Here is a 115343-nt window from a genome sequence, read left to right as displayed (position 1 = left end):
CAGGAGCACCCGGTACCCCGCGCGGGCGAGCAGCATGGCGGTGGGCGCACCGGCGCAGCGGGCGCCTACCACGATGGCGTCGTACATGTGGGTTGCCTCACAACAGACGTCGGGGGAGGGGGCGTTGTGGTGCCGTGACCCGGACAGGTTCGTTCAGCGGGAGTGTCCGAGGTCGTCGAGCAGGGCCCGCCGGTCGATCTTGCCATTGGCGTTCAGCGGCAGTTGATCGAGGACGGCGATCCGGCGGGGCAGCATGTACGGCGGCAGCCGCTCGGCCAGGGCGGCGAACAGCCCGTCGGACGTGCAGCCGTCGCCGCTCACCGCGGCATGGAGCTCCGGCTCGCCGTCCGGCGCGGGCACCGCGAGGACGACCGCGTCCCGTACCCCCGGCTGCTGCCGCACCATGGCCTCGATCTCCCCGAGTTCGATCCGGTGCCCACGGATCTTCACCTGGTGGTCGGTGCGTCCGAGGTGGATCAGGTGCCCGTCGCGCATGGCGACCCGGTCCCCGGTGCGGTACCAGTGCCGGTCGGTGAGCGGCCCGGCGCCGCCGGGCCGTCCGTCCGGGTCCAGGAAGCGTCCGGCGTTGTTGGCCGGGTCGAGGTAGCCGGGGAACCGCAACGGCCCGCGCACACACAGCTCTCCGCTGTCCGCGGGCCGGCCGTCCTCGTCGACAAGCAGCAGGTCCAGGATCGGGTAGCCGGTGCCGATCGGAGCGGTGCCGTTCGGGGTGTCGGGCCACTTCGCCGGGTCGTCCGGGAACCGGTACGCCGTGCAGGAGATGGTGAGTTCGGTCGGCCCGTACAGCACCTCCAGACGGCTGCCGGGCGCGGCGGCCCGCCACTGACGGGCCGCGTCCAGGGTGAGCGGTTCGCCGCCGAAGACGCTCCACCGCAGGGTGGGCATGCTGCCGGGATGCAGGGTGCCGAGGCGGGAGGCGAAGGAGATCAGCGACGGAACCGAGAACCAGTGGGTGAGGCGCAGGGAGTTGACGGTCCTCACCGGGGACAGCAGCTGGCTGCGGCGCGGTACCACGAGGGTGCCGCCGCCCGCCCAGGCGACGAACAGATCGTGCACGGAGCCGTCGAAGGTCAGCTCGAAGGACTGCGAAAGCCGGCTGCCGGGTGCGATGTCGTACCGCGGCGCGACCTGGGCGAGATAGGTCGCGATGTTGCGGTGCGGGATCGGTACGCCCTTGGGGGTGCCGGTCGACCCGGACGTGAAGATGATGTACGCGACGTCGTCGGGTCCGGTTGCCGGATACGGCAGTTCGGGCGCGGGCCCCTCCGACAGGGCCGCCAGCTCGTCGGGCCCCACGGTGAGGTCGGGCACCCCCTGGTCGGTGCCCGCCCCGGCGGTGTCGGCCAGCACGACCTCCACCTCGGCGGCCTTCACGATCTCGGCCGTGCGGGCAGAGGGGTGCTCGGGGTTGAGGGGGACGACGGTCGCGCCGGCCCGCAGGATCGCGAGATACCCGGCGTACGCGGTCACCGAACGGCTCGCCAGCAGGCCCACGCTGCGCGGCGGGGTGCCGCCCGCCGCGAGGACCAGCCGGGCGGCCAGCCGCTCCGCCAGGTCGCGCAGGTGCGCATAGGTGAGCCGGACCTCGTCCACCTCCAGCGCGACGGCGTCCTCGCCGTAGGTGTCGGCGGAGCGGGCGAACCAGGCGTACGCGGTCTCCGGGTGGCTCATCGGGCGGCCGCCTCCAGTTCGCGCGTCCACCGGCGCAGCTCACCCACGGTGCGCAGTCTGCCGAACTCCTCGGGGTCGACTTCCTGGCTGGACCGCTTGGTCAGCTCGACGATGATCCGCAGCTTGGCCAGGGAGTCGATGCCGATGTCGGTGAGCGTGGACTTGTCGTCGAAGCCGGTGCGGGCATGCTCGCGCAGCACCCAGGACGCCAGGTCGCCACCGTCGTCGTCGTGCTCCTCGCCGGGCCAGTACCGCTTGGTCTGCCACGGGTACGTGGGCAGCGGGACGAAGCGGCCCGGGTCGCCGAACACCGCCCCCCAGTCCACGTCCTCGCCCCTCCGGTAGCGCTCGGTGACGGCCGACAGCGGTCTGCCGCCCAGCCCCGGGGAGCCGGTCAGGGCGGCCACCAGCTCCTCGTGGCTCGCCCCGACGACCGCGAGACGGTGCTCGTGATGCTGCCGACGGGTGGCCGCGCTGTAGCAGATGTCCCGCACGGAGTACGCGGCCCCCGCGCCGCCGGGGGCGAGGTGGACGGCGTACGACCGGGCGAGTGCCTCCAGGGCGGCGGAGCTGCGCGCGGAGAGCACCAGGACGTACGGCGTGGGGCGTGCGGCGCCTGCGGGCGCCGGGCCTCGCGCGGTGCGGGGTGCGACGGGGGCTTCGGCGGGGGCGGGGCTGCGGACCACCACGTGTGCGTTGAGAGCCGAGGAGCCCTGCCCGGAGACGCCGGCGACGGTGGGCCGCCCCGTCTCGGGAAGGTCGACGAGTCCGGTCGGCACCACCAGGGGCAGCTCGTCCCAGGCCACCTCGGGGTTGGGCGTCGACAGGTGCAGGCTGGCGGGCACCTGCCCGTGCTCCAGGCAGAGCACCGCCTTGATCAGCCCGGCCAGGCCGCCGGCGGCCTCCGCGTGCCCGACGTTCGTCTTGACCGAGCCGACGAGCAGTGGCCGGTCAGCCGGGCGCCCCTCGCCCAGGACCCGGCCCAGCGCGGTCAGTTCCAGGGGGTCGAACGCGGGCGAGCCGGAGCCGTGCGCCTCGACGTAGTCGACGTCGGCGGGATCGATCCCGGCGTCCTCGTACGCCCAGCGCAGCACGTCGATCTGGCCCTGGAGCGAGGGGTTGAGCACCGAGTCGCTGGTGCGGCCGTCGTTGCCGACGGCGCTGCCCTGGATGACGGCGCGGATGCGGTCGCCGTCGGCGACAGCGTCCGCAAGGCGCTTGAGGACGACGACCGCCACGGCGTCGCTCGGCGCGTGGCCGTCGGCGTTCGCGTCACCGAACTTGCTGCGCCCGTCGGCGGCCATGCCGCCGGCCTGTGTCATCACCAGGCCCTCGTCCGGGCGCAGTTTGAGGTTCACACCTGCGGCCAGGGCCAGAGGGGTCTCCCGGGAACGCAGGCTCTGCACGGCCTGGTGGACGGCGACCAGGGAGGAGGAACAAGCCGTGTCCACGACAACACTGGGCCCGCGGAAGTCGAAGGTGTGGGAGATCCGGGCGGGCAGCAGCGAGCGGAAGTTGTTCAACTGCGAGGCGGTGGCGCCGTCCGGGCCCTGGCGCAGGGCCAACTCCAGGTAGTCCGCCCGGGCGTTGCCCACGAACACCCCGGTCCGGCTGCCTGCCAGCAGGTCGGGCCGCTGCCCCGCGTCCTCCAGCGCCTCCCAGGCGGTCATCAGCAACAGCCGCTGCTGAGGGTCGAGTTCCACCGCCTCCGTGGCGGACATCCCGAAGAACTCGGCGTCGAAGTGGGCGATGCCGTCCACGTAGCCCGCGCGGCGGCTGGCTATGTGGCCCGGTCCGGGGGTGGGGGAGTGGAGGGCGTCCACGTCATAACGTTCCGGAGGGGTCTCACTGGTGGCGTCCGTACCGTCCCTCAGGAGGGCCCAGAGCTCGTCGGCTCCCGATGCGCCGGGAAGCCGGCAGGCCACGCCGATCACCGCCACCGCCCGGGCGTCCGCGTCCGACCTGTTCATGACGTTACTCCTTCGATGTTCGCCACTGTCCGTATTGGCGCAGTTGACCTTGCCGCACGGCCTTCTGGCCGCTCGCGCGGCATCACGGCATTACCGAGGGCGGCGCGGTGGACGCAACATGGCGTCCGACACGCCGCCCTACCGCCAGGCCCCCGTCTCCGGGCGGAGGGGACGGTCCGTTCAGGGGCCCGGTACGCCGTCGTACCGAGCTCGTCCGTCGGACAGGAGAGCTTCTCGAGCAGGTCGGCGCCCCCCGGGGCCTGTTGTGGGACAGGCCCTCGTCGGGGCGGGAGAGCGGGCCGTCAGAAGCGCCATGGATCTTGGCGGGAAACCGCGCACGGCGCCCTGGCCGAAACGGCGCTGTCGCTCTCTTTCATGACGGGCGGTCCGCAACTCGAACCGTACTTGCCCCACGCTGCCGTGCCCTCTCTCGCAGGTGCATCACACGAACCCATTACACACGGGCCGCACCAGCGGCGACATGTCCCGTCCGTCACAGCCCACGAGAATCCGAACCAAAGTTCGATCATCGCGTGGCAGTTCGGAGAGAATGTGCCGACGTCGAAAACCAGCCCGCCGCACGATTGTCGTACGCCGGATCGTTTCCGCTCGATGGACGCTCAAGGAATGGCGGGAAGTGATCGCCGTAGGTTGAAACCTGGAAATATTTGGACAGAATCCCGGTTTGGGCGCCTGTACATCCCCGCGCGGGCATGGTGGTCACGGAGGAGCTTCGATCAAGTCCCGTGGGCCCGCGCGGCGTTGTGCGTGAGTCAAGTGATACGGAAATCAGCGGGTGGGGCGATCCGCGGAAGCCGGGATTCTGCTTTCATCTGATCCCATGGATCCCCTCTCTCCTGACCAGGCCCGGCTCGCGGGTGAGCAACGGAAGCTACGACTGCAGGTTCTCGGCCTCAACACCGTCGAGGCGGAGGCCACGTTCGACCGTGTCGCGCGGCTGGCGGCCAGTTTCACCCAGTCACCTCTGGCCATGGTCAACTTCATCAACGACGAACGGCAGATGTTCCGCGGCATGTACGTGCCCACCGCGTCGCCCGACGACAAGGTGAACCCCGACGGCGGTGGAATCGCCTTCGACCTCAGCAACCTCTCCCGGGAGGCCCCCGGCGACTACGGCTTCTGCCCCCATGTGGTGGCCCAGGGGTCCCAACTGGCCCTGGACGACGTCTTCGACTACCCCCGCTTCAAAGGCAACCCCCTCGTCAACGACCTGGGCGTGCGCTCTTATCTCGGCACCCCGCTGCGCGACAACACGGGCATGATCCTGGGCACCGTGTGCGTCGCCGACTTCAAGCCCCGCGCCTGGGACCGCGGCCTGCGCGAGGGCATGCAGGAACTCAGCCAGACCCTGCTGTCCGACTTCAAACTGCGGGACAGCCTGCTGGCCCAGCAGCAGGAGCTGTTCGCCGTCTTCGACGGCGCACCCTTCCCCATCATGCTCACCGAGGGCCCCAACCACCTGCTGCGCTACGCCAACGGCAAGCAGGGCGCCGCCTTCGGGATGGTCCCGCAGTTCAGCCCCGGCCGGATGGTGCTGCCCGGCCTGGAGGCCATAGGCGTCTTCAACGCGATGGACGACGCCTTCCGCACCGGGCAACCCACCACGCTGTCCCAGGTCTCCCTCACCACGTACGACGATCCACGGCCGCAGGAGTTCACCTTCCTGTGCACACCGGTGCGTACGTCGCCCGGGGCGCCGATCAGCGGTGTCCTGGCGGTGGCCATGCAGAGCACCGGACAGAGCTACCCCGGCTCCGAGCAGCAGGCCTTCGCGGCCAACGTCCAGGAGCGCTTCGAGCGGCTCGGCGCGATGCCGGACCACCGGGAGAGCGCCGTCTACCGCACCTGACCACCCTCTGCGCCGATCGCCCAGGGCTCGGGTTCCTGAACTGCCCGAGCCCTGACGGCCGGGGCCTCGCGACAGCGTGTTCCGTGGAGAACGGTTCGGTCCGGCCCAACCGTTCCGGCGCCGCAGCGGAGACATGGCTGCGACGCACATGAGCTTCCGGAACACAGACCCGGCAAGGGGCCCGGTGAGAAGGAAGTAAGAGGCCCCGCCCCCGTCACCGGTGGCCGGAGCGGTCCGCCGCCACCGCCACCTCCCTGGCCCAGCGGTAGTCCGCCCTGCCGCTCGGCGAGCGCCGGATGACCTCCGTGACGACCAGCTGGCGCGGGATCTTGTAGCCCGCGAACCGTGTCCGGCAGTGGGCCTGGATGTCCTCCAGGGAGGGATGCGCCGCGCCCGGCGCATCTGCACCACCGCCGCCAGGTGGTTGCCCCACGTCGCGTCCGGGACCCCGGCCACCAGTGCGTCGTACACGTCCGGATGCGACTTGAGCGCCTGCTCGACCTCCTCCGGGTACACCTTCTCGCCGCCGGTGTTGATGCACTGCGAGCCACGCCCCAGGACGGTGACGACGCCCTCCTCGTCGACCGTCGCCATGTCGCCGAGCAGCACCCAGCGCTCGCCGTCCTTCTCGAAGAACGTCTCCGCCGTTTTTCCCGGGTCGTTGTAGTACCCGAGCGGTATGTGCCCGCACTGCGCGAGATGTGGCTGGAGAACCTCGGCTTCGCCGACGAGGGCGAGGGCTGGAAGCTCACCGAGGCCGGGGCGACCGAACTCGACGGAGACCTCCCCGTCAACATGTCGGGCGGGGTGCTGTCCACCAACCCCATCGGCGCCTCCGGGATGATCCGCTTCGCGGAGGCGGCGCTCCAGGTGCGCGGGCAGGCCGGGGAACACCAGGTGGACGGGGCCCGCCGGGTGCTCGGGCACGCCTCTGGCGGCGGGTCGCAGTTCTTCTCCATGTGGCTGGTCGGCGACCGGCCGCCGAGCTCCTGAACGCATCCCCCTAACGTGCCCTGTCGGCCGTGCGATGCGATCGCTAGGCTGGCCGCGGACGACGAACCGGGAGGAGCACGGACGTGGCCGAGAGCACCATCCAGCAGCACCCGCTGGCGGGCTGGGACAAGCCGGAGCTGGACCTCAGCAACGCCGAGTGGCAGTCCAGCAGCCGAGGGCTCGGGGATGTCCAGATCGCCTTCGTGGAGGGCTTCATCGCGATGCGCAACAGCGGCCGCCCCGAGAGTCCTTCCCTGATCTTCACTCCCGCGGAGTGGGGTGCCTTCGTGTCGGGGGCACGGGAGGGGGAGTTCGACCTCACCTGAGTCCTCACCCGCCGAGTCCTCGCCCGCTGCCGGATCTCCGCACACGCGGTCGGTGAACCCGCGCCGGGGCCGCCCTCTGCGTCAGGCTGAGCTCTGAGCTCCGAACACAGCCGCGTCCCGGAGGCGAGGATTCCATGAGCACCGAGCCGGTCATCGCGGCCGTCGACGGATCGGACGACAGCCTGCGCGCCCTGGACTGGGCACTGACCGCCGCACGGCTGCGCGCGGCACCGCTGCGCGTGGTCCATGTGCGGCAGTACGGGCCCTGGGCACAGCCCGACGCCCTGGTCGCCGGACCCCCGGCGCCGGCCGAGGACCCGGTGCTCGAGGAGGTCAGGGCGCGTCCGCACGACAGAACCGACCGTCCGGTCGCCGATTACCTGGCGGTGGACGGCTTCCCGGCCGCGGTCCTGCCGGAACTCGGAGCCGACGCCCAGCTGATGGTGCTCGGCTCACGGGGCCGCGGCGGCTTCGCCGCCCTGTTGCTCGGCTCCACGAGCCTGGCCGCCGCACGCGACAGCGCCTGCCCGGTGGTCGTGGTGCCGCGCCCGGGCCGCGAGGTGCACGAAGGGCCGCCCGTCGCGCCCGGTCGGCGTGTGGTCGTCGGTCTGCACGTCGACAGCCCCGCCGAGGCCACGCTCGCCTTCGCGTTCGCGGAGGCGGCCCGCCGCGAGGCCCGGCTGCACGTGATCGCCACCCACCCCTGGCCGCCGTTGGAGATCTGGCCGGCGCCCGGCGAACTCATGCCTCCGGCCGTCGACGAGGACGCCGTGGAGGACGAGATCCGGACCCTGGCCGCGGGCCTCCTGGGCCCCCACCACGCACAGCACCCGGACGTGCCGGCCGACCTCTCCACGCCCCCCGGCGACGCGGCGGGCCACCTCGTCGCGGCGTCGCGCGGCGCCGAACTGGTCGTGGTGGGACGCCACCGCCGCCGCCTCCTCGCCCCCGCCCGCATGCTCGGCTCGGTGACCCAGGCGGTCCTGCTGCACGCGGCGTGCCCCGTCGCGGTGATCCCACCCGACGTGGAGCCGGCCGGATGAACCGGGCGAACACGCCGCGACCGACCCCGCCCGATGGCATGATCACGTCGGAGGTGGAAGGCCATGGCACTGAACGCCGACGACCGGACGGCCGTCACCGAGCTGCTCTCCCTGCACGGGCACCTGTTCGACGCCGGTGAGCTGGACCGGCTCGACGAACTGTTCACCGACGACGTCGTCTACGACGTCACCGACTTCGGCCAGGAGCCGCTGGCCGGCATCGCCGCCATCCGCGAGGCCTCCCTCGCCCTCGGCGCGGCGAACCCGATCGCGCACCACATCACCAACGTCGTCCTCACCGAGATCACCCCCGGGCAGGTGCGCGCCCTGTCCAAGGGCCTCGGTGTCCACGCCGACGGCACCTGCGGAAGCGTGACCTACGACGACACGGTCGTACGCGGCCGGGACGGTTGGCGGATCAGCCGGCGCCGGGTGATCGCGCGACGCGTCCCGCTCGGCGGAGCGTGATCGGCTCAAGTGCGGCGCGCATGATCGACTAGGGCTCGGCGGAGCGTGATCGGCCTCGCCGGCGGGCGGGCCTTTCGCGGTCGGGCACGTACCATGGCGGCATGTCCTTCCTCCGCCGCCGCAGTGCCACCCCCGCCGGGCCCGACTTCGACGTACTGGCCATGGACCCGGGTGACTGGCCGGGCAATCTCGGTGCCGGTCTGCTGCCCGCGCCCGACGGCAGTTGCCAGGGCGTCTTCCTGCGCTACGACCTCTTCGGCGGCCGCGGCCCCGCGATGATCATCGGCAATCTGCCGGAGGGCTCCCCGGCCCGCGACGTCGCCGAGGGCGAGGTTCCCTTCGAGGTGGCCCAGCTCCTGCTCGCGCTGGAGAACGACGAGGAGGTCACCGTCGTCGGCAGCGAGGACATCCCGGTGATGCAGGGTGACAACCTCCTCATCGTGCGCCGCCTCAAGCTCTCCGAAGGCCGGATCTCCTGCGTCCAGTTCGACCGCAGCGACGGCGTCCTGGTGACCATCGCCGCCTGGGACCGCCCCATCACCGACGACCTGTACGCGCTGCTGAAGCCCCTGCCCGCGGAGCTGTTCCAGCAGGGCTGACACGCCCGAAGGCACCGGAGGGCCGGGACCACCCGTGGTCCCAGCCCTTCCTTTCGTGCTACGACGCCGACGGCACCACCCGCACGTCCGCCGCCCGGACGAACGCCACCCGGTGGCCGAACTGGACCTCGTAGTACAGGTCCTTTCCGGCCACCACCCGGTGCGAGTCGGTGGTGAAGGTGGTCGAGTAGTAGTACTCACCCGGCACCACGCCGCCGATCGCATACCGCTGGCCCGCCGGCAGCCGGTACGGCAGCGGCGAGACCGACTGCACGGGCACCCCCTCCGGGTACGCCTCCTTCTCGGGGTAGGCGCGGCCGTACACCGGGATGTCCGTGAGACCGTCCCTGGGCGTCACCACGAACCCGGACGCGTTCACCGCCGTGGGCTGCTTCTTGGGGTTCCTGAACCAGGCCTTCTGGCCCAGGTACCAGATCGCCGTCCAGTCCCCGTCCCGGTCCGCGACCGAGTACCGCTGGCCCGTGGAGGCCCTCGAGCCGACGTCGTTCACGTCGATCGTCGACTCGCCGCCCTTGGGGTACAGACCGATGTCCTTGATCAGCGGCGCGGAGTCGTCCGGCGCGCTGTACAGCCGGACCTCGCTGGAGCCGTGCGCCGCGCAGGGCCCGCCCGCGGTGGTGCAGCCCGAGTACAGCGGCTGGTTCGCCGCGTACTCCGGCAGGATCGTCACCAGCCCGCCCTTCGGCCCGGCAGTGGCGTGGAACGGCCTGCCCAGCAGCTCGAAGTAGTGCCGCCAGTCCCAGTACGGGCCCGGGTCCGTGTGCATCCCGGGGATGTACGACGACGTCGGGCCCGGAACGTTGTCGTGGCCGAGGATGTGCTGACGGTCCAGCGGGATGCCGTACTTCCGCGCGAGGTACCTGACCAGCCGCGCCGACGAGCGGTACATCGCCTCCGTGTACCAGGCGTCCGGCGAGGCGAGGAACCCCTCGTGCTCGATGCCGACCGACGCGGCGTTGACGTACCAGTTGCCCGCGTGCCAGGCCACGTCCTTCGCCTTCACGTGCTGGGCGATCAGTCCGTCCGTGGAGCGCACGGTGTAGTTCCACGACACATAGGTCGGGTCCTGGATCAGCTTGAGGACGCCGTCCCACTGGCCTTCCGTGTCGTGGATGACGATGTACCTGATGCGTTGCGAGCCCGGCCGGTGCCCCAGGTCGTGGTTGCCGTAGTCGTTGTCGCCGAACTGCGCGTACGGTGCCGGGATCCACTCGCAGGACACGCTCCTCGGGCACTCGGTCCCGTCCGCGTCGGCCGTGTGGAGCCCGGCGCGCCCCAGCTGTGCGGTGTCGGGCGCGAGGCCCGGCTCCGCGGCGAGGCGTACGCTCTCACCGGTGTCCGTGGTGCGCTGCTCGCCCTCGCGCAGCACCGCGAAGACGTCGTTCGCGTACGCGGCCGCCGTGGCGGTGTCGTCCGCGCCGGAGAACTCCGCCACCGCCCCGTACCAGTCGGCCGGGTCGGCGCTCAGCGGCTCGCCGAGGTGTTTCTGCGCGGCGGCGAGCAGGGCGGCCCCGCCCGCGATGTTCGCCGCCGGGTCGGTGCGCAGCCGCTCGGCCGGCAGGCCGGTCAGCATGGCGGCCCGGGTCAGCGTCTTCAGCCGGGCCGGCAGCTGCGCGTCGGCCGGCACCTGCGTGGTGGGCAGCAGCGCGGGACGGGCCTGGTCGCCGCGCGCGTCGTCCGCGCCATCGCCGTGGTGCGCCGCCTCGGTGGCGATCGCGGTGCGGGCGTCCGTCAGATGCATGGGGCCGTAACCGCCCGCGACGCTCGGCGCGCCGCCGTGTGTGTCCCAGCGGGACTGGAGGTAGGAGACGCCGAGCAGCACGGTCCGCGGTACGTGGTACTGGGCGGACGCGGCGGCGAACGCGCTCCGCAGGCCGGCAGGGGTGTCCTGCCCGGGGGCCGGAGCGGCGCCCAGCAGCGGCAGCAGCAGTGCCGCCGAGGCGACGGCGCCCGCGGTCCTGGAGGTGCGTCTGTGCCCGGCAGGGGCATGGGGGTCGGTGGTGGATCCTCGCAATGCAGCCTCCTGGGACGGTCGGGCGCTCTGGGGCGTGCGGGGCCGAACGTCCGTCAGTGGTACTCGGTGACCGACGATCCGTCAATCATGCCTGCGCTCAGGCGAATTCCCACGTCAGCAGCGGTTGCCGGAAGTTTCGCGACGGCGGTGACAGGGCCTGCGGGGCGTCACTGGCGTGGACCAATGAGCCGAACGGCGGGCCGCCGAAGGGTCCCTGGTCGGCCGGACACGACGCAGGTCCGCGGTGCGCCACTTTCGTGAGCGCTCCGCGGACCTGCGTCCCCGTCAGCGAGTGCCGACCGCCGCTCGTACGGCCCGCCGGGCCATCTGGCAGTCGTCGTGCAGCCGCCGCAGCAGCAGCCGCTGCTCCTCGCCGGACGGCGCAGCGCCCGGGTGGGCCACTCCCGGTGCCGCCGGGGTCGTGTCGTGCATCGAACGCTGCACGGCCGTCTCGTACGTGCGGATCTCGCGGGTCAGGACGAGCATCAGGTTCACCAGGAACGCGTCGCGCGACGCCGGTCCCGCAGATTGCGCGATCTGGCTGATCTGACGCCGCGCCACGGGGGTGTCGCCGAGGACGGCCCACAGCGTCGCCAGGTCGTACCCGGGCAGGTACCAGCCCGCGTGCTCCCAGTCCAGCAGCACCGGGCCCGCCGGCGAGAGCAGGACGTTCGACAGCAGCGCGTCGCCGTGGCAGAACTGGCCCATGCCCTGCCGGCCCGCCGCGTGGGCGATGCCGTGCAGCAGCTTCTGCAGATCGCCCATGTCCCGGTCCGTGAGCAGCCCCAGATCGTGGAAGCGCGAGATCCGCTCCGCGTAGTCCAGCGGGGCGCCGAAGGTGCCCGCCGGGGGACGCCACGCGTTCAGCCGGCAGATCGCGCCCAGGGCCGCCCGGATGTCCGCGCGCGGCGGCGCCTCCACCGGATGCCGCTGCAGCGCGGCCACCCGGCCGGGCATCCGCTCGATGACCAAGGTGCAGTTGTCAGGGTCCGCCGCGATCAGTCGAGGCGCCCGTACCGGAGGGCGGTGCCGGACGAACGACCGGTACGCCGCTATTTCGTGCCTGAAGCGCTCGGACCAGATGGGGGAGTGGTCCAGTAAACATTTGGCCACGGCCGTACTGCGCCCCGTCGTGCCGACGAGGAGCACGGAACGTCCGCTTCGGCGCAGTACCTGCACCGGGGTGAACTCCGGGCAGATGCGGTGCACCGAGGCGATCGCCGTGCGCAGTTGCGCGCCCTGGGGGCCGGACAGGTCGATTCTCCCGCTGAGCGGCTGGGTGCCGACGCCCGGGACGCGCCGCGTCCTGCCGGCACCGAGCATGGGGGCCGCCGGTCGCGCGGGCTCGAGATAGGGGCCGCCGGCGCCCGGGCGGGGGCGCAGCGGCCGGGGCGGGGCGGACACGGAGGACGATGCTGCGTACATAGGTGAGACAGATCCCTTCGTGTGCCTGCGAATTCCGCGCCCACCCGGCCCGGCCGCCGCCGGCGCACCCTGGGGAATGTCCCTGCGGCGACCGGGTCGGGGTGGCGCGTTCCTACCTGACACCCGATGGGCCGTGGCACACCATCTGGCGCACCCTGGCGAACCCTGGCGAATAGTCCCGCTGCAACTGACAGCGGGCTACTGTCAACTCAGCCGAGAACCTGGGGGCTTGATGTGAGCGCACAACCCAACACCCGCCTCGCGGACCTGTTCGGCCTGGCCGGCTGGTCCAAGGGTGAACTCGCGAGGATGGTCAACCGGAAGGCGGCGGCCATGGGCCACCCCCAACTGGCGACCGACACCTCGCGGGTGCGGCGTTGGATCGACATGGGAGAGATCCCGCGCGATCCCGTGCCTCCGGTGCTGGCGGCGCTGTTCACCGAGCGACTCGGCCGTGTCGTGACCATCGAGGACCTCGGTCTGGTCCGGCACGGGCGCGCGGGGAGACGGTGTGACGAAGGGAGTGCGAAGCACCCCGACGGAGTGCCATGGGCGCCCGAGCGGACGGCTGCGGTCCTCACCGAATTCACGGGAATGGACCTCATGCTCAACCGACGCGGCTTGGTGGGCGCGGGTGCCGCGCTCGCCGCAGGATCCGCACTCAGCAGCGCCATGCACGACTGGCTGCGCACCGATCCGGCCCTGGCGGCCGACGCCCCCCGCTACGACGACCCCCTGCACGCCGACCCCGCCGGGTTCGACCGTTACGAGGCCGCCCCCATCGGGTCGCAGGAGGTCGAGGAGCTGGAGCGCTCGGTGGAGGTGTTCCGGGCCTGGGACGCGGCCCGCGGTGGCGGCCTGCAGCGCAAGGCCGTCGTGGGACAGCTCAACGAGGTGGGAGGCATGCTCGCCTACCGCCACCCCGACCATCTGCAGCGCCGCCTGTGGGGCGTCGCCGCCAACCTCGCCGTCCTCGCGGGCTGGATGTCGCACGACATCGGCCTGGAGCCCACGGCACAGAAGTACTTCGTCATCGCCGCGCACGCGGCCCGCGAGGGCGGTGACCGGCCCCGCGCCGGGGAGGCGCTCTCCCGCGCCGCCCGGCAGATGGTGCACCTCGGCCGTCCCGACGACGCCCTGGACCTGATGCAGCTCGCCAGGTCGGGCTCCGGCGACGAGGTGCTGCCGCGCACCAAGGCCATGCTCTGCACCATCGAGGCCTGGGCGCAGGCGTCGATGGGCAAGGGACAGGCCATGCGGCGCACCCTCGGCGAGGCGGAGGACCTGTTCGTCTCCGACAAGGGGGACGTGGCCCCGCCGAGCTGGATGCAGATGTTCGACGAGGCGGACCTGCACGGCATGCAGGCCCTGGCCTACCGCACCCTCGCCGAATACGAGCCCGGCGCGGCCCTCATCGCCCAGCGCCACGCCAAGGAGGCGCTGGAGCTGCGCGGAGCCGGCCGGGACCGGTCGAAGATCTTCGACCACATCTCCATGGCCTCGGCCTGCTTCATCGCCGACGACCCCGAACAGGCCGACCGCTACGCCCGCCTGGCCCTGACGTCCATGGGGGCGAACTCCTCCCAGCGCACCTGGGACCGGCTGCGTGAGATGTACCGGCTCACCGCGCAGTACTCGAGCTATCCGAAGATCCAGGATCTGCGTGAGGAGATCGAACAGGCGCTCCCGAAGGGTGTGTCCAAGCCGAGGGGTGGCAACTGGGCGCAGGCATAAGGGCCTGTACGTCCGTGCCGACAACAGGGCGGAGCCGTCCTGCCCCGTCTCCCTGACCGTCAGGAGACCACCCTGGCGACGAGCACGCACGCATCGTCCTCGCGCCCGCTCTCACCGAACTCCTCCACGACAGTCCGTACGCAGTCCTGGGCCGTGCGGTCTGCGCGGAGGCGCGGAGCCAGGTCGAGCAGCCTCTGCACGGCCTCCGTGCCGGTGTGCCGCGGGACCAGCCCGTGGGTGTGCAGGAGCAGCAGGTCGCCTTCCCGGAGGGTCTCCTCGGCCTGCCCGTAGGCGGCTTGGGGCCTCGCCCCGAGCAGGACGCCCTCGGGTCCGGCCAGCACGCGCCCCGTCCCGTCGCGGAACAGCAGCGGGGCGGGGTGCCCGGCCTGCGCCCAGCTCAGGGTGCGCGTGGCGGGCCGATAGCGGCAGCACAGCGCGCTGCCCAGGGCCGGCTGGTCGGAGGCGTCCAGGAGCTGGTTGAGCCAGCTCAGGAGCCGGCCGGGCGCGGTGCCGGCCATGGCCATGCCCCGGAGGGCACCGATCAGGGTCGCCATGCCGGAGGCCACGGTCATGCCGTGTCCGGTGAGGTCGCCGGCGCCGAGCAGCGTGTCCCCGTCGGGCAGGTCGAACGCGTCGTACCAGTGGCCGCCGATCGGTGTGCTCGCGGACGCGGGAAGATGGCGGGCGGCCAGGTCCAGGGCGCCGGTGCCCTGTCGCGGGAGCCGTAGCGAGCCGCGCCGTTGCGGCAGCACGGCCTTCTGGAGCTCGGCCGCGAGCCGATGTTCGGTCCGGGCCCGGTGGCGCTGCATCGCGTCGCCGGTCTCGCGCACCGTCCGTTGGCTGCGGCGCAGTTCGCTCACGTCCCGCAGCACGGCCCACATCGAGGCGGTGCTGCCGTCGGCGTCGAGCACCGGCTCGCCCATCATGTGCACCGTGCGGACCTCGCCGTCGGGGCGACGGATCCGGAACTCCCCGTCGATGGGCTTGCCGTCGACCAGGCAGTCCGTCACCATCGCCGTCAGCAGCGGCCGGTCCTCGTCGTGCACCAGCGAGGGCAGTTCGTCGAGAGTGAGGGCGGGGGAGGAGGGTTCGCGGCCGAGGATCTGGTACAGCTCGCCCGACCAACTCGCCTCGTCGGACAGCAGGTTCCACTCCGCGCTGCCGACCCGGCTGAGCAGGGAGCCGCCGGGCGGCGCTGGAGGTCCGGCGGGCACGGGTGGGGGGCCGTCGCGCAACTGCGCCAAGTGAGTGTCGAGGTCGCTGAGTTGGTGCAGTGCGAGGTCGCACAGCGCACGCTGCCACCGGCCCTCGGGGTCCGTGCCGTCCTCGGGCGCCTCGCGCCGTACGGCGTCCACCTCGTCGCGCAGCCGCCGGGTCTGCGAGATGAGCGCGTCGACCGAGTCGCGGCCGGGCGGCGGGGGGGCGGGGGGGCGGTCCGCGGAGAGATGGGGTGGCATGACGCACTCCGATGCGGGGACGGTTCGACCAGGTCCGGCGGAAGGACCGTTACGACTGTGGCACAGCCGGCGACGGGGCGTAAGGGATTTGGCAACACCCGATACGGTGGTGCTTCTGGCATATGCCAAAGGCTTGCGGAAGAAGTGGTCGGAGCCGGTGACGGGCTAGTCCGGCCGGGCAAGTCGTAGGGAGCGTACGCCACTTGGCGTCCGCGATACAGACGTCAGATCGTGCACATGTACGGGTGATGAATTCGTGTACGGCTCCGCTGAGGCTGTCAGCGGCCATCACCCCCGTACAGCTCGGGGCGCGGTGCAAGGGTGACCGCCTCCCGGGCGCCGCTCTCCTGCGCCCGCACGCCCGCCTCGGCGACCACGGAGGCCGCATAGCCGTCCCACGCGGAGGGCCCGGTGACCCGCCCCTGCCGGGTGGCGTCGACCCAGGCCTGTACCTCGCGGTCGTAGGCGTCGGCGAACCGTACGAGATAGTCCTGCGCGACCTCCTCACGCGCGCCGTCCGCGGTCGTGACGACCAAGGAGTGCCCGTCACCGATACGGGCGCTGCCGCCCTCGCAGACGGCCTCGCAGCGCACCTGGTAGCCGAAGCCGGTGTTGACGAAGATCTCCACATCGACGAGGGCGCCCTGCGATGTCTCGAACAGCACGAACTGAGGGTCGAGCAGGCCGTCCGGAGCGTTCGAGGACGGCCCGGGGCGCAGCACGGTCACCGCGGTCGGCTCCTGGCCCAGCAGCCAGCGGGCCGCGTCGATCTCGTGCGAGACGGAGCTGTTGATCAGCATGGCGGTGGTGAAACCGGGAGGTGAGGAGACGTTGCGGTGCGCGCAGTGCAGCATCAGCGCCCTCCCCAGCCGACCGCTGTCCAGCAGCGACTTCAGCCGCAGGTACTCGGCGTCGTACCGGCGCATGAACCCCACCTGCGTGAGGCGCCGGCCGAGCCGGGACTCCGCCTCCACCACGCGCAGCGCCCCGGCCGCGTCCGGCACCAGCGGCTTCTCGCACAGCACCGGCAGTCCGCGCGCGAAGGCCGCGAGCAGCGCCTCCTCATGGGCCGGGCCCGGCGAGGCGATCAGCACGGCCTGGACGCCGGGCGCGTCCAGCGCGGCCTCGGGTTCGGCGTGCACCAGAACGTCTTCGACACCGGCCGTGGCCTCCTCGGCGCGGTCCGTCTCGGGATCCGCCACGGCCACCACCCTCGTTCCGCTCACCACGCGGTCCAGCCGACGTATGTGGTCGGCGCCCATGTGTCCCGCACCCAGTACCGCCACGCCCAGCAGATCGCCCATGTGCCCCGCCCTCCCTCGCCGTGGACCGTCCCCGGCAGGGTAGACCGCGGAGAGGACGGCCTCGGCAGAAGCCTCGGCGGGTGAGCGGATCAGTAGCGGAGCACCCCGGCGATCCCCTGCGCGTCGCCCAGGGCGCCGTCCGGGACGAAGCGGACGTCGGCGCCGGTGTCCAGGCAGCGCTCCACGATCTCGTCCACGATGTCCTCGCGGGCGTCCAGGTCGCCGCTCTCGGCCGGCACCAGATGGTCGCCGCCGTCGGCGCGGACCGTGATGCGGTAGTTCTCCTCCACCGCCAGGAGCCGGATGCGTCCGTCGGAGGCGTTCTGCCAGACCTCGTCGACACCGGCGGCGAACGCCTTGCGGCCCCGGGCCGACTCCAGCTCACGGCTGACCGTGTCGACGGTCCTGTGCTCCTCGGCGGCGATCACCGGCTGGACGGCCTGCCACACGGCGTCGGGGGTGCCGTGGGTGAGACCGCCGTGGCGGACGTGGACCGCGTCCTTGGTGACGGTGCCGAGCTCGTCCAGAACGGACAGCGCGGCCTGCTCGCCGGCGACGTAGAGGGGGCGTGGATACCGGCGCAGGATCCTGCTCATCGCGGTGTCGGCCTCGCGCAAGAAGCGGCGGGTCGTCTCGTCGCGGGACGTGCTCGGCGTGTCGCCGATCTGCATCTGGCGCTCGGCGTCGAAGTTCTCCCGGCTCCGGGTCAGCGGGAAGCCGCCGACGCGCTCCTCCACGACGTGGCCGGCACCGCCGTTCCACAGCGTCACCCGGTCGGCCGAGACCGTGAGCACCCAGAACGGCCGCTCGGCGACCTGCGCGGCCACCAGGTTGCGGGTCAGGAAGGTGTCCGAGAGCACCACACGCTCGGGCACCGTGCGGGCCAGCGACCACACCTGGTGCTCGCCCGGTGCGGCGAAGATGACCAGGCCGTCCTCGGCGTGTCCGAGGTCGACCTCGGCGAGTGCCCGGTCGAGCTGGTCAGCGACGTCGATACGGCGTTCCCTGGGGACCGCCGGGTCGGCCTCGAGTTGCTTCTTGGCGTCGGCCAGCGCGTTGCGCAGCCGTACCCGGTCCTCCGCGTGCTCGGTGGCGCGGCGGTGCGTCGGCGTCAGCACCGACACCGCGGGGTAGGGCCGCGGCCGGCGCAGTTCCGCGAGAGTCGTGGGACTGAGGGCGTGCTCCATATCAGCACCTTAGGACCGATTCGCTTGTCGGGCATTCGGGGCAACTGTGGACAAAGTGATTACTGTGGCATCCGGCTGGGCGGCGGCGCGGTCCCGTGAGCCGGCGGCACCCGAGAGGAACCGGAATGTTGGGAAACTCTTTGCCCGTGGCCGACACCCGACGGCCGCGTCCCTCGATGAGGCCCATCGGCGCGTAACGAGACGTAAAACCCGGCCGAAACAGTGGGGAGGGCAAGCCCGGTCGAGCCCGGTCGAGGTGCGGACGCGTTGACCGCCTGCCGCGGCATGACACACGCTCGACATATAGCTGCTTAGTACAACTGGTTTGTCGGGGCGAAGCTCGATCCCTGCGAAGCCGCAGGTGAACGCGGTGTCCCCGGCGATCGGACGCGGGAGGCAACACATGTGCGGCATCACCGGGTGGGTTTCCTACGATCGTGATCTGCGGACCGAGACCGCCACATTGGATGCGATGACGCGGACCATGGCCTGCCGGGGTCCCGACGACAGCGGCACCTGGATCGGCGGTGCCGCCGCCCTCGGCCACCGCAGGCTCGCGATCATCGACCTGCCCGGCGGACGCCAGCCGATGACCGCCGAGACCCCGGAGGGCACCGTCGCGCTCGTGTACTCGGGGGAGACCTACAACTTCACCGAGCTGCGCCGTGAGCTGACTGCCCTGGGCCATCGCTTCACCACCGACTCGGACACCGAGGTCGTTCTGCGCGCCTATCTGGAGTGGGGCGACGCGCTCGCCGAGCGTCTCAACGGCATGTATGCCTTCGCCCTCTGGGACGGCCGCCGCGACACACTCGTGATGATCCGCGACCGCATGGGCATCAAGCCCTTCTACTACCACCCGACCCCCGACGGCGTCCTCTTCGGCTCCGAACCCAAGGCCATCCTCGCCAACCCGCTGGCCCCCGCTCGGATCCGCCTCGACGGGCTGCGGGAGCTGCTCGCACTGGTCAAGACGCCCGGGCACGCCGTCTGGGACGGCATGCGCGAGGTGGAGCCCGGCACCGTCGTCACCGTCGACCGGCAGGGAGTACACCGGCGCCTCTACTGGCGGTTGGAGACCCGACCGCACACCGACGACCGCGACACCACCATCGCCACCGTCCGCGCGCTGCTCGAGGACATCGTGCGCCGCCAGCTCGTCGCCGACGTGCCGCGGTGCACCCTGCTGTCGGGCGGCCTCGACTCCTCCGCGATGACCGCGCTGGCCGCGCGGCAACTGGCCGTGCACGGCGAGAAGGTGCGCAGCTTCGCCGTGGACTTCGTCGGACAGGCCGACCACTTCGTCGCCGACGAACTGCGCGCCACCCCCGACGCGCCGTTCGTGCACGACGTGGCCCGCGCCTGCGCCACCGACCACCAGGACATCGTCCTCGACGCCCAGGCCCTCGCCGACCTCGACGTACGCGCCGAGGTCATCCGCGCCCGCGACCTACCGATGGGTCTCGGCGACATGGACACCTCGCTCTACCTGCTGTTCCAGGCGATCCGCGAGCAGTCCACCGTCGCGCTGTCCGGGGAGTCCGCCGACGAGGTCTTCGGCGGCTACCAGCAGTTCTTCGACGAGGAGGCGCGCCGCGCCGACACCTTCCCCTGGCTGGTCCGTTACGGCCGGGACTGGGGCGAGGACGCCGACGTCCTGCTCCCCGACCTCACCGAGACCCTGGACCTCGGGGCGTACATCGCCGACGGTTACCGCACGGCCGTCGCGGACATCGCGCGCCTGGAGGGCGAGAGCGACTTCGAGTACCGGATGCGGCAGATCTGCCATCTGCACCTGACCCGCTTCGTACGGGTCCTGCTCGACCGCAAGGACCGTACGAGCATGGCGGTCGGCCTGGAGGTGCGGGTGCCGTTCTGCGACCACCGGCTCGTCGAGTACGTCTACAACACGCCCTGGGCGCTGAAGTCCTTCGACGGACGCGAGAAGAGCCTGCTGCGGGAGGCGGCCGCGGACCTGATCCCGAAGTCCGTGTACGACAGGGTCAAGAGCCCCTACCCCTCCACCCAGGACCCCAAGTACGCCCTCGCCCTCCAGGAACACACGAAGGACCTCCTCGCCCGCCCCTCCCACCCCGTCTTCGACCTGGTCGACCGCGAACGGCTGCGCCGGGCCGCCCACCGCGACACCCCGCAGATCACCCAGGCCTCGCGCCACGGCCTGGAACGGGCCCTGGACCTGGCCCTCTGGCTGGACCTCTACACCCCGGAGCTCTCCCTCGCCTGAGCCCGGGTCAGCCGGGCGGCTCAGGGCCGCAGGAGCTGCCGTTCGGCGGCAGATCCCCGTACAGCACGAACGAGTCGACCTTCTGGTGCACGCACCGGGAGTTACGGGCGAGGACCGGCCGACGCCGCGCGGATCGAACGTCACGACGTCGTAGCCGTTCGTCAGAGGCATGAACTCCCGGACGCCACGGCGAGTTGTGGGATCCCGGCACCGCCGGGGCCACCGAAGTTCACCAGCACCGAACCCCGGGGCCTGCCGGAGGCCCGGTAGCGGGCCATCGCCAGGTCGAGCGTCCCGGCGTCCGGATGCGCGTAGTCGAGCGGTACGGTCACCTCTCCGCACTGCAGGTCCCTGGGGATGCCGTCGCCCTCGCAGGCGGACCAGGTGATCCTCTGGCGGTAGAAGCGGGCCAGGTCGGGGCTGTCCTCGGCCGTGGCCGCCCCCGGCAGCGCCGCGCCCAGCAGGGCCGGCACCGCGCTCGTGGCCGCCGCCGCGGGGCGCGCATGGCGTGCGTGGCGTCGTCGCGTGGAAAGCATGGTGCCTCCGGGGACGCCCCCGGGTGAGGATCCGGCGGCGACCCTGTGATCACCATAGGCGGGCCCTGTGGAGGGCGCCTCCGGGCAGGCGGAACGCGCGGACCTGCCGTACCCAGCGCAGCTCGCGAACGGCCTTCCGGTTCGACGACCGTGCCACTCGATGGGGTGAAAGGCAGATAAGCCATAACTCGGATGGTTCGTCTGCGTTTTATGGGGTGCGGGCGAGTGCTCGCGACATGTCTGGAAGGCAGGGAACCTATGAATCGGGTTACCCGGAATGGTTTGATCGCCGTGGCCGCCGCCTCGGGGGCGATGGCCGTGGCGCTGCCGGCGCACGCGGACTCCGCGGCGGACGGCACCGCGGCGGGTTCGCCCGGGCTGATCTCCGGCAGCACCCTCCAGGTCCCGGTGCACGTGCCGGTCAATGTGTGCGGCAACACCGTGGACGTCGTGGGGCTGCTGAACCCGGCGGCGGGAAACGCCTGCGAGAACCGGGGCGCGGGCCCGTCCGGCCCTGGGCAGGGAGCGGTGTCCGGGGGCGGCGCCACCGCGCACACCGGCGGAAAGGCTTCCTCGGGCGTGCTCGCGGGCAACGGCCTGCAACTCCCGGTCGACATCCCCGTGAACGTCACCGGCAACTCGGTCAGCGTGGCCGGGGCCGGCAACGCGTCGGTGGGCAACACCTCCACGAACACCTCGAGCACGGCCCGCCCCGCCGCACCGCCGAAGGCGCACACCGTCGTACGGACGGCGCCCCCGGTGCAGCAGGCCGGGGTCACCCTCGCCCACACGGGCGCGGACGTGACCCTGCCCGCGCTCGCGGGAAGCGGAGCCCTGCTGCTCGGCGGGACGCTGCTGTACCGGCGCTTCCGGTCGTCAGCGACCCGCTAGCGCCCCCACGGGCAGGGTTCGCCCCGTCGCGAGGGCCGGCCAGGAGCACGCACCGGACACCCCTCCTTGACGGGCGAACACCGCCTGCCGGGTCATCACCGACCCGAGCACGTCAGCGGAACGCCCCGCCGTACCGACCGGCGGCGGGGCCTTCGGCACCCTCGGTGTCAACACGGGCCGACTGCGGCCGGGTCACCCCGAAGAACGGCGTACCCGACGCCGTCGCGCCACCTTCCTCCGTGGAACACAACGCTGCGGTGGACGCCCTCACGGGTGAATCCGGTCTTCCCGGCCTTCTGCCCCAACGCCCGCCGACGCACGGGGAATTGGCCGAGGCATGGACCAGCGGGCCTACGGTGGCGCACGCCCCCGGCATCGGGAAGGATGCTCGCGGCGCGGCCGGTCCCTCCGCCGCGTCCGACCCCCCATGGAAGGGAGCGCGACGATGACCTCTGCGGGTCCCGATGACCTGGTCGTCACCCGGGCCACGCTCGACGACTGGCCGGTGATCAGCGGCTGGGCCGCGGACGAGGGCTGGAACCCCGGCCTGTCCGACGGCGCCGCCTTCTTCGCCCAGGACCCCGAGGGCTTCTTCATCGGCCGGCTCGGCGACGAGCCCGTCTCGGCGGTCTCCGTCGTCACCTACGGCGCCGACTACGCCTTCCTGGGCTGCTACCTCGTACGGCCGGACCTGCGCGGTCGCGGCCTGGGACTGACCACCTGGAAGACGGGGCTGGCCCACGCCGGCGACCGTACGGTCGGCCTCGACGGCGTGGTCGCTCAGCAGGACAACTACCGCCGCTCCGGCTTCGAACTGGCCCACCGCACCGTACGGTTCACCGGAGCCGCCCCCGCCGGGGAGCCCGTGCCCGGAGTGCGCCCGGCTGAGAAGGCCGACTTCGACGCCATCGCGGCGTACGACAGCGCCTGCTGCCCCGCCGACCGCCCCGGCTTCCTGAAGCGCTGGCTCACCACCCCCGGCCACCGGGTCTTCGTCCGTCCCGGCGACGGCCGCCTCGCCGGTTACGCGGTGATCCGGCCCGCCCGCGACGCGCTGCGCATCGGCCCCCTGTTCGCCGACAGCGCCGAGGACGCCGACGCCCTCTTCGCCGCGCTGGCCGCCGAAGCCGCGGGAGGGGAGATCGCCGTCGACGTCCCCGAACCGAACACGGCGGCCGTCGCCCTCGCCGAACGCGCGGGCCTCACCCCGTCGTTCGAAACAGCGCGCATGTACACGGGACCGGTCAGATCCTTCGCCGAGGAGCGCGTGTACGGGGTGACCACCCTGGAGCTCGGCTAGAAGGCTCATGAAGATCTTGGGGTTCTGGCCCCGCCGCGTGAGCGGCGGGGCCAGATTTGTTTCGTGGTGATGGGGGAATGGGCCGGGGAGACGGTCGGGCCGGATGTGTGGGAGACATGCCGGGAGTTGATCCCGGCCGGGAGTGTGTTCGCGTTCCTAGTGCTGTGGCCGAATAGGTTCGCCGGGTTGGTAGTTGGAGCGGTTGGATGGGCGGTGAAGTTCGTTCCGACCGTGGGGGTGTGGTGGCCAAGCCTGTCCGTGTGCGCAGACTGACCGACCAGGAAGGGCAGAAGCTGCAGCAGATCGTGCGCCGGGGCAGCACCAGTTCGGTGCGCTACCGTCGCGCGATGATGCTCCTGGCCTCCGCCGGCGGGAACCGTGTCACGGTCATCGCCCAACTGGTGCAGGCCGACGAGGACACCGTCCGCGACGTGATCCACCGGTTCAACGAGATCGGCCTGGCCTGCTTGGACCCTCGCTGGGCGGGAGGCCGTCCCCGTCTGCTCAGTCCTGACGACGAGGACTTCGTCGTCCAGGCGGCCACCACCCGCCCGACCAAACTCGGCCAGCCATTCACCCGCTGGTCTATCCGCAAACTCGCCGCCTACCTGCGGAAAGTCCACGACCGGGTGATCCGGATCGGCCGTGAGGCGTTACGGTGCCTGCTCGCTCGCCACGGCATCACCTTCCAGCGCACCAAGACCTGGAAAGAGTCACCGGACCCCGACCGCGACGCCAAGCTTGACCGCATCGAAGAGATCCTGGACCGCTTCCCCGACCGTGTATTCGCATTCGACGAGTTCGGGCCACTCGGCATCCGCCCCACCGGCGGGTCGTGCTGGTCCGAGCAGGGCCGCCCCGAACGGCATCCCGCGACCTACCACCGCACCCATGGAGTTCGCTACTTCCACGGCTGCTACTCCATAGGCGACGACACCCTGTGGGGCGTCAACCGCCGCAAGAAGGGGGCCACGAACACCCTGACCGCACTGAGGTCGATCCGGGCCGCCCGTCCGGACGGCGCCCCGATCTACGTGATCCTGGACAACCTGTCCGCCCACAAGGGCGAGAAAATCCGGCGCTGGGCGAAGAAGAACCGGGTCGATCTGTGCTTCACCCCAACCTACGCGTCCTGGGCCAACCCGATCGAGGCCCACTTCGGGCCGCTGCGGCAGTTCACCCTGGCCAACTCAAACCACCGAAGCCACCCCGTACAGACCCGGGCCCTGCACGCCTATCTGCGGTGGCGCAACGTCAACGCCCGCCATCCCGACGTCCTGGCTGCTCAACGCCGAGAACGGGCCCGCATCCGCAGCGAGAAGGGCATTCGCTGGGGCGGACGCCCACTCGCTGGCGCGGCCTGACAGCACTTCGTGCACATCGCCTCCGACCCATCGAAGGATCCAGAGGACACACTCGTGAGCATCCGTACGACGCACCGCGCTCTGCTGAGCCGTCTGCTGCCCGACGACAAACCGGACGACCTTGCCGTACGTCAGGGGCAATTCCACGACGTAGTCATTGGCTCAGACCGCGTCGTGTGCCTGCCTCGCACCCGGGCAGCGGCCGCCCGGTTGCCCCAGCGGGTGGCCTTGCTACACGCACTCGCCGGCCTCGACCTCGGCTTCCGCACACCTGAGCCGCTGCTCCAAGGCGGCGTCGACGGCGCCGACGAGGCGCCGTTCTTGGTACTCAGCCGCATTCCCGGGAAACCGCTGGAGATTGACGCCCTCAACGATGCCCAGGTGGTCGGCACCGTGGCGGCGCAGTACGCCACGCTGCTGTCCGGTCTGGCCCGTGCTGGCACCGACGAGACGGTACGAGCAGTTCTCCCTCAGGCAACAGAAGGCCGGTGGCGGCGGTTCGTGGAGAACGTGCGCGCGGAACTGTTCCAGCTAATGTCCGAGAGTGGGCGCCTGCGGGCCGAGAGGGAACTCGAAGCAGTCGACAGCCTTCCCCACCTCACCCGAGCAGTGGTGCATGGCGACCTCGGTGCCGAAAACGTCCTGTGGGAGTGGACGCACGGCCTGCCGCACCTCTCCGGAGTACTCGACTGGGACGATGTCACGCTCAGCGACCCGGCCGAGGACCTCGCAGCCATCGGTGCGAGCTACGGCCCTGAGCTCCTGGAGCGGGTGCTCGCCCTGGGCAACTGGTCAAACCACGGACTCTTCACCCGCATCGCCGCGATCCGCGGCACATTCGCCCTGCAGCAAGCCCTCTACGCGATCCGCGACGGCGACGAAGAAGAACTCGCGGACGGCCTGGCCGACTACCGCTGACACACACCGGCACATCCGCTTCATCGAGCACTTCGCAGCAACAGCAACCCGGCGAACCTATGCGGTCACAGCACTAGCCGAGCATCGCGGTGCGCTGTTCCCGGCGGAGATGTTCACGGACATGTACCCGTCGGCGAACGGGCGGCCGAGCATGCCGCCGCAGATCCTGGCCGCGGCGATCACACTGCAGGCCCTGCACGGGCTGTCGGACTTCGAAACGGTCCAGGAACTGCGGTGCGACCTGCGGTGGAAGGCCGCGTGCGGGCTGGGCCTGAACGACATGGCGTTCGATCCATCGCTGCTGGCCTACTTCCGCCGCCGCCTTTCCCGTTCTGCCCGGCCCAACCGGGTCTTCGAGGCCGTGCGGGAGGTCGTGAAGGCCACCGGCGTGCTGAAGGGCAAGCACCGGCGAGCGCTGGACTCCACCGTTTTGGACGACGCGGTCGCCACCCAGGACACCGTCACCCAGCTCATCGCCGCCGTCCGCACGGTCATCCGCGAGGTCCCCGGCGCCGACCAGGTGGCAGCCGTGCAGTGCAGCGCGCACGACTACAGCGACCCCGGCAAACCCCGCATCGCCTGGAACGACGAGCAGGCCCGCGCCGCCCTCGTTGACTCCCTCGTCGCCGACGCGCTCAGGCTGCTGGGCCACCTGCCCGACCAGCAGCTCGGTGAGAAGGCCGCGAACGCGGTGGGCCTGCTGGCCCTGGTCGCCGGACAGGACGTGGAGCCGGCCGAGGACTCCGACGGCCGTGACGGGCGCTGGCGCATCACCCGGGGCACCGCCTACGACCGGATGGTCTCCACCGTCGATACCGAGGCCCGGCACATCCACAAGACCCGCACCCACCAGCAGGACGGATACAAAGCCCACCTGGCCATCGAGCCGGAGACCGCGTTATACACCGCTGTGGCCCTCACTCCCGGCGCCGGGCCCGAGCACCACGAGGCCGTCGTCGGCGTGGACCTGCTCGCCGAGGAAGACGGGCCGGTGGACGCTTTCGGCGACACCGCCTACTCCACCGGCGAGGCCCGCCAAGTCCTCGAAGCAGCAGGCCACCGACTGTTTTTCAAACCCGCCCCGCTACGGGCAGCCGTGCCCGGCGGTTTCACCCTGGACGACTTCGTCATCGACACCGCCGCCGCCACGGTGACCTGCCCCGCCGGACACACGGTCTCGCTGTCGGACCCCGGCGGGCAGCACAACCAGCGCAAGGCGGCCTTCGCAAACCTGTGCACCGGCTGCCCCCTGCGCGAGCGGTGCACCAAGGCCAAGGCCGGCCGCATCCTGACCATCCGCCCCCACCACGACCTGCTCGCGGCTGTCCGCCGCCAGGCCGCCACCGACCCCGACTGGCAAGCGGACTACCGGCACTGGAGACCACCGGTCGAACGCGCCGTCGCCTGGCTCGTCCACCACGGCAACCGCCGCCTGCGCTACCGCGGCACCATCGCCAACGACACCTGGCTCCACACACGAGCCGCCGCCCTCAACCTCCGCCGACTGATCAACCTCGGACTCACCCGCACAGGCAGTGTGGGTGCTCCCCCTTCCCGTCACGGCCGGACGATTGACGTAGGTGTCGCCGGGAGCGCCTCGACAACAGGGCACTCCCGAAAGGCAACACCTATGCACCCTGTGCAGTTCACTGCCGAGTCGTCGTCGAACGGCGTGGTCGAGCGCGACTTCACCGTGGGCGACGTCCCCGGCGTGCTCCGGTCGCCGGCCTCCGGCGCGACCGATCGCGCGCCCCTGATCCTGATGGGCCACGGCGGCGGCAACCACAAGAAGTCACCCGCGATGGCCGGCCGGGCACAGCGCCTCGCGACCGGCTGCGGCTTCCATGTCGCCGTCATCGACGCGCCCGGTCACGGCGACCGACCGCGCACGGCGCACGACGAGCAGGAGATCGCCGAGCTGCGCAAGGCGCAGGCGGCGGGCGAGCCGGAAGGGCCGATCGTCGTCCGCTACAACGCCCACCTGGCGGAGCTCGCCGTGCCCGAGTGGCGGGCGACCCTGGACGCCCTTCAGGAACTTCCGGAGATCGGCGCCGGTGGGCCGGTGGGCTACGTCGGCATCGGCTTGGGCACCGCGATCGGCGTGCCGCTGGTGGCGATCGAGCCCAGGATCACGGCCGCGGTCTTCGTGTCGACCTGGCCCGATGTCCTGGTCGAGAAGGCGGAGCAGATCACTGTCCCGATCGAGTTCGACCTGCAGTGGGACGACGAGCGCATCCCTCGCGAGGCCGGCCTCGCGCTGTTCGACGCCTTCGCCTCGAAGGAGAAGACGTTGCACGCCAACGCGGGCAAGCACTTGGAACTGCCCAGGTTCGAGGCCGACAGCGCGGTCCAGTTCTTCGCCCGGCATCTTGGCCGGACGGTCACCTCACCGGCCTGAGGTGAGCGGCAGCGGCGTCCGGTCTGCCCATCGGGCGCCGCTCACGACTCCAGACAGGCCCTGGTTCACCCCACGTCGGCGGACGCGCCGGTGCAAGGGCGCCGAACGCCCCAGTGGTCACGATGTATTACGGTTCAGCACATGCCCCGGACACTGGAGTGAGCTATGGATCTCGCTGCCGTACTGGCCCTGTACGACCGGGACATGAGGCAGGGCGCGCGGCCCGAGGAGCCCGGTGCCCGTATCGAGCGGAACGCGGCGGTGGTCCGCCGGACCGGTTCGCCGCACGGCTGGAACGGAGTCGTCTGGTCGGACCTGGACGAGACCACGGCGGACACCGCGATCGCCGAGCAGATCGCGTACTTCACCGGGCTCGGCCGCGAGTTCGAGTGGAAGCTGTATCGGCACGACCTCCCGGTGGATCTGGGCAAGCGGCTTCGGGCGGCGGGGTTCAACCCCGAGCCCGAGGAGACACTGATGGTCGCGGAGGTGGCCGACCTGACCCTCGATGTCGAGGTGCCCGACGGCATACGGATCGTGCCCGTCACCGATCCGGCGGGCGTCGACCTCGTGGCGGACGTCCACGAGAAGGCCTTCGGCACGGACGGCACCCGGCTGCGCCACCAGCTTCTCGCCGGGCTCGCCGGTGACCAGGACAACGTCGTCGCCGTGGTGGCCCTCGCGGGCGACGAACCGGTGAGCTCGGCCCGTCTGGAACTGGTCCCCGGCACCCGCTTCGCGGGGCTGTGGGGCGGCGGCACCGTCCCCCACTGGCGCGGCCGAGGCATCTATCGGGCCCTGGTCGCCCACCGCGCCGAGGTCGCGGCCTCCCGTGGCTACCGCTACATCCAGGTCGACGCGACCGACCAGAGCCGTCCGATCCTGACCCGCCTCGGCTTCGAACCCCTGACCACCACGACGCCCTACGTGTACAAGCCCTAGCCGGCGTGGGGAGCCGTTGACGGGGCCGCCCCCTCAGTCCAGACCGAACGCGTCCGCCAGAGCCTCCATCTGCGCCGTGAGCAGGGTCCCCCCGTCGTGCCCCATGCCCTGGAACTGCCCGGCGACCTCAAGGCCCACGGCCCCGTGCAGATGCGCCCAGCCAGCACGGCCCCGGCCAGGGCGCTCCCCTCGCCCCCCTCCGGGACGTGGTCCCGGGCCCACCCGGCCACCGCCATGTCCTTGGCTGCCCAGGCCGCCATCTGATCCACCAGCGGCCGCACCGCCGCCGAGGGCCCGGCGGCCGTGAAGCAGGGCAGGAACGGCCCGAGCACCGCGCGGGCGCTGTCCAGGGTGTCGGGCGGGGCGGTGTAACCCGGCACCGGCGTGCCCTCGATCAGCAGATAGCGGTGCGGCTGCGCGATCGCCCAGTCCCGGACGGCCGCCGCGAGCGCGCGCAGGCGGGCCCGCGGCGTGGTGCCGTCCGGGAGCGCGTCCGCCGCGGCCGCGACCGACGCTCCAAGGTCGGCGTACGCGTCGCGGATCAGGTCGGTCAGCAGGGCGTCGCGGCTGTCGAAGTAGCGGTAGAGCGCGGGCCCGGACAGGCCGACCTCCACGGCCGCTGAACGTCGTGGTCCTCGAAGAGCCATGCCCCTTCGGCCCGTTCGACGAGCGGTTCATGGCCGAGTACGCCGAGATGTTCTACGAGCACACCGAGCCGCAGATCATGGACTCGTCCGCCTTCGAGCGCACCTTCGGCGTCGCCCCCACACCGCTCGCGAAGGCGCTGGGCGCCACGCTCGCCTGGTACGGGGGATGGCCGGCGACCCGGTGATCACACGCAAGGGGGCCGATCGGGCGTGACACCGGCCCGATCGGCCCCGTCGGCGATACGGCTCGGCGTCCAGGGGCGCGTACCCCGGGACGAACCGTTCATCGATGGACCGTTCAGCGATGAGTCGTCTTCGCCCGGTCCAGCGCCGCGATGCCGAGTGCCGCCAGAGCGATCTGGATGAGCCACTCGATCCAGTCCACTCCCTTGGTGTCGGCGACGCCGACCGCGGCGGCGATCCCGGCGCCGATGAGAGCTGCCACGATGCCGACGACGATCGTCCACAGGATGCCGATGTGCTGGCGCCCGGGGACGACGAGCCGCCCCAGGACGCCGATGATGAGCCCGATGACGATGGCACTGATGATGCCCGAGATCTCCATCTCCGCCCCTCTTTGTGAAGCGTCTGTCGTACGACATGTGCCCGCTCTGCGTGGCAACACTCCTGTTCGCTTCAATAGCGGGTCAATGGAGGGTCAATCCTCGGCCTGTCGGGCGGGCGTTCTCATGGCCAGGCCCCGTCCTGCCATGTACCGTTCAACAGTCCGTCGCACGGGCGGCGTATGAAGGAACTCTACGCGCGCAGACCCGCGGCGGAAGCTCTACGCGCGCAGACTGGCACCCGCACCGCTCCGCTCCCCAACTCCCCATGGAGGTTCGCCGGATGCTCGGACTCACCAGGCCCCGCCACAGACTCGCCACGGTCCTCACCGTGTGCGGCCTGCTCGCCACCGGCGCCGCCGTCCAGGCCACCACGGCCGCGACCGAGGCCCACGCGGCCACCCCGCACCGCGTCCTGTTCGACAACGCGCACGCGGAGACCGCCGGCAACGCCGACTGGATCATCTCCACCAGCCAACCCGACCCGCTCGGCCAGGACTCCACGCCGTCCGCCGAGACGGACTGGACCGGAGCCCTCTCCTCCTGGGGCGTCGCCCTGCAGAAGACCGGCAATTACAGCCTCAAGACCCTGCCGTCGGGGTCCAGCCTCAGCTACGGCGGCTCCTCCGCGCTGGACCTGAAGAACTTCGACACCCTCGTCCTGCCCGAACCGAACACCCTCTTCACCACCGCCGAGAAGACGGCGATCATGAACTTCGTCAAGAACGGCGGCGGACTGTTCATGATCTCCGACCACACCGGCGCCGACCGCAACAACGACGGCTACGACGCGGTCGAGATCCTCAACGACCTGATGACCAACAACAGCGTCGACTCCACCGACCCGTTCGGCTTCTCCATCGACTCGCTGAACATCACCTCCGGCTACCCGGCCGCGATCAGCGACAGCACCGACCCGGTGCTGCACGGCTCCTTCGGCACCGTCACCAAGAGCCTGATCGCCAACGGCACCACCGCCACGCTCAAGCCCTCCGACAACTCCTCCGTCAAGGGCCTGGTCTACCGCAGCGGCTACTCGGGCAACACCGGCGCCTTCTTCCTGACGTCCGCCTTCGGCAGCGGCCGTGTCGCCTTCTGGGGCGACAGCTCACCCATCGACGACGGCACCGGCCAGTCCGGCAACACGCTGTACGACGGCTGGAACGACTCCGGCGCCACCAACGCCGCCCTGGCTCTGAACGCCACCGAATGGCTCTCGGGAGCGAGCGGCAGCAGCGGCGGCGGAACCGGCGGCGGAGGCTCGACCTCCTGCACCGCCGCCCAGCTCCTCGGCAACAACGGCTTCGAGTCCGGCAGCACCACCTGGACCACGAGCAGTGGCGTCATCACCAACTCCAGCAGCGAGTCGCCCCGTACGGGCTCGTACTACGCCTGGCTGGACGGCTACGGCTCCGCGCACACCGACACCCTCTCCCAGACGGTGACCATCCCGTCCGCCTGCACCTCCGCCACCCTGAGCTTCTACCTGCACATCGACACGGCGGAGACCACCACCAGTACGGCGTACGACACGCTCAAGGTCCAGCTCCTGAACAGCTCCGGCACGGTCCTGAGCACCCTGGCGACGTACTCCAACCTCAACGCCGCCGGCGGCTACACCCAGCGCAGCTTCAACCTGGCGAGCTACGCCGGACAGACCGTCACCCTCAAGTTCACCGGCACCGAGGGCTCCAGCCTGCAGACGTCGTTCGTCCTCGACGACACGGCGCTCAACGTGAGCTGAGCCGCAGGGGGGTGGGCCTCTCCCAAGGGCCCACCCCCTTGTACTGCGGCGGGGTGCCGCTGACCGTCCGGAGTCGCTCAGGAGGTGGCGGACCTGCGCTTGAACACCACGTCCCGGGCCGTGCCGAGCGCCGTCGCCAGCGCGCCGAGCAGCACCGCGTCCTCGCCCAGCCCGCTCGGGGGCGATCCTCGGGCGCAGCGGAGTGAGGGAGCGCAGCGTCTCCCGCACGGGACGCAACAGCAGGTCGACGCTGTGGCCCACACCGCCGCCGAGCACCACCAGGTCGGGGTCGAGCACCGCGGCGGCCGCGGCGACCGTGTGGGCGATCCGCTCGCCCTCCAGCCGCACGGCCTCGGCCGCGGCGGGATGACCCTGCCGGGCCGCGTCGAACACCGACTTCGCCGTGAGCTGCCCCGTCATGCCGAACGCCCGCGCGGACTCGACGACGGCGACGCCCGAGACCGCGTCCTCCAGCGTCCGGGGCCTCTGCCGTCCCGGCCACGGCAGGAACCCGATCTCCCCGGCTCCGCCGTGCGCGCCCGTGAACAGCCGTCCCTCGCTGACGACCCCCATGCCGAGCCCGGTCCCGATGAGGATGTACGCGAACAGGCGGCTGCCCGCGCCGACGCCGTACGTGTACTCGCCGAGCGCCGCCAGGTTGGCGTCGTTGTGCACCTCCAGCGGCAGGCCCAGCTCCTCGCGCATCTGGTCGAAGAGCCCGGCCCGGCCCCAGCCCGGCAGGTGCATCGCGTACCGCACCCGGCGCCGCTCCTCGTCGTACACGCCCGGCGTGCCCACGACCGCGTGCGCCACATCGTCGCCTGCCGCTCCCGAACTGTCGATCACCCGCCGAGCGGTGGCGACGACCAGTTCGGCCAGGGCGCCCGAGGTGCGGGCCCGGTTGCGCACGTCGGTGCGGGCCACCACCGCGCCGTCGAGGTCGGCGAGCGCGACCCGCAGCCAGCCGCAGCCGATGTCGATGCCGATTGTGCTCTTATCTTTTCTTTATGTGTAGGGCTCGGATGATATGGGGACTTCAGCCCAGTCCGCGGGCCCGTCTGAAGCGGGCCAGGCCGTCGGACAGGTCGACGATCGGATCCGGGTAGGTGCCGCACGCGGCCCGATCACGACCCCGCAGGCGCCATGGCTCATGCACCGCCGGCCCGTGGAGCCCGGCGAGTTCGGGGACCCAGTGGCGCACGTACGCGCCGTCAGGGTCGTGCCGCCTGGCCTGGACGAGGGGGTTCAGGATCCGGTTGGGCCGGGTGTCGGTGCCCGTTCCGGCCATCCACTGCCAGTTCAGCTGGTTGCTGGCGACGTCGCCGTCGACCAGCAGCCTCAGGAAGTGGCGCGCTCCCACGCGCCAGTCCACGTACAGGGTCTTGGTGAGGAAGCTCGCGGCCAGCAGCCGGGCCCGGCCCGGCATCCACCCCTCGTGCCGCAGTTGCCGCATCGCCCCGTCGATCGCCGGATAGCCCGTACGGCCCTCCCGCCACGCCTCGACGTCCGCGCGCGCCGCGCGCTCGGACCGCCAGCGGTCCCCTCGCGTGCGGTAGTCGGCGATGGCCGCGTCCGGCCGCGCGGCGAGCACCTGACGGTGGAAGTCCCGCCACGCCAACTGTCGTACGAAGGGCTCGGCGCCCGGGCCGCCCGCCTGCCGCACCCGGTGGACGACCTCGACGGGGGAGAGGGTGCCGAAGTGCAGATGCGGTGACAGACGGGAGGTGGCGTCACCCGCCAGGTCGTCCTGCCGGTCCCCGTAAGCGGCGAGGCCGCCGCGCAGCCACGCCGCGAGCCGCTTCCTGCCCTCCGTCTCGCCACCGGCGGGCAGCCCTTCCGAGACCGCCGCAGGCCCTTCGCGTACGGGCAGTTCCTCCGATCCGGCGGCGTCCGGCACCCGCACGGCACGCGGCGCGCCCGACGTGTCGCGCAGCCGCTGCCCGGTCCACCGCCGGAAGTACGGGGTGAAGACGGCGAAGTGGTCGGAGGCGACCGGGGTCACCATTCCCGGCGGCACGACCGTGTTGACGGTGTCGTGCACCCACAGCCGGCGCCCCAGGGCCTCCAGCTCCCGCCGCAGCCGCACCTCGCGTCGCTGCGCGTAGGCGCTGACGTCCGCCGCCAGGTGGACCTCGGCCGCGTCCACCTCGGTGACCACCCGGCACACCTCGTCGACCACGTCCCCGGACCGGACGACGAGACGCCCGCCCCGGGCGCGCAGCCCCGCGTCGAGGTCGTGCAGGCAGTCGGCGAGGAACGCCAGCCGGTTGGGAACGGCGAATCCGGCGGCCGCCACTCCCCGGTCGCGCACGAAGAGCGGTACCACCTGTCCGGGGCGGGTCAGGGCGGCCCGCAGCGGCGGGTGGTCGTGCAGACGCAGGTCGGAGGTGAACAGGACGATGGAGACGTGCATGACGTGATTCCCGGGAGAGAGGGCCGGCCGCGGTCCGCTTCCCGTCGGCGCGGACATCACGGGGTGGGCCGGGGCTCGGCCGGACCGGTGCGCGGCGCCCTGGCGGCGGCCCGCGCGATGTTGCGCGCCATGCCCCCGAACACGAAGGCGTGGAAGGGGGAGACTCCCCACCAGTACGCGTGACCGAGCAGCCCGTGCGGATGGAACAGGGCCCGCTGGCGATACCGGGTCCGCCCGTTCTCGTCCTGTTCGGCGTACAGCTCCAGCCAGGCGAGGCCCGGCAGCCGCATCTCGGCCCGCAGGCGCAGCAGATGTCCGGGTTCGATCTCCTCGACCCGCCAGAAGTCCAGCGAGTCGCCGACCCGCAACCGCTGCGCGTCGCGTCGTCCCCGGCGCAGCCCGACGCCTCCGACCAGCCGGTCGAGCCAGCCCCGTGCCGCCCAGGCCAGAGGGAAGGAATACCAGCCGTTCTCGCCGCCGATGCCCTCGACGACTCGCCACAGGGCCTCGCGCGAGGCGTCGACGACGAGTTCGCGCCGGTCCGTGTAGAGGCTGCCGCCCGCCCAGTCGGGATCGGTCGGCAGCGGGTCGCTCGGCGCCCCGGGCGGCGAGGCGGACGACCAGCGGGTTGTGACCTGGGCGTCGCGCACGCGCTGCAGGACGAGCCGGACCGCCTCGTCGAAACCGATCGGGCCTGACGCGGGGGCGGGAACGTACCGCTCGATGTCGCGGTCGCGGCAGACGACCTCATGGCGCAGCGACTCGGTGAGCGGCCGTGCGATCGACGGGGGAACGGGAGTCACCAGGCCGATCCAGAGACTCGACAGGCGCGGGGTGAGGACCGGGACGGAGATGATGCCCCGGCGCGGAAGGCCCGCGACAGCCGCGTACCTGACCATCATGTCCCGGTACGTCAGCACCTCCGGCCCTCCGATGTCGAAGGCGCGGCTGATGTCGTACGGCATCGTCGCGCTGCCGACCAGGAACCGCAGCACGTCCCGCACCGCGATCGGCTGGATGCGGGTGCGAACCCAGCGCGGGGTGACCATGACGGGCAGGCGCTCGGTGAGATAGCGCAGCATCTCGAAGGAGGCCGAGCCCGAGCCGATGATGACGGCGGCCCGCAGTACCGTGGTCGGAACGCCGGAGCCCAGCAGGATGCGGCCGACCTCGGCGCGCGAGCGCAGATGCGGGGACAGCTCACGCTCGGGCACGTCCGCCGGGGTGAGGCCGCCCAGATAGACGATGCGCCGCACACCCGCGGCCCGGGCCTGTTCCCCGAAGATCCGCGCGGCCGTGCGGTCCGTGTCCTCGAAGCCGCGGCCCGTGTCCAGTGCGTGCACCAGGTAGTAGGCGACGTCCATGCCGCGCAGCGCGTCGGCGACGGACCGGGCCCGCGTGACGTCTCCGGCCACCACCTCGACCTCGGCCGCCCACGGGTGGCCGCTCACCTTCTCCGGGGAACGGGCCAGGCAGCGCACCTGGTGCCTGGCGGCCAGCAGTTCCGGGACGAGCCGGCCGCCGATGTATCCCGTGGCGCCGGTCACCAGGCAGCGCAGCCCTGGCCCGGCACGGCCTCCGTTCATCCGCCTGGCTCCCTCGCGTCGAAGTCCTCTCAGCGATCACTTCCACAGAACGAGTCTTTCGGATGCGGCGAAGGGATGTTTTCTGCGAGAGAGACATATCGGCGTCCCTTCCGGGCAGGCGATATGCAGGAAGTTGTCGGTTCGAGTCGATGATCGATGCTGGAGGTGTCGACCCCCATGGGCGCGAAGGTGCTGGAGCGGTTTCCTGCGGGAGCTCCGCGCGGATCGTGGCCGGCGGAGGAGTACGCGGCGGAGCGCCGCGCCGAGGGTGAGCCCGCCAAAGTGGTCATGGACCTGAAGTCGGACGCGTTCCTCGTGGTGGTCCCGGCCCGCGACGACGACTGAGACGGGCGGCGGTGCGAGCGTGCCGACGCCCACCGCCCCCTGGAACAGGCGGCGTGGACCGACTCCGGGCGCCCCGTCCGAGATGCCGGTCCCGGCGGCGACCCGCCACCCGTGCAGGCCACCGCTGGAGTCCGTCAAGTCAGCCACTACGCCGCCGAGTTCAAGTCGAAGTCGGCCCCGGGAACGTTTCCTGACGCATGGCCGGCGAGGCCGCGACATATTCCCGTCGTTCCCTTCGTGCACCGCCGCGCGGAGTGGGGACCGCCGCAGAAGTCGTTCAAGGGTTTCCCCGTCACAGCGTCGTGAAATTCAATGGTCCGCGATGCGAGAACGGTCGGGATTTCCTTGACTGCCCCAACCGGCGGCTGCCACGATCGGCGACATGAACATGCGACTGGACCTCACGCGGCGACGCCACGTCGACCTCGCGCGCGTCTCCAGCGCCTCCTGTTGCCCCACGGCGTGATCCCCGCTCCTGCCGGATCCGCCGTCACTTCCTTTTCGCGCACGGCCCCTGTCGCCACGCGACGGGTGTGCCCGGTGCTTTCCTGACACCGACTCAATTCAGGGCTTTTTTCGCGCCCGTGGATCCGGTGTTCCGCGTATTCCGCGAACCGTCCGCAACAGGAGTTCCCGCATGTCCGCAGCACCCGTGAGAATCGCCTACCGGGTCCCCAACGCCGTGAGGGTCCCCCCGGCCGGAGGCTGGGGGGACATCGTCGCCCACAAGAGGCTCGGCGCCGACCTCTTCCTGCTCGGCTTCCTGCACTACCAGGAGGAGGTCGAGTGCTTCGGCAAGCGCGTGCTGCCCCTCGTCCGGGAGCTGGAGGCCCAACTCCCGCACAGCGGACCGAAGTCAGTCTCCGTGGCCGTCCCCGCCTGACCGCCGCCCGCCGTCCGTCGACGGGCGCCTCCCACACGCAGACGCCCCCTCCCTCCCGAAAGAGGACCCCATGGCCACCGTCCTGTCCGTATCCGGCAGTCCCTCCGCCGCCTCCCGCACCAACCGGCTGCTGCGCCATCTGGACCAGCGGCTGACCGCGCAGGGCCACGAGGTGATCCCGCTCGACATCCGTACCGTTCCCGCCGAGGCCCTGCTCGGCGCCGACTTCCGTCACCCCGCCATCGTCGAGGCGACCGAGCTGTTCGCCCGCGCCGACGGAGTCGTCGTCGGCACGCCCGTCTACAAGGCCTCCTACTCCGGTGTCCTGAAGGCGCTGCTCGACCTGCTCCCGCAGTACGCGCTCACCGGCAAGACCGTGCTCCCGCTGGCCACCGGCGGTTCCACCGCCCACGTGCTGGCCATCGACTACGCCCTGCGCCCGGTCCTCAACTCCATGGGCGCGGCCCACATAGTGCAGGGCTGGTTCACCCTCGACAAGGACATCACCGTGCACGAGGACGGCTCCCTGGCCATCGCGCCGGCCGCCACCGAGGCGCTCCTGCAGGTGGTCGACCAGTTCTCGGCGGTCCTCGGAAGCACCCCTGTCCTGGCAGCGGCGGGATGACCACCGCCCATGTGATCGCCGACGACGGCGAGGCCCTCGCCGTCGCCGCCATCCTGGCCGACGAGTTGAGGGCCCGGGGCACATCCTCACCCGACTGGAGCCCGGCTCGGCGGCTCCTACGGCCTCCGCGGCGAGCAGCGCTACTCCACCGGTGCCCTGTTCGCCGACTGATCCCGGTACCGGCCAGTGCCGAAACAGCCAGCCCATCGGTCGGACCTGCGGAACGGCACGAGGCCGCCGCGCGACGACCTGCACCAACGGACACCCGCTGAACGGAGACCCCGTGTCCCTCAACTTCCATTGGTTCCTGCCCACCAACGGCGACAGCCGCCATGTGGTCGGCGGCGGCCACGGCACCCCGGCGACCGCCTCCGGGCGGGACCGGCCGCCGACGGTCGCCTACCTCACCCAGATCGCCCGCGCCGCCGAGGACCTCGGCTTCGTCGGAGCGCTCACCCCGACCGGTGCCTGGTGCGAGGACGCGTGGCTGACCACCGCGATGGTCAGCCAGAACACCGAGCGCCTGAAGTTCCTGGTCGCCTTCCGCCCCGGCTCCGTCTCACCGACCCTCGCCGCGCAGATGGCCTCCACCTTCCAGCGGCAGACGGGCGGACGGCTCCTCCTCAACGTCGTCACCGGCGGCGAGAGCCACGAGCAGCGCGCCTACGGCGACTTCCTGGACAAGGACGCGCGGTACCGGCGTACCGGTGAATTCCTCCGGATCGTACGGGAGTTGTGGGAAGGCAAGACCGTCGACCTGCACGGCGAGCACCTCCAGGTCGAGGACGCGAAGCTGGCCCGGGTGCCCGACCCGGTCCCCGAGGTCTACTTCGGCGGGTCGTCGCCCGTCGCGGGGGAGATCGCGGCCCGGCACGTCGACGTCTACCTCACGTGGGGCGAGCCGCCGGCCCAGGTCGCTGAGAAGGTCTCGTGGATCAGGTCGCTCGCCGCGAAGGAGGGCCGGACCCTGCGGTTCGGCATCCGGCTGCACGTGATCACCCGCGACACCTCCGAGCAGGCGTGGGCCGAGGCCGACCGGCTGCTCGACGGTTTCGACCCCGAGACCGTGGCGTCCGTCCAGGCCGGGCTCGCCCGCAGCGAGTCCGAGGGGCAGCGGCGGATGCTCGCGCTGCACGGCGGAAGCAGGGACGGCCTGGAGATCCACCCCAACCTGTGGGCGGGGATCGGCCTGGTGCGCGGCGGCGCGGGCACGGCGCTGGTCGGCAGCCACCAGGAGGTCGCCGAGCGCATCAAGGAGTACGCGGCGCTGGGCATCGAGGAGTTCGTGCTGTCCGGGTATCCGCATCTGGAGGAGGCGTACTGGTTCGGGGAGGGAGTGCTGCCGAGACTGGCGGCGCAAGGGCTGTGGCGGCATCCGTCCATGGCGCGGGACGCCCTCGCGTCACAGGTCCCCTTCGCGAGCTGAACCCAGGGCCGCCAGGTGGTCGAGGTGCGCCCGGCGCGAATCCGCCGTCTGGCCCTGCACCAGCAGGAACATCCCCTCGCGGGCGAACCGTTGGGCCCTGTTCGTCAGCATCATCGCGCGGCCCCCGCCGGCCACCACCGCCGCGGTGGTGGCCGCGCGCAGCACCTCGTACGCCTGCGTCCTGAGCGCCAGCCGCTCGTGAAGGCGTTCGTGCGGGGCCGCCCGGTCGGCCAGGTCGTAGGCGCGGCCCCTTACCTCGTGGAGCCGGGCCCGCAGGGGCGCTGCGGTGTCGTCGTCCAGCAGACCGAGCGCTGCCTGAGCCACACCGAACACCGCCGGTGAGGTGTTCACCGTCTTCGGCCGGTCGGCGGCCGCCCACCGCTCGTACGGCGTCCGCAGCGCCACCGCCTCCTCCGGCAGCCACAGCCCGTCCAGCTCCAGCGTGACCGTGCGCGCGGCGGTGAGCGCCGCCAGCCGCAGCGGCACCGACGCCCGCAGCCCCGGCTGGTCGCGCGCCTCGGTGAAGGCGAACAGCGCCTCGCCGGCGTCGGTCACCCCGGCGAGCAGCATCATGTCGTTCAGGCCCCATCCGGTGTACCAGGGCACGGTCCCGTCGAACCGGCGGCCGCCCCGCTCCCGCGTGACCCGCACCGGGACGCGCGGATATGACCGCAGATGGGCGTACGCCACCCCCGACAGCAGCTCCCCGCGCGCCAGCGGGCCGAGCAGCCGCTCCCGTACGGGCAGTTCGCTCTGCGCCAGCGTCAGCACCGGTGTGTGGTGCTGGGTCTGCACGAACCACGTCGAGCAGCACGCCCCCGCCAGGATCTCGGCGGTCTCCCGGGCCACCGCGGCGGGCGCGCCCGAGCCGCCGTACTCCACCGGGGCGCTCACCCCGAGCAACCCCGACCGCTTGACGGCCTCGATGTGGCTCACGGGCACGCCCTCCTGGTCGACACGCTCCGCCTGCGGTGCCAGGACGTCGGCGGCGAGCTGTCGGGCACGGGCGACGAGAGGGTGCGCTGTGGTGGTCATGAGGAAGATTGTCCGATGCGCGCGAGCCGGGTTCGCGTAGAACGCCGCGCAGCGCCGCCGAGTCATGCGGGCACATGTCCTCGGATTTCACCGCGTGGACGTCTCCCCTCCTGACGTCCGGCCACCTGTCGTGATGTCATGCACCTGACCATCCCGATCCTCGACCGAAGGGTCACCTCATGCGAACCCCCCACGCCCTGCTCGCCGCGGCCACCGTGCTGGCCGCCGCGACCGTGGCTTCTCCGTCCCACGCGGCCGCCGCGCTCCCCGCCGCCGGCACCTACTACGTCCAGAGCGTCACGACCGGGCTCGACGCGGCCGACCACGGGGGAGCCGTCGAACAGCACAACCCCAAGGGCAACGAGGACCACCAGCAGTGGAACCTCAGAGCGAGCGGATCCTCGTACGTCCTCGAAAGCGCCGACACCGCGGGCAGCTGCCTCGGACGCTCGGGCGACCAGGCCCGCACCGTCGCCTGCGCGAGCGCCGACGCGGCCTGGGACATCACACAGGCCGGAGGCGACCAGTACACACTCAAGGCGCCCGGAACCGACCGCTACCTGACCGTGGCCGCCAAGGCCTCCGGTACCAACTATCCCGCCCAGCTCGCCATCGGCTCCGCGAGCGGCCTCGCCTCCTGGTACCTCACCCCGGTCACCTCGCCCACCAACCCCATGCCGTCCGCCGACCGGCGCACCCTCGACCAGGTCACCTTCCTCACCGCGCACAACGCCTACGCCAACGGCGTCGACGGCGGTTTCGCCCCGCCCTTCGTCAACCTCGTACCCAACCAGGCGCGCGGGATCAACCAGCAACTCGCCGACGGAGTCCGCGGCTTCATGCTGAACATCCACCAGACCCCCGACGGCGCGATCCTCTGCCACAACAGCTGCACCCTGGTCAGCAGTCCGGTCGCCCTGTGGGTGGACGTCCAGCGGATGGTGGACTTCCTCAAGGCCCACCCCGATCAGTTCATCACCGTCTTCCTCGAGGACTACGTCGGCCCGGGCGTCCTGCGCGGTGAACTGGCGCGGGTGAGCGGCCTGTCCGACGTGCTCTACCGGCCCGACCAGGCCGGGGTGAAGCAGAACGGCTGGCCGAAGATGGCCGATCTGATCGCCGCGAACCACCGACTGCTGATCTTCACCGACCACAGCCGCTCCTCCGACGAGGCGGCCGGGCTCACCCGTGACAGCTTCGGCGTGATGTACCAGAAGGACTGGACCGTCGAGAACTACTGGTCCATGGGCTCGGGCCTCGGCTCCTCCGACTGGTCCTGCTACAGCCGCTGGTACGACGCGAACACGAACATCCCGCTGACCCGCACCGAACCAGGCTTCCGCCCGCTGTTCGTCATGAACCACTTCCGTGACGCGACGATCACGTCCACGGCGCGCACGGACAACACCAAGCTCACCGACCGCGCCCAGCGGTTCTGCCAGCCGGCCGCCCGCGAGAAGCCCAACTACCTGGCCGTGGACCGCTACGACCTCGGTGACCCGGCCTCCGCCGTCAGCACCCTGAACACGTATACGTATCCCTAAGGGGTCCTTGCACTATGCCCGCCCGGGTCGCGCGGCCTGGCACCGCACCTCGCCGCGTTGCCGAAAAGCCCTGGTAGCTCCTCCCCCGAGCTCTCGGCTTCGCTCGAGCAGGGGGGACCCCACCGAGGGCTCTCCGGCGCCTTGCGATGCACGGCACCAGACCACGCGACCTCATCAAGCGCTCATGGTGCAAGGACCCCTAAAGGGCGTGCGCCGGAGCCCCGGGGTATGTGCATGATCCACCCATGACCTCACAGACGATCACCGCGGACGCCGCGGGCACCTGGAAACTCGGCGACCTGCCCGTCCACCGCATCGGCTTCGGCGCGATGCGGCTGACGGGCAGCGCCGCCTTCCACCTCGGGACGCCGAGCGACCGCGAGCAGTCGATCGTCGTGCTGCGCAAGGCGGTCGAACTCGGTGTCAACCACATCGACACGGCCGCCTTCTACTTCTCGTCACTGCGCTCCGCGAACGAGATCATCAACAGCGCGCTGGCGCCGTATACGGACGACCTGGTCATCGCCACGAAGGTGGGCCCGTTCCGCGACTACTCGGGGGAGTGGGGTACATGGGCCCGCCCCGACCAACTGCGCAGCCACGTCGAGGAGAACCTGCGCCAGCTCGGCCGCGACCACCTGGACATGGTCTACCTGCGCAGGTCGCAGCAGCGGTGGGACTCGATCGCCGAGCACTTCGGCGCTCTCGCCGAGCTGCGTGAAGCGGGCCTGATCCGCCATCTGGGCATCTCCGGCGTCGAACCCCGGCACCTGGCGGAGGCGCAGGCGATCGCGCCGGTGGTGAGCGTGCAGAACAAGTACGGGCTTCACGAGTTCGATCCGGGCACGGAGGAACTCCTGCGGATCTGCGGCGAACAGGGCATCGCCTTCGTGCCGTTCTTCGCCATCGCGGGCAAGGGCGCCGAACACGGGCCGTCCGGTGACGAGGCGGACGAGGCGGACGAGGTCGACGCGATCGCGCGGGCCCACGGCGCCACCCCCGCCCAGGTCCGCCTGGCGTGGACGCTCCAGCAGGGCCCCCACGTGCTGGCCATCCCGGGCACCGGCAACCCGGACCACCTGGTGGAGAACGTGGCGGCGGGTGCGCTGCGCCTGACCGCTGAGGAGATCGCGCGTCTTGACGCGCTGCACCGAGGGGGAGAGTGAACGTCGGTCCCGCGCCTCATCGTTGCGGCTCACCGGGCACGGCAGCGGCCCTGGTGACAGCGAGCGACGGCACCGCATGCTGAGTCCATGCCAGAGCATCAGCGCTCTCTTGACGGGAAGAACCGGGACCTGACCATCGGAGATCTCAAGGAGTTCGTCGAGACCGCCGGCAAAGTGCGGGGCGGCCGACAAGCGCACGGTGTACGTGGAGACCTCGGGCCGCAAAATCCGGAAGATCTGGATCGACCTGTCGTCCCCCAACTGATCGGCGCACATTCCGCCCCGGCCGTCATCGGCCGGGGCACCGCGTCGGCGTCAGGGAGCGGGAGGCGGCGAAGTGCCGTGTGCGTCGGCGCCTTTCAGGACGCCGAGGACCGCACCGGCTCCCTGGCGTCGGCGAACGTCCGCGGAATCAGTCGGGCGGCGGCGTACGTGCACAGGCTCAGCCAGCACACGGCGAGCAGCCAGCCGCCCAGGACGTCGGAGAACCAGTGCACCCCCAGATACACACGGGTCAGGCCGACCGAGACGCCCCAGGTGAGCACGACGGCCACGAAGCCGGCCCTGCCGCGCGGGGCACGGACGAGGATCGCGAGCGCCAGCAGCCCTGCGGTGAGCGCGGCCGTCGTCGTATGGCCCGAGGGGAACGACCAGCCCGAGGCGTGCGTGACCCAGTCCGTGCGCTCCGGGCGCGGACGCGCGGCCAGCGTCATCACCCCGTACCGCACGGTCTGGCCCACGGCCAGACAGGCGACGCAGGCGGCGGCGGTGAGAGCGCCGCGGCGTGCGGTGCGGCCCATCACGACACCTGCCGCGGTGGCCAGGAGGTAGGGAACGAATCCGGTTCCCGTGTACGTCACCGCGCGCGCCGCGGTCACCGCGATGGGCGGACGGTGGGCGAGCGACCAGTGCAGCAGGTCCGTGTCGCCGAACAGCGGGGCGCCGCCGCGCCCGGTCACGGTCAGCGCCAGCAGCACGAACGCCGCCAGGGCGCCGAGCGCCGTGGAACCGGCGAGGTCGGCCGTGTCCGCCCGCCTCACGACCGCGGCCCGGGTGCGGGGGCCGGGTACGGTGGTGCGGTGCGCGGTACGGCGCCCATGGGAGTGAGCCCCTTTCATAATGGACGTGCGGATCCGGCCCGGCCGGATCCGCGAAGACTACACTTCTGTAGACGGTCTACAGAAATGTAGACGAAAACCGGGTGAGGAAGGTTCCATGGCCGAAGCGAAGGACGAGCGCCGCCCGGCGGGCGAGCTGGAAGCGAGCGTCATGGCCGCCCTGTGGGCCGCGGACGCCCCCCGGACCCCGGGTCAGGTGCAGCAGAGCCTCGGCACCGGCCTCGCCCGTACGACGGTCACGACGATCCTGTCCCGGCTGCACGAGAAGGGCATCGTCGACCGCCGCCGCCAGGGCCGCGGCTACGCCTACTTCCCCGTCCAGGACGCCCACGGACTCACCGCCCGGCGCATGCACACCGAACTGGACCGGGACAGCGACCGGCACACCGTGCTGGCCCGCTTCGTCGCCCAGCTCAGCGAAGACGACGAGCGTGTCCTGCGGGACCTGCTGGAATCCGGTGAGCAGTGACCTTCCTGCTGCTCCTCCCGCTCGCACTGCCGTTCGTGATGCCCCCGCTGGCGCGGCGCACCCTGGAACGGCTCGCGCCCCAGGCCGCGCTGTGGGTGGTGACCTGCTGCACGGTCGTCCTCGCGTGCTGCTCCCTGACCGCGCTCGGCGCGTTCGTGCTCACCGGGCTGCTGAAGCTGCCGCTGTTCGCCGCGCTCGGTGAACTGGTTCGCCCGCTGCGCGCCGGATCGGACCTGTTCGTCGTGCCGGCGGCGGCGTTCTCGGTCGGTGGGCTCGCCGTGTGCCTGTGGACCCTGTGCCGTACCGTGCTGCGGCAGGCCCGGGCGTTCCGCGCCGCCACCAGTGAGGCGGACCGCCGCACCGCCGCGGGCGACCTGTGCGTGATCGACTCCCCGCGCCCGGACGCGTACGCGCTGCCCGGGCGGCCGCACCGCATCGTCGTCACCACCGGGATGCTGCGCAGCCTCAGCCCCGACGAGCGCGAGGCGCTCTTCGCGCACGAGCGGGCCCACAACGCGGCCGGGCACCACTACTTCCTCGCGGTCGCCGAACTGGCCGCGCTGTGCCACCCCGGGCTGCGGTCCGTGGCGCCGGTCATCCGGCTCGCGGTCGAGCGCGCCGCCGACGAGGCCGCCGCCGTCGTGGTCGGCGACCGGCGGCTGACCGCCCGGGCGATCGGCCGCGCCGCCCTCGCCACCCGCACCACCCCCGGCGAACGGCCCGCCTTCCTCCCCGCCGCGACCGCCGGACCCGTGCCCCAACGGGTCGCCGCCCTCCTGGCCGCCCCGCGCACCCCGCACCGGGCCGCCCGCTCGATCGCCGCCCTCCTCGTCGCCTGCGCCGCCGTGTCCGCCTGCGCCTCGGCGACCGGCGTCATCGGCTTCCACCACGAGGTCGAGGTCGCCCAGGGCGAAGAGGCGCACTGAAACACACCGCTGAGTCGCACCGGGGGTGGCGCAGCCCACACCGGCGCGCTCGGCGGTATGCCGTACGCTACGTGTTACGTATAACGCCCGGTGCTCCCGCGCCGCACGCCGCACCCGGAGGCCTCATGAGACGCATCGCCCTGGTCACCCTCGTCGTCGACGACTACGACACCGCGATCCGCTTCTACACCGACGCCCTGGGGTTCCGGCTCGTGGCCGACGAGCCGCGGGGCGACGGGTCCCGGTGGGTCGTGGTCGAGCCCGGTGCCGACGGCCACGGCCCGGGGCTGCTGCTCGCCCGGGCCAAGGACGAGGCGCAGCGCGGCCGGGTCGGTGACCAGACCGGCGGGCGCGTGGGTTTCTTCCTGCACACCGACGACTTCGCCCGCGACCACGCCCGGATGACCGCCGTCGGCGTCACCTTCCTGGAGGAGCCGCGGCACGAGCCGTACGGCACGGTCGCCGTCTTCCAGGACCTGTATGGCAACCGCTGGGACCTGCTTCAGCCCGCCGCTCAGTCCCCCTGGCCAATCCCCTGAAGAACGACCCGTCGAGGAACCACCGCACATGACCGCCCCGCAAATCGACACCGACACCCTCCGCCGCCTGCCCAAGGCCGTCCTGCACGACCACCTCGACGGCGGCCTGCGCCCCGCGACCGTCGTCGAGCTCGCGCGGGAGGTCGGCCACACCCTGCCCACCACCGACCCCGGCGAACTGGCCGCCTGGTATTACGACGCCGCCAACTCCGGCGACCTGGTGCGCTACATAGCCACCTTCGAGCACACGCTCGCCGTGATGCAGACCCGCGAGGGCCTGCTGCGCACCGCCGAGGAGTACGTCCTCGACCTCGCCGAGGACGGCGTCGTCTACGCCGAGGTGCGCTACGCCCCCGAGCTGGTGGTCAAGGGCGGGCTGACCCTGAATGAGGTCGTCGAGACCGTCCAGGAGGGGCTCGCCGCCGGCATGGCGAAGGCGGCGGCCGCCGGTCCCCCGGTGCGCGTCGGCACGCTGCTCTGCGGCATGCGCATGTTCGACCGGACCCGTGAGATCGCCGACCTGGCGGTCGCCTACCGGGACGCCGGTGTCCTCGGCTTCGACATCGCCGGCGCCGAGGACGGCTTCCCGCCCGCCGACCACCTGGCCGCCTTCGAGCACCTGCGCAGCGAGAGCGTCCCCTTCACCATCCACGCGGGCGAGGCGCACGGCCTGCCCAGCATCCACCAGGCCCTGCAGGTCTGCGGCGCCCAGCGCATCGGGCACGGCGTCCGCATCACCGAGGACATCGTGGACGGAAAGCTCGGCCGCCTCGCCGGCTGGGTGCGCGACCGACGGATCGCCCTGGAGATGTGCCCGACCTCCAACCTCCAGACCGGCGCCGCCGGCTCGATCGCCGAGCACCCCATCACCGCCCTGAAGGACCTCGGTTTCCGGGTCACCCTCAACACCGACAACCGTCTGGTCTCGGGCACGACGATGACCCGGGAGATGTCCCTGCTGGTCCAGGAGGCGGGCTGGACCCTCGAGGACCTGCGCACCGTCACGGTGAACGCGGTCAAGAGCGCGTTCATCCCGTTCGACGAGCGGAACGCCCTCATCCGGGACGTGGTCCTGCCCGGCTACGAGGCCGCGCTCTGAAGCAGTCCCCGTACGTAGGCGGCCTGTCCGGCGTGCTGCAGATCGTCGGACAGGACGCTCACCAGGCGAACGCCGAGACTGACCGGCGGGCCCCAGCGTTCGTCGACGATGCGTTCGAGGTCCTTGGCGGCCAGCCCCCGCAGCGCCTGAAGGGTCTGCTCGTGCACGGCGTCGTAGTACCCGGTCAGCAGGTCGCCGGAGTCCACCCGGACCTTGGCGACCTTCGCGGGGCTGTGCCCGTACCCGGTGTCGTGGCGCGGCAGATCGAGGCCGAAACGCTTCTCCCAGCCCTGTGACAGCCATACCTGGTCCAGGTCGAAGGCGTCGGCGACATGGTCGTCCTGGACGCGGGTGAGGTGCCAGACGAGCCAGGCGACGGAGTTGGTGTCGGCCGTGGGCCGGGCGTTGAGGTCGTCCGGATCCATACCGTCGACGGCGGCGTGGACTTCTTCGTGGATGCGGCCGTAGCCGTCGATGAGGATGTCCTTGGCATGCATGGCTCCACCATCGCGCATCGCCGCCCGTCATGCGTCCGGAGCCCGGCTCCGGTCCCCGTCACGGCGGTGGTGACGCCAGGAGGCCCTCGACGTCGAGCAGGGCGATCAGGGCCCGGGCCGCCGGCCCGGTGGCCCGCTCGGGTGGCAGCAGGGCGACGGTCTCGTACTCCGGTCCGGCCGCGGTCTTGAGGGGGAGCGCGGTCAGCGACGGACGCTTGTGCCGGAAGTGCCGGGGTACGACCGCGATGCCCAGGTTCTCGTCGACCAGGTCGAGGAGGCTGTGCACGTCGTTGACCTCCAGCGCCACCGTGCGCCGTACGCCCGCCGCGGAGAACGCCGCGTCGGTGGTGCGCCGCGGCCCCCAGTCCGGGTGGAAGTCCACGAAGACCTCCCGGCCCAGGTCCTCGGGCGTGAGTACCGCTCCGCGCGACGCCAGGCGGTGGCCCGGATGGCACAGCACCGTCATCGACTCGCTGGTCAGCGACACGGACCGGAGCTGGTCGGTGTCCGCCTGCGTGCGGTAGGCGAAGGCCAGGTCCAGCCGCCCGGCGGCGACCCCCTCGGCCAGCGCGCCCGAACCCGCCTGCCGCAGCCGGATCTCCACATCCGGGTGGCGCCGCCGGAACGCCGCGAGCAGCCCGGCCACATGCACTCCCGGGATGCACTGCTCGGTGCCGAGCGCCAGCGTGCCGCGCAGAACGCCCTGCACCGCGGCCACCGCCTCGTGCGCAGCCCGGACCTGTGCCAGGATCCGCTCCGCCTCGCCGAGCAGGGCGCGCCCGGCCTCCGTCAGGGTCACCCGGCGGGTGGTGCGCACGAACAGCGGGGCCCGCAGCTCCCGCTCCAGCGCCCGGATCGACGCCGACAGGCCCGACTGGGACACCATGAGGCGTTCCGCTGCCCGAGTGAAGTGCTGGTCCTCGGCGACCGCGACGAAGTGCTGGAGGTGGCGCAGTTCCATGATTGAGAAGCATATCCGCTGAATTCCATCCGATTCTTCTGTTGGACCACTGCCCGCAGGCAGGGCGAGAGTGGTGACCGGTTCCCCGGAACCGCTCACCCGTGCGCCAACCCCTCTGGAGTCGCGTTGTACACCGCCCATCCCGACCGCTACGAGGCCATGCCCTACCGCCGCACCGGACGCAGCGGCCTGCAGCTGCCCGCGCTGTCGCTCGGCCTGTGGCACAACTTCGGCCCGGACCGCCCGGTCGCCACCCAACGCGGCATCCTGCGCCGCGCCTTCGACCTCGGTGTCACACACTTCGACCTGGCCAACAACTACGGCCCGCCGCCCGGCGCCGCCGAGTCCGCCCTCGGCCAGGCGCTGAAGGCGGACTTCGCGCCGTACCGCGACGAGCTGGTCATCTCCACCAAAGCCGGCTACCTGATGTGGCCCGGGCCGTACGGCGAGTGGGGCTCGCGCAAGTACCTGCTGTCCTCGCTCGACCAGAGCCTGAAGCGGATGGGCCTGGACCACGTCGACATCTTCTACTCGCACCGCCCGGACCCCGACACTCCGCTGGAGGAGACGATGGGCGCCCTGCACTCGGCGGTCCAGCAGGGCAAGGCGCTGTACGTCGGCGTCTCCAACTACTCCCCGGAGCAGACCCGTGAGGCCGCCCGCATCCTCGGCGAGCTGGGCACCCCGCTGCTGATCCACCAGCCGCGCTACTCGATGCTGGACCGCCGTCCCGAGGACGGGCTGCTGGACACCCTGGACGAACTCCAGGTCGGTTCCATCGCGTACTCGCCGCTGGAGCAGGGCCTGCTCACCGCCCGCTACCTCGACGGCATCCCGGAGGACTCGCGCGCGGCGAGCGACAGCCCGTTCCTCAACTCCGACGCGGTCACCGGGGAGCTGGTGGGCAGGCTGCGCGCCCTCGACGACATCGCCAAGTCCCGCGGCCAGTCCCTGGCCCAGATGGCCCTGGCCTGGGTGCTGCGGGGCGGCCGGGTCACGTCCGCCCTGGTCGGCGCGAGCAGCCCGCAGCAGTTGGAGGACAGTGTGGCGGCGATCGGCAACCTGGACTTCGACGCGGAGGAGCTGGCGCGGATCGACGCGCTCGTCCAGCAGTGAGGTGACCCCGAGGCGCTGCGGCAGGTGGCACCCTGCCGCCGCGCCATGCGGCCGTCGGGCGATCAATCCGTGGGGCGTTCGCTCAGCCCCCGGAGTCGGGCGGCTGCCTCCGGCCGAGCGCGTACCCGAGGACGCCGAGGACGCCGGGGGCGCGCCCGGCCCGCCCGGCGGCCTCGTCTCCTCGGTCACCAGGGGCCGCCGAGCGTCGGCGCCGGGGTACCCCCGCATCCCGTTCCCAATCGCCCCGGTGCCCCGGCAGCCCTGCGGTTGAGGGGCCGTTCCGCGTGTCCAAGACTGGGCAGGTACGGGCAATCGACTACGGCGGGCGACGCGGCCGTGTCGGCCGCGGACGGGTGGTCCATCGTGACGATCTCACCCTTCGGGTCAGGAGACCCGTTCTCCGAACTGTTCAACCGCTTCTTCGGCATGAGCCCGGCGACCTCACCGCCGGCCGTCCAACGTGTCCCCATCGGACGTCTCCTCAGCGACTCCGCGCAGGAGTTGCTCGCCACCGCCGGCACACGGGCGGCCGAGGACGGGTCCGATCTCGACACCGTCCACCTGCTGTGGGCCGCGACCCAGGTACCGGCCGCGCGCCAGGTGCTGGAGCAGGCGGGCGCCGATCCCGGCAAGCTCGCCGACGACCTGCGGGAATCCCTGCCCTCCGGGACCGGCACCGGTGAGCCAGCGCTGACGCCGGCGGCCAAACGCGCCCTGCTCACAGCGCACGCCCGCTCCCAGGCGGCCGGCGCCTCCTACATCGGCCCCGAGCACATCCTCGCCGCGATCCTGGACGATCCGCGCTCCCCGCTGGCCCGGACCCTCAGGACCGAGGGAGCCACCCCGGGCGCCCTCGGCGGTGCTCCCCGGCAGGGGCGGGAGACGGGCGGGCACCCCGACACACCGACGCTCGACGAGTACGGGCGCGACCTCACCGACGAGGCACGCGCCGGACACCTCGACCCGGTGGTCGGGCGGGCGGCCGAGATCGAGCAGACCATCGAGGTCCTCTCCCGCCGCACGAAGAACAACCCGGTCCTGATCGGCGACCCCGGCGTCGGCAAGACCGCGATCGTCGAAGGGCTGGCCCAGCGCATCGTCGCCGGGGAGGTCCCCAAGGCGCTGAAGGACCGCCGCGTGGTCGCCCTCGACCTCGCCGGACTCGTCGCCGGATCCCAGTACCGGGGCCAGTTCGAGGAGCGGCTGAAGAAGGTCATCGACGAGGTCATCGGGGCCGAGAAGAGCGTCGTCCTCTTCATCGACGAACTGCACACGGTCGTCGGCGCCGGCGGCACCGGCGAGGGATCCATGGACGCGGGAAACATCCTCAAGCCCGCCCTCGCCCGAGGCGACCTCAGCGTGGTCGGCGCCACCACCATCGACGAGTACCGCAAGCACATCGAGAAGGACGCCGCGCTGGAGCGCCGCTTCCAGCCCGTCATGGTGCCCGAACCGACCGTCGAGGAGACGGTCGAGATCCTGCGCGGACTGCGCGACGCCTACGAGGCCCACCACCAGGTCCGCTACACCGACGAGGCGCTGGACGCCGCGGCCGCCCTCTCCGACCGCTACATCAGCGACCGCTTCCTGCCCGACAAGGCGATCGACCTCATGGACCAGGCCGGAGCCCGGGTCGGACTGCGCAGCGTGGGGGACTCCGCGGAGGCAGCGGACCTGGAGGACCGGCTCACCCGGCTGCGCCGGGAGAAGGACGAGGCCGTCAGCACCGAGGACTTCGAGCGTGCGAGCCGACTCAAGCGAGAAATCACGGAGTTGGAGGGCCGGCTGGCCTCGGTCGGAGAGGGCGGAGCACCGACGCCCAGCGTCACCCCCGACGACATCGCCGAAGTCCTCTCCGCCCGCACCGGTATTCCGGTCTCCCAGCTCACCGAGACCGAACGCGACCGGCTGATGAAGCTGGAGGAGGTCCTGCACGAGCGGATCGTCGGCCAGGACGACGCGGTCACCGCCGTGGCCCAGGCCGTGCGCCGCGGCCGGGCCGGCATGGGCGACCCGAACCGTCCCACCGGCAGCTTCCTCTTGCTCGGCCCCACCGGCGTCGGCAAGACGGAACTCGCCAAGGCGCTCGCGGAACTGCTCTTCGGCGACCCGGACCGCATGATCCGCTTCGACATGAGCGAGTTCCAGGAGAAGCACACCGTCTCCCGGCTCATCGGCTCCCCGCCCGGCTACGTCGGCTACGAGGAGGCCGGCCAGCTCACCGAGGCGGTGCGCCGCAAGCCGTACAGCGTCGTGCTCTTCGACGAGGTGGAGAAGGCCCACCGCGACGTGTTCAACCTGCTGCTGCAGGTGCTGGACGACGGACGGCTCACCGACGCGCAGGGGCGCACGGTCGACTTCCGCAACACCGTCGTCATCATGACCAGCAACATCGCCTCGAAGCACATCCTCGACCACCACGGCGACATCGACGAGATCAGGGACGACCTCACGGCGGAACTCCAGGCGCACTTCCGCCCGGAGTTCCTCAACCGGATCGACGAGGTCATCGTCTTCCACGCCCTGGGCCGCCGGGACCTGGTGCGGATCGTCGACCTGCTCCTGGAGGACAGCCGGCGCCGGCTGCACGCCCAGCAGATCGGCCTGGAGGTCACCGAGACGGCCAAGGAGTGGCTGGCGAACCGCGGCTACCAGCCGGAGTACGGGGCCCGGCCGCTGCGCCGCACCATCCAGACCGAACTCGACAACCGGCTGTCGAACATGCTGCTCGACGGCACGCTCAACCCGGGCGACACCGTCGTCGTCGACGTCGTGGACGGTGAACTGAGCCTGAGCCTCAAGGCCGAGGCGGCGCCCCAGGAGCAGGGAGCGCCGGGCCGCAGCGCGGAGGACACCGAGGAGGAGCCGCCGAGCTGGCCCGGACCCATTTCCTAGTGCGCCGCGGCGCTGACGCCGAGCTGATCCGAAGGCAGACGCTGACTAACCCGCCGCGCCCTCGGGGACGCGGTCCAGGAACCCGTGCACCGTGCGAATACGCCCCTCGCCGTCCAGCGTGATCACGTCGGAGCCGGCGACGGGTGCCGAACCGTCCGCGTGGCTCACCAACTCCCAGGAGAAGCGGGCGAGGTCGTGGTGCCCGTCGACCGCGCCCGTGAGCCGGAAGGAGAACCCCGGGAACTGTGCGTGCGCACCCGCGATCACGGTCGCGATCTGCTCGTGCCCGCTGACGTCGGCCAGCGGGTCGGTGTAGGTTCCGTCCGCGGCCCAGGCGGCGGCGACCGCCTTCGCCAGCGCTTGGGCGTCCCGGGTGTTCCACGCCTCGAAGTAGCGGGCGACGGCGGACTCGTAGCGGTTGGTCTCTGCGGTCATGGCGATCAGCCTCCATCGGGGTCACATGCGCTGGTCAGGAGCCGGATCCCGGGGTGTGGCGCCTGCCGGGAGCCGACATCGCAACCATGCCCGGACACGCGCGGGGGCGTCGATTACCTCCCGGGTAAGCGCAGGCACGCCGGGCGGAGGTGGCTCGTTCGCCAGAAGCGGCCGTGAATATGCCAGGAGACTGGCAAATCGCATGGTGACAGAGGGTCAGGAGTGGCGATACTCGAAGGAGTGGGTGACCCGGGTCACGATAGAAAGCGCTACCGCGCGGACAGCGGGACGCCCACGTGCACAGCGACCGAACGCAAGGCACCACGGGCCGATCCGGCACCGAGCACCGCACGGGGGGAGCGATCGTGCACGACGAGTTCCTGTGCCATGTCACGGCATACGGCGTCTGCGGAGGGCAACGGGTCGGCGTCCCCCTCGGCACCTACCGCGCCCCGACCCTGGCCCTCGCCCTGTGGTGGATGCGCGACCGTGCCTCCTGGATCGCCGAACGGCTCGACCCGGACTCCGACAACCCGCTCTTCCCGCCGAACTCCATCGCCCCCGTCGCCGACACGGTCCCGGACGTGCCGGCCGTCCTGCGCGCCTGGTGCAAGGACGTCGGGCAGCAGGAGAAGGTGGCCGAGGAGCTGGCGGCCGGACGGCTGGTCCGTGTCGCCGTCAGTGACGACACCACCGAGTACGAACTGCTCGCCGAGTCCGTGGACGCGCTGCGAATGCAACGGTTCGTGCCCGCACTGTCCACCCCGGCGGCCTGACCGAAGGCCGGGGCGCCGCGTCACGGAACCTCGCCCCGTCGCCGCACCCCCTGGGCGAGCAGACCGCCCGCGAACCCGGTCGCAAGTCCCCACACCATGGCGAGCCCCAGCGCCGTCCCCGGCCGGGGTCTCAGGAACAGCACGCCGGAGAGCCCTCCGCCGAGGTCGCCCACCCCGATGAGCGACAGGCCGTAGTGCGCCGAGACCCGGCACAGCAGGCAGACGGCGAGAACCGCCGCCGTCAGCGCGACCGCCATGTGCACGGCGTGCCGCCACGGCCGCATCCACGCCGGTGAGCGCACCGCCAGCACGAATCCGGCGGCGATCAGCAGCACGGCGTCCACGGCCACGAGCCACCACGCCCGGCCGTCGTACCGGGCGAGCGTACGCAGGTTCAGCGTCGAGAGTTCGGGAGTCCGCAGCACCTCGTCGAGCAGATGCGGCATCGGCAGCCCGAACGGCCCGTCCACCCGGCCGTGCCAGGTGGCGCCCATGCCGAGGGTGAGCACCGGCCACACCAGGTTGGGCAGGCCCAGCAGGATCAGCGCGAACGTCTCGGCGGGGTGCCCGCGGGTCGCCGCCACCACCAGCGCGACCACGGCGCCCAGGGCGACGCAGGCGAGCAGCAGGGCCACCATGGCGTGGGCGGCGGGCCGCACCGACTCCTGGAAGCGCAACAGCCGAGCCGGCAGCGGCGCACCTCGTGACACCAGCAGGGCGAGGACGAGCACGCCCGCCAGCCAGAGCAGACCGAACAGCACGGTCGGCCACAGGTCCGTGGCGAAGCCGATCCTCGGGGAGATCCCGAACAGGCTGCCGATGTCGCCGATCGTCCCGGTGCCGAGCGGGACCGCGAAGGTCTGGCGGGCCACCAGGGCGAGGCCGACGAGCGCCGCCAGCCACAGCACGGCGATCCGCCCCGCCCAGCCCGCCAGTTCACGCGCGTCGGCGACGGCGCGGTGCCGCAGTGGGCGCAGGAATCCCGCGGCGATCACCAGCGCCCCGGACAGCGTCACCGACAGCGGCATCACCGTCAGCCCCGCCCGTGTGCCGGCCGACGCACCGGCGTCGCCCGCCAGCCTCACACTGCCGCCGACAGCCACGACGACCACGGCCACGACCACCCGGGGGAACCCGCCCTCCGGGATGTCGCCGCCGCCCGCCGCCCACAGCCCGAGCGCGGCGAGCGCGCCCATGACGACCAGCCCGGCCAGCACCGTGACGCCGGCGCGCACCCAGCCGTGCGGTGCGAGTGCCGGGCCGCCGGTGCGTGCGGCGGCCCGGCCGGGCGGACTCGTGACGCTCACACTGCCACGCTAGGCAGCCCCACGGCGTCCCGCACGGCCACGCCACTTCCTCCGCGAGCGCATCGATTTCCTCCGCGAGCGCATCGACAGCCGCATCGGTCGATGGCCGGGCCGCGGCACCCTTCAACTGCCGCCACCAGCCCGGCCGCACGGCCGCACGGCTTCACCCAGGGCAGAACGTCGCTCCCTTCCCGTGGCGCCCCGAATCTCTAGGCTGAAGGGGTGAGCACTCATGCGCCGAACGAAGCCCGCGTCATTCCCCTGCGCCCGCAGACGGCGCCGCCCGGCTCCGGTGGGACGACCCGCACCCCGCAGCGACCGACGGGGGCCCCGCAGCCACCGGCGCCCAAGGAGCCCTTGTGGCGCGACCTCGTCGGTGATGTGCTGCGGCGCGAGCGGCTCGCCCAGGAGCGCACGTTGAAGGACGTCGCGGAGGCGGCCCGGATCTCGATGCCGTACCTGTCCGAACTGGAGCGCGGACGCAAGGAGGCCTCCTCCGAGGTTCTCGCGGCCGCCGCCCAGGCCCTCGGGCTCGGCCTCGCCGACCTGCTCTCGCTCGCCCAGGACGAGCTGGCCCGGTACACCCCGAGCCGGGTGGGCCGGGGCCGCAGGTCGCCGACGGGGCAGTACGACGGCCTGTGCCTCGCCGCCTGACCGAACCGAGGGCCCGACGGCCGGTACAGGGGAGGGTGCCCCCGCCGTACCGGCCGCTCCGGGCTCAGACGAACGCCAGCCGTCGGCTCAGCACCTCGTCGGCGAGCCCGTAGGCGACGGCCTCCTCGGCGGTGAGCACCTTGTCCCGGTCCATGTCCGCGCGCAGCGTCGCCACGTCGTGGTGCGTGTGCCGGGACAGGACCTCCTCCACCTGGGAGCGGATGCGGACCATTTCCTTGGCCGCGAGGCTGAGGTCGGAGACCGTGCCCTGCCGTCCGCCGCTGGCCGGCTGGCCGAGCAGCACCCGCGCGTGCTGGAGCACGAACCGCCGCCCGGGATCGCCGCCGGCCAGCAGCACGGCCGCCGTGGAGGCCGCCTGGCCGACGCAGAACGTGGAGATCGGGGACTGCACGAATGTCATCGTGTCGTAGATCGCCATCAGGGAAGTGAACGATCCGCCGGGCGAGTTGAGGTAGATCGAGATCTCGTGCTCGGGATTCGACGACTCCAGATGCAGGAGTTGCGCGATGACCACATTGGCGACCCCGTCGTCGATCTCGGTGCCGAGGAAGATGATCCGCTCGTTGAGCAGCCGGCTGAAGACGTCGTAGGACCGCTCACCCTGCGCGGTCCGCTCGATGACGTACGGAACCGTGTACGACCCCATGTCACAGTCCCATCCGCCGGCGCGACGCGGCCGGGCGGACGTCGGTGAGCGACTCGACCACCCGGTCCACCATCCCGTACTCCCTGGCCTGCTCTGCCGTGAACCAGCGGTCCCGGTCGCCGTCCCGAGCGATCGTCTCCTCGCTCTGCCCGGTGTGCTCGGCGGTGATCCGCTCGATGGCCTTCTTGGTGAACTGGAGGTTCTCCGCCTGGATCTCGATGTCCGCGGCGGTGCCGCCGATGCCCGCCGACGGCTGGTGCATCATGATCCGTGCGTTCGGCAGCGCGAACCGCTTGCCCCGCGTCCCCACGGTGAGCAGGAACTGCCCCATGCTCGCGGCGAACCCCATCACCAGCGTCGAGACGTCGTTCGGGATGAGCCGCATGGTGTCGTAGATCGCCAGCCCAGCGGTGACCGATCCGCCGGGGCTGTTGATGCAGAGGCTGATGTCGGTGCGCGGGTCCTCCGCCGACAGCAGGAGCAGCTGTGCGCACACCCGGTTGGCCGACACCTCGTCGACCTGAGTGCCGAGGAAGACGATCCGCTGGGCGAGCAGCTGCGCGGCGAGGTGGTCGTCGAAGCGGCTGGGCGGTGTGTCGCCCTCCTCCGCCCGCGGCGAGAACGTGGTGAATGGAGTCATCGGGTCTCCTTGTCGGTGGTATGGATGCCGTCGACTCCACTCTTGACCTCGGGAGATCCCCGGATGCGGTTTCTCTGCCCGCCGCAGATTCGCCACGGGCAGAGGTCACCGCTCAGCCCTTCTCGCGCAGCTGCCGGAAGAACCCCCGTACGTCCTCCACCAGCAGGTCCGGCTCCTCCATGGCCGCGAAGTGCCCGCCCCGGTCGAACTCCGTCCAGCGCACGATGTTCTCCGTCCGCTCCGCCCTGTGCCGCAACGGGATCTGGATCTCGGCGGGGAAGACAGCCAGTGCGGTCGGCGCGGTCGACGGTTCGGCCGGCGCGGCGGCCCGGCCCGTGGTGTGCGCCCGCTCGTAGTAGATCCGGGACGACGAACCGGCGGTCCCGGTCAGCCAGTACAGCATCACGTTGGTCAGCAACTGGTCCCGGTCGACGGCCTCCTCGGGCAGCTCCTCGGAGTCCGTCCACTCGCGGAACTTCTCCACGATCCAGGCGAGTTGGCCGACGGGCGAGTCGGTGAGCGCGTACGCCGACGTCTGCGGCCGGGTGGCGTGCAGCATCGCGTAGCCCGCGCCCTCGCGCTGCCACTCGGACCAGCGCTGCCAGGAGGTGAACGTGCGCTCCCGCTCCTCGGGGCTGAGCGCGGCCAGCTCCTCGGTGGTCGGTTCGGTCAGCTGCTGGGCGCCGGGCAGCAGGTTCAGGTGGATGCCGATCACCCGCTCCGGGTGGGCGCGGCCCAGCTCGCGGGAGATGCTGGCGCCCCAGTCGCCGCCCTGGGCGCCGAAGCGCGGGTAGCCGAGCCGGTCCATCAGTTCCACCCACGCGTCGGCGACCCGGCCCGCCTCCCATCCGGTGTCCCGGGTCGGCCCGGACAGACCGAACCCCGGAATGCTCGGCACCACCACATGGAACGCGTCGGCGGGATCACCCCCGTGGGCGGCCGGGTCGGTGAGCGGCCCGACCACGTCGAGGAACTCCACGATCGACCCCGGCCAGCCGTGCGTGATGATCAGCGGGGTGGCGTCCCGTTCGGGGGAGCGCACATGGGCGAAGTGGACGTGTGCGCCGTCGATCTCCGTCGTGAACTGCGGCCAAGCGTTGAGCCGCGCCTCGGCGGCCCGCCAGTCGTAGTCGTGGCGCCAGTACCGTACGAGCTCCTTCAGATAGTCGCGGGGCACCCCGTACGCCCACCCCACGCCGGGCAGCTCGTCGGGCCAGCGGGTGCGGTCGAGCCGGTCATGGAGATCGTCGAGGTCGCTCTGGGGGATCGCGAGACGGAAGGGCCGGATGCTCTCGGCGGGCGAGGACGTCATGGCCGCGATGCTAGTGCCGCAACAGGCAACGTTCGCCCCGTCGCGACGCCCGGCACTCCCCCAAGCTCTCGGCTTCGCTCGAGCAGGGGGGACCCCCACCCCCAAGCTCTTCGAGCAGGGGGGACCCCCACTCGCCGCACCGGCCGGAAGCCCAAGTACATCCAGTACGAGGACTTCCGGCCGGCACTCCCCCAAGCTCTTCGAGCAGAGGGTACCCCCAGAGCACGCACCGGACACCGCTCCTTGACGGGCAAACGTTGCCTGCCGCGGCACTAGGAACGGTCACCCCTTCTCCAGGTACTGCTCCCTCTCGTCGTCCAGCAGGGCCTGAAGTGCCGTGCGCAGCCCGGGCAGGTGTTCCAGGTCCGGGTCGGCCGCCACCACCGCCGCGGCCTCCTCGCGGGCCTGGGTGATGATCTCCTCGTCCTCGATGACGGCGAGCATGCGCAGCGAGGTGCGGGCGCCGGACTGGGCCTGGCCGAGGACGTCGCCCTCGCGGCGCTGCTCGAGGTCGAGCCGGGAGAGTTCGAAGCCGTCGAGCGTGGACGCGACCGCGGTCAGCCGCTGGCGGGCCGCGCTCGCCTCCGGCATCTCGGAGACCAGGAGGCACAGCCCGGGCGCCGAGCCCCGCCCGACCCGGCCGCGCAGCTGGTGGAGCTGCGAGACCCCGAAGCGGTCGGCGTCCATGATCACCATCACGGTGGCGTTCGGGACGTTGACGCCGACCTCGATGACCGTCGTCGCGACCAGGACGTCGGTCTCGCCGGCGGCGAACCGGCGCATCACCGCGTCCTTGTCGTCGGGCTGCATCCTGCCGTGCAGCACCTCGACCCGAAGGCCCTTCAGCGGTCCCTCGGCGAGCTGGCCGGCCACGTCGAGCACCGCGAGCGGCGGGCGCTTCTCCGCCTCGTCCTCGGGCGACTTCCGCGCCTTCCTGGGGTCTTCCTCCTCGTCGCCGATCCGCGGGCACACCACGTACGCCTGATGCCCGCCCGCGACCTCTTCCCGGACCCGCTCCCAGGCGCGCGCCAGGAAGTGGGGCTTGTCCGCGGCGGGCACCACATGGCTGGCGATCGGCGACCGCCCGGCCGGAAGCTGGTCGAGGACGGAGGTCTCCAGGTCGCCGAAGACGGTCATGGCGACGGTCCGGGGAATCGGCGTGGCGGTCATCACCAGCAGGTGCGGTGGCTGCTTGCCCTTGCCGCGCAGTGCGTCGCGCTGCTCCACCCCGAACCGGTGCTGCTCGTCCACCACCACCAGCCCGAGGTCGTGGAACTGCACCTTGTCCTCGATCAGGGCATGGGTGCCGATCACGATCCCGGCCTCACCGGTGGCGAGATCGAGCAGCGCCTGCCGTCGCGCGGCCGCCCCCATGGACCCGGTGAGCAGCACCACCTTGGTGGCCAGTTCGGCCCCGCCGAGCATCCCTGACTCGGCCAGCTCGCCCATCATCTCGACGATCGACCGGTGGTGCTGCTGGGCGAGCACTTCCGTGGGCGCGAGCATGGCGGCCTGCCCACCCGCGTCGACGACGGCGAGCATGGCCCGCAGGGCCACCATGGTCTTGCCCGAACCCACTTCCCCCTGGAGCAGTCGGTGCATCGGGTGCTCGGTTGCCAGGTCGTCGAAGATCTCCTTCGAGACCTTCCGCTGGCCGTCCGTCAGGGTGAAGGGCAGGCGGTCGTCGAAGGCCGCGAGGAGGCCGTCCGGCTTCGGTCTGCGGGCCACCGCCGGGAGTTGGGTGTCCGCGTGGCGGCGGCGGGCCAGGGCCACCTGGAGGACGAACGCCTCGTCCCACTTCAGGCGGGAGCGGGCGTCGGCGATGTCCGCCTTCGTGTGCGGGCGGTGGATCTTCAGCAGGGCCTCGGGGAGGGAGATCAGGCCGCGGCCCGCGCGGAGCGACTCCGGCAGCGGGTCGATCGCCTCCTGGGCGCTGGGCAGCACCGTCTGTACCGCCTTGGCGATCTTCCAGGACTCCAGCTTGGCCGTGGCCGGGTACAGCGGGATCAGGGCGCCCGCCCAGCTGTCCACCGCTTCGGCCACGTCGTCGCCGCGCAGCAGTTCGTAGGCCGGGTGGGCGAGTTGGAGCCTGCGGTTGAAGACCGAGACCTTGCCCGCGAACAGCGCGCGGGTGCCCGGCAGGAGTTCCTTGTGGGGCTTGTGCACGCCGTTGCCGAAGAAGACGAGTTGGAGGCGGCCGCTGCCGTCGGTGATGGTCACCTCCAGGCGCTGGCCCTTGCCGCGGGGGGCCTTGGCCGAGGCGAACGTGTGCAGGCGGGCGTCGGCGACCTGGGCGACCACCGTGACGTGCTCGTCCATGGGGAGGTCGGCGAGGTGGGTGAGCTGTCCGCGCTCCTCATATCTGCGCGGGTAGTGGTGGAGCAGGTCGCCGACGGTGTGCAGGCCGAGGTGCTCGGCCATCACCTTCGCGGTGGCGGGGCCGAGCACTGACTTCAGTGGTTGTTTCAGCGGTTCTTGCAGTGCGGGCACGAGATCCATTGCACACCACGGCACTGACAATGCCGTATACGTCTTGCAAAACCGCTGGTCAGCGGGGTGGTTCCGGGCCTAGGATGGCGCACCCCCGGCTCGCTCCGCGGTCACCGCCCCACCGGGACCGCCCGACCCCGCGCCGTCGAACGTCCCCCACCCGCGGCGCCGTGACGATGGATTCCCAGACCTCACAGTCCTCACAGGCCTCACAGTCACCCACCTCGGCCCATACCTTCCAGGTCGACCTGCGTGGTCTGGTGGACCTGCTCTCCCATCACCTCTACTCCAGCCCCAAGGTCTATCTGCGCGAGCTGCTGCAGAACGCGGTGGACGCGATCACCGCCCGCCGCGCCGAGCAGCCCGACGCGCCCGCCACGGTCCGTCTGTACGCGGACGGCGGCGCGCTGCGCGTGGAGGACTCGGGCATCGGGCTCACCGAGTCCGATGTGCACAACCTCCTCGCCACCATCGGGCGCAGCTCCAAGCGGGCCGACTCGGCCACCGGGCTCCAGGAGGCGCGCTCCGACTTCCTCGGGCAGTTCGGCATCGGACTGCTGGCGTGTTTCGTCGTGGCCGAGCGCATACGGGTCGTCAGCCGCAGCGCCCGTACGCCGGACGCACCGCCCGTGGAGTGGACGGCCGCCGACGACGGTTCGTACGTCGTGCGCACACTGCCGCCGGACGCCCGGCCCGAACCCGGCACCACCGTGCACCTGGTGGCGCGTCCGGGTGCCGGCGACTGGCTCTCCGCGGACCGGGTGCGGTCCCTGGCACGGGACTTCGGGTCGCTGCTGCCGTACGACGTCCGGGTCGGCGACGAGCCGGTGACGGATCTGCCGGCGCCCTGGGACCGCGCCCACCCCTCCCCCGCGGCCCGCAGGGTGGCCCTGGCGCGCCACTGTCACGACCTGTTCGGGTTCACCCCGCTGGACTCCATCGACCTGGATGTGCCGCTCGCGGGCATCCGGGGTGTGGCGTACGTGCTGCCGACCGCGGTGAGCCCGGCGCAGCGGGCGGGTCACCGGGTGCACCTGAAGGGCATGCTGCTGACGGAGCGGGCCGAACAGCTGTTGCCGGACTGGGCGTTCTTCGTGCGCTGTCTGCTCGACACGGACAGTCTGCGGCCCACGGCGTCGCGGGAGTCGCTGTACGAGGACGAGACCCTCGCGGCCGTGCGCGACGCCCTCGGGGAGCGCATCCGGTCCTGGTTGACCTCTCTCGCCGCCGGTGACCCCGAGCGCCTCGCCGCCTTCCTGTCGGTGCACTACCTGGGCGTGAAGTCGCTGGCGCGGCACGACAAGGAGATGCTGCGCACGATGCTGCCGTGGCTGCCCTTCGAGACGACCGACGGGCGGCTGTCCCTGGAGGAGTTCGCGCAGCGGCACCCGGTCGTCCACTTCACCCGGACGGTGGAGGAGTACCGCCAGGTGGCGGCGATCGCGTCCGCGCAGGGCGTCGGGGTGGTCAACGGCGGCTACACGTACGACAGCGAGCTGATCGAGGCACTGCCGTCGGTGCGCCCGGGCACGGCGGTCGCCGAACTGGACGCGGACACGGTGACCGCGCACCTGGACGCGGTCGACCCGGCCGAGGAGCTGGCACTGTCCGCCTTCCTGGCGGCGGCGCGCGCCAGGCTCGACGCGCTGGGCTGCGACGTCGTGCTGCGCGCGTTCCATCCGCTGTCGGTGCCGGCGCTGCACCTGGACGACCGTGAGGCGCGCCACGAGCAGGCACGCGCGGAGGCCGAGGGGCAGGCCGACGAGCTGTGGGCGGGCATCCTGGGCTCGCTGCGAGGCAGTGCTCCACGCGCGCGTCTGGTGCTCAACCACCTCAACCCGCTGGTCCGCAGGATCAGTTCCCTGAGGGACCCGGAGCTGATCGGCACGGCCACGGAGTCGCTGTACGGGCAGGCCCTGCTGATGGCCCAGCGTCCGCTCAGGCCCGCGGACTCCGCGCTGCTGAACCGTGCATTCATCGGCCTTCTTGAATGGGCCACCCACACCGACTCGCCCAAGGACGGCTTCCGATGAGCCAGGTCATGGACTTCGACGCGCTGCGCCAGGCGATGGCGGACAACTACGAGCAGCCGGAGGGCCCGGCGCGCAACGCGCGCGCGGAGCAGCTGCTGGAGGAGGCCGAGAAGCTGGGCATCCCGCTGGCCGTGATCGAGGCGCTCGGACACCAGCTGAAGGTCTACAACTACAGCTCTGAGAAAGACAAGATGTTCGTCCCGTTCGCGCGGCTGCTGCGCATGTGGGACGAGCGCCCGGAGGACTTCGACGAGTACGAGTCCCATTCGCTGCACTGGGTCTTCAAGTGGATGTCGGCGGGCATGCTCGGCCAGCCGCACATCCCGCTCGCCTCCATCGAGAAGTGGCTCGGCGAGATGGAGCACCGCTACCGGCTGGCCGGGTACTCCGAACGGGCCGTGCGCGGTGCCGAGTTCAACATCGCCGCGCACGTCGGGGACCTGGCGCGGGCCGAGCGGGCGTACGCGGCGTGGCTGGCCGCCGACCGGGACGCGATGGCCGACTGCCACGCGTGCGAGCTGCACGACCAGGGCTGGTGGCAGTCCCGCAAGGGCGAGGACGAGCGGGCGCTTCAGTTGTGGCGGCCGGTCCTGGAGGGCGAGCACGTCTGTGCGCACGAGCCGCACGCCGTCCTGGCCTCCTCCCTGCTGCCGCTGCTGCGGCTGGGCCGCCTGGACGAGGCGCGGGCGCACCACCTGCGCGGGCTGCGGCTGGTGCGGGCCATGGAGAGCATGCGCTCCTCGTACGCGGACCATGTGGAGTTCTGCGCGCTGACCGGCAACGAGGCGCGCGGCCTCGAACTGCTGGCCGAGCGGCCGGCGTACTTCACGGACTCCGGGGAGCCACGCAGCAAGCTGAACTTCCTCGCCGTGGTGGCGCTGCTGATGGACCGGCTGGTCGAGCGCGGGCTCGGCGACCAGGTGGTGCCGGGCCCGGCCGGCCGGGAGTGGAGCGCCCGGGAACTCGCCGTCCACGCGCGCGGGGAGGCGCTGGCGCTGGCCGCCCGCTTCGACGCGCGCAACGGCACGCCGTACGTCGGCGAGCGCGCCCGCGAGCGCATGGACCGCCGCCCGCTGGTGGACCGGCTGCCGCTCGGCGTGCGCGCCACGCGCCCGGCACCGGTGGCGCCGCCCCCGCCCGCCCCGCGGGCCGAGGAGCGGGACCTCACGGACCTCCTCGGCGAGGCGCGGCGGCTCGCGGACGCCCTGGACCCGGCCGCCATGGACGCCTGGGCGGCGGTGGCGCGTGCCGCTCAGGGCCGGGAGCTGGAACCCCGCGACCAGGCGGACCTCGTCGACCACGAGGCGATGAGCCGGGGCCCGGAAGGTGTCGAACTGTTCGAGCGTGCGGCCGAGTTGTACCTGGCCGCCGACGACCCCGGTGAGGCGCTGGCGGCACGCGCGCGTGCGGCCTTCGTCCGCTCCCTGACGGGCCGGCCGGACGAGGCGCTGGAGACGGTCACCGCGCTGCGCGAGGAGGCGCTCGCGCTGTTCGAGGCGGGCGGGACGGGGGTGCGGCAGACGGCGTCCGTGCTCGTCGGGCGGGCCCGCGTCCTGATGAACCGGCTGCACGAGGACGGCGGCGACGCCGGGGCCGCCCAGGAGGCCGCCCGGGAGCTGCTGGCGTTCGCCGGGCCGCACACCGCCGATCGGCACCTGGCGTATCGGGCCGCCGAGGCCAAGGCCGTGCTCGGGGAACTGGCGCTGCACGCCGGGGACCCGCGAGCAGGGGCGGAGCTGCTGGCGCGGGCGGCCGAGGAGTACGTGGCGGCGGGCCTGCCGTGGTTCGCGGTGGAGCACGAGGCGCGGCTGGCCGGCATCGCCCGGCAGCTCGGCGACGCGGAGTCGGCCGAGCGGGCGGCCCGTGCGGCGCTGGAGCACGGCCAGGGGCACCTGGAGCCGGTCGGGCAGGCGCAGCTGCACCTTCAGGTGGCGGAGGTGCTGGCGGCGTCGGGGCGGTTCCCGGAGGCCGCCGGGCACGCCCTGGAGGCGGCGCACTGGGCCGACGAGGCGGGCGAGGGCCCCAGGCTGGGCGCCTGGGCACGGCACCAGCTGGGCGGGATCCTGCTGCGGCAGGGGCGGTTCGCGGAGGCGGCGGAGGTGCTGGAGTCGGCGCTGCCCGACCTGACCGCCGAGACGCACGGCGACGGGGCGATCGTGCAGACCCAGTGGTGGCTCGGCGACTGCCACACGCAGCTCGGCGAGCACCGGGAGGCGGCCGAGCGCCGGCTGCGGGCCGCGGAGATCGCCCGGCACTGGCCGGACCAGCGGGACCACGCCATGCTGGCGCACCTGGCCGCCGACGCGCTGGGCCGCGCGGACCTGCCGACGGAGGCGGACCGGGCGTACGCGCGCGCCGGTGACCTGTGGCGCGAACTGGGCAACACGCCGGGTCTGGTACGCGCGCTGCGCGCCCGGGCGTGGCTCGCGGCGGGCGGGGAGGCGGGCCTGGACGCGGGTCGGGAGCTGATGGCCGAGGCGGCGCGGGAGTGCGCAGCGGCGGCGGACGCCACGGCGGACGACGACGAGCGCGCCCGGCTGATCACCGAACTCGGCCACACCCACCGCCAGTTCGGCGAGCTGGTCGCCCGGTCGGTCGATGACGGCACGGACGAGGAAGCGACACACGCGGCGTTCGAGGAGGCGCTGACGCACCTCACGGAGGCGATCGCCGCCTTCGCGTCCCTCGGCGCGGGCGCCCTCGGTCCCCGCACGGCCGCGGAACTGGCCGCGGGTTGGCTCGAGGCCGACCTCGGGCGTCCGGACGAGGCGTCGGCACGCGCGCGTGCGGTGCGGACGGCCTACGAGGAGACGGGCGCCGACGCGGAGACGGCCGAGGCCCGGCGGGCGGAGGCGGAACGCCTGCTGGAACTGCTGGCCACCCGGCAGGACGGGTGACGGTCGCCGCCGGGCGCCCGCCTCCTCGGGGAGGGGCGCCCGGCGGCGCTGCGGATCACTCCACGCCGATCAGCAGCAGCGGCCCCTGACGGCCGCCCCGGTACACCACCGTGTCCACCGCCAGGTACGACTCGCGCACCCGCGCCTCCAAGTGCTCCGCGACGGCTTCCGGGGCCTCGTCGGCGAGGACCAGGGTGACCATCTCGCCGCCCGCCGCGAGCATGCGGGTGAGGACCGTCTCGGCCGTCGCCGTGACCTCGGAGCCGATGACCGCGACATCGCCGTCGATCAGGCCGAGGACGTCCCCGGCCTGGCAGATGCCGGCCATCGTCCAGGACCGCTCCGCCGCCACGGTCACCTCGGCGTACCGGGTCGCCCCGGCCGCCGACGTCATCGCCACGACGTCCTCGTCGAAGCGCCGCTCCGGCTCGTGCACGGCCAGCGCCGCGATGCCCTGCACCGCGGACCGGGTCGGGATCAGCGCCACGCGGACGCCCTCGGTGCGGACCTGCTCGGCCGCGGCGGCCGCGGTGTGGCGCAGGTCGGCGTCGTTGGGCAGCAGCACCACCTCGTGCGCGTGCGCCCGCCGTACCGCCTCCACCAGCTCCCCGCTCGCCGGGGGCTCCCCCGGGCGGGCGAGCACGGTGGTCGCCCCGGCCTCCTGGTAGAGCCCGGCCAGGCCCTCGCCCGGCACCACGGCCACCACCGCCCGCTGCACCCGCTCGCGCGGCGGTCGCCCGGCGCCCGCGGTGTGCGCGTCATCGGCGCCGAAGTGGGTGATCCGGATCCGGTGCGGCCGCCCGGCCTCGATGCCCGCCTCCACGGCGGCGCCCGCGTCGTCGGCGTGCACATGGACGTTCCACAGCCCGTCCCCGCCGACCACGACGAGCGAGTCCCCGAGCGCGTCGAGCCGCTCCCGCAGCCGCGCCACGGCCGCGTCGTCGGCCTCCAGGAGGTAGATCACCTCGTACGCGGGCCCGCCCCCGTCGGCGGAGCAGTCCCCGGACCCCGGGCGGGGCACGGCGGTCCTGGGGTCCGGCACGCGCGCGTGGCCGCCGAAAGCGGCGGCCGACGCCTCCACGGCCACCCGGGGCGCCTCGCCGGTCAGCGTCTCCACCAGGGCCGCGAGCACCGCCACCAGCCCCCGGCCGCCCGCGTCGACGACTCCGGCGCGCTCCAGGACCGCCAGCTGCCCGGGTGTCGCCGCCAGGGCCGCCCGCGCTCCCTCGTACGCCGCCCGTGCCACGCTGCCGCAGTCGCCCTCGGCGCCGGTGACCGCGTCCGCGGCGGCCGAGGCGACGCTCAGCACGGTGCCCTCCACGGGGTGCGCGACGGCCTGGCGCGCGGAGTCGGCGGCCTGCCTCAGGGCGAGCCGCAGCCCCTGCGCGTCGGCGTCGGCCGTCTCGCCGTCGGCGGCGAGTACCTGCGCCATGCCGCGCAGCAACTGCGCCAGGATCGTCCCGGAGTTGCCGCGGGCCCCGATGAGCGCGCCGTGCGCCATGGCCCGTACGGCGTCGGCGAGCGCCGGCCGCCCCGCACCGCCGGCGGCGCCCGTCTCGTAGCCGGCGAAGACCGCCTCGACGGCCGCCGCGGCCGACTCCACGGTCAGATACAGGTTCGTGCCGGTGTCGCCGTCGGCCACGGGATAGACGTTGATCGCGTCGATCTCCTCGCGCACCCGCCCCAGCGCCTGAAGGGCGAGAGAGCACCAGGTGCGCACCGCGAGAGCATCCAAGGGCTGCGGCACCTGCGCCACCTGCGCCTCCTTCAGCTGCTGGACGTGGGAGGCAGCGTAGACCCACAAGGGGTCCGGGCCGGAAGAGGGCCGGGGGCCGCCGGCGGTCGGGCCGCCCGCGGGGCCGCGAGGAGGTGCGGCGGGACCGTGGTAGTTTCGTTCTACGGGCGCAGCCGATGTATGCTGCTCCGGTTGCCCGATCCAGATCGGGTGTTTTCCCTGGCAGCGCCACTCAGATCTTGCGATCTCGATCCCGGCATGCCGGGACCATAACCGTAAGTGCATCTGAAGTCTTTGGAGTGACCCGTGGCTGCCAACTGCGACGTCTGTGGCAAGGGGCCGGGCTTCGGCAACAACATCTCGCACTCGCACCGCCGTACGTCCCGTCGCTGGAACCCGAACATCCAGCGTGTGCGTACCGTGGTGGGCGGGACGCCGAAGCGCGTGAACGCTTGCACCTCGTGCATCAAGGCCGGCAAGGTCTCGCGCTGACGTCCAGTTAAGCGCGCGGCCACCGCTGGTTCGCTGCACTGAGCCGGTCCACCTCGGTGGGCCGGCTTCTTGCTGTGCCCGCGCGGGCGTGGCCTGCCAGAATCCGCCGCATGCGCTTCGGCATCCTCGGCCCCCTCGACGTCCGCACCGAGGACGGGACCCCGCTCGACGCCGGCGGCCCCCGCCCCCGGGCGCTTCTCACCCTGCTCCTCCTCGACGCCGGGCGGACGGTGCCCCACGAGCGCCTCACCGACGGCCTGTACGGCGACGAGCCGCCCGTGGGAGCCGCCAACGCCCTCCAGTCGCAGATCTCCCGACTGCGCAGGCGGCTGGGCCCGCACGCGGAGATCGAGGCGGCCCCCACCGGCTACCGCCTCGCCGTCTCTCCCGACACGGTCGACGCGCACCGTTTCGAACGGCTCGTCCGCGAAGGCTCCACGGCCCTCGCCGGCGGGGACCACCGCGCGGCGGCCGCCGTGCTGCGGGAGGCGCTCGCCCTGTGGCGCGGCCCCGCGCTCGCCGACCTCCCCGGCGCACCGGCCGAGCGCACCCGGCTCGAGGAGCTGCGGCTGGGCGCCCTGCAGGAGCGCGCCGAGGCGGACCTCGCCATCGGAGCCGGCTCCGACCTCGTACCCGAACTGCGCGCACTGCTCGCCGCACACCCACTGAGCGAACGTCTGTACGAGTTACTGATGCGGGCCCTGCACGCGGCCGGGCGGCCGGCCGAGGCGCTCACGGTCTACGAGCAGGCGCGCCGCACGCTCGCCGACGAACTCGGCGCCGACCCCTCGCCCGGCCTGTCCGCCCTCCACCAGGAGCTGCTGCGCGGTACGGGTCCCTCCCGGGCCGCGCGCGTGCCGACCCAGCTGACCGGCTTCGTCGGCCGCGCCCCGGAACTGGCCCGCATCCACGATCTCCTCACCGCGCCCGGCACCCGCCTGGTCACGCTGACCGGCCCGGGCGGTGCCGGCAAGACACGGCTGGCCACGGAGGCGGTCCGCAGGCGCCCCGACGTCCACTTCGTCGAGCTGGCCCCGCTCACCGACGGCTCCGCCGTCCCGTACGCCGTCCTCACCGCGCTCGGTGTGCGCGACGGCTTCCGCGGGCCGGCCGTGGACGCCATGGAACGGCTGCTGGCCGCCCTGGAGGACCGTGAGTTGCTGCTGGTGCTCGACAACTGCGAGCACCTCGTCGAGGACGCCGCACACCTCGCCGCGCTCGTCCTCGCCGCCTGCCCCGGCGTGCGCGTCCTGGCGACCGGGCGCGAGGCGCTGGGCATCACCGGCGAGGTGCTGTGCCCGGTGCCGCCGCTGCCGCCGGAGCACGCCGAGCGGCTGTTCCTGGACCGGGCCCGGGCGGTGCGGCCCGGTTTCGAGGGGCACGCGCGCGTGGCGGACGTCTGTGCCGCGCTCGACGGGCTGCCGCTGGCCATCGAGCTGGCCGCGGCCCGGCTGCGCACCCTGACCCCGGACGAGCTGGCCGACCGCCTGGACGACCGGTTCCGGCTGCTGTCCCGGGGCGACCGCACCAAGGCGCCCCGGCACCGGACCCTGCGCGCGGTCGTGGAGTGGAGCTGGGACCTGCTGGACGACGAGGAGCGCGAGCTGGCCCGGCGGCTGTCCGTGTTCTGCGGTGGCGCGACCCTGGAGGCGGTGGAGGCGGTGTGCGACGTGCCGTTTCCGGAGGACCTCATGGCGTCGCTCGCCGAGAAGTCGTTCCTGGAGGTGGCCGAGGGGCGCTACCGGATGCTGGAGACCATCCGCGCGTTCACCGCCGAGCATCTCGACCGGGCGGGAGAGCGGGAGCGGCTCAGGGACGCGCACGCCGCGTACTACCTGCGGCTGGCCGAGCAGGCGGAGCCGTACCTCCGCAGCGGGGAACAGCTGCCCTGGCTGGCCCTGCTCACCGCCGAGCACGGCAACCTGGAGGCGGCGCTGCGCCACCTCGTGTCCACCGCTCCCGGGGACGCCCTGCGCCTGATGGCCGACCTGTCCTGGTTCCGCCGGCTGCGCGGGCCGCACGGCGAGCAGGTCCCCGTCGCCCGGGCACTGCTGGCGGCCGTCGGTGACGAACCACCCGGGCAACTGGCCGAGGAGTACGCCCTGTGCGTGATGAACACGATCACCGGACGCGGCGACGACCCGGCCGAACCCGAGCGCATCGCGCGGGTCTCCACGGTCATGCGCACTCTCGACGAACCGCTGCGGCGGCCGTCCACGATGGTCCTGTGGGCGCTGGCCGGGGGCCCGCTGCTGTCCGCCGACACGGAAGTCCGGGCCGTCCAGGTCGGTGACGACCCCTGGGCCGCGCGGTGCTGGACCTCGGCCTCGCCTACCAGGCGCTGTTCTCGGGTGGTGCCGCCGCCTCGGAGGCCGCCTTCACCCGCGCCCTGACCGGTTTCCGTGCGACCGGCGACCGAGGGGCATGGCCAACTGCCTCGATCCGCTGGGAACCTTCGCCGACTGGCGCGGCGAGTACGAGCGGGCCCTGGAGCTGCTCGACGAGGGCCTGGCGCACGCCCGGGAGCTTCAGGCCCCGGAGGAGACCGCGGACCTGCTGCGTTCCCGGGCGACCGTGCTGCTGCACGGCGGCGACTTCGAGGAGGCGGCCGCCCACTTCGAGCGGTCGGCCGCCCTCGCGCACTCCGCCGGCGCCCCCGACAAGGTGGCCGGCGCCCGGCGCGGCCTGGGTGACCTGGCCCGGAGGTCCGGTGACACGGCGCACGCGCGCGTGCGGTACGAGAGGGCCCTGGAGGCTTGCGCGGCCAGCTGGTTCAGTGCCGGTGAAACCGTCCGCATCCTCATCGGGCTCGGCCGCACGGCCGCCGCCGAGGGACATCCGGAGCAGGCCCGCGCCTGGCTGGCGCAGGCCGCCGATCTCGCCGCCGAGCAGCCGGGTGTGCTCGAACTCGCGGAGACCGCCGAGGCGTTGGCGTCGATCGCGGAGTCGCCCGAACGTGCGGCCGTCCTCCTCGGTGCGGCCACGGCCCTGCGGGGCGCCCCGCTGCTGGGCGACCCCGAGGTCGTGGGCATCCACCGGGGCACCCGGGCGAAGCTGTCCCCCGAGGCGTACGAGAAGGCCTTCGACGAGGGCCGGCGTCTGCGGTCAGCGGCGGTCAGGGAACGGTAGGGGCACGGTCAGCGGCCCCGGCGACGCTCCTTGCCATGACGAACACACACCGCCTCGGCCACCTGAACGTCCTCGTCTCCGGCGCCAGCGTCGCCGGACCCACGATCGCGCTGAACCTCGCCCGGTACGGCGCCCGCGTCACTGTCGTCGAGAAGGCGCCCGCCCTGCGCGACGGCGGCTTCGCGGTCGACTTCCGCGGCCACGTGCACCGCAGGGTGCTGACCGCGATGGGCATCTGGGACGACATCCACGCCCACCAGACCCACATGGGCCGGCAGACGGTCGTCGGCCCCGACGGCAGCCCGCGCGTCGATCTGCCGTCCGAGATGATGAGCGGCGACGTGGAGATCTTCCGCGGCGACCTCGCCCGGATCATGTACGAACGCACCAAGGACCGTGTGGAGTACGTGTTCGGCGACTCCATCGCCACGCTCACCGACACCACCGACGGCATCGACGTCACCTTCGAGCGCGGCGCGCCCCGCCGTTTCGACCTCGTCGTCGCCGCCGACGGCCTGCACTCGCACACCCGTCGCCTCGTCTTCGGCGACGAGTCCCGCTACCTGCGCTTCTTCGACCACTACGTGGCCGGCTTCGACATCCCCAATCACCTGGGCCTGGACCGCACCGGCCGCGTGTACAGCGAGCCGGGCCGCGCGGTCGTCATCGGCAACTACGACGGCGACCCGGACCGCGCGGGCGCCCTGCTGGTCTTCCGCTCCGAGCGGCTCACCTACGACCGCCGGGACACCGCCGCGCAGAAGCGGATCCTCACCGAGCGGTTCGCGGGCATGGGCTGGGAGGCCCCGGCGGTGCTCAAGGCCCTCGAGGACGCCGACGACCTGTACTTCGACGCGATCGCCCAGATCCATGTGGACCGCCTCACCAAGGGACGCGTGGTGCTGCTCGGGGACGCCGGGTACGGGGCCACGATGGGCGGCATGGGCACGGGCGTGGCGGTCGTCGGCGCGTACGTCCTGGCCGGTGAACTCGCCCTCGCGGGCGGCGACCACCGCAGCGCCCTGGCGGCGTACGAGGCGAGGATCCGGGACTTCGCCAAGGGCTGCCAGAAGACCTCGGGCAACGCGGGCCCGTTCTTCGCCCCGGCCACCGAGCGGCGGATCCGAACCCGGGACCGGATGTACCGGCTGCTCAGCTCCCGGCCTCTGGCGAGCTTCTTCAAACGGCTGACGGAGAAGGCGGCGACGGCCATCGAGCTGCCGGAGTACCCGTTGTGAGACCCCGGCTGCTACTCGATGTCCGAGAAGTGGTCCCAGCCGCCCTTGCTGGTCCACGGCGCCCCGTCGACCGTCACCTGGGGCAGCGCCGACGGGTTGAGGACCTCGCCGATCACCTTCCAGCGGGCCGGCAGCTTCACGTCCGGCGGGAACGTGGCGACGATCGCGTGGTCCTCGCCGCCGGTGAGCACCCACTGCAGGGGGTCCACGCCCACGGCCTGCCCGATGTCGTTCATCTGGGAGGGGATGTCGATGGCGCCGGAGCGGATGTCGATCCGCACCTTGCTCGCCTCCGCGATGTGCCCGAGGTCGGCGATGAGCCCGTCGCTGACGTCGCACATCGCGGTGGCGCCGAGCCCTGCGGCGGCCGGACCCGCGTGGTACGGCGGCTCGGGGCGCCGGTGCGCCTCCACGAACGCGCGCGGCGAGCGGAAGCCGCGGGAGAGCACCGCGTAACCGGCGGCGGACCAGCCGAGCCAGCCGGTGACGGCGACCACGTCGCCGGGCTGGGCGCCGGCCCGGGTGACCGGCTCCTGGTTGCGCAGGTCGCCGAGCGCCGTGATCGAGATCATGATGGTGTCGCCGCGTACGACGTCGCCGCCGACCACCGCCGCGCCCGCGACCTGACACTCGTCGCGCAGGCCGTCCATCAGCTCGGTGGGCCAGGTGGCAGGCAGTTCGGCCGGGACGACCAGACCGAGCAGCAGCGCGGTCGGCACGGCGCCCATGGCGGCGATGTCCGCGAGGTTCTGCGCGGCCGCCTTGCGGCCGACGTCGTACGCCGTCGACCAGTCGCGGCGGAAGTGCCGGCCCTCCAGGAGGATGTCGGTGCTCGCCACCACCCTGCGGTCGGGCGCGGCGACCACCGCGGCGTCGTCGCCGGGGCCGACCCGGACCGCCGGGGTGGTGGTGAGCCGGGAGGTGAGCTCCCTGATGAGCCCGAACTCGCCCAGCTCGCCCACGGTGCCCTTCATCGTCGTACGTCCCCTTCTCTTGCCTTCCGCGCCCGGTCGCGAGCCCTCATCGTCCTCGGTACGGTCGTCTCGACCGTCACCTTGTGTCGCCGTTGTTGCCCGGCGCTCACGCCACAGCCCCCGCGGGTCTCCCCTCGGCGAGCGGCGACGCGGTACCGTGGCGTCCCTTCTCTCCACATGATCCTCGTGGCCGCCCTGGAGGTTCCGTGGTACAGGCGTACATCCTGATCCAGACGGAGGTCGGCAAGGCGTCGACCGTCGCCGAGACGATCAGCAAGATCCCTGGGGTGATCCAGGCCGAGGACGTGACGGGTCCGTACGACGTCATCGTGCGCGCCCAGGCCGACACCGTCGACGAACTCGGCCGCATGGTGGTCGCGAAGGTCCAGCAAGTGGACGGCATCACCCGCACCCTGACCTGCCCGGTGGTGCACCTGTAGCCCCCGTCTACGCTTGCCCGGTGAACATCCTGCGTCACCGGCTGCTCGGTCTGCCCGCCCTCGCCCTGCTGATCGCCGCCGTGGGCTGCACCTCGAGCGACGCGCAGCCCTCGGCCGCGGTTCCCAGCCCGGACGCGAAGGTCGCGAAGCTGTGCCGGAACCTGGACAAGGTGCTGCCGCGGAAGGTGGGCGGCCAGGGCCGGAACGACCCCGAGCCCCGGTCCGCGCTGACGGCGGGCTGGGGAAGCCCGGCGATCATACTGCGCTGCGGGGTGGAGCGGCCCGCGGAGATGTCGGACCCGGACGCCGACGGCGTGGAGGTCAACGGGGTGGGCTGGCTGCTGCAGAAGGAGAACGACGCGTCGTTCCGGTTCACGACGACACTGCGGCAGGCGTATGTCGAGGTGACCATTCCCAAGGCGCGGACGGCTGGAGGCGCGGGGCCGCTCGTCGATGTGGCCCCTGCCATCAAGGAGGCGATCCCCGAGGGGATCGCCTCCTGACAGCGGATGTGACACAGGCTCCGAGCCGTACGGTCCTCAGCGCAGCCCGGTCGCGCGGTTCAGCGCCGCCTGGATCAGGCGGTCGACCAGTTCGCCGTAGGAGATCCCGCTCGCCTGCCACATCTGCGGGTACATCGAGATGGGTGTGAACCCGGGCATCGTGTTGATCTCGTTGATCACGAACTCGCCCTCCTCCGTCAGGAAGAAGTCCGCGCGGACCAGCCCTTCGCAGGACGCGGCCTCGAACGCCGCCACCGCGAGCCGCTGCACCTCGGTGGTCTGCTCGTCGGTCAGCGGGGCGGGCACGACGCCGGGCGTGGAGTCGATGTACTTCGCCTCGAAGTCGTAGTAGGCGTGCGTGTCCGGCGGCGGGATCTCGGCCGGCACGGATGCGCGCGGGCCGTCCTCGAACTCCAGGACGCCGCACTCGATCTCGCGGCCCCGCACCGCCGCCTCGACGAGGATCTTCGGGTCGTGGCGCTGGGCCTCGGCGATCGCCTCGTCGAGGCCGGAGAGGTCCTCGACCTTGGTGATGCCGATCGACGAACCCGCCCGTGCGGGCTTCACGAACAGCGGCCGGCCGTGCTCGCCGGCGAAGTCGACGATCTTCTTGCGGGCGGCGGACTCGTCGCGCTGCCACTCACGCGGCCGGATCACCACGTACGGGCCGACCTTGAGCCCGAACGAGGCGAACACCCGCTTCATGTACTCCTTGTCCTGGCCGACGGCCGAGGCGAGCACGCCGGAACCCACGTACGGGACGCCGGACAGCTCCAGGAGACCCTGGAGGGTGCCGTCCTCGCCGTAGGGGCCGTGCAGCACGGGGAAGACCACGTCGACCTCGCCCAGCGCCTTGGGCACCGAACCGGGCTCGCTGTAGACGACTTCGCGGTTCGCCGGGTCGACGGGCAGGACGACGCCGCCCTCCTGGGACTCCGCGAGGTCCTCCACGCTGGGCGTGCGGCGTTCGGTGATCGCCATGCGCTCCGGCGCATCGGCCGTGAGCGCCCAACGGCCGTCCTGAGTGATGCCGATCGGCAGGACGTCGTACTTCGTCCGGTCGATGGCGCGCAGCACCGCCCCGGCGGTGACCACGGAGATCCCGTGTTCGGAGCTGCGGCCGCCGAAGACGACGGCGACACGCGGCTTGCGGGGCGGCTGCCCAGGGCTCTGGGGGAGGTTCTCGGTGCTCATATCGCGATGAGAGTACCCGTAGGTAGTGCCCTGGGTCAGCGTGCGCCCCGCAGGCGAACGATCAAAAACGGGGCGGGATCGCTCAGCGTCGTTCGGGCTTCGCGCTGCGCGACATCAGTTCCTTCAGGGCGACCACCGGGGGCTTGCCCTCGTGGACGATGCCGACGACCGTCTCCGTGATCGGCATGTCGACACCGTGCCGGCGGGCCAGATCCAGCACGGACTCACAGGACTTGACCCCCTCGGCGGTCTGCCGGGTGACCGCGATGGTCTCCTCCAGCGTCATGCCCTTGCCGAGGTTGGTGCCGAAGGTGTGGTTGCGCGACAGCGGCGAGGAGCAGGTCGCGACCAGGTCGCCCAGCCCGGCCAGTCCCGAGAACGTCAGCGGGTCGGCGCCCATGGCGAGCCCGAGCCGGGTCGTCTCCGCGAGCCCGCGGGTGATGAGCGAGCCCTTGGCGTTGTCACCGAGGCCCATGCCGTCCGCGATGCCGACCGCCAGGCCGATGACGTTCTTGACCGCGCCGCCGAGTTCACAGCCGACGACGTCCGTGTTGGTGTACGGGCGGAAGTACGGCGTGTGGCACACGGTCTGCAGCCGCTGTGCGACGGCCTCGTCGGTGCAGGCCACCACGGCGGCGGCGGGCATGCGCGCGGCGATCTCACGGGCCAGGTTGGGCCCGGTGACGACGGCGACGCGTTCCGGGACGACCTTGGCGACGTCCTCGATGACCTCGCTCATCCGCATGGCGGAGCCGAGTTCGACGCCCTTCATCAGGGAGACGAGGATCGTCTGGGGCGCGAGCAGCGGCGCCCACTCGGCGAGGTTCCCGCGCAGGGTCTGGGAGGGGATCGCGAGTATCGCGAAGTCGGCGTCGCGCGCGGCTTCGGCGGGGTCCGTGGTGGCGCGGAGGTTTCCGGGGAGTTCCACGCCCGGCAGGTAGTCCGGGTTCGTACGGGTGGAGTTGACCGCCTCGACGAGTTCGGCGCGGCGCGCCCAGAGGGTGACCTCGCACCCGGCGTCGGCGAGCACCATGCCGAACGCCGTCCCCCACGATCCCGTTCCGAACACGGCCGCCTTGACCGGCTTGCTCACTGGCCCTGCCCCTCCTTCTCCCGTGCCGTCTGCTGTGCGGCGGACCGGCGGCGCTGCTCGATGCGCACCTCGCGCGGATCGTACGGCTTCTCGGGCGCCTTCTCGCCGCGGATCTCCTCCAGCTGGCGAGTGATGGCGGCCATGATGACCTCCGTCGCCTCCTTCAGGAGGTCGGGGGACATCTCCTTGCCGTAGAAGCGCGTGAGGTCCACGGGCGGGCCGACGAGCACGTGGTGCGTCTTGCGCGGAAAGAGGTCGGGCTTCTTGGCGTAGGGCGGCAGCAGCTCGTTGGCACCCCACTGGGCGACGGGGATGACCGGGCACCTGGTCTGCAGGGCGACGCGGGCGGCGCCGGTCTTGCCGGTCATGGGCCAGCCGTTCGGGTCGCGGGTGAGGGTGCCCTCGGGGTAGAAGGCGACGCACTCGCCGCGTTCCACGGCGTCGATGGCGGCCCGGAAGGCGCTGAGCGCGTCCGTGGACTCCCGGTAGACGGGGATCTGGCCGGTGCCGCGCATCGCGGCGCCGACGAATCCCTTCTTGAAAAGGCCGCTCTTCGCGAGGAATCGGGGAACGCGCCCGGTGTTGTACTGAAAGTGGGCGTAGGCGAAGGGGTCCACATGGGAATTGTGGTTCACCACGGTGATAAATCCACCCTCGGCCGGAATGTTCTCCATTCCGCGCCAGTCCCGCTTGAGCAGAACCACCAGCGGCGGTTTGCAGAGGACCGCTGCGAAGCGGTACCAGAAGCCGATTCTGCGGCGGGGCACGCGGACACCTTCCTCTAGGGACCCGGCACGAGGGGCCTGGCGTTTGGCTGTGGGCCGCACAAGTGTCGCCCCAGGCCGCCCGTCTGTCGAGAACACCGTACGCTCGCCTGTCTCCGCCGACCGCGCTGCATGCGGCTTCGCACATGTTCTTCATGGGGGCGAGTGACAATGGGCGCGACCAGGACAGGGACGGAGCGCTCGTGCAGTGGACTGTGGTCGTACCCCTGAAAGCCTTGGCGCGGGCCAAGAGCAGACTCTCGGACGCCGCCGCGGACGCGGTGCGTCCGGGGCTGGCGCTCGCCTTCGCGCAGGACACGGTGGCCGCGGCGCTGGCGTGTGCCGCGGTGCGTGATGTGGCGGTCGTCACGGACGACCCGGTGGCCGGGCGCGAGCTGGCGGCCCTGGGCGCCCGGATCGTCCCGGACGAGCCGGCGGGCGGGCTGAACGCCGCGCTCGCGCACGGGGCGGCCGCCGTACGGGCGCTGCGCCCGCGCGGTGCGGTGGCGGCGCTCAACGCGGATCTTCCGGCGCTGCGGCCCGTGGAATTGGCCCGGGTCCTCGACGCGGCCGCGGAATTCCCGCGCGCTTTTCTGCCGGACGCCGCCGGAATCGGTACGACCCTGCTGGCCGCGACACCCGGCGGTGAATTGCGGCCGTCCTTCGGCCCTGATTCCCGGGCACGTCATCGCGCCTCAGGAGCGGTGGAACTCCACCTCGACGAGGTGCCTTCGGTACGCCAGGACGTGGACACGGGCGACGACCTGCGCGCGGCCCTGTCCCTGGGCGTGGGCCCGCACACCACGGCGGCTACGGCCCGGCTGCTGATTCCCGGGCAGCCGGGGGGCTGACGAACGCCTCCGGCGAGTGCGCGGTACGGCGGGCCCGGGACCGGGCGCGGCCGTCGGACAGCGGCCGCTCGGTACGCGCGGCCGACGCTCGTTCGACGCACCGACGCGGATGGGGAGCCGGAGCGACGCCCCCTCCTCGGGCGGTGCCGTCTGCCGGCAGTGCGCTCGGGCCGCCGCCACGCGGCTCCGGGGCGCCGTGGCGCCACTTCGACGGCGTCCCGGCTCCGTCGGCGCACAGTCCCGCCTCCGGGCCCCTGCCGCCGGGCCGGCCGCCCACTGGCGCCGATAGGCTGCGGTCATGCAGGCGACCGCGTACACCTACGACCCCGACAGCCGCACCGGGCAGGTGCTGCTCGACGACGGCACCCCCGTCCCCTTCGACGCGGCGGCGTTCGACGCGGGCGGGCTGCGCCTGCTGCGGCCGGGGCAGCGGGTGCGGGTCGAGATCGAGGGCGAGGGCGAGGACCGGCGGATCACGCTGGTGACCCTGCACACCTTCTGAACACACCGCGGGCCGGGCTCCTGATGGGAGCCCGGCCCGGCGCGTGAGTGCCCGTGCGCCCCGGTTACCTGCGGGCGGTGGCCTTCTTGGCGGTGGTCTTCCGTGCCGTCGACTTCTTGGCCGGAGCCTTCTTGGCCGGGGCCTTCTTCGCCGCCTTCTTCGTGGTGGTCTTCTTGGCCGTGGTCTTCTTGGCGGCCGCCGTGGTCTTGGCGGGCGCCTTTTTCGCCGCGGTCTTCTTGGCCGCCGCCGTGGTCTTCTTGGCGGGCGCCTTCTTCGCCGCGGCCTTCTTCGCGGCCGGCGCCGCCTTCTTGGCGGCGGCCTTCTTGCCGGCAGCCTTGGCGATGGTGGGCGGCGGGCCGGACAGGCTGCCCTTGGGCGCCTTCTTGACGGCGACCTCACCACCGCGCGGGAGCTTCTTCGTGCCGCTCACCAGGTCCTTGAAGCCCTGGCCCGCGCGGAAGCGCGGCACGGAGGTCTTCCTGACCCGAACCCTCTCGCCGGTCTGGGGGTTGCGGGCGTAACGGGCCGGACGCTCGACCTTCTCGAACGAACCGAAGCCGGTGACCGAGACCCGCTCGCCCGCGACGACAGCGCGGACGATGGCGTCCAGGACATGATCGACAGCATCGGCGGCCTGCTGGCGGCCACCCAACCTGTCGGCAATCGCTTCTACGAGCTGCGCCTTGTTCACGTCTTCCCCTTCGGAGACATCGCCGGAACGAAAGTGTTCAAGCTTTTTCGCACGTTAGGCAGATATATACCGCAAATCAAACACGAAACGGGCTTATCACCCTTGTGCCGCAACAGACTCGGCCGCTTCAGACTTCCTCTTCGGGGATGCGCTCCTCGTCCAGGTCGCCCATGAACCGCTCCAGACGCCGGGCCGCTTCGGCGGGATCATGCTTGGCCGCGGCCGTGATGACCAGCAGCTTCCGGGTCAGCGCCATCCGTACGCCCTCCGGGACTTGCAGTGTGCGCACCCTTGCGTGCGCTTTCTTGAGTTGGCCCGCGACCGCCGTATAGAGCTGGAGTTGGCCGTCGTTGTCCATGCACAGATTGTGCCATCTGGGGCGAGTTGTCGCCCCCGCTGGGGGCAACTGCCGCGCCCCGGAGGCTCTCCGGGCGCCTCGGCGCGTCGCGGTCTCACGATGCGGGTACCCAGGCAATGACCTCTGTAACTGCGGTAGTTGATGACCCTCGCGGCGACCAGCGGCCCCTCCCCGGGGCAGATACGGCTGTACCCCCAACCGTCCACGATTGGGGGTACAGAGCGATACTGCGATGGCCGAAACCAGCTCTTGCGCGAGAGCCGGGTGTCAGACCCGTGTCAGACCTGGAGCGTCCGCGGCTTGTAGGAGGGGCGGCGCGCCTCGTACGCGGCGATGTCGGCCTCGTTCTGCAGCGTGATGGAGATGTCGTCGAGGCCGTTCAGCAGCCGCCAGCGGGAGTTCTCGTCCAGCTCGAAGGCGGCGGTGATGCCCTCGGCGCGAACCTCACGAGCCTCAAGGTCCACAGTGACCTCAGCAGTGGGGTCCTTCTCCGTGAGCTCCCAGAGCGCGTCCACGATCTTCTGCTCGAGGACGACCGTGAGCAGCCCGTTCTTGAGCGAGTTGCCGCGGAAGATGTCGGCGAAGCGGGAGGAGATGACCGCCTTGAAGCCGTAGTTCTGCAGCGCCCAGACGGCGTGCTCACGGGAGGAGCCGGTGCCGAAGTCGGGGCCGGCGACCAGCACCGTGGCGCCCTGCCGCTCGGGGCGGTTGAGCACGAACTCCGGGTCCTTGCGCCAGGCCTCGAACAGCCCGTCCTCGAACCCGTCGCGCGTGACCTTCTTGAGCCAGTGGGCGGGGATGATCTGGTCGGTGTCGACGTTGCTGCGCCGCAGCGGGACGGCCCGGCCGGTGTGCGTGGTGAATGCTTCCATGACTCTCAGACTCCAGCGGGCGTACGAGTGTCGGCGTCGGACAGGTCGGCGGGGGACGCCAGGTGACCGAGGACGGCCGTGGCGGCGGCGACCTGCGGCGAGACCAGGTGCGTCCGGCCGCCCTTGCCCTGCCGGCCCTCGAAGTTGCGGTTGGAGGTGGACGCGGAGCGCTCGCCCGGGGCCAGCTGGTCGGGGTTCATGCCGAGGCACATCGAGCAGCCCGCGTGCCGCCATTCGGCGCCGGCCTCCTTGAAGACCACGTCCAGGCCCTCGGAGACGGCCTGCAGACCCACGCGCGCGGAGCCCGGCACGACGAGCATCCGTACGCCGTCGGCGACTTTGCGGCTCCGGAGGATCGCGGCGGCGGCGCGCAGGTCCTCGATACGGCCGTTGGTGCAGGAGCCTACGAAGACGGTGTCCACCTTGATGGAGCGCAGCGGCTGTCCGGCGTCCAACCCCATGTACTCCAGCGCCTTTTCGGCGGCCAGGCGCTCCGAAGCGTCCTCGTACGAAGCCGGGTCGGGGACGGACGCCGAAAGCGGCGCACCCTGGCCCGGGTTGGTGCCCCAGGTGACGAACGGCGAGAGCGCGGAGGCGTCGATGTGGACCTCGGCGTCGAATTCGGCGTCGTCGTCGGTCCGCAGCGTCTTCCAGTACTCGACGGCGGCGTCCCAGTCGGCGCCCTCGGGGGCGTGCGGGCGGCCCTTGAGGTACGCGAAGGTGGTCTCGTCCGGGGCGATCATGCCCGCGCGGGCGCCGGCCTCGATCGACATGTTGCAGATGGTCATCCGGGCTTCCATCGAGAGCTTCTCGATGGCCGAGCCGCGGTACTCCAGGATGTAGCCCTGGCCGCCGCCGGTGCCGATCTTGGCGATGATCGCCAGGATCAGGTCCTTGGCGGTGACGCCCTCGGGCAGCTCGCCGTCGACCGTGATCGCCATGGTCTTGGGTCGGGCCAGCGGCAGCGTCTGGGTGGCCAGCACGTGCTCGACCTGCGAGGTGCCGATGCCGAAGGCCAGCGCGCCGAAGGCGCCGTGCGTGGAGGTGTGCGAGTCGCCGCAGACGACCGTCGTGCCGGGCTGGGTCAGGCCCAGCTGCGGGCCCACGACGTGCACGACGCCCTGCTCGACGTCGCCCAGCGGGTGCAGGCGGACGCCGAACTCCGCGCAGTTCTTGCGCAGCGTCTCCAGCTGGGCGCGGGAGACGGGGTCCGCGATGGGCTTGTCGATGTCGAGGGTCGGGGTGTTGTGGTCCTCGGTCGCGATGGTGAGGTCGAGCCTGCGCACCTGGCGGCCGCTCTTGCGCAGCCCGTCGAAGGCCTGCGGGCTGGTCACCTCGTGCAGCAGGTGCAGATCGATGTAGAGGAGGTCGGGCTCGCCCTCGGCGCGCCGGACGACATGGTCGTCCCAGACCTTCTCCGCGAGTGTCCTACCCATCGCTTTCCCTCCGGTCGGCAGAGAGTGCACCGACCCAACTAGAGATCTTGGGGTGGCGGCGCCCGTACCCCTGGTTTCCGGGCGTGTGCCGCCGGGCCCGATGGTCCGCGGGCCGCCGTGACATCAAGGGTGGCGCGTTCCCCGAAAAATTGAACTTGCGTTTCACAGAGTGAGACGTGAGTATCGTTGCATGGACAACAGTAGCGGCGTCGGCGTTCTGGACAAGGCGGCCCTCGTCCTGAGCGCTCTGGAGTCCGGTCCGGCCACCCTCGCGGGCCTGGTCGGCGCCACCGGACTGGCACGACCCACGGCGCACCGCCTCGCCGTGGCGCTTGAGCACCACCGTATGGTGGCGCGTGACATGCAGGGCCGTTTCATTCTCGGCCCCAGGCTGGCCGAGCTGGCCGCGGCGGCGGGCGAGGACCGTCTGCTGGCGACGGCGGGCCCGGTGCTGACCCACCTCCGCGATGTCACGGGCGAGAGCGCGCAGCTCTACCGGCGCCAGGGTGACATGCGCATCTGTGTGGCCGCGGCGGAACGCCTGTCCGGCCTCAGGGACACGGTCCCGGTGGGCTCGACACTCACCATGAAGGCGGGCTCCTCGGCACAGATCCTGCTGGCCTGGGAGGAGCCCGAGCGGCTGCACCGCGGACTGCAGGGCGCCCGCTTCACGGCGACGGCCCTGTCGGGCGTGCGGCGCCGCGGCTGGGCCCAGTCCATCGGCGAGCGCGAGCCGGGCGTGGCGTCCGTCTCGGCGCCCGTACGCGGCCCCTCGAACCGCGTCGTGGCCGCGGTGTCCGTCTCCGGCCCCATCGAGCGCCTGACCCGCCACCCGGGCCGTATGCACGCCCAGGCGGTCATCGACGCCGCCGCCCGGCTCTCCGAGGCGCTGCGCCGCTCGGGCTGATCCGGGAGAAGTCAGCGAGGGGCCGGCCTCAACGCCGCGGCAGGCCCCTCCCGCTCCCCCTTCGACGCGCGGACGACGCCCTCAGGAGATGCGCAGCCGGTCGGCGGCCCGGTCGCCCCGGCGGCCGGCCGGCACCACACCCGTGGCCTTGCCCAGGCCGAACTCGGGCATGTTCATGTAGATCGACTCATGGGACCCGGCCGGCACGACGTACGTCTCGTGCCAGAAGCCGACCTTTCCCTTCCCCTCGCGCAGCCGCCGGTTGAAGGCGGCTCGGGCCGGCCGGCGGTTCTTGTCCGGGGCGGCGGCGTAGGCGAGGAGCTTCTCCTTCGACTCCCAGTACTGGACCAGGTACACCTCGCGCACCCCGCCCAACAGGGACTTGTAGCCGAGCAGTCCGCGGTCCTTGTCCCGCGCGAGCTCCGCGAGCATCGGCCCCACGCCCTTGGCCACCGGCCACCAACTGCGCACCGCCGCAAAGCTGTTGGCGCGCCTCCCGATATGGGGGACGACCACCCCCTCCTCGCTCGCAGTGGTCGTGCGCCCTTCGATCGGCTTTCCACTCATGATCTCCCCCGCTCGATCTCATCCAGCCACTGACGCAATTGGATAGCGCTACTATCCACCCTTGCGAGTGGCACTGCCCAAGGCGGGACGCAAGGGGACTTGGAGCCCTACGGGCGGGCGATGGAGCGGATCGCGGTCACCGACCTGGACCCGGTGGAGCGCTACGAGACGCCGGACGAACAGGTGGAGGCCGCCGTGGCACTGACCGTGCTGCACGAACCGGTGCTGCTGAGTCTGCGCCGACTGGCGGAGGCGGAGGAGTCACGCCGCCCGCTCAGCGGGAAGTGACCGACGCGAAAGGGGCCCTCCCGAGGGAGGGCCCCTTTCGACTGCGTACCCCCGACCGGATTCGAACCGGCGCTACCGCCTTGAGAGGGCGGCGTGCTAGGCCGCTACACAACGGGGGCGTGGATCATGCGTTTCCGCAGATCAGCTGGTCTACCTGGACTCGAACCAAGACTAACTGAACCAGAATCAGTCGTGCTGCCAATTACACCATAGACCAAAGGTGGCTTAGACCTTTCAGTACCCCCGACCGGATTCGAACCGGCGCTACCGCCTTGAGAGGGCGGCGTGCTAGGCCGCTACACAACGGGGGCCCATGTGATCCTGGAAGGATCCGTACCCCCGACCGGATTCGAACCGGCGCTACCGCCTTGAGAGGGCGGCGTGCTAGGCCGCTACACAACGGGGGCTTGCGGATGAGATCCGCAGGTGCAGATGAGCTCTGCGAGCTGGCCTACCTGGACTCGAACCAAGACTAACTGAACCAGAATCAGTCGTGCTGCCAATTACACCATAGGCCACTGGAACGCAAGCCCCTGAGGGGATCTTGTTCTAGTTCTGCGCTGCTGGGTTCCGGCCTTTCGGCCCGCTCCCCGCGGCGCAGGAAGAACATTACCTGAAGGTGGACGGCGCTCCAAAACGGGTATCGGCGCGGAGGATCGCGGGGAGTTCGGCGAGGGACGAGATCCGGTGGGGGGCCTCGGTGGCGTCTCCGCTGATGAGCGCGGTGTCACGGCAGATCCAGACCGACAGCAGACCCGCCTCGGCGGCGCCCCGCCCGTCGATCTCCGGATGGTCGCCGACGTACGCCACCTGGTGGGGGGCGAGCCCCAGGGCCTCGCAGGCGGCGCGGAAGGCCCGGGCGTCCGGCTTGGATACGCCCAGCTCGGCGGCGCACAGCACGGCCTCGAAGCGGTCGCGGACGCCGAGGGTGCGGAGCTTGTGCTCCTGGACGTGGACGCTGGAGTTGGACAGCACGGCGTGTCGGTGGCTGGCGGCGAGGGCGTCGAGGACGGGCAGGACGTCCGGGAAGAGCGCCCAGGCGGCCTCGTAGAGCTCCCGGTACCGCCGGAACCAGGCGTCGGCCTCGTCGTCGGTCAGGCCCTTCCCCAGAAAGACCCGCACCCGGTCGCGCCGCTGCCCCTCGAAGGAGACCTCCCCCGCCGCGTACCGCGCCCACTGGAGGTCGGTGATCTCGCGCCACCGCGCGAGTGCCGTCTCCACGGCCCCGAAGCCGTCGAGCAGCCCCTCGGCCGCCAGATGGGCACGCATTCCGGCACGGTCGGCGGTGGTGTAGTCGAAGAGGGTGTCGTCGACGTCCCACACGACAGCTCTGATGGCCATGACAGCGACGGTACCGCCACAGCGGTCGGGGATCCGGGGCTACGGCGAGGGGGCGGCACCCGGTCCGGGTGCCGCCCCCTCGCGTTCCTACGACCGTCAGGCCGCCAGTCGCGCCAGCGCCGCGTCGATGCGCGCGATCGTCTTCTCCTTGCCCAGGACCTGCAGGGACTCGAAGAGGGGCAGGCCGACCGTGCGGCCGGTGACGGCCACGCGGACCGGGGCCTGGGCCTTGCCGAGCTTGAGGCCGTGCTCCTCGCCGGCCGCCAGCACGGCGTCCTTCAGCGACTCCGGGCTGCTCCAGTCGGCCTGGAAGAGCTTGGCGCGGGCCGTGGTCAGCAGGGCGTCGGAGCCCTCCTTCATCGCCTTCGTCCAGCTCGCCTCGTCGAACACCGGCTCCGGGAGGAACAAGAAGTCGACGTTGTCGGTGATCTCGGACAGGACCTTGACGCGGGTCTGCGCGTGCGGGGCGATCGCCTGCCACTTCGCCTCGTCGAAGTCCTCGGGCGCCCACGGGGCGAACGGGGCCTTCAGCCACGGCCGACAGCGCTCGGTGAAGTCCTTCACGTCGAGCAGCCGGATGTGGTCGGCGTTGATCGACTCGGCCTTCTTCAGGTCGAAGCGGGCCGGGTTGGGGTTCACGTTCGCGATGTCGAAGGCGGCGACCATCTCGTCGATCGAGAAGATGTCGCGGTCGGGTGCGAGCGACCAGCCCAGCAGCGAGAGGTAGTTGAGCAGGCCCTCGGGCAGGAAGCCCCGCTCACGGTAGAGGTTCAGCGACGACTGCGGGTCGCGCTTCGACAGCTTCTTGTTGCCCTCGCCCATCACGTACGGCAGATGGCCGAACTCGGGCACGGCCTTGGCGATGCCGAGCTCGATCAGCGCCTTGTACAGGGCGATCTGCCGCGGCGTGGAGGAGAGCAGGTCCTCGCCGCGCAGGACGTGGGTGATCTCCATCAGGGCGTCGTCGACCGGGTTGACGAGCGTGTAGAGGGGGGCGCCGTTGGCGCGGACGATGCCGTAGTCCGGCACGTTCTCCGGCGTGAAGGTCAGCTCGCCGCGGACCAGGTCGGTGAAGGTGATCGGCTCGTCGGGCATGCGGAAGCGGACGATGGGCGTGCGGCCCTCGGCCTCGTACGCCGCCACCTGCTCGGCGGTCAGGTCGCGGCAGTGCCCGTCGTACCCGGACGGCTTCCCGGCGGCGCGGGCGGCCTCACGGCGGGCGTCCAGCTCCTCCGTGGTGCAGTAGCAGTGGTAGGCGTACCCGCCGTCCAGCAGCTTCTTCGCGACGTCCTTGTAGATGTCCATCCGCTGGGACTGGCGGTACGGCGGGTGGGGGCCGCCGACCTGGGGGCCCTCGTCCCAGTCGAAGCCCAGCCAGCGCAGCGAGTCCAGGAGCTGGACGTACGACTCCTCGGAGTCGCGGGCCGCGTCCGTGTCCTCGATGCGGAAGACGAACGTGCCGCCGGTGTGGCGGGCGTACGCCCAGTTGAACAGGGCGGTGCGGACCAGGCCCACGTGGGGGTTGCCGGTCGGGGACGGACAGAAACGTACGCGGACGGAGCCGTTAGCCACGCTTGATCACCTTGTTGGTGAGAGTGCCGATGCCTTCGATGGTGACGGCGACCTCGTCGCCGACGTTGAGGGGGCCGACCCCCGCGGGGGTGCCCGTGAGGATCACGTCGCCGGGGAGCAGCGTCATGGCCTCGGAGATGTTGACGATCAGGTCCTCGATCGAGTGGATCATCTCGCTCGTACGGCCGAGCTGGCGCTGTTCGCCGTTGACCGTGAGCTGGATGGTGAGGTCGCTCGGGTCGACGTCGGTCTCCACCCAGGGGCCGAGCGGGCAGGAGGTGTCGAAGCCCTTGGCGCGGGCCCACTGCTTCTCGCGGCGCTGGACGTCGCGCGCGGTGACGTCGTTGGCGCAGGTGTAGCCGAGGATCACGTCCTTGACGCGCTCGCGCGGGACCTCCCGGCACATGCGGCCGATCACCACGGCCAGCTCGGCCTCGTGGTGCAGTTCCTGGGAGAAGGAGGGGTAGGCGATCTCGTCGCCGGGGCCGATCACCGAGGTGGACGGCTTGAAGAAGGCGAACGGGGCCTCGGGGACCTCGTTGCCCAGCTCGCGCGCGTGCTCCGCGTAGTTGCGGCCGAAGGCGACGACCTTGTTGGGGAGCACCGGCGGCAGCAGCCTGACCTTGCTCAGCGGGACCTTGGTGCCGGAGAGCTCGAAGTCCGCGAACGGGATGCCCTTGATGATGTCGAGGACGAGCTCGTCCGGCTTGTCACCCTCGACCGCGCCGAAGGCGACGTTCCCGTCGATGGAGAATCTGGCGATGCGCACGGGATCCTTGCGCCCCTTAACTGAGCTGGCTGGAGTCTGACGCTCCAGGCTAACGCGGCAGGGGGCGCGCACCTCGCGCTTTATGGGCACCACGGGTCCGATACGGGATCGGCGGGACGCCTCCGGCGTACGGGTCGGTGGACGCCGACAGGCCGTACGGGTCGGCGGGACGCCACCAGCCCGACGCGTGGCCGACGGGACGCCATCGGACCCGTCCGGATCGGCGGCCACCGCCGAACCCGGGCGTCTTCGGCGGGCACCGCCGGACCCCTGCGTGATCGACGGCACGCGTCGGGAGACGATCAGCCGCCTGCCAGTGGTGAGCGGCCGCACACCGGGCGCCCTGGATCCGGCACGGCATACGCGGGGCGCCCCACGATCCCCTCGCCCCGTTGAGCGTGCGGCGCCCGCCGCGCGTACTACTGCGCGACGGTGGCCTGGACCGGGACCTCCATGAGGACGGTGCGCTTGGGATTGGCGGTCTGGGTGGGAAGGTCGACGGAGTGTTCCGGGGTCGCCGGCGCCTGCAGCTCCTCGGCGTCGGTGAGGTGCACCAGCGTCGTCCGCCGCGGGTTCGCTATGGTGCGGAACATCATCGTGGTCTTCACTGTTGTCGTTGACCTCGTCGTTGCGGGCGCCGGGCGGGCCTCAAGGGCCGTCGCCGGGGCGCGGGTTGTCGGATTCGCCATCCCTGTAAAGCGTCAGGCTAAACATCCAATTCCCACGCAAAGCCCTGAATAGGGTCTGATCACCGTGTGAGTTTGCTCACTGATCGACAGACAAAAGGGGCAATCGACATCACCAACCTGCGTCAGCGAAACGGACATTGTTCCACTGAAGCCCGCATTCCGCTCCTGATCATGGCGACTGGGACACCGGGCAAGCGTCAACACCTCGTCCGCATGCGCCCGTTATGTGCGGGATCACTTTCTACGTCCGGTGACGCTCCCCTCACAGGGTGTCACGGTAGTCACACGGTCGCCCGTTGGCCTTGTTGGAGATCCGGCACTGTGCTGGAATTCCACGGACCGCCGCGGGATCGCACCGGCGCACAGGGGGCGCAACGCAGCGCCGAAGAGCGGCGGGAAGGGGGAGCCAGCGCCGGTCACTCACGACCACCCGGGGAGCGCATTCAGGGCGCCCCCCACAACGCCGACACCGTCCCGCCGCTCGCGCGGAGGGGCGCCTGGTCCAGAGGTTGCGACGCTAGTGCAGGGACGTTTCAAGAGGGATGGCAGCGCTTCGGCGGAGCCGGAGCCGCGCGGCGGGACCGACCGCGGTTCCTCGCCCCAGCGCGCCCAGAACCCGGGACCGGCACCGGCCGCCGGCGGCCCCGAGCGGCCCGGGCGCGCCGGCGCGCCCACGCTCGGCACATCGCCCACGCCGCCCCCCGCGCCCGCGGCACCCAAGGGCAGCGCTCCCCCGGTCGACGCCGGTTCACGCATGGCGCTGCGCAACTGGCGCATCTCCACGCGCCTGGTGTCGCTGCTGGCGCTCCCCGTGGTCGCGGCGACCTCGCTCGGTGCCCTGCGCATCAGCGACAACGTGGACCAGATCCAGCAGCTCGACAACATGAAGCTGCTGACGGACATGACCCGGCAGGCGACGCAGCTCGCGGAGGCGCTCCAGGACGAGCGTGACCAGTCCGCCGGTCCGCTCGCCCACAGCGGGACCGCGAGCGACTACACGGTCAAGGGCGTCCGCGACAAGACCAACCGCGCCCGCTCCGCCTTCCTGGAGGGCACCCAGGAGATCGGCGACGCCTCCGGCAGCGGCCAGCTCTCGGGTGTGCGCGACAGCATCGTCGGCATCGCGAGCGAGCTGAACAACCTCAGCGCGATACGCGCGAACGCCTACAAGGACCCGCAGAACTCCACGCAGACGGTCGAGGCCTACCACCGTCTGATCACCGGGCTGCTCAGCCTGTCCCAGGACATGGCGCAGGCCACCAGCAACCCGGAGATGATCCAGCGCACCCGCGCCCTGTCGGCCTTCTCCGCCGCCAAGGAGTACGCGTCGGTGCAGCGCGCGGTGATCGCGGCGGCCCTGCCCGCGAGCAACACCACGTTCGGCCATCTCTCCGAGAACGACCGCCAGTACGCTCTCTCGGCCCTGGAGAGCCAGGACTCCGAGCTGGACAGCTTCCGCAGCATCTACGGCGACGGCGCCGAGGACCTGACGAAGCCCATCGACCAGGGCAGCCCGACGATCGAGGCCGCCGACCAGTACGCCGGCCGCGTGCTGAAGAGCTCCACCGGCCTGCAGTCGCAGGACAAGCGCTCGTACAAGGACTGGATCGACGACGACTCGACCAAGATCCAGCAGATGAAGAGCATCGAGGGCACGCTCCTGGAGCAGATGGAGCAGAAGGCCCGCGAGCTGAAGAACGTCTCGCAGCGCGAGGCGATCATCTCCGGTGCGCTGATCCTCCTCGTCCTCGGTGTCTCCCTCGTCGGCGCCTTCGTCGTGGCCCGCTCCATGATCCGCTCGCTGCGCCGGCTGCAGGAGACCGCGACCAAGGTCGCCCAGGAACGCCTGCCCGAGCTGGTCAAGCAGCTGTCCGAGTCCGACCCGCAGGACGTCGACACGTCCGTGCAGTCGGTCGGTGTGCACTCCCGGGACGAGATCGGCCAGGTGGCCGCGGCCTTCGACGACGTGCACCGCGAGGCGGTCCGCCTCGCCGCCGAGCAGGCCCTGCTGCGGGGCAACGTCAACGCGATGTTCACCAACCTCTCGCGCCGCTCCCAGGGTCTGATCCAGCGCCAGCTGTCGCTGATCTCCGAACTCGAGTCCCGCGAGGCCGACCCGGACCAGCTGTCCTCGCTGTTCAAGCTCGACCACCTCGCGACGCGCATGCGCCGTAACGGTGAGAACCTCCTCGTTCTCGCCGGTGAGGAGCCGGGCCGCCGCTGGACCCGCCCGGTCCCGCTGGTCGACGTGCTCCGCGCCGCCGCGTCCGAGGTGGAGCAGTACGAGCGCATCGAGCTGGCCGCCGTGCCGACGACCGAGGTCGCCGGCCGGGTCGTCAACGACCTCGTGCACCTGCTCGCCGAGCTCCTCGAGAACGCCACCTCGTTCTCCTCGCCGCAGACCAAGGTCAAGGTCACCGGTCACGCGCTGCCCGACGGCCGGGTCCTGATCGAGATCCACGACACCGGTATTGGTCTGTCGCCCGAGGACCTCGCGGCGATCAACGAGCGGCTCGCCTCGCCGCCCACCGTCGACGTGTCGGTGTCCCGCCGCATGGGTCTGTTCGTGGTCGGCCGTCTGTCGCAGCGCCACGGCATCCGCATCCAGCTGCGCCCGTCCGACTCCGGTGGTACGACCGCGCTGGTCATGCTCCCGGTCGACGTCGCCCAGGGCGGCAAGAAGCCCGCCCCGGGCAAGCCGGGCCAGGGCGCCCCGCACAGCGGTGGCCCGGCCGCCGCGCAGGCCGCCGCCGGCGCGGCCGCGGCCCGTCGCCAGGCGCAGCAGGGCAACCGGTCCGCCGGTGGCCCCGGACTCGACGCCGCCCCGGAGCGTGGACAGGTGGGGGCCGGTCAGGGCCCGCGCGCCGCGCTGCCCGGCGCCTTCCCCGGCGCCTTCCCCGGCGGACCGCAGGCCCCCGCCTCCCCGCAGGGCCGTCCGGCCCCGGCGGGCGCGGGCACCGGAGCCTTCGGGCAGAGCGGCCCGCAGGGACTGCAGGCGGCCCCGCCCTTCCAGGAGCCCGGTTCCCGGCAGGGCGGCTTCGGTGACGGCGGCCCGGGTCTGCGCCCGGCCGGATTCGGCGACAGCGCCCCCGTACCGCCTCAGCAGCAGCAGTCGCAGCGGCCCAAGGAGCGCGGTGGCCGTCGCCGTCCGCAGCTGCCCGGGCGTGGCGGTCCGCGGCCGGAGCTGCCCGGTGCCGGCGCGCAGCAGCGCACGCCGAGCTGGAGCGACGAGGACGCGCAGCCGCCGGTGCCGCGCGCCTCGCTGGACGCCCCGCGCGGCCACGAGGAGCCGGACCCGCTGACCTCGACCTCGCCCATGCCGCGGATCGACGACCGTCAGGGCCCCGGTTCGACGGCGGAGATCCCGCGCGTCGACGACCGCCAGCAGTTCCCGCGGATCGACGACCGTCAGGGTCCCGGTTCCACCTCCGAGTTCCCCCGGCCGGACTTCAACGCCCCGCGCCCCGCCGCCAATGCCGCGGACAACGGGCAGTTCGTCCGCTCCGACGTCTTCGGCGCCCCGGGCGCGGGCGGCCCCACGGGCCACTACCCGGCGGCCGGACAGGGCCAGGAGACGGGCCACTTCCCGGCGCCCGGCCGCGCCCAGGGCCCGGCTCCGACGGGCCAGTTCGCCCCGCAGGGCTACGACGGCTCCGGCACGGGCCAGTTCGCGGCCCCGGGCTTCGGCAACCGCCAGGACCCGTCGTCGACCGGGCAGTTCGAGCGTCCGCAGGCGGGCGGTGACGCCTACGGCGCGCACCGGCCGCCGACCCCGCAGCAGCCTCAGCGTCGCCAGGAGCCCGAGGCCCTGCCGCCGGCGGCGGGCCCCGGCGACGGGCGTACGCCGCTGTACGACACGCTCGAGACCAACTGGTTCCGCGAGCGGCAGCAGGGCGGCGCCTCCACGCCGCCGCAGGCCGCCCCCCAGGCCCAGCCCTCCCCGGGTCCGCAGCGTTCGGCCGGTTCGGCCTGGCGGACCTCCCCGAACGACGAGCTCGTCCGCCAGGCCGAGCGCGTGCGGCAGCCCGCCTCCGGCGGGGTCACCACCTCCGGTCTGCCGCGCCGGGTCCCGCGCGCGAACCTCGTGCCGGGCACGGCCCAGCAGCAACAGCACCACAGCGGTCCGCAGGTCTCGCGCGCCCCCGACGACGTGCGCGGTCGGCTGACCAATCTCCGACGGGGCATCGCCCAGGGTCGCCAGGCCGGTACCGGCCAGACCGGCAGCTTCCCCAGCCCCACTCACCAGCAGGAGCGTTAGTTGAGCCCGATGAGCCAGGCGGCACAGAACCTCAACTGGTTGATCACCAACTTCGTGGACAACACCCCCGGGGTGTCCCACACCGTCGTCGTGTCCGCCGACGGTCTCCTGCTGGCGCTGTCCGAGGGCTTCCCGCGTGACCGCGCCGACCAGCTCGCGGCCGTGGCCTCCGGGCTCACGTCGCTGACGGCAGGAGCCTCCCGGATCTTCGAGGGCGGCACCGTGGCACAGACCGTCGTCGAGATGGAACGCGGCTTCTTGTTCCTGATGTCCATCTCGGACGGCTCGTCCCTCGCCGTGCTCGCCCACCCGGAGTGCGACATCGGCCTGGTCGGCTACGAGATGGCGCTCCTGGTCGACCGCGCGGGCGCGGTACTCACCCCCGACCTGCGCGCCGAGCTCCAGGGCAGTCTGCTCCACTGACCGGCCCCGGTACCACCCACCTCACGCAATCACCGTCAGGCCGCCACAGTCCCCCCACCGGCCCCGTCAGACGGCTAGCCCGACCGACTTGCTGTCCCGCCCGGAGGATTCATGACCCCGCCCACCGCCTCTCACGATCCGTACGCCGAGCCGTACGGGGACGAGGGCGACCAGCCGCTGGTCCGTCCGTACGCGATGACGGGCGGCCGGACCCGGCCGCGCTATCAGCTCGCGATCGAGGCGCTGATCAGCACCACGGCCGACCCGGCCCAGCTGATGGGACTGCTGCCGGAGCACCAGCGGATCTGCCACCTGTGCCGCGAGGTGAAGTCGGTGGCCGAGGTGTCGGCGCTGCTGGCCATGCCGCTCGGTGTGGCCCGGATTCTCGTCGCGGACCTCGCCGAGGCCGGACTCGTCGCGATCCACCAGCCGGGTGGCGACGAGAGCAACGGCGGCGCGCCGGACGTGACACTGCTCGAAAGGGTGCTCAGTGGACTTCGCAAGCTCTGACGGAGGGCGGGCGACCACCTCCGCGAAGATCGTGGTGGCGGGCGGCTTCGGCGTGGGCAAGACCACGTTCGTCGGCGCCGTCTCGGAGATCAACCCGCTGCGCACGGAAGCCGTCATGACGTCTGCTTCGGCGGGCATCGACGACCTCACCCACACCGGGGACAAGACCACCACCACGGTGGCGATGGACTTCGGCCGTATCACCCTCGACCAGGACCTGATCCTCTACCTCTTCGGCACTCCGGGCCAGGACCGCTTCTGGTTCATGTGGGACGACCTGGTCCGCGGCGCGATCGGCGCGGTGGTGCTCGTCGACACCCGGCGCCTGGCCGACTGCTTCCCCGCCGTCGACTACTTCGAGAACAGCGGCCTGCCCTTCGTGATCGCACTCAACGGCTTCGACGGGCACCAGCCGTACACGCCCGAAGAAGTGCGGGAAGCGCTGCAGATCGGCCCGGACGCCCCGATCATCACGACCGACGCCCGGCACCGTGCGGACGCGAAGAGTGCGCTGATCACGCTGGTGGAACACGCGCTCATGGCCCGTCTGCGGTAGATCAAGTCGGCGGCACCATACGCCAGTTGTCGTAGATCACCGAGCGTCGGCTGTGGCGTTTGACACGGTCGGCCCCGGTGTTCATAACGTTTCGACAGAGAAATTCGGTGGTACCGACACACCGCGCGGTCGGTCGGTACCGCTGTGCTCACAAGAGCCCCGCCTTTTGGCGGGGCTCGCTCTTTATGACCGTTTTATCTAGGGCATCCGGCCTCCGGAATCCTCGATTCCAAGTGTTTGGAATCGAGGATGCTGACGTGCTGGAATGCCTGAACTGCCCATTGGTCAAAGACGTACATGTCTCAGACAGGGCTCTGGAGACACCGCGGCACGACGCAGGTGCCGTCGCCGAGAGGTTGTTGGTCGAGTGAGGCGAAGCAAGAACGGTCCCGAGCCGTCGGCACGGGGCAACTTCACCCCGCCGCCGCGCGGAGCGGCACCCGCACAAGTGCCCGGCCCGGAGCCGACGGCTCTCCCGCCCAGCGGCAGCCGCTTGTCCCCGCGCAACTGGCGCGTGCCGACCAGGCTGAACGCGATCCTGCTCATACCCGTGCTGGTCGGCCTGGTGATGGGCGGCTTCCAGGTGAAGAGCTCGATCGACACCTGGCGGCAGGCGCGGGACGCGGAGAACACGGCCCGTCTCGTCCAGGCGTCCCTGACCTACGCCAACGCGCTCATCACCGAGCGCGACGTCAGCACCACACCCCTCCTCCAGGGCAAGGGCCAGAACGACTCGACGGTCGTCCAGGCACGCGGTGCCACCGACCAGGCCGCCAAGGTCTTCGACCAGGCAGCCCAGAACATGCCCCACAAGTCGGGCCTGGAGCGCCGCCTCTCCATCTTCCGCGAGGCCGAGACCAAGCTGCCGGCGCTGCGCCAGGGCGCCTACACCTCCGCCCTGAGCGGGGTGCAGACCGAAGAGGGCTACGTCCAGGTCCAGCACCCGCTGATGGAGTTCGCCAACGAGCTCGGTCTGGGCACCGGCAACATCACCAGCTACGGCCGGACCGTCTACGCCATCTCGCTGACAAAGGCCGCTCTGTCCCTGGAGCGCTCGATCGGTATGCACATGCTGATCAAGCCCGGCACCTCGGACACCAGCCTCGCCAAGCAGCGCGTCGCCCTGTCCTCGTACGCCTACCTCGAGGGCATCGCCGTCGAGGAGTACATCGGCGGCGGTACCCAGGCGGACGCCGACAAGCTCACGGTCCTCCAGAAGAAGATCCAGTCCGACGGCGCGGCGATGGCCCAGCAGGCCAGGGCCAAGGACCCGAGCTACGTACCCCCGCCGTCCGACCCGACCAAGATGGTCTCGGCCCTGGCCTCACTGCCGTCCACAGACACCACCGCCCGCGCCGCGCTCGCCCAGCAGGGGATCACGCCGCAGAACTGGTGGGCGGTCACCACCCTCAAGTTCGACGCGTACCGCCAGATCGAGTCGGACATGGCCGACAAGGCCGTGGCGGACGCCTCGGCCATCGCCGACAACGCCAAGCAGTCCGCGTTCGTCACCGGCGCCATCGTCGTCGTCGCCCTGCTCGCCGCGTTCATCATCGCCGGCCTCATGGCCCGCCAGATGAGCCGCTCGATGCGCCAGCTGCGCAACGCGGCCTTCGGGGTCGCCGAGCAGCGCCTGCCGATGCTGGTCGACCAGCTCTCGCGCACCGACCCCGGCCGTGTCGACACCCGGGTCGCGCCCATCCCGATCTCCTCCACGGACGAGATCGGCGAGGTCGCCCGCGCCTTCGACCAGGTCCACCGCGAGGCCGTCCGGCTCGCCGCCGAGCAGGCCCTGCTGCGGGGCAACATCAACGCGATCTTCACCAACCTCTCGCGCCGCAACCAGTCGCTGATCGAGGGCCAGCTGACCCTGATCACCGAGCTGGAGAACAACGAGGCCGAGCCGGACCAGCTGGAGAACCTGTTCAAGCTGGACCATCTCGCGACCCGTATGCGCCGCAACGGCGAGAACCTCCTCGTCCTCGCCGGCGAGGAGCCCGGCCGCCGCTGGGACCAGCCCGTCCCGCTGATCGACGTGCTGCGCGCCGCCTCCTCCGAGGTGGAGCAGTACGAGCGCATCGAGCTGTCCGGCGTCCCGGAGGCCGAGATCCACGGCCGCGCCGTGACCGACCTCGTGCACCTGCTCGCGGAGCTGCTGGAGAACGCCACGACGTTCTCCTCGCCGCAGACCAAGGTCCGCGTGACCGCGACCCGTCTCCCCGACGGCCGCATCATGGTCGAGATCCACGACAAGGGCATCGGCCTGACCGCCGAGGACTTCGCGGACATCAACCACAAGCTGGCCAACCCGCCGACCGTGGACGCCGCGATCTCGCAGCGCATGGGCCTGTTCGTGGTCGGCCGGCTGTCCGACCGGCACGGCATCCGGGTCCAGCTGCGCCCCTCGGGCGAACAGGCCGGCACCACCTCGCTGGTCATGCTGCCCGACGCCATCACCCACGGCGGTGGCGGCGAACAGCCGCTGGACCGCGACGAGTTCACCGTCTCCCAGATCATCCCGCAGCAGGCCTTCCAGGGTGAGAGCTTCGACGGGCAGCCGCTGCGGACGGCGGCGGAGCTGGGCTTCGACGACAGCCGCTACACCGAGGTCCCGAACGACGTACGGGAGTTGGACCCCGTCGGCCGCTCGCTGATGCGCGAGGAGCGCCGTGCGGCCCTGGAGGCTCAGGTCCAGGGCACGAACCGGCAGCAGGAGCCGCAGGAGAGCGATCGGACCGCTCCCCCGTACCAGGACGGCTTCGAGACGCAGCAGCCCGCGTACGGCGACGGACAGCACGCGTACGGCGACGGGCAGTCCCCGTACGACAACGGGCAGCACGCGTACGAGGAGCAGCGGGCCGCGTACGACCAGCCGACGGCGTACGCGGATCCCCAGCAGACTTCGTACCAGGATCCGTACTTCTCCCAGAACGGCGGCCTGCCGCAGAACGACGGCTTCCCGTCCGGTGGCGGCTACCCTGAGCCCGCGTATGCGGAGCAGGTACCGGAGGGCCGTACGGCGGACCGGTCCGCCCCGACGGAGACGTTCTCCGCCTTCGAGGAGTCGCCGTACCAGGACAACTGGCCCCAGCGGGACGACTTCCAGAACGGCTACCGCTCCGAGTACGCTCCCGAACCGGAATCCGCGCAGGCCGGTGACGTAAGTGAGCGGGACCGCGTAGGCTCCGACCGTCCGGGACCGGCCCCCTCCGCCGGCCACGAGCTGACCGATGCCGGACTGCCCCGCCGCGGCTCCACCGCGAACGGCACCGCCGGTCGGCCCCAGCCCGTGACCCAGGATCCGCCGGCGGCTCCGGAGACGGGCGGCGACTGGCGCTCCGCGAACGACGAGCGGTGGCAGCAGGCAGCGCAGCTCCGGAAACCCAAGGCGGGCGGGGTCACCGCTTCCGGTCTGCCTCGACGGGTGCCCAAGGCGAACCTGATCGAGGGCGCCGCGGAGGCGACCCCGCAGGGAGGCCCCCAGGTCTCCCGTGCCCCCGAGGACGTCAGGGGCAGGCTGAGCAACCTGCGCCGAGGCGTCCAGCGGGGACGCCGAGCAGGCAGTGAAACGAACGGCCAGGGCTTCGGTCCTGACAGCACCTACAACCAGGAGCGTTAGTGTGAGCCCGATGAGCCAGGCGGCACAGAACCTGAACTGGTTGATCACCAACTTCGTGGACAACACCCCCGGGGTGTCCCACACGGTGGTGGTCTCCGCCGACGGACTCCTTCTGGCGATGTCCGAAGGCTTTCCGCGCGATCGCGCCGACCAGTTGGCGGCCGTCGCCTCCGGTCTGACCTCGCTGACCGCGGGCGCCTCCCGCATCTTCGAGGGCGGCAGCGTGAACCAGACGGTTGTGGAGATGGAGCGGGGATTCCTCTTCATCATGTCCATTTCCGACGGTTCGTCGCTCGCGGTTCTCGCACACCCGGACGCGGACATCGGCCTCATTGGTTATGAGATGGCGCTTCTGGTCGATCGTGCCGGTACGGTCCTGACTCCGGACCTTCGTGCGGAGCTCCAGGGCAGCCTTCTCAACTAGAAGACGGACGGTGCGTTTGAGCGTCCCGGGGCCGTAAGGTTTCGGGACGCGGCTTCCACAGGTTTGGGTGCCCGGCGCAGTCGGAGGAGGAGAGAACGTGGCAACACCCCCAGGCGGTTCGCCTACCGGCAACTGGTCCTACGGCCCCGGTCAGGGCCCGGGCCAGGGTGACCAGAACCGGTACGACTTCCCCTCCGCGCCGGGCCAGTGGCGGCAGCCGTACGCGCCGCAGGGCCCCCAGGGTCCGTCGCCGTACGACCAGCCGCCTGCACCGCGTATCCAGCCCGTGCAGCCGCAGCGCCGCTCCCCCGAGCCGGCGCCCGCCGGGTCCTCGAACAACCCTCTGGTGCGTCCGTACGCCATGACGGGTGGCCGCACCAGGCCGCGCTACCAGCTCGCCATCGAGGCGCTGGTGCACACCACCGCGCAACCGCACCAGATGCAGGGCCAGTTGCCCGAGCATCAGCGCATCTGCAACCTGTGCCGGGAAATCAAGTCGGTGGCCGAGATCTCGGCCCTCCTCACGATCCCTCTCGGCGTGGCCAGGATCCTCGTCGCCGACTTGGCGGAGGCGGGCCTGGTCGCCATCCATCAGCCCGGCGGCGACGAGAACGCCGGCGGCCAGCCAGACGTGACACTGCTCGAAAGGGTGCTCAGTGGACTTCGCAAGCTCTAGCGGCGGTCCTTCCCGCTCCACCACCTCCGCGAAGATCGTGGTGGCGGGCGGCTTCGGCGTGGGCAAGACCACGTTCGTCGGCGCCGTCTCGGAGATCAACCCGCTGCGCACGGAAGCCGTCATGACGTCTGCTTCGGCGGGCATCGACGACCTCACCCACACCGGGGACAAGACCACCACCACGGTGGCGATGGACTTCGGCCGTATCACCCTCGACCAGGACCTGATCCTCTACCTCTTCGGCACTCCGGGCCAGGACCGCTTCTGGTTCATGTGGGACGACCTGGTCCGCGGCGCGATCGGCGCGGTGGTGCTCGTCGACACCCGGCGCCTGGCCGACTGCTTCCCCGCCGTCGACTACTTCGAGAACAGCGGCCTGCCCTTCGTGATCGCACTCAACGGCTTCGACGGCCAGCAGCCGTACTCGCCGGACGAGGTCCGGGAGGCCCTCCAGATCGGTCCGGACACGCCGATCATCACGACGGACGCGAGACATCGGGCTGACGCCAAGTCCGCCCTGATCACCCTGGTGGAGCACGCGCTGATGGCTCGCCTTCGCTAGGCGGAGGTTGCGGCTACCGGGCTGCGCCCCATATGCCGCACGCCGCCTGCGGGCCGTATGTGGCTGGTCGCGCAGTTCCCCGCGCCCCTATGGGGCGCCCCCCTTTGGGCCCCTCCTCAGGAAGGGCCCAAAATCTTTTTCCTCCGCGACGTCGAGACGCTTCGCGGCGATGTCCGGCGGTGCCGAACCGGCCGGGACCCCCTGTGCCTGCCCAGCAAGAAGGGCCCCTCCATGGCGGAAGGGCCCTTCAGGGACGGCTCAAGCGGCGCAGCCTACGCGTGCCAGCTGTGCGGGGCGCGGAAGCCCGGCTCGCGCTCGAGGCGGCGCCAGCCTGCCTTGGCGCGGCCCCGGTGGGACGCGGTCGTGGCAGGGGTCTGGGCCGCGGCGCGGGCCAGGAGGACGGCCGTGATGGCGGCCACTTCCTCGGGCTCGGCATGGCCCTTCTCGACGCGGATGTCAGGGTTGCTCATGGCTGTCAGTCTCCGTGAGAGAGGGGTCCGCGGGGTTGCCGCGGTGGGTCCGCCCGGTTACTGCGGGGGGTTGCCGTGCTTGCGGGACGGCAGGTCGGCGTGCTTCGCGTGCAGCATCGCCAGGGACCTGATCAGGACCTCGCGGGTCTCGGCCGGGTCGATGACGTCGTCCACCAGGCCCCGCTCGGCCGCGTAGTACGGGTGCATCAGCTCGGACTTGTACTCCTTGACCATCCGCGCCCGCACGGCCTCGGGGTCCCCCGCCTCGGCGATCTGGCGACGGAAGATGACGTTGGCCGCGCCCTCCGCGCCCATCACGGCGATCTCGTTGGTCGGCCAGGCATAGGTGAGGTCCGCCCCGATGGACTGGCTGTCCATCACGATGTACGCACCTCCGTACGCCTTGCGCAGGATCAGCGAGATCCGCGGCACGGTCGCGTTGCAGTACGCGTACAGCAGCTTCGCCCCGTGCCGGATGATGCCGCCGTGCTCCTGGTCGACGCCCGGAAGGAACCCGGGAACGTCCAGGAACGTCACCAACGGGATGTTAAAAGCGTCACACATCTGTACAAAGCGCGCAGCTTTTTCACTGGCCTCGATGTCGAGCACACCGGCGAGCGTCTGCGGCTGGTTGGCGATGATGCCGACCACCTGGCCGTCCAGCCGGCCCAGCGCGCAGATGATGTTCCGCGCCCAGCGCTCGTGGACCTCGAGGTACTCGCCGTCGTCGACGATCTCCTCGATCACCTTGGCCATGTCGTACGGACGGTTGCCGTCCGCCGGCACCAGGTCGAGCAGGACCTCCGAGCGGCGGTCGACGGGGTCGGCGCACTCCACCCGCGGCGGGTTCTCCCGGTTGTTCTGCGGGAGCAGGGAGAGGAGGTAGCGCACCTCGGCGATGCAGGTCTCCTCGTCGTCGTACGCGAAGTGGCAGACACCGCTGGTCTCGGCGTGGACGTCCGCGCCGCCCAGACCGTTCTGCGTGATCTCCTCGCCGGTCACCGCCTTGACCACGTCCGGGCCGGTGATGAACATCTGCGAGGTCTCACGGACCATGAACACGAAGTCCGTCAAGGCGGGGCTGTAGGCCGCGCCGCCCGCGCACGGGCCGAGCATCACCGAGATCTGCGGGATGACACCGGAGGCCTTGGTGTTGCGCTGGAAGATGCCGCCGTAGCCGGCGAGCGCGCTCACGCCCTCCTGGATACGGGCGCCCGCACCGTCGTTGAGGGAGACCAGCGGCGCTCCCGCCGCGATGGCCATGTCCATGATCTTGTGGATCTTGGTGGCGTGGGCCTCGCCCAGCGCGCCGCCGAAGATGCGGAAGTCGTGGGCGTAGACGAAGACCGTGCGGCCCTCCACCGTGCCCCAGCCGGTGATCACACCGTCGGTGTACGGCTTCTTCGACTCCAGGCCGAACCCGGTCGCCCGGTGCCGGCGCAGCTGCTCGACCTCCTGGAAGGAGCCGGGGTCCAGAAGCAGTTCGATGCGCTCCCGGGCGGTCAGCTTGCCCTTGGCGTGCTGCGCCTCGGTCGCCTTCTCGCTCGGGCCCGCGAGCGCCTGCTTGCGGATCTCGTGCAGTTCGGCGACCCGCCCGCGCGCGTCCGCGGGCTCGCTCCCGGAATCCACAGCCTCGTCCAAAACGGTCATGTAGCGACCTTACGAAGTCCACCAAGGAAAGCTCGCCGTCGACTCCGTACAGTCTCAGGCCCGTTTTCCTGGTAACCCTGAACAGAACACAGCCCGGATGCAGCCGTTCTGACTGCTCAGAGGGGATCGGCGTTGTCGGGCTCCCACAAAGCGGGAGACGCAGAGTGATCACACCTTGGTGGGCGGCACATGCCATCGCCCGAGTGACAAGGGGAACCTCGAACGGCCGCAGCGGCCTGCCCACGATACCGGTCGATCCGAAGCCCACGTGCCGCCGCGCCTCCGTGAGCGACACACACTCGATGATGTTGAAACTCGAACGGAATAGGTCTAACGTCTCTCCCGTTGAGCTCGTTGAAGATTAAACAGCTTCGAGCCGCGGCCTCCCTCCGGGACCGCGATCCGTCCCCCAAAGGAGCACGTCATGAGCATCTTCAGCCGCAAGAGCAGCACCGAGACCGCACCGGCCGCCGGAGTGAACCCCGACCTCGCCGCCCTGACCGGCGAGTACACGCTGGACCCGGCGCACAGCACCATCGGGTTCGTGGCCCGGCACGCGATGGTCACCAACGTCAAGGGCAGCTTCAAGGACTTCTCCGGCACCCTGCACCTGGACGGCTCGGACCCGTCGAAGTCCACGGCTTCCATCGACGTGAAGATGGACAGCATCGAGACCGGCTCCGCGGACCGCGACAACCACCTCAAGAGCTCCGACTTCTTCAGGATCGACGAGCACCCGACGATGACGTTCCGCTCCACCCGCGCGGAGGCGCTCGGCGGCGACGAGTACCGGATCACCGGCGACCTCACGATCCTCGGCACGACCAAGCCGATCACCATCGAGCTGGAGTTCAACGGCGCGGCCAAGGACCCGTTCGGCAACGAGCGCGTCGGCTTCGAGGGCAAGGCGGAGATCCTGCGCTCCGAGTGGGGCCTGACCTGGAACGCGGCCCTCGAGACGGGCGGTGTGCTGGTCTCCGACAAGATCAAGCTGGTCTTCGACATCTCGGCGATCAAGCAGGCGTAACCTCGCCGGAGCCACCGCGAGCGCCCGCCCTCCCGGATCAGGAGGGCGGGCGCTCGCGTCTTCCCCTGGCCTCTGCTCGCGCTCCGGGCCGGTCCCCTCTGGTGCCGTCGCCGGCGGTCGCGGGAATGGGCAGGCGGTCAGAACCCCCCGCTGAAGTCCCCGCCGCCTCCGCCGAAGTCCCCTCCCCCGCCGTCGCCGAAGCCGCCGCCGAAGTCCCCGGGGTCGAAGTCGGCGCCCGAGACGTCGCCGCCCTCGTACCCGCCGAAGTCGCCGTAGCCGGTGCCGTAGTCGGCGGCGTACGAGGGGGTGGCCATCATGCTGCCGAGCAGCGTGCCGACGAGCAGGCCCGGCAGGAGGCCGCCGCCGAAGTAGCCGCCCGCCCAGGGTCCGTAGGCGGGGCCGGCGTCCCAGTACGGACGGCGGCCGTACTCCGTGTCCACCTCGCGGATCATGGGGTCGCGGCCGTCGGCCAGACGAGCCCGGTCGGCCGCGCAGACCGGGACCTCGCGCGGGGCGCCGCCCGGAGGCGTCCAGGTCGCGTCGGCGACGGACGGGCCGTGGCGCGGGTCGAAGAAGCAGGGCGCCCGGCGCTCGGGCAGCGGCCGGCCCTCGCGGCGGGCCGCGAGCGTCGCCAGCGCGAACCGGCCGTCCTCCAAGGCCTGGGTCACGGCCTTCACGTCCTCCGGGCGCCGCGCCGCCGCCATGGCCGACTTCGCCTCCTCGTACGCGTCCAGGGCGCGTGCGTAGTCCGCGCGCATCGCGTCGTCGGCGCCCGGCTCCCCCAGCCGGAAGTCGAGGCGGTCGAGTTCCTCGCCGAAGGCGGTGATGTCCTCGTCCACCACGACGCGCAGCTTCTCCAGCGCGGCCTCCTGCTCCTCCTCGCGCCGGCGCCGGCCGCGCCGTACGAGCATGTAGGCGCCGGTGCCGCCGAGCACCAGGACCACGGCGAGCGTGATCAGCGCGGTGGACGACACCCCGTGGTTGCTGCGGGAGGTACCCCAGGTCGAGGGGGCGTGTCCGCCGACGTTGGCGAGGGCACGGTCGGTGAAGTCGTTCAGCTGGGCCTTGGCGGTCTCGCCCTGGACGCTGGTGACCAGGTTCCGCACGGCGCTGTGCCCGAGGACCGAGGAGTCGGCGCGGGCGTCGAAGCGGTCGCCGAGGCGGACGCCGTACAGGCCGGTGATGCCGGTGGCCGTGCGCAGGTCGGCGAAGAGGTCCCGCGTCGGGTAGTCGGCGGGCAGGACCACGAGGAAGACCGGCTTGCCCGCGTCCTCGATCTTCTTGGCGAGCGCGTCGGCGTCCGCGACGGACAGCTGCCGGGAGGCGGCCGGATCGACGTACACGGGACCGCTGCGGAGCGCCTGTGCGATGGCGGAGACGTCCGTGGCGGCCTGCGCGCGGGGCGCTCCGGTGGACAGCACCGTGAGCACGGCCATGAGCAGGGCGACCAGCGGTACGACCAGTCCTCGACGGAGCACGGCGTTCATACTCCGAACCTACCGGAAGGCGCCCGAACCGGATATCGGTGCGGGTGGGCGGCAACGCACCGCCCACCCGTACCGGGTTTCCGTCAGGCCGCAGCGCGGTAGGCCTGCGTCAGCTCGGCCACGGCTGCCGCGTACCTGCCCGTCAGCAGCAGGTGGTCGGCGTCGGCGAAGGGTTTCGCGATCGCCGCGGTCATCGTCGATCCCGCCTTCTGCTGGACGAGCAGCCGGGCCCTGGTGACGATCTCGCGTCCGGCCCGGTCGGAGCCCGTCCTCTCGGCCGCGGCGGCCGCGAACGCGAGCGCCTTCAGGGTCGCCGTGCCTCCCTCGGGGACCTTGGCCAGCGTGGTGAGCCCCCACCCGTACGGGAACTGCGGGTCGTACGAGGCGTCGCCGACGTTGATCGGCAGCTGGTTCTCCGACCGCGGCCAGGTGACGGGGAGCTGCCCGGTGAAGGGCCGCCTGCCGTAGAGGACGTCCGCCACGCCGTCGCCCTCGGTCCCGGGCAGCCAGGACGCCACGAGCGCGTCGATCTCGCCGAGCCGGTCGCCGATGATCTGCGGGCGCCCGGAGACGATCAGCACCGCGCACTTCATGGCCCCGCACACCTTGTCGACGGCGGCCTGGTCGGCGGCGGAGAGCCGCAGGTCGTGCCCGTTGCCGACGTCACCGACACCCTCGGCGTAGGGGGTCTCGCCGACGACGACCACGCCGACGTCGTAGCCGTTCGTCGGTGCCGAGGCGTCCTTGGAGTAGGTGATGGTCGTGTCCGGCGCGGCCTTCCGCATGCCCTGCAGGATGGTCGTGCCCTGGGTGTGGGTGCCGGAGGCGCCCTGCCAGGTGAGGGTCCAGCCGCCGGTCTGGTTGCCGAGGTCGTCGGCGTTGGAGCCGGCGACGTACACCTTCTGGTTCTTCTTCAGTGGCAGCACACCGTGCGCGTTCTTCAGCAACACCTGGGACTCGGCGGCCGCCTGCCGGGCCACGGCCCGGTGGGCCGCCGAGCCGATCCGCGCGGCACCGGTGGTGTCGGCGTAGGGGTGCTCGAAGAGCCCCAGCCTGAACTTCTGCGTGAGGATGCGGGAGACGGCGTCGTCGATGCGCCGCTCGCTGATGTGCCCGGCCTTCACCTCGTCGACGAGTGTCGTGCGGAAGTCCTTGTACGTGTACGGCACCATCATCATGTCGACGCCCGCGTCGACCGCCGAGCGGACGTGGGCCGCGTAGTCGCCGGGGAGCTGGTCGATGGCGTTCCAGTCGCTGATGACGAAGCCGTCGAAGCCCATTCGGCCCTTGAGCACACCGTTGATCATGTCGCCGCGGGCGTGCATCTTCACGGGGCCCTGGCCGTCGCCGACGACGTCGAGCGAGGAGTACGACGGCATGACCGAGCCGATGCCGCGCCGGACGGCCGTCTCGTACGGCGCCAGGTGGACGGCCTCCAGCTGCTGCCGGGTGACCGTGGTGACGCCCTGGTCGATGGTGTAGGAGCCGGTGGTGGACGAGCCGTAGGCGGTGCCGCCGTCGCCGACGAAGTGCTTGGCGGTGGCGAGCACCTTGTCGTCGCGGCTCAGGTCGCGCCCGTCCGGGCTTCCCTGCAGGCCCTGGATGATCGTCTCCATGGACTGCACGAGCGCCGGGTCCTCGCCGAAGGACTCGTAGGAGCGGCCCCAGCGTTCGTCACGGGTGACGCACAGGCAGGGCGCGAAGTCCCAGGGGACGCCGGTGGCGCGTACCTCGGAGGCGGTCACCGCCCCGGTTTTCTCGGCCAGTTCGGGATCTCTGGTCGCTCCGATGCCGATGTTGTGCGGCATGATCGTGGCGCCGGTGAGGTTGTTGTGGCCGTGCACCGCGTCCACGCCGTAGATCAGCGGGATCTGGAAGCGGGTGGCCTGCGCCTGGAGCTGGAAGCCGTCGATCATCTTCGCCCAGGCCTCGGGGGTGTTGGGCGTGGGGGTGGAGCCGCCGCCCGAGAGGAGTGAGCCGAGGGCATAGGTGGCGATGTCGCCCTGGTCGGTGAGGGCGGCGCGCTCGGCCTGGGTCATCTGGCCGGCCTTCTCCTCCAGGCTCATGCGGGAGAGGAGGTCCGCGACGCGTTTCCCGACGGGCAACTTGGTGTCCAGGTACGGCAGTCCGTGGGCGTCGATGACCACCTGGGGTGTCTCGGCCGGGGCCTTGGCTCCGGTGACCGTCAGCTTGACGGGGATGGTCTCGGCGGGCTCGGCGGACCTGTCCTTCAGGGTGGGGACCTGGATGGTCCGGGAGGCGCCGGAGGCGGTGCCCGCGGGGAAGGTGAGCGTGCCGGAGACCGGGGTGTAGTCCTTGCCGGGCTCGGCGCTGCCGCCGCCGGTCTCGTACCGCACGGTCACGGGCTCGTCGATCGGAGCGGAGCCGGTGGTGGCGACGGTGACCCTGACGGTCGCCGTTCCGCCCTCCTTGACCGGGTGGACCGGGGCGTCGGTGGTGACGGAGGCGCGCAGCGACTGGTCGGCCTTGCCGTACAGCTCTACGTCGTCCATCGCGAAGTGCCCCTTGACGCCGACCGGCAGGGTGACGGCGTACCCCCACATCTGTGTCAGACCGAGGACGTGGTCGATACCGCCGACCGGCTGGTAGTCCGTGCGATAGGTGAAGTCGGTGAAGGGGATCTCGACCTGTTTCCAGCCGGTGAAGTCGTCGGTGAAGGAGGTCGTCCACAGCTCCGACGCCTCGCCGTTCGCGCCGCCGTCCTTGATCTCGAAGGCGATCTTCTTGCCGTTGTCCTGGCCGTCCCACCAGAAGCGGATTCCCTTGTGGGCGGACCAGTCGTGGGCCGGCTGGTCCGCCGCGAAGTCGTGCGTGAAGCCGCCGTAGCCGCTGATGTCGTAGCTGCCGGTGAGGACCTTGGCGCCCTCCGGGGCGTCGGCGCGGTCGGCCAGTTGGAGCGTGGGCGGGTCGTCGCTGTCGCCGCCCCAGGTGAAGATGCCCTCCGCCGGCTGCTGGGCGAAGGGCACCTCACCTTCGAAGCGGTCGACGGGGACAGGTGCGGGGGCGGGATCGTCGGCCGCGCGCGCCGACGCCAGGGGGATCAGGGCGGTGAGCAGGGTGGCGGAGGCGAGCAGGGCGGTTCTTCGCATGGACGGACCTTCCCTCGACTCATCGAGTCGTCATGGTTCACTCATGACTTAGATCACGCCGTGAGTTAACTAGGGCCCCGGACACCCGTCAAGACTTCCACGTCAGAACGGGCGCAGACACAACTCCCTGCCGGATCAGGACCCTTGTCACTTCAAATTCTGAACGCGCACCCCCTTGACGCGTATACGAAGCCGTCATTTACTCACGCCTCGCACGCCCCCATCCCCCACCTCCAGAAGGGCGGCGCTCCATGAACAGACACACGCGCACGGGCCGGCTGCTGCTCGCCGGACTGCTCACCGCGGCCGGGTTCGCGGCGGCCACGCCGGCGCACGCGGCCGGTGAACAGGTCACCGCCTGGCTCACCACGACCGACGACTCGGGCGGGCGCCATGTGGTGCGGGGTCTGCAGCCGCAGACGCCGTTCGCCTTCCAGTCCGGAACCGGTGGCGGCGGTGAGAACATCACCGTCGACGAGAACACGCGCTATCAGACGTTCACCGGCGGCGGGGCGTCCTTCACGGACACCGCGGCCTGGCTGATGAACAGCAGCGGGGCGCTCACGCAGGCGACGCGGGACGCGACGATGCGGAAGCTGTTCTCGCCGACGGACGGGATCGGCCTGTCGTTCCTGCGCAATCCGATGGGCGCCTCCGACCTGGCGCGCTACGGATACACGTACGACGACGTGCCGGCCGGTCAGACCGACCCGTCGCTGGCGAAGTTCTCCATCGCCCACGACCTGGCGGACGTGGTGCCGCTGACGAGGCAGGCGCTCCAGCTGAACCCGCAGCTGACGGTGATGGCCTCCCCGTGGACGGCGCCCGCCTGGATGAAGGACAGCGGGCAGCTCAACGGGGGCTGGCTGAAGGCGGAGAACTACGGGGCGTACGCCTCGTACTTCGTGAAGTACCTCCAGGCCTACCGGGACCAGGGCATCCCCGTCTCGTACGTCACCGCCCAGAACGAGCCGACGTGCTGCTCGGGTTATCCGTCGATGAGCTGGAACGCGTCCGGTCTCGCCTACTTCACGAAGAACGAGCTGCTGCCGAGGCTCCAGTCGGCGGGTCTGACGACGAAGGTGCTGGCGCACGACTGGAACTGGGACACGTACGACTCCTACGCCGCCCAGACGGTGGACGACGCGGCCATCCGCTCGCACCCGAACTTCGGCGGGATCGCCTGGCACGGGTACGGGGGCGACGTGACGAAGCAGACGGCCGTCCACAACCAGTACCCGCAGCTGGACGCGTTCGGCACGGAGCACTCGGGCGGCACCTGGATCGCGAACCAACAGCGCGAGGACATGCTCAACATCGTCGACTACACCCGGAACTGGGCGAAGTCCGTGACGAAGTGGTCGCTGGCCGTCGACCAGAACATGGGGCCGCACAACGGCGGCTGCGGCACCTGCACCGGACTGATCACGGTCCACAACGGGGACGGTGCGAGCGGGACGGTCGACTACACGATCGAGTACTACACGATGGGGCATCTGACGAAGTTCGTACGGCCGGGCGCGCAGCGCATCGCCTCCACCGCGTCGTCGTCCGTGCCGAACGTGGCGTGGCGGAACCCGGACGGTTCGAAGGCACTGATCGCGTACAACGACGCCACGTCGGCGAAGACGGTGACGATCGACTGGGGCGGACAGCACGCGACATACTCGCTGCCGGGGAAGACGTCGGCGACGTTCACGTGGTCGGGTGCGCAGTCGGGCGGCGTCGACCGGTCGGGGGCGTTCGTGGGGCTCGCGGGCAAGTGTCTGGACGTGGCGGGGGCGTCGAACGCCAACGGCACGGCCGTGCAGCTCTACGACTGCAACGGGAGCGCCGCGCAGCAGTGGACGGTGAGGGCCGACGGGTCGATCCAGGCGCTCGGGAAGTGCCTGGACGTGACATCCGGGTCGACGGCTGACGGGGCGAAGGTGCAGTTGTACGACTGCAACGGCACGGGAGCGCAGCAGTGGTCGTACAACTCGTCGACGGGTGACGTGGTGAACATCGCGGCGAACAAGTGCCTCGACGTCACGGACAACTCGTCGGCGAACGGGGCGCGGGCGCAGATCTGGTCGTGCACGGGTGCGGCGAACCAGAAGTGGCGGTTGCAGTAGCCCGGCCGGGGGTTGCTCGCCCCCGCCGCCCCTACCCGTCCCACCTCCAGGGGCTCCAGCAGGGGGACGTAGTCCCCGCCGGGGGGCGGGGGCGGCCCCCGGCGGGGTTGAACGCCCCGCGGGGCTCCGCCCCGCAGCCCGGGCGGGGACTGCGCCCCCTGCACCCCTCGCAGGGCTCCGTCCCTGCACCCAGCCGGAGGCTCCGCCCCAGGCCCCGTCCGGGGCTCCGCCCCCGCACCCCGTGCCGTATGGCCGGCAGCGGGGGCGGCCTGGGGGCGGCAGCCCCCCGGCGCGGGAGCACGGGTGGCTCGGGGGCTACTCCGCCGGCTCCACGCCGGCCCGCAGCAGGCCGTATGTGTACGCGTCCTCCAGGGCCTGCCACGATGCCGCGATCACGTTCTCCGCGACGCCCACCGTGGACCATTCGCCCTTGCCGTCCGACGTGGAGATCAGGACGCGGGTCGTGGACTGGGTGCCGTGCTTGCCCTCCAGGATGCGGACCTTGTAGTCGACCAGCTCCAGGGCGGCCAGCTCCGGGTAGATCTTCTCCAGGGCCACGCGGAGGGCGCGGTCCAGGGCGTTCACCGGGCCGTTGCCCTCCGCCGTCGCCACGATCCGCTCGCTCTTCGCCCACAGCTTCACCGTGGCCTCGTTGGCGTGCGTGCCGTCCGGGCGGTCCTCGACGATCGCCCGCCAGGACTCCGTGCGGAAGTAGCGCAGCGGCTTGCCCGCCACCTCCTCGCGGAGGAGCAGTTCGAAGCTCGCGTCCGCCGCCTCGTACGTGTAGCCCTTGAGTTCCCGCTCCTTGACGCGCTCGACCACCCGGCCCACCAGCTCGCGGTCGCCGCCCAGATCGATGCCCAGTTCCTTGCCCTTGAGCTCCACCGAGGCCCGGCCCGCCATGTCGGAGACCAGCATCCGCATGGTGTTGCCGACCAGTTCCGGGTCGATGTGCTGGTACAGGTCCGGGTCCACCTTGATGGCCGAGGCGTGCAGGCCCGCCTTGTGGGCGAAGGCCGAGACGCCCACGTACGGCTGGTGGGTGGAGGGGGTGAGGTTGACGACCTCCGCGATCGCGTGGCTGATGCGCGTCATCTCGCGCAGACGGCCTTCCGGCAGCACCTTCTTGCCGTACTTCAGCTCCAGGGCCGCCACCACCGGGAACAGGTTGGCGTTGCCCACCCGCTCGCCGTACCCGTTCGCCGTGCACTGCACGTGCGTCGCACCCGCGTCCACCGCCGCGAGGGTGTTCGCAACCGCGCAGCCCGTGTCGTCCTGGGCGTGGATGCCGAGCCGGGCACCCGTGTCCGCCAGCACCGTGGAGACCACCGCGTGGACCTGGGCCGGCAGCATGCCGCCGTTCGTGTCGCAGAGGATGACCACGTCCGCGCCCGCCTCGGCCGCCGTACGCACCACCGACTTGGCGTACGCGGCGTTCGCCCGGTAGCCGTCGAAGAAGTGCTCGCAGTCGACGAAGACCCGCCGGCCCTGCGCCCGCAGGTGGGACACCGTGTCGCGGATCATCTCCAGGTTCTCGTCAAGCGTCGTGCGCAGCGCCAGTTCGACATGGCGGTCGTGGGACTTGGCGACCAGCGTGATCACCGGAGCCCCCGAGTCCAGCAGTGCCTTGACCTGCGGGTCCTCCGCGGCCTTGCCGCCCGCGCGGCGCGTCGCGCCGAAGGCCACCAACTGGGCGTGCCGGAAGTCGATCTCCTGCTGGGCGCGCGCGAAGAACTCGGTGTCCCGCGGGTTCGCGCCGGGCCAGCCGCCCTCGATGAAGCCCACGCCGAAGTCGTCCAGGTGCCGTGCGATGGCCAGCTTGTCCGCGACGGTGAGGTTGATCCCCTCGCGCTGCGCGCCGTCGCGCAGCGTCGTGTCGAAGACGTGGAACGAGTCGTCGAGCTCGCTGGTTGCCGTCTCGGTCATGGTCTCAAGGCTCCTGTTTTGGATCTCGGTCTTACCGGAATGACCGGTTCCACCGTCCCCCCATACTCCCTCGCGCTCCGCCCCCGGCTGAAGGTGGGCCAGGAAACGAAAAAACCCCTCGCGGGTGCGAGAGGTCTGCGCGCGGGTCGAGGACGACGGTGGCCACCCGTACCTGGTCGTACGTGGCGGTCACTGCGGACCGGCGCGCCTGCTGCCAATAATCATGGCGAACGAGAGCACGAGGGCAGTTTGGCACAGTCCGCCCCCGCGCTCACCGCCGTCTCAGGATGCGGTCGTCAAGGAGGAGGACCGCGCGTCCTTCATCCGGGTGAGGTCCAGGTCCCTGGTCTCCCGCATGGTGACGTACACGACCAGGGAGACGGCCGCACAGGCCGCGACGTACCAGAAGAAGCCGGACTCGGCGCCCGCGTCCTTGAACCACAGCGCGACGTATTCCGCCGTTCCGCCGAACAGGGCGTTGGCCACCGCATAGGGAAGCGCCACACCCAGCGCGCGGACGCGCGTCGGGAACAGCTCGGCCTTCACACAGGCGTTGATCGAGGTGTATCCGGTGACCACGACCAGGGCCAGCAGGGCCAGGCCCAGCGCCGGCCAGAAGCTGTCCGCGTGCTTCAGCAACGTCATGATCGGGACCGTCAGCAGCGTCGAGCCGACGGCGAAGGTGATCAGCAGCGGGCGGCGGCCGATCCGGTCGGAGAGCCGGCCGGCGAGCGGCTGGAGGCAGGCGAAGACGATCAGCGCGGTGAAGGAGACCAGGGTCGCGGTCTGTTTGGGCAGGCCCGCCGAGTTCGACAGATACTTCGTCAGATACGTGGTGTAGGTGTAGTACGCGACCGTGCCTCCCATCGTCAGCGCGATCACCAGGAACGCCTCGCGCTTGTGCCGCCACAGCGCGCGCAGCGTGCCGCGCTCCTCGCCTTCCCTCTCGTCGGCCTCGGCCTCGTAGACGTCCGTCTCCAGCATGTTCCGGCGCAGATAGAAGACCACCGCCGCGCCGAGGGCGCCCAGCACGAACGGGATGCGCCAGCCGTAGTCGTGCAGCGCGTCGCCGGACATCGTGCGCTGGAGGACGATCTGCAGGCCTAGGCCGACGATCTGCCCGGCGGTCATCGACACGTACTGGAAGCTGGAGGCGAAGCCGCGCCTGCGCGGGTCGGACGCCTCGGTCAGGTAGGTCGCGCTGGCCGCGTACTCGCCGCCCACCGACAGCCCCTGGAGCAGTCGGGCGACGAGCAGCACCGCTGCGCCGCCGTATCCGGCGACGGCGTACGTCGGCGCGATCGCGATGAGGATCGCGGAGGCGGACATCAGCGTGACCGTGAGGGTCAGCGCGGCCTTGCGGCCCCTGCGGTCACCGACCCGGCCGAGCAGCCAGCCGCCGACCGGGCGCATGAAGAAACCGACCGCGAAGATGCCCGCGGTGTTCATGAGCTGGGCCGTGGGGTCGTCGTCGGGGAAGAACGCCCCCGCGAAGTAGGTGGCGAAGCTGGCGTAGACGAACCAGTCGTACCACTCCACCATGTTGCCGGCCGAGCCGATCCAGATCTTCTTCCAGTGCTCTCGTCCCATGGGCCGTAACGTGCCGGGCGTTCGCGGGTGCGACAAGAGCGCCTCGGGTTTCGTTCATTGCGTGCATGACGCATGCGCGGGCCGGCCGCCTGCTCCCGTGCGGAGAAAGGAGAGCCGCCCCGGAGTGAAGTCCGGGGCGGCCCCTGAAGAGGTGCGGCGGGCGTCAGCCCAGCTTGTGCATCCAGCCGTGCGTGTCCTCGCGCGTGCCCCGCTGGATGTCGAGCAGCGCCTCGCGGAGCTTCAGGGTGACCTCGCCCGGCTCGCCGCCCGACTGCTTCCACTCGGCGGTGGCGCGCTTGACCGTGCCGACCGGGGTGATGACCGCGGCGGTGCCGCAGGCGAAGACCTCGGTGAGGGTGCCGTTCTCGGAGTCGGCCTGCCACTGGTCGATGGAGATGCGACCCTCCTCGGCCTCGTAGCCGAGGTCGCGGGCGACCGTCAGCAGGGAGTCACGGGTGACGCCCTCCAGGATGGAACCGGTCAGCTTCGGAGTGACGATCTTGTTGCCGTACACGAAGTACAGGTTCATGCCGCCGAGCTCCTCGACCCACTTGTGCTCCACGGCGTCGAGGTAGCAGACCTGGTCGCAGCCCTTGGCGGCGGCCTCGGCCTGGGCGAGCAGGGAGGCCGCGTAGTTGCCGCCGGTCTTGGCGTCACCCATGCCGCCGGGGACGGCGCGGACGCGGTCCTCGGACGCCCAGATGGAGACGGGCTTCACACCGCCCGGGAAGTACGCGCCGGCCGGGGAGGCGATGACCAGGAAGAGGTACTCGTTGGCGGGCTTGACGCCCAGGCCGACCTCGGTGGCGATCATGAAGGGGCGCAGGTAGAGGGACTCCTCACCGCCGTGCGCCGGCACCCACGCCTTGTCCTGCTGTACGAGCAGGTCACACGCCTCGATGAAGGTCTCCACCGGCAGCTCGGGCATCGCGAGGCGCTTGGCGGAACGCTGGAAGCGCAGGGCGTTCATCTCCGGGCGGAAGGTGGCGACGGAGCCGTCGGGCCGGCGGTAGGCCTTGAGACCCTCGAAGATCTCCTGCGCGTAGTGCAGGACGTTGGTGGCCGGGTCGAGGGAGATGGGCGCGTAGGGGACGAGCTGACCGTCGTGCCAGCCCCGCCCCTCGGTCCACCTGATCGTCACCATGTGGTCGGTGAAGTGGCGGCCGAACCCGGGGTTGGCCAGGATCGCCTCCCGCTCCGCGTCGGAGAGCGGGTTGGAGGAGGGCTTCAGCTCGATCGTGGGCGTCGTCATGTGTGGTTGTCCTTCACCGGTTGTCGTGACGGGCCGCGCTCACTCCCGCACCGGCAGTGGCCGGTGCTAGGACGTCCGAGCATTCCCTCAATCCGCGGCTCCGCGTTCGATTATGGCAAGCGGGTGGGGGCGGACGAAACGGTGTGAATACGGCCCTAGGGGTAGCACAGGGGTGGGTCGATGGTGACACCCGGCGAGGGCATGGGAAAGCCGCCGGGTGTTGCGACCCGGCGGCCTTGACTCAGGGGGTGTGAGTAGGGCGGCAGGTCAGCCGGCTACTCGTACGGCGAGCGCGTCGCCGATCTCGTCGGTGCTGCGGGCGGGCTTGCCCGCGCGCTCCGCGAGGTCGGCGGAGACGGCCTCCTCGATGCGGGCGGCCTCGGACTCGTAGCCGAGGTGGCGCAGCAGGAGGGCGACCGACAGGACGGTGGCTGAGGGGTCGGCCTTGCCCTGGCCCGCGATGTCGGGCGCCGAGCCGTGCACGGGCTCGAACATCGACGGGAACTCACCGGACGGGTTGATGTTGCCGGAGGCGGCGACCCCGATGCCGCCGGAGATGGCGGCGGCGAGGTCGGTGATGATGTCGCCGAAGAGGTTGTCGGTGACGATCACGTCGAAGCGCTCGGGCTGGGTGACGAGGTAGATCGTCGCCGCGTCGACGTGCATGTACTCGGTGGTGACTTCGGGGAACTCCTCGGCCACCTTGTTGAAGATGTTCGTCCACAGGTGACCCGCGAACGTGAGCACGTTGTTCTTGTGGACCAGGGCCAGCTTCTTGCGCGGGCGCGCCTGGGCGCGGGCGAAGGCGTCCCGTACCACGCGCTCGACGCCGAAGGCGGTGTTCACGGACACCTCGGTGGCGACCTCGTGCGGGGTGCCCTTGCGGATGGTGCCGCCGTTGCCCGTGTACGGGCCCTCGGTGCCCTCGCGGACCACGACGAAGTCGATCTCGGGCTGGCCCGCGAGCGGGGTCGCGACGCCCGGCAGCAGCCTGGAGGGCCGCAGGTTGACGTGGTGGTCGAAGGCGAAGCGGAGCTTGAGCAGGAAGCCGCGCTCCAGCACGCCCGACGGCACCGACGGGTCGCCGATCGCGCCGAGGAGGATCGCGTCGTGCTGCTTGAGCTGCTCGAGGTCGGCGTCGGTGAGGGTCTCGCCGGTGGCGTGGTAGCGCCGGGCGCCGAAGTCGTACTCCTTGGTCTCCAGCTTCACATCCTGCGGAAGGACGGCGGAGAGGACCTTCAGCCCCTGGGTCACGACCTCCTGGCCGATGCCGTCACCGGGAATCACTGCGAGATTGATGCTGCGAGACATGACCGCACCGTACTCCTTGTCCCACGCAATGACACGGGGCGTCCGCGATGCGGACAAGCCCAACATCGAGGTGCGGTGCGGCAGATGGCGCGGGGCGCCCGGCCGCGCCGCACCTCGTGCGGGTGCGGCTCCCGGCTTATGGGTGCAGCATCACGGGTGAGGGTGCGGGCCGTACGGGTGAGGGCCTGGGACGCGGAGGCGCGGCTCAGTGGCCGGTCGCGCCGCCGTTGTCCCTGCGGTCGAGGGCGCGCTGGAGCGCTGCGGCGGCGTTCTTGCGGTCGGACTCGCTCGTACGGGAAACGTGACGGACTCGGCGGCGGGCGGTCGTCTCGGCCATGGGAAATCGACTCCTTCGACATCCGGGAGTGCGGAAAGGGGGTTACGAGACTCCCCCACTGCTTGTGGGAGGTACCCCCAGCCGGGACGGGGAGCGGTGCCGCAGGGGTTGCCTGCACGGGGCCCGGCTCA

94 protein-coding genes, 5 tRNA genes and 8 pseudogenes (1 of these 107 running past the window's edge) are annotated in these 115343 nt (G+C 71.5%); 54 read left to right on the top strand and 53 right to left on the bottom strand.

All coding sequences use genetic code 11. The features are described 5' to 3' along the window. From AB0N14_RS08940 to AB0N14_RS08930, 3 genes are all read right to left on the bottom strand, one after another. On the bottom strand, nt 1–87 hold the beginning of the coding sequence (locus AB0N14_RS08940; RefSeq protein ID WP_366025004.1) for an FAD-dependent monooxygenase. The gene continues 1098 nt to the left of window position 1, outside the view; 87 of the gene's 1185 nt are visible here — the first part of the coding sequence; its start codon is at nt 85–87; its stop codon lies beyond the left edge, outside the window. 66 nt (nt 88–153) lie between these two features. Then, entirely contained in the window at nt 154–1692 is a 1539-nt protein-coding gene (locus AB0N14_RS08935; RefSeq protein WP_366025003.1) for an amino acid adenylation domain-containing protein, read from the bottom strand. Then, entirely contained in the window at nt 1689–3662 is a 1974-nt protein-coding gene (locus tag AB0N14_RS08930; RefSeq protein ID WP_366025002.1) for a beta-ketoacyl synthase N-terminal-like domain-containing protein, read from the bottom strand. Before AB0N14_RS08930 ends, AB0N14_RS08935 begins: the two co-directional genes overlap by 4 nt. Nucleotides 3663–4503: 841 nt before the next feature. Here AB0N14_RS08930 and AB0N14_RS08925 point away from each other — a divergent pair. Further along, nucleotides 4504–5532, top strand: a complete 1029-nt coding sequence (locus AB0N14_RS08925) for a GAF domain-containing protein (protein ID WP_366025001.1) — start codon at nt 4504–4506, stop codon at nt 5530–5532. Between the two features lie 214 nt (nt 5533–5746). On the opposite strand, the pseudogene AB0N14_RS08920 reads toward AB0N14_RS08925, so the two are convergent. Further along, nucleotides 5747–6231, bottom strand: a pseudogene (locus AB0N14_RS08920) (acyl-CoA synthetase); the annotation flags it as partial. On the opposite strand from AB0N14_RS08920, the pseudogene AB0N14_RS08915 reads away from it, so the two are divergent. From AB0N14_RS08915 to AB0N14_RS08895, 5 genes and pseudogenes are all read left to right on the top strand, one after another. Continuing rightward, a pseudogene (locus AB0N14_RS08915) lies at nt 6232–6525 on the top strand (thiolase domain-containing protein); the annotation flags it as partial. 83 nt (nt 6526–6608) lie between these two features. Next, complete coding sequence (locus tag AB0N14_RS08910) at nt 6609–6851, top strand: DUF397 domain-containing protein (protein ID WP_190176663.1); 243 nt, start codon at nt 6609–6611, stop codon at nt 6849–6851. A 134-nt stretch (nt 6852–6985) separates the two neighbouring features. Further along, the gene (locus tag AB0N14_RS08905) at nt 6986–7894 is read left to right on the top strand and encodes a universal stress protein (protein WP_366025000.1); all 909 of its coding nucleotides are present in this window, start codon (nt 6986–6988) and stop codon (nt 7892–7894) included. A 63-nt stretch (nt 7895–7957) separates the two neighbouring features. Then, complete coding sequence (locus AB0N14_RS08900; RefSeq protein WP_366024999.1) at nt 7958–8362, top strand: nuclear transport factor 2 family protein; 405 nt, start codon at nt 7958–7960, stop codon at nt 8360–8362. Nucleotides 8363–8463: 101 nt separating this feature from the next. After that, entirely contained in the window at nt 8464–8961 is a 498-nt protein-coding gene (locus AB0N14_RS08895; protein WP_103844891.1) for a hypothetical protein, read from the top strand. Nucleotides 8962–9019: 58 nt separating this feature from the next. Here AB0N14_RS08895 and AB0N14_RS08890 read toward each other — a convergent pair whose 3' ends face one another. Together AB0N14_RS08890 and AB0N14_RS08885 are read right to left on the bottom strand one after the other, a co-directional pair. After that, nucleotides 9020–10996 carry a peptidoglycan recognition family protein gene (locus tag AB0N14_RS08890; RefSeq protein ID WP_366024998.1) on the bottom strand — a complete coding sequence of 659 codons (1977 nt, stop codon included), beginning with the start codon at nt 10994–10996 and terminating at the stop codon, nt 9020–9022. A 285-nt stretch (nt 10997–11281) separates the two neighbouring features. Beyond that, entirely contained in the window at nt 11282–12421 is a 1140-nt protein-coding gene (locus AB0N14_RS08885; RefSeq protein ID WP_366024997.1) for an aminoglycoside phosphotransferase family protein, read from the bottom strand. 234 nt (nt 12422–12655) lie between these two features. On the opposite strand from AB0N14_RS08885, the gene AB0N14_RS08880 reads away from it, so the two are divergent. Then, complete coding sequence (locus AB0N14_RS08880; protein WP_366024996.1) at nt 12656–14155, top strand: hypothetical protein; 1500 nt, start codon at nt 12656–12658, stop codon at nt 14153–14155. Between the two features lie 59 nt (nt 14156–14214). Here AB0N14_RS08880 and AB0N14_RS08875 read toward each other — a convergent pair whose 3' ends face one another. The 3 genes from AB0N14_RS08875 to AB0N14_RS08865 all read right to left on the bottom strand — a co-directional run bounded on the left by AB0N14_RS08875 (nt 14215) and on the right by AB0N14_RS08865 (nt 18103). Then, nucleotides 14215–15612 (bottom strand): SpoIIE family protein phosphatase, encoded by a 1398-nt coding sequence (locus tag AB0N14_RS08875; protein ID WP_366024995.1) that lies wholly within the window; start codon nt 15610–15612, stop codon nt 14215–14217. Between the two features lie 278 nt (nt 15613–15890). Further along, on the bottom strand, nt 15891–16916 hold the full coding sequence (locus tag AB0N14_RS08870; protein ID WP_366024994.1) for a Gfo/Idh/MocA family oxidoreductase: 1026 nt from the start codon (nt 16914–16916) through the stop codon (nt 15891–15893). Between the two features lie 89 nt (nt 16917–17005). Then, complete coding sequence (locus tag AB0N14_RS08865; RefSeq protein WP_366024993.1) at nt 17006–18103, bottom strand: chemotaxis protein; 1098 nt, start codon at nt 18101–18103, stop codon at nt 17006–17008. Nucleotides 18104–18506: 403 nt separating this feature from the next. On the opposite strand from AB0N14_RS08865, the gene asnB reads away from it, so the two are divergent. After that, nucleotides 18507–20348: an asparagine synthase (glutamine-hydrolyzing) gene (asnB, locus tag AB0N14_RS08860; protein ID WP_366024992.1), complete on the top strand. Its 1842-nt coding sequence runs from the start codon at nt 18507–18509 to the stop codon at nt 20346–20348. A 99-nt stretch (nt 20349–20447) separates the two neighbouring features. Here asnB and AB0N14_RS08855 read toward each other — a convergent pair. After that, nucleotides 20448–20884: pseudogene (locus AB0N14_RS08855) on the bottom strand (alpha/beta hydrolase); the annotation flags it as partial. Between the two features lie 282 nt (nt 20885–21166). On the opposite strand from AB0N14_RS08855, the gene AB0N14_RS08850 reads away from it, so the two are divergent. The 7 genes and pseudogenes from AB0N14_RS08850 to AB0N14_RS08820 all read left to right on the top strand — a co-directional run bounded on the left by AB0N14_RS08850 (nt 21167) and on the right by AB0N14_RS08820 (nt 28697). Then, nucleotides 21167–21775, top strand: a complete 609-nt coding sequence (locus AB0N14_RS08850; RefSeq protein WP_366024991.1) for a chaplin — start codon at nt 21167–21169, stop codon at nt 21773–21775. Nucleotides 21776–22220: 445 nt separating this feature from the next. Continuing rightward, nucleotides 22221–23075: a GNAT family N-acetyltransferase gene (locus AB0N14_RS08845; RefSeq protein WP_366024990.1), complete on the top strand. Its 855-nt coding sequence runs from the start codon at nt 22221–22223 to the stop codon at nt 23073–23075. 242 nt (nt 23076–23317) lie between these two features. Then, entirely contained in the window at nt 23318–24439 is a 1122-nt protein-coding gene (locus AB0N14_RS08840) for an IS630 family transposase (RefSeq protein WP_366025146.1), read from the top strand. A gap of 54 nt (nt 24440–24493) precedes the next feature. After that, the gene (vph, locus tag AB0N14_RS08835; RefSeq protein WP_366024989.1) at nt 24494–25357 is read left to right on the top strand and encodes a viomycin phosphotransferase; all 864 of its coding nucleotides are present in this window, start codon (nt 24494–24496) and stop codon (nt 25355–25357) included. Nucleotides 25358–25430: 73 nt separating this feature from the next. Continuing rightward, a pseudogene (locus AB0N14_RS08830) lies at nt 25431–26894 on the top strand (IS1182 family transposase); the annotation flags it as partial. A 93-nt stretch (nt 26895–26987) separates the two neighbouring features. Next, nucleotides 26988–27755, top strand: a complete 768-nt coding sequence (locus tag AB0N14_RS08825) for an alpha/beta hydrolase (RefSeq protein ID WP_366025145.1) — start codon at nt 26988–26990, stop codon at nt 27753–27755. 165 nt (nt 27756–27920) lie between these two features. Beyond that, the gene (locus AB0N14_RS08820; RefSeq protein ID WP_366024988.1) at nt 27921–28697 is read left to right on the top strand and encodes a GNAT family N-acetyltransferase; all 777 of its coding nucleotides are present in this window, start codon (nt 27921–27923) and stop codon (nt 28695–28697) included. On the opposite strand, the gene AB0N14_RS08815 is transcribed toward AB0N14_RS08820, so the two are convergent. Next, entirely contained in the window at nt 28694–29311 is a 618-nt protein-coding gene (locus AB0N14_RS08815) for a TetR/AcrR family transcriptional regulator (protein ID WP_366024987.1), read from the bottom strand. The two genes, AB0N14_RS08820 and AB0N14_RS08815, sit on opposite strands and share 4 nt — an antisense overlap. Between AB0N14_RS08815 and AB0N14_RS08810 the strand changes: the two are divergent. After that, nucleotides 29311–29529, top strand: a pseudogene (locus AB0N14_RS08810) (epimerase); the annotation flags it as partial. The gene AB0N14_RS08815 and the pseudogene AB0N14_RS08810 overlap by 1 nt on opposite strands. A gap of 113 nt (nt 29530–29642) precedes the next feature. On the opposite strand, the gene AB0N14_RS08805 reads toward AB0N14_RS08810, so the two are convergent. Then, the gene (locus AB0N14_RS08805) at nt 29643–29909 is read right to left on the bottom strand and encodes a GlsB/YeaQ/YmgE family stress response membrane protein (RefSeq protein ID WP_366024986.1); all 267 of its coding nucleotides are present in this window, start codon (nt 29907–29909) and stop codon (nt 29643–29645) included. A gap of 281 nt (nt 29910–30190) precedes the next feature. Here AB0N14_RS08805 and AB0N14_RS08800 point away from each other — a divergent pair, with 281 nt between their 5' ends. Continuing rightward, entirely contained in the window at nt 30191–31651 is a 1461-nt protein-coding gene (locus tag AB0N14_RS08800; protein ID WP_366024985.1) for a hydrolase, read from the top strand. Nucleotides 31652–31728: 77 nt separating this feature from the next. Here the strand turns inward: AB0N14_RS08800 and AB0N14_RS08795 are convergent. The 3 genes and pseudogenes from AB0N14_RS08795 to AB0N14_RS08785 all read right to left on the bottom strand — a co-directional run. Then, nucleotides 31729–32638, bottom strand: a pseudogene (locus AB0N14_RS08795) (ROK family protein); the annotation flags it as partial. 49 nt (nt 32639–32687) lie between these two features. Next, on the bottom strand, nt 32688–34064 hold the full coding sequence (locus tag AB0N14_RS08790) for a deoxyribodipyrimidine photo-lyase (protein WP_366024984.1): 1377 nt from the start codon (nt 34062–34064) through the stop codon (nt 32688–32690). A 56-nt stretch (nt 34065–34120) separates the two neighbouring features. Next, complete coding sequence (locus tag AB0N14_RS08785; protein ID WP_366024983.1) at nt 34121–35650, bottom strand: SDR family oxidoreductase; 1530 nt, start codon at nt 35648–35650, stop codon at nt 34121–34123. 156 nt (nt 35651–35806) lie between these two features. Between AB0N14_RS08785 and AB0N14_RS08780 the strand changes: the two genes are divergently transcribed. From AB0N14_RS08780 to AB0N14_RS08760, 5 genes and pseudogenes are all read left to right on the top strand, one after another. Continuing rightward, nucleotides 35807–35995 carry a hypothetical protein gene (locus AB0N14_RS08780; protein ID WP_366024982.1) on the top strand — a complete coding sequence of 63 codons (189 nt, stop codon included), beginning with the start codon at nt 35807–35809 and terminating at the stop codon, nt 35993–35995. Between the two features lie 382 nt (nt 35996–36377). Continuing rightward, on the top strand, nt 36378–36461 hold the full coding sequence (locus AB0N14_RS08775) for a putative leader peptide (RefSeq protein WP_366025144.1): 84 nt from the start codon (nt 36378–36380) through the stop codon (nt 36459–36461). Between the two features lie 249 nt (nt 36462–36710). Then, a pseudogene (locus AB0N14_RS08770) lies at nt 36711–36878 on the top strand (dimethyl sulfone monooxygenase SfnG); the annotation flags it as partial. 70 nt (nt 36879–36948) lie between these two features. Beyond that, the gene (ssuE, locus tag AB0N14_RS08765) at nt 36949–37503 is read left to right on the top strand and encodes an NADPH-dependent FMN reductase (protein WP_366024981.1); all 555 of its coding nucleotides are present in this window, start codon (nt 36949–36951) and stop codon (nt 37501–37503) included. A 283-nt stretch (nt 37504–37786) separates the two neighbouring features. Continuing rightward, nucleotides 37787–38929 carry an LLM class flavin-dependent oxidoreductase gene (locus AB0N14_RS08760; protein ID WP_366024980.1) on the top strand — a complete coding sequence of 381 codons (1143 nt, stop codon included), beginning with the start codon at nt 37787–37789 and terminating at the stop codon, nt 38927–38929. On the opposite strand, the gene AB0N14_RS08755 is transcribed toward AB0N14_RS08760, so the two are convergent. Further along, entirely contained in the window at nt 38906–39964 is a 1059-nt protein-coding gene (locus AB0N14_RS08755) for an acyl-CoA dehydrogenase family protein (RefSeq protein WP_366024979.1), read from the bottom strand. The genes AB0N14_RS08760 and AB0N14_RS08755 overlap by 24 nt on opposite strands. Before the next feature lie 179 nt (nt 39965–40143). Here AB0N14_RS08755 and AB0N14_RS08750 point away from each other — a divergent pair, with 179 nt between their 5' ends. Together AB0N14_RS08750 and AB0N14_RS08745 are read left to right on the top strand one after the other, a co-directional pair. Continuing rightward, complete coding sequence (locus AB0N14_RS08750) at nt 40144–41508, top strand: RICIN domain-containing protein (protein WP_366024978.1); 1365 nt, start codon at nt 40144–40146, stop codon at nt 41506–41508. 245 nt (nt 41509–41753) lie between these two features. Further along, entirely contained in the window at nt 41754–42674 is a 921-nt protein-coding gene (locus AB0N14_RS08745; protein WP_366024977.1) for an aldo/keto reductase, read from the top strand. A gap of 359 nt (nt 42675–43033) precedes the next feature. Here the strand turns inward: AB0N14_RS08745 and AB0N14_RS08740 are convergent, their stop codons facing one another. After that, the gene (locus AB0N14_RS08740) at nt 43034–43714 is read right to left on the bottom strand and encodes a phosphatase PAP2 family protein (RefSeq protein ID WP_366024976.1); all 681 of its coding nucleotides are present in this window, start codon (nt 43712–43714) and stop codon (nt 43034–43036) included. A gap of 175 nt (nt 43715–43889) precedes the next feature. Here AB0N14_RS08740 and AB0N14_RS08735 point away from each other — a divergent pair, with 175 nt between their 5' ends. From AB0N14_RS08735 to AB0N14_RS08720, 4 genes are all read left to right on the top strand, one after another. Continuing rightward, nucleotides 43890–44261, top strand: a complete 372-nt coding sequence (locus AB0N14_RS08735; RefSeq protein WP_366024975.1) for a BlaI/MecI/CopY family transcriptional regulator — start codon at nt 43890–43892, stop codon at nt 44259–44261. Beyond that, entirely contained in the window at nt 44258–45187 is a 930-nt protein-coding gene (locus tag AB0N14_RS08730; protein WP_366024974.1) for a M48 family metalloprotease, read from the top strand. Before AB0N14_RS08735 ends, AB0N14_RS08730 begins: the two co-directional genes overlap by 4 nt. Nucleotides 45188–45312: 125 nt before the next feature. Next, the gene (locus AB0N14_RS08725; protein ID WP_366024973.1) at nt 45313–45726 is read left to right on the top strand and encodes a VOC family protein; all 414 of its coding nucleotides are present in this window, start codon (nt 45313–45315) and stop codon (nt 45724–45726) included. A gap of 28 nt (nt 45727–45754) precedes the next feature. Beyond that, nucleotides 45755–46825, top strand: coding sequence for an adenosine deaminase (locus AB0N14_RS08720; protein ID WP_366024972.1), 1071 nt, complete (start codon nt 45755–45757; stop codon nt 46823–46825). Here AB0N14_RS08720 and AB0N14_RS08715 read toward each other — a convergent pair. Together AB0N14_RS08715 and AB0N14_RS08710 are read right to left on the bottom strand one after the other, a co-directional pair. After that, nucleotides 46807–47322 (bottom strand): DUF664 domain-containing protein, encoded by a 516-nt coding sequence (locus AB0N14_RS08715; protein WP_366024971.1) that lies wholly within the window; start codon nt 47320–47322, stop codon nt 46807–46809. The two genes, AB0N14_RS08720 and AB0N14_RS08715, sit on opposite strands and share 19 nt — an antisense overlap. Before the next feature lie 58 nt (nt 47323–47380). Further along, on the bottom strand, nt 47381–48283 hold the full coding sequence (locus AB0N14_RS08710; protein ID WP_366024970.1) for a LysR family transcriptional regulator: 903 nt from the start codon (nt 48281–48283) through the stop codon (nt 47381–47383). A 126-nt stretch (nt 48284–48409) separates the two neighbouring features. On the opposite strand from AB0N14_RS08710, the gene mgrA reads away from it, so the two are divergent. Together mgrA and AB0N14_RS08700 are read left to right on the top strand one after the other, a co-directional pair. Next, the gene (mgrA, locus tag AB0N14_RS08705) at nt 48410–49399 is read left to right on the top strand and encodes an L-glyceraldehyde 3-phosphate reductase (RefSeq protein ID WP_366024969.1); all 990 of its coding nucleotides are present in this window, start codon (nt 48410–48412) and stop codon (nt 49397–49399) included. Nucleotides 49400–49762: 363 nt separating this feature from the next. Further along, the gene (locus tag AB0N14_RS08700; protein ID WP_366024968.1) at nt 49763–52294 is read left to right on the top strand and encodes an ATP-dependent Clp protease ATP-binding subunit; all 2532 of its coding nucleotides are present in this window, start codon (nt 49763–49765) and stop codon (nt 52292–52294) included. 45 nt (nt 52295–52339) lie between these two features. Here AB0N14_RS08700 and AB0N14_RS08695 read toward each other — a convergent pair whose 3' ends face one another. Then, the gene (locus AB0N14_RS08695; RefSeq protein WP_366024967.1) at nt 52340–52729 is read right to left on the bottom strand and encodes a nuclear transport factor 2 family protein; all 390 of its coding nucleotides are present in this window, start codon (nt 52727–52729) and stop codon (nt 52340–52342) included. 365 nt (nt 52730–53094) lie between these two features. Here AB0N14_RS08695 and AB0N14_RS08690 point away from each other — a divergent pair, with 365 nt between their 5' ends. Beyond that, a complete protein-coding gene (locus AB0N14_RS08690) occupies nt 53095–53505 on the top strand; it encodes a hypothetical protein (RefSeq protein ID WP_366024966.1) in 411 nt (136 codons plus the stop codon). A gap of 20 nt (nt 53506–53525) precedes the next feature. On the opposite strand, the gene AB0N14_RS08685 is transcribed toward AB0N14_RS08690, so the two are convergent. Beyond that, entirely contained in the window at nt 53526–54812 is a 1287-nt protein-coding gene (locus tag AB0N14_RS08685; RefSeq protein ID WP_366024965.1) for a streptophobe family protein, read from the bottom strand. A gap of 222 nt (nt 54813–55034) precedes the next feature. Here AB0N14_RS08685 and AB0N14_RS08680 point away from each other — a divergent pair, with 222 nt between their 5' ends. Further along, entirely contained in the window at nt 55035–55466 is a 432-nt protein-coding gene (locus AB0N14_RS08680) for a helix-turn-helix transcriptional regulator (protein WP_366024964.1), read from the top strand. A 64-nt stretch (nt 55467–55530) separates the two neighbouring features. Here the strand turns inward: AB0N14_RS08680 and AB0N14_RS08675 are convergent, their stop codons facing one another. The 4 genes from AB0N14_RS08675 to recG form a co-directional block, all read right to left on the bottom strand. Next, nucleotides 55531–56133: an ATP-dependent Clp protease proteolytic subunit gene (locus AB0N14_RS08675; protein ID WP_366024963.1), complete on the bottom strand. Its 603-nt coding sequence runs from the start codon at nt 56131–56133 to the stop codon at nt 55531–55533. A gap of 1 nt (nt 56134) precedes the next feature. Beyond that, nucleotides 56135–56773 (bottom strand): ATP-dependent Clp protease proteolytic subunit, encoded by a 639-nt coding sequence (locus AB0N14_RS08670; protein WP_366024962.1) that lies wholly within the window; start codon nt 56771–56773, stop codon nt 56135–56137. A gap of 112 nt (nt 56774–56885) precedes the next feature. Beyond that, complete coding sequence (locus AB0N14_RS08665; RefSeq protein WP_366024961.1) at nt 56886–58085, bottom strand: epoxide hydrolase family protein; 1200 nt, start codon at nt 58083–58085, stop codon at nt 56886–56888. A gap of 282 nt (nt 58086–58367) precedes the next feature. Next, the gene (gene recG, locus AB0N14_RS08660; protein WP_366024960.1) at nt 58368–60584 is read right to left on the bottom strand and encodes an ATP-dependent DNA helicase RecG; all 2217 of its coding nucleotides are present in this window, start codon (nt 60582–60584) and stop codon (nt 58368–58370) included. A gap of 167 nt (nt 60585–60751) precedes the next feature. Here recG and AB0N14_RS08655 point away from each other — a divergent pair, with 167 nt between their 5' ends. Both AB0N14_RS08655 and AB0N14_RS08650 read left to right on the top strand, forming a co-directional pair. After that, nucleotides 60752–62608, top strand: a complete 1857-nt coding sequence (locus tag AB0N14_RS08655; RefSeq protein WP_366025143.1) for an HSP90 family protein — start codon at nt 60752–60754, stop codon at nt 62606–62608. Next, complete coding sequence (locus AB0N14_RS08650; protein WP_366024959.1) at nt 62605–65505, top strand: tetratricopeptide repeat protein; 2901 nt, start codon at nt 62605–62607, stop codon at nt 65503–65505. The genes AB0N14_RS08655 and AB0N14_RS08650 overlap by 4 nt, the downstream gene beginning before the upstream one ends. Nucleotides 65506–65560: 55 nt before the next feature. On the opposite strand, the gene AB0N14_RS08645 is transcribed toward AB0N14_RS08650, so the two are convergent. Continuing rightward, nucleotides 65561–67261 (bottom strand): DAK2 domain-containing protein, encoded by a 1701-nt coding sequence (locus AB0N14_RS08645; RefSeq protein WP_366024958.1) that lies wholly within the window; start codon nt 67259–67261, stop codon nt 65561–65563. A 285-nt stretch (nt 67262–67546) separates the two neighbouring features. Between AB0N14_RS08645 and rpmB the strand changes: the two genes are divergently transcribed. From rpmB to AB0N14_RS08625, 4 genes are all read left to right on the top strand, one after another. Further along, nucleotides 67547–67732, top strand: coding sequence for a 50S ribosomal protein L28 (gene rpmB, locus AB0N14_RS08640; RefSeq protein WP_003993230.1), 186 nt, complete (start codon nt 67547–67549; stop codon nt 67730–67732). Nucleotides 67733–67842: 110 nt separating this feature from the next. Then, the gene (locus tag AB0N14_RS08635; RefSeq protein WP_366024957.1) at nt 67843–70125 is read left to right on the top strand and encodes a BTAD domain-containing putative transcriptional regulator; all 2283 of its coding nucleotides are present in this window, start codon (nt 67843–67845) and stop codon (nt 70123–70125) included. 31 nt (nt 70126–70156) lie between these two features. Next, nucleotides 70157–70861: a tetratricopeptide repeat protein gene (locus tag AB0N14_RS08630; protein ID WP_366024956.1), complete on the top strand. Its 705-nt coding sequence runs from the start codon at nt 70157–70159 to the stop codon at nt 70859–70861. A 35-nt stretch (nt 70862–70896) separates the two neighbouring features. Next, the gene (locus AB0N14_RS08625) at nt 70897–72099 is read left to right on the top strand and encodes an FAD-dependent monooxygenase (RefSeq protein ID WP_366024955.1); all 1203 of its coding nucleotides are present in this window, start codon (nt 70897–70899) and stop codon (nt 72097–72099) included. A gap of 11 nt (nt 72100–72110) precedes the next feature. Here AB0N14_RS08625 and AB0N14_RS08620 read toward each other — a convergent pair whose 3' ends face one another. After that, entirely contained in the window at nt 72111–73073 is a 963-nt protein-coding gene (locus AB0N14_RS08620) for a thiamine-phosphate kinase (protein ID WP_103838079.1), read from the bottom strand. A gap of 206 nt (nt 73074–73279) precedes the next feature. On the opposite strand from AB0N14_RS08620, the gene AB0N14_RS08615 reads away from it, so the two are divergent. Beyond that, a complete protein-coding gene (locus AB0N14_RS08615) occupies nt 73280–73513 on the top strand; it encodes an Lrp/AsnC ligand binding domain-containing protein (RefSeq protein WP_028802415.1) in 234 nt (77 codons plus the stop codon). 20 nt (nt 73514–73533) lie between these two features. Further along, nucleotides 73534–74016, top strand: a complete 483-nt coding sequence (locus AB0N14_RS08610) for a DUF3515 domain-containing protein (protein ID WP_366024954.1) — start codon at nt 73534–73536, stop codon at nt 74014–74016. 36 nt (nt 74017–74052) lie between these two features. On the opposite strand, the gene AB0N14_RS08605 is transcribed toward AB0N14_RS08610, so the two are convergent. From AB0N14_RS08605 to AB0N14_RS08595, 3 genes are all read right to left on the bottom strand, one after another. Beyond that, nucleotides 74053–75210, bottom strand: a complete 1158-nt coding sequence (locus AB0N14_RS08605; protein WP_366024953.1) for a D-alanine--D-alanine ligase family protein — start codon at nt 75208–75210, stop codon at nt 74053–74055. Between the two features lie 82 nt (nt 75211–75292). Beyond that, nucleotides 75293–76303 carry an NAD(P)H-dependent glycerol-3-phosphate dehydrogenase gene (locus AB0N14_RS08600; RefSeq protein WP_366024952.1) on the bottom strand — a complete coding sequence of 337 codons (1011 nt, stop codon included), beginning with the start codon at nt 76301–76303 and terminating at the stop codon, nt 75293–75295. Next, nucleotides 76300–77070: a lysophospholipid acyltransferase family protein gene (locus AB0N14_RS08595; RefSeq protein ID WP_366024951.1), complete on the bottom strand. Its 771-nt coding sequence runs from the start codon at nt 77068–77070 to the stop codon at nt 76300–76302. The genes AB0N14_RS08600 and AB0N14_RS08595 overlap by 4 nt, the downstream gene beginning before the upstream one ends. A gap of 200 nt (nt 77071–77270) precedes the next feature. On the opposite strand from AB0N14_RS08595, the gene cofC reads away from it, so the two are divergent. Then, nucleotides 77271–77918: a 2-phospho-L-lactate guanylyltransferase gene (gene cofC, locus AB0N14_RS08590; RefSeq protein ID WP_366024949.1), complete on the top strand. Its 648-nt coding sequence runs from the start codon at nt 77271–77273 to the stop codon at nt 77916–77918. A gap of 298 nt (nt 77919–78216) precedes the next feature. Further along, entirely contained in the window at nt 78217–78420 is a 204-nt protein-coding gene (locus AB0N14_RS08585) for a hypothetical protein (protein WP_366024948.1), read from the top strand. A 64-nt stretch (nt 78421–78484) separates the two neighbouring features. On the opposite strand, the gene AB0N14_RS08580 is transcribed toward AB0N14_RS08585, so the two are convergent. The 4 genes from AB0N14_RS08580 to leuC form a co-directional block, all read right to left on the bottom strand. Continuing rightward, the gene (locus tag AB0N14_RS08580; RefSeq protein WP_366024947.1) at nt 78485–79111 is read right to left on the bottom strand and encodes an HU family DNA-binding protein; all 627 of its coding nucleotides are present in this window, start codon (nt 79109–79111) and stop codon (nt 78485–78487) included. A 127-nt stretch (nt 79112–79238) separates the two neighbouring features. After that, nucleotides 79239–79469: a hypothetical protein gene (locus tag AB0N14_RS08575; protein WP_366024946.1), complete on the bottom strand. Its 231-nt coding sequence runs from the start codon at nt 79467–79469 to the stop codon at nt 79239–79241. A 278-nt stretch (nt 79470–79747) separates the two neighbouring features. Next, the gene (gene leuD, locus AB0N14_RS08570; protein WP_263232254.1) at nt 79748–80341 is read right to left on the bottom strand and encodes a 3-isopropylmalate dehydratase small subunit; all 594 of its coding nucleotides are present in this window, start codon (nt 80339–80341) and stop codon (nt 79748–79750) included. Nucleotides 80342–80346: 5 nt separating this feature from the next. Next, on the bottom strand, nt 80347–81777 hold the full coding sequence (leuC, locus tag AB0N14_RS08565; RefSeq protein WP_366024945.1) for a 3-isopropylmalate dehydratase large subunit: 1431 nt from the start codon (nt 81775–81777) through the stop codon (nt 80347–80349). Between the two features lie 190 nt (nt 81778–81967). Between leuC and ndgR the strand changes: the two genes are divergently transcribed. Further along, nucleotides 81968–82684: an IclR family transcriptional regulator NdgR gene (ndgR, locus tag AB0N14_RS08560; RefSeq protein ID WP_023546516.1), complete on the top strand. Its 717-nt coding sequence runs from the start codon at nt 81968–81970 to the stop codon at nt 82682–82684. An 81-nt stretch (nt 82685–82765) separates the two neighbouring features. On the opposite strand, the gene AB0N14_RS08555 is transcribed toward ndgR, so the two are convergent. Next, nucleotides 82766–83251, bottom strand: a complete 486-nt coding sequence (locus tag AB0N14_RS08555) for a DUF4188 domain-containing protein (RefSeq protein WP_366024944.1) — start codon at nt 83249–83251, stop codon at nt 82766–82768. 96 nt (nt 83252–83347) lie between these two features. Between AB0N14_RS08555 and AB0N14_RS08550 the strand changes: the two are divergent. Continuing rightward, nucleotides 83348–83539: pseudogene (locus AB0N14_RS08550) on the top strand (transcriptional regulator); the annotation flags it as partial. Nucleotides 83540–83585: 46 nt separating this feature from the next. Here the strand turns inward: AB0N14_RS08550 and AB0N14_RS08545 are convergent. The 9 genes from AB0N14_RS08545 to AB0N14_RS08505 all read right to left on the bottom strand — a co-directional run bounded on the left by AB0N14_RS08545 (nt 83586) and on the right by AB0N14_RS08505 (nt 87829). Then, a tRNA-Glu gene (locus tag AB0N14_RS08545) sits at nt 83586–83658 on the bottom strand. Nucleotides 83659–83684: 26 nt separating this feature from the next. Continuing rightward, nucleotides 83685–83756 (bottom strand) — tRNA-Gln (locus AB0N14_RS08540). A 21-nt stretch (nt 83757–83777) separates the two neighbouring features. After that, a tRNA-Glu gene (locus AB0N14_RS08535) sits at nt 83778–83850 on the bottom strand. 23 nt (nt 83851–83873) lie between these two features. Then, a tRNA-Glu gene (locus AB0N14_RS08530) sits at nt 83874–83946 on the bottom strand. Nucleotides 83947–83985: 39 nt separating this feature from the next. After that, nucleotides 83986–84057 (bottom strand) — tRNA-Gln (locus AB0N14_RS08525). Between the two features lie 91 nt (nt 84058–84148). Further along, entirely contained in the window at nt 84149–84880 is a 732-nt protein-coding gene (locus tag AB0N14_RS08520; RefSeq protein WP_366024943.1) for an HAD family hydrolase, read from the bottom strand. 96 nt (nt 84881–84976) lie between these two features. Next, nucleotides 84977–86452, bottom strand: a complete 1476-nt coding sequence (gene gltX, locus AB0N14_RS08515; RefSeq protein ID WP_366024942.1) for a glutamate--tRNA ligase — start codon at nt 86450–86452, stop codon at nt 84977–84979. Then, nucleotides 86445–87221: a fumarylacetoacetate hydrolase family protein gene (locus AB0N14_RS08510; RefSeq protein WP_366024941.1), complete on the bottom strand. Its 777-nt coding sequence runs from the start codon at nt 87219–87221 to the stop codon at nt 86445–86447. The genes gltX and AB0N14_RS08510 overlap by 8 nt, the downstream gene beginning before the upstream one ends. A gap of 419 nt (nt 87222–87640) precedes the next feature. Next, nucleotides 87641–87829, bottom strand: coding sequence for a hypothetical protein (locus AB0N14_RS08505; protein ID WP_366024940.1), 189 nt, complete (start codon nt 87827–87829; stop codon nt 87641–87643). Nucleotides 87830–88430: 601 nt separating this feature from the next. On the opposite strand from AB0N14_RS08505, the gene AB0N14_RS08500 reads away from it, so the two are divergent. The 8 genes from AB0N14_RS08500 (at nt 88431) to AB0N14_RS08465 (ending at nt 98938) form a co-directional block, all read left to right on the top strand. Further along, nucleotides 88431–92168 carry a nitrate- and nitrite sensing domain-containing protein gene (locus AB0N14_RS08500; RefSeq protein WP_366024939.1) on the top strand — a complete coding sequence of 1246 codons (3738 nt, stop codon included), beginning with the start codon at nt 88431–88433 and terminating at the stop codon, nt 92166–92168. Nucleotides 92169–92177: 9 nt separating this feature from the next. Continuing rightward, entirely contained in the window at nt 92178–92591 is a 414-nt protein-coding gene (locus tag AB0N14_RS08495; protein ID WP_103838061.1) for a roadblock/LC7 domain-containing protein, read from the top strand. A gap of 111 nt (nt 92592–92702) precedes the next feature. Beyond that, nucleotides 92703–93101: a DUF742 domain-containing protein gene (locus AB0N14_RS08490; protein WP_366024938.1), complete on the top strand. Its 399-nt coding sequence runs from the start codon at nt 92703–92705 to the stop codon at nt 93099–93101. Continuing rightward, entirely contained in the window at nt 93082–93657 is a 576-nt protein-coding gene (locus AB0N14_RS08485; protein WP_046729249.1) for an ATP/GTP-binding protein, read from the top strand. The genes AB0N14_RS08490 and AB0N14_RS08485 overlap by 20 nt, the downstream gene beginning before the upstream one ends. Nucleotides 93658–94024: 367 nt before the next feature. After that, the gene (locus AB0N14_RS08480) at nt 94025–97276 is read left to right on the top strand and encodes a nitrate- and nitrite sensing domain-containing protein (RefSeq protein ID WP_366024937.1); all 3252 of its coding nucleotides are present in this window, start codon (nt 94025–94027) and stop codon (nt 97274–97276) included. Nucleotides 97277–97286: 10 nt separating this feature from the next. Beyond that, nucleotides 97287–97700 carry a roadblock/LC7 domain-containing protein gene (locus AB0N14_RS08475; protein ID WP_055493648.1) on the top strand — a complete coding sequence of 138 codons (414 nt, stop codon included), beginning with the start codon at nt 97287–97289 and terminating at the stop codon, nt 97698–97700. Nucleotides 97701–97797: 97 nt separating this feature from the next. Next, nucleotides 97798–98376 (top strand): DUF742 domain-containing protein, encoded by a 579-nt coding sequence (locus AB0N14_RS08470; protein ID WP_200422571.1) that lies wholly within the window; start codon nt 97798–97800, stop codon nt 98374–98376. Then, nucleotides 98357–98938, top strand: a complete 582-nt coding sequence (locus AB0N14_RS08465; protein ID WP_366024936.1) for an ATP/GTP-binding protein — start codon at nt 98357–98359, stop codon at nt 98936–98938. The genes AB0N14_RS08470 and AB0N14_RS08465 overlap by 20 nt, the downstream gene beginning before the upstream one ends. Nucleotides 98939–99210: 272 nt before the next feature. On the opposite strand, the gene AB0N14_RS08460 is transcribed toward AB0N14_RS08465, so the two are convergent. Both AB0N14_RS08460 and AB0N14_RS08455 read right to left on the bottom strand, forming a co-directional pair. After that, nucleotides 99211–99408: an acyl-CoA carboxylase subunit epsilon gene (locus tag AB0N14_RS08460; protein WP_103838056.1), complete on the bottom strand. Its 198-nt coding sequence runs from the start codon at nt 99406–99408 to the stop codon at nt 99211–99213. A 57-nt stretch (nt 99409–99465) separates the two neighbouring features. Continuing rightward, nucleotides 99466–101058 (bottom strand): acyl-CoA carboxylase subunit beta, encoded by a 1593-nt coding sequence (locus AB0N14_RS08455; protein ID WP_366024935.1) that lies wholly within the window; start codon nt 101056–101058, stop codon nt 99466–99468. Between the two features lie 424 nt (nt 101059–101482). Between AB0N14_RS08455 and AB0N14_RS08450 the strand changes: the two genes are divergently transcribed. Next, a complete protein-coding gene (locus tag AB0N14_RS08450; protein WP_366024934.1) occupies nt 101483–102085 on the top strand; it encodes a YceI family protein in 603 nt (200 codons plus the stop codon). 137 nt (nt 102086–102222) lie between these two features. Here the strand turns inward: AB0N14_RS08450 and AB0N14_RS08445 are convergent, their stop codons facing one another. Together AB0N14_RS08445 and AB0N14_RS08440 are read right to left on the bottom strand one after the other, a co-directional pair. Then, nucleotides 102223–103572 (bottom strand): hypothetical protein, encoded by a 1350-nt coding sequence (locus AB0N14_RS08445; RefSeq protein ID WP_366024933.1) that lies wholly within the window; start codon nt 103570–103572, stop codon nt 102223–102225. A gap of 83 nt (nt 103573–103655) precedes the next feature. Next, the gene (locus AB0N14_RS08440; RefSeq protein ID WP_366024932.1) at nt 103656–106682 is read right to left on the bottom strand and encodes a glycoside hydrolase family 3 N-terminal domain-containing protein; all 3027 of its coding nucleotides are present in this window, start codon (nt 106680–106682) and stop codon (nt 103656–103658) included. A gap of 251 nt (nt 106683–106933) precedes the next feature. Here AB0N14_RS08440 and AB0N14_RS08435 point away from each other — a divergent pair, with 251 nt between their 5' ends. Continuing rightward, nucleotides 106934–108796 (top strand): ricin-type beta-trefoil lectin domain protein, encoded by a 1863-nt coding sequence (locus AB0N14_RS08435; RefSeq protein ID WP_366024931.1) that lies wholly within the window; start codon nt 106934–106936, stop codon nt 108794–108796. A gap of 315 nt (nt 108797–109111) precedes the next feature. Here the strand turns inward: AB0N14_RS08435 and cimA are convergent, their stop codons facing one another. From cimA to AB0N14_RS08410, 5 genes are all read right to left on the bottom strand, one after another. Next, the gene (gene cimA / locus AB0N14_RS08430) at nt 109112–110722 is read right to left on the bottom strand and encodes a citramalate synthase (RefSeq protein ID WP_366024930.1); all 1611 of its coding nucleotides are present in this window, start codon (nt 110720–110722) and stop codon (nt 109112–109114) included. 282 nt (nt 110723–111004) lie between these two features. Then, on the bottom strand, nt 111005–112312 hold the full coding sequence (locus AB0N14_RS08425) for an MFS transporter (RefSeq protein ID WP_366024929.1): 1308 nt from the start codon (nt 112310–112312) through the stop codon (nt 111005–111007). A 163-nt stretch (nt 112313–112475) separates the two neighbouring features. Then, on the bottom strand, nt 112476–113564 hold the full coding sequence (locus AB0N14_RS08420) for a branched-chain amino acid aminotransferase (RefSeq protein WP_366024928.1): 1089 nt from the start codon (nt 113562–113564) through the stop codon (nt 112476–112478). Nucleotides 113565–113831: 267 nt separating this feature from the next. Further along, nucleotides 113832–114875 (bottom strand): 3-isopropylmalate dehydrogenase, encoded by a 1044-nt coding sequence (locus tag AB0N14_RS08415; RefSeq protein ID WP_366024927.1) that lies wholly within the window; start codon nt 114873–114875, stop codon nt 113832–113834. A 205-nt stretch (nt 114876–115080) separates the two neighbouring features. Beyond that, on the bottom strand, nt 115081–115212 hold the full coding sequence (locus AB0N14_RS08410) for a hypothetical protein (protein ID WP_103838047.1): 132 nt from the start codon (nt 115210–115212) through the stop codon (nt 115081–115083). Nucleotides 115213–115343 lie beyond the last annotated feature (131 nt).

It is taken from the genome of Streptomyces sp. NPDC051104 (genome assembly GCF_040682835.1).
Classification (GTDB): Bacteria; Actinomycetota; Actinomycetes; order Streptomycetales; family Streptomycetaceae; genus Streptomyces; species Streptomyces cynarae.
Note: the sequence above shows the minus strand (reverse complement) of the source record. Positions and strands in the feature narration are given on the sequence as shown.

Coding starts and splice junctions, on each gene's coding strand:
- AB0N14_RS08935 (WP_366025003.1), bottom strand. CDS start 1,692: ATGAGCCACCCGGAGACCGCGTACGCCTGGTTCGCCCGCTCCGCCGAC.
- AB0N14_RS08930 (WP_366025002.1), bottom strand. CDS start 3,662: ATGAACAGGTCGGACGCGGACGCCCGGGCGGTGGCGGTGATCGGCGTG.
- AB0N14_RS08925 (WP_366025001.1), top strand. CDS start 4,504: ATGGATCCCCTCTCTCCTGACCAGGCCCGGCTCGCGGGTGAGCAACGG.
- AB0N14_RS08905 (WP_366025000.1), top strand. CDS start 6,986: ATGAGCACCGAGCCGGTCATCGCGGCCGTCGACGGATCGGACGACAGC.
- AB0N14_RS08900 (WP_366024999.1), top strand. CDS start 7,958: ATGGCACTGAACGCCGACGACCGGACGGCCGTCACCGAGCTGCTCTCC.
- AB0N14_RS08895 (WP_103844891.1), top strand. CDS start 8,464: ATGTCCTTCCTCCGCCGCCGCAGTGCCACCCCCGCCGGGCCCGACTTC.
- AB0N14_RS08885 (WP_366024997.1), bottom strand. CDS start 12,421: ATGTACGCAGCATCGTCCTCCGTGTCCGCCCCGCCCCGGCCGCTGCGC.
- AB0N14_RS08875 (WP_366024995.1), bottom strand. CDS start 15,612: ATGCCACCCCATCTCTCCGCGGACCGCCCCCCCGCCCCCCCGCCGCCC.
- AB0N14_RS08870 (WP_366024994.1), bottom strand. CDS start 16,916: ATGGGCGATCTGCTGGGCGTGGCGGTACTGGGTGCGGGACACATGGGC.
- AB0N14_RS08865 (WP_366024993.1), bottom strand. CDS start 18,103: ATGGAGCACGCCCTCAGTCCCACGACTCTCGCGGAACTGCGCCGGCCG.
- asnB (WP_366024992.1), top strand. CDS start 18,507: ATGTGCGGCATCACCGGGTGGGTTTCCTACGATCGTGATCTGCGGACC.
- AB0N14_RS08845 (WP_366024990.1), top strand. CDS start 22,221: ATGACCTCTGCGGGTCCCGATGACCTGGTCGTCACCCGGGCCACGCTC.
- AB0N14_RS08825 (WP_366025145.1), top strand. CDS start 26,988: ATGCACCCTGTGCAGTTCACTGCCGAGTCGTCGTCGAACGGCGTGGTC.
- AB0N14_RS08820 (WP_366024988.1), top strand. CDS start 27,921: ATGGATCTCGCTGCCGTACTGGCCCTGTACGACCGGGACATGAGGCAG.
- AB0N14_RS08805 (WP_366024986.1), bottom strand. CDS start 29,909: ATGGAGATCTCGGGCATCATCAGTGCCATCGTCATCGGGCTCATCATC.
- AB0N14_RS08800 (WP_366024985.1), top strand. CDS start 30,191: ATGCTCGGACTCACCAGGCCCCGCCACAGACTCGCCACGGTCCTCACC.
- AB0N14_RS08790 (WP_366024984.1), bottom strand. CDS start 34,064: ATGCACGTCTCCATCGTCCTGTTCACCTCCGACCTGCGTCTGCACGAC.
- AB0N14_RS08785 (WP_366024983.1), bottom strand. CDS start 35,650: ATGAACGGAGGCCGTGCCGGGCCAGGGCTGCGCTGCCTGGTGACCGGC.
- AB0N14_RS08780 (WP_366024982.1), top strand. CDS start 35,807: ATGCTGGAGGTGTCGACCCCCATGGGCGCGAAGGTGCTGGAGCGGTTT.
- AB0N14_RS08775 (WP_366025144.1), top strand. CDS start 36,378: ATGAACATGCGACTGGACCTCACGCGGCGACGCCACGTCGACCTCGCG.
- ssuE (WP_366024981.1), top strand. CDS start 36,949: ATGGCCACCGTCCTGTCCGTATCCGGCAGTCCCTCCGCCGCCTCCCGC.
- AB0N14_RS08755 (WP_366024979.1), bottom strand. CDS start 39,964: ATGACCACCACAGCGCACCCTCTCGTCGCCCGTGCCCGACAGCTCGCC.
- AB0N14_RS08750 (WP_366024978.1), top strand. CDS start 40,144: ATGCGAACCCCCCACGCCCTGCTCGCCGCGGCCACCGTGCTGGCCGCC.
- AB0N14_RS08745 (WP_366024977.1), top strand. CDS start 41,754: ATGACCTCACAGACGATCACCGCGGACGCCGCGGGCACCTGGAAACTC.
- AB0N14_RS08735 (WP_366024975.1), top strand. CDS start 43,890: ATGGCCGAAGCGAAGGACGAGCGCCGCCCGGCGGGCGAGCTGGAAGCG.
- AB0N14_RS08725 (WP_366024973.1), top strand. CDS start 45,313: ATGAGACGCATCGCCCTGGTCACCCTCGTCGTCGACGACTACGACACC.
- AB0N14_RS08720 (WP_366024972.1), top strand. CDS start 45,755: ATGACCGCCCCGCAAATCGACACCGACACCCTCCGCCGCCTGCCCAAG.
- AB0N14_RS08715 (WP_366024971.1), bottom strand. CDS start 47,322: ATGCATGCCAAGGACATCCTCATCGACGGCTACGGCCGCATCCACGAA.
- AB0N14_RS08710 (WP_366024970.1), bottom strand. CDS start 48,283: ATGGAACTGCGCCACCTCCAGCACTTCGTCGCGGTCGCCGAGGACCAG.
- AB0N14_RS08695 (WP_366024967.1), bottom strand. CDS start 52,729: ATGACCGCAGAGACCAACCGCTACGAGTCCGCCGTCGCCCGCTACTTC.
- AB0N14_RS08675 (WP_366024963.1), bottom strand. CDS start 56,133: ATGGGGTCGTACACGGTTCCGTACGTCATCGAGCGGACCGCGCAGGGT.
- AB0N14_RS08670 (WP_366024962.1), bottom strand. CDS start 56,773: ATGACTCCATTCACCACGTTCTCGCCGCGGGCGGAGGAGGGCGACACA.
- AB0N14_RS08665 (WP_366024961.1), bottom strand. CDS start 58,085: ATGACGTCCTCGCCCGCCGAGAGCATCCGGCCCTTCCGTCTCGCGATC.
- recG (WP_366024960.1), bottom strand. CDS start 60,584: ATGGATCTCGTGCCCGCACTGCAAGAACCGCTGAAACAACCACTGAAG.
- AB0N14_RS08655 (WP_366025143.1), top strand. CDS start 60,752: ATGGATTCCCAGACCTCACAGTCCTCACAGGCCTCACAGTCACCCACC.
- AB0N14_RS08650 (WP_366024959.1), top strand. CDS start 62,605: ATGAGCCAGGTCATGGACTTCGACGCGCTGCGCCAGGCGATGGCGGAC.
- AB0N14_RS08635 (WP_366024957.1), top strand. CDS start 67,843: ATGCGCTTCGGCATCCTCGGCCCCCTCGACGTCCGCACCGAGGACGGG.
- AB0N14_RS08630 (WP_366024956.1), top strand. CDS start 70,157: ATGGCCAACTGCCTCGATCCGCTGGGAACCTTCGCCGACTGGCGCGGC.
- AB0N14_RS08625 (WP_366024955.1), top strand. CDS start 70,897: ATGACGAACACACACCGCCTCGGCCACCTGAACGTCCTCGTCTCCGGC.
- AB0N14_RS08620 (WP_103838079.1), bottom strand. CDS start 73,073: ATGAAGGGCACCGTGGGCGAGCTGGGCGAGTTCGGGCTCATCAGGGAG.
- AB0N14_RS08605 (WP_366024953.1), bottom strand. CDS start 75,210: ATGAGCACCGAGAACCTCCCCCAGAGCCCTGGGCAGCCGCCCCGCAAG.
- AB0N14_RS08585 (WP_366024948.1), top strand. CDS start 78,217: ATGCAGGCGACCGCGTACACCTACGACCCCGACAGCCGCACCGGGCAG.
- AB0N14_RS08575 (WP_366024946.1), bottom strand. CDS start 79,469: ATGGACAACGACGGCCAACTCCAGCTCTATACGGCGGTCGCGGGCCAA.
- leuD (WP_263232254.1), bottom strand. CDS start 80,341: ATGGAAGCATTCACCACGCACACCGGCCGGGCCGTCCCGCTGCGGCGC.
- leuC (WP_366024945.1), bottom strand. CDS start 81,777: ATGGGTAGGACACTCGCGGAGAAGGTCTGGGACGACCATGTCGTCCGG.
- ndgR (WP_023546516.1), top strand. CDS start 81,968: ATGGACAACAGTAGCGGCGTCGGCGTTCTGGACAAGGCGGCCCTCGTC.
- AB0N14_RS08555 (WP_366024944.1), bottom strand. CDS start 83,251: ATGAGTGGAAAGCCGATCGAAGGGCGCACGACCACTGCGAGCGAGGAG.
- AB0N14_RS08520 (WP_366024943.1), bottom strand. CDS start 84,880: ATGGCCATCAGAGCTGTCGTGTGGGACGTCGACGACACCCTCTTCGAC.
- AB0N14_RS08495 (WP_103838061.1), top strand. CDS start 92,178: ATGAGCCAGGCGGCACAGAACCTCAACTGGTTGATCACCAACTTCGTG.
- AB0N14_RS08490 (WP_366024938.1), top strand. CDS start 92,703: ATGACCCCGCCCACCGCCTCTCACGATCCGTACGCCGAGCCGTACGGG.
- AB0N14_RS08475 (WP_055493648.1), top strand. CDS start 97,287: ATGAGCCAGGCGGCACAGAACCTGAACTGGTTGATCACCAACTTCGTG.
- AB0N14_RS08460 (WP_103838056.1), bottom strand. CDS start 99,408: ATGAGCAACCCTGACATCCGCGTCGAGAAGGGCCATGCCGAGCCCGAG.
- AB0N14_RS08455 (WP_366024935.1), bottom strand. CDS start 101,058: ATGACCGTTTTGGACGAGGCTGTGGATTCCGGGAGCGAGCCCGCGGAC.
- AB0N14_RS08450 (WP_366024934.1), top strand. CDS start 101,483: ATGAGCATCTTCAGCCGCAAGAGCAGCACCGAGACCGCACCGGCCGCC.
- AB0N14_RS08445 (WP_366024933.1), bottom strand. CDS start 103,572: ATGAACGCCGTGCTCCGTCGAGGACTGGTCGTACCGCTGGTCGCCCTG.
- AB0N14_RS08440 (WP_366024932.1), bottom strand. CDS start 106,682: ATGCGAAGAACCGCCCTGCTCGCCTCCGCCACCCTGCTCACCGCCCTG.
- AB0N14_RS08435 (WP_366024931.1), top strand. CDS start 106,934: ATGAACAGACACACGCGCACGGGCCGGCTGCTGCTCGCCGGACTGCTC.
- cimA (WP_366024930.1), bottom strand. CDS start 110,722: ATGACCGAGACGGCAACCAGCGAGCTCGACGACTCGTTCCACGTCTTC.
- AB0N14_RS08425 (WP_366024929.1), bottom strand. CDS start 112,312: ATGGGACGAGAGCACTGGAAGAAGATCTGGATCGGCTCGGCCGGCAAC.
- AB0N14_RS08420 (WP_366024928.1), bottom strand. CDS start 113,564: ATGACGACGCCCACGATCGAGCTGAAGCCCTCCTCCAACCCGCTCTCC.
- AB0N14_RS08415 (WP_366024927.1), bottom strand. CDS start 114,875: ATGTCTCGCAGCATCAATCTCGCAGTGATTCCCGGTGACGGCATCGGC.
- AB0N14_RS08410 (WP_103838047.1), bottom strand. CDS start 115,212: ATGGCCGAGACGACCGCCCGCCGCCGAGTCCGTCACGTTTCCCGTACG.